Origin of the sequence: Paenibacillus sp. 102 (assembly GCF_039549175.1) — a bacterium.
Taxonomy (GTDB): Bacteria; Bacillota; Bacilli; order Bacillales; family Bacillaceae_G; genus Bacillus_A.
Genome location: NZ_JBCGHT010000001.1, coordinates 746612 through 861954, shown reverse-complemented (window position 1 = coordinate 861954; position 115343 = coordinate 746612). Strand labels below are relative to the sequence as shown.

Below are 115343 nucleotides of genomic sequence, written 5' to 3'. Positions count from 1 at the left end.
TTTGTGGTGGTTGTCACGTTGATAACACAGCATCTATCGGTATTTTCAAAATTGTTGCTGAGTCTGGTATCGGAGCAGGAACGCGCCGTATTGAGGCAGTAACTGGTAAATCTGCATATGAATTAATGAACGACCAAGTAGGTTTATTAAAAGAAGCTGCAGGTAAAATGAAAACAAATCCAAAAGATATTTTAACAAGAGTAGATGGTCTGTTTGCTGAAGTGAAACAACTTCAAAAAGAGAATGAATCTCTTGCTGCTAAACTAAGTAACATTGAAGCAGGAAACTTAACAGATTCAGTGCTTACAGTCGATGGAGTGAATGTATTAGCAACAAAAGTAAATGTTGCAGATATGAATAACTTACGTACAATGATGGATGACCTGAAAAATAAATTAGAGTCTGCAGTCGTTGTATTAGCAGCTGTAAATGATGATAAAGTGAATATTCTAGCAGGTGTAACGAAAGATTTAATCGAACAAGGTTACCATGCAGGTAAACTTGTGAAAGAAGTTGCTTCTCGCTGCGGTGGCGGCGGTGGCGGCCGTCCTGATATGGCTCAAGCAGGCGGTAAAAACCCAGCACAAGTCGATGAAGCTTTAGCATTTGTGGAAGAGTACGTTAAATCTGTTTCAAAATAAAGAGAGAGTAGTGTACAATAGTAGGGAGAGGAGAAATTCTTCTCCCTATACTTACTACTTATAAGTGAGGTGCTTAAAATGGACGGTTTTGATAAAACAATGAAGTTTAACTTTCAAGATGAAAAACAGAGTGTCCATGTAAATGATGTACTTTTAACTGTGTATGATGCACTTCAAGAAAAAGGCTATAATCCGATTAACCAAATTGTCGGTTATTTATTAAGTGGAGACCCAGCATACATACCTCGTCATAAAGATGCACGAAACATTATTCGCAAGCTAGAACGCGATGAATTAATTGAAGAGCTTGTGAAGTCTTACTTGAAACATCATCGTGAGGAGTAATTTATGCGGATATTAGGTTTAGATGTTGGTACAAAAACAGTCGGCGTTGCAATCAGTGATGAAATGGGCTGGACAGCACAGGGCTTAGAAACGATTAGAATTAACGAAGAACGAGGGAATTTCGGTTTTGATCGTATTTCTGAGTTAGTAAAACAGTACAATGTGGACAAAATAATAGTAGGATTGCCAAAGAACATGAATGGTACAATCGGACCACGTGGTGAGGCTTGTCAGCAATTTGCACAAAGTCTACGTGAAATGTTACAATTGGAAGTCATGATGTGGGACGAGCGCCTGTCAACGATGGCAGCTGAACGTCTTCTCATTTCGGCTGATGTAAGCCGAAAAAAACGAAAGCAAGTTATTGATAAGATGGCTGCAGTCGTGATTTTACAAGGATATTTAGATAGTAAATAAGAGGTGACCAAAATGGAAGAAAATCAAATTACAATTGTAGACGAAAAAGGAAACGAACATCTATGTGAAATTATTTTCACTTTTGATGCTGAAAAATTTGGAAAAAAATCTTATGTAGTCTTCTCTCCAATCGGTGAGGTTGACGAAGATGGCGACCAAATTTATGATGCGATGGCTTTCGAGCAAAATGAAGAAGAATCAGGTGGAACATTACTTCCAATCGAATCTGAAGAAGAGTGGGAAATGGTACAAGAAATGTTTAACACGCTTGCTGAAGAAGAAGAGGGCGAAGAGTAATTTAGGTGAAAAAGATGGGCTGTACATACAGTCCATCTTTTTTTGTATTCTCGTGCAAAATGACAGATTTTTTGTCGAAACTACATAATTATTTATAGTATAATGAGACGGATTATATAAAATAAAAAACTATCTGCAAATGAATGAGTTTTGCTTTGGGTTTGTAGGGCATTGTATAGAGGAAGTACATATGGTCTACAATGGAATAAGGAGGAAGAATTTTGATAGAGAATCAAGTAAAGAAGAAGCGTAGACGTGGTTTTCTAATTGCGATTATTGCGCTACTTGTAGTCTGCGGGTCAGTCTATGTGTATATTTCATCTGCGTTACAACCAGTTGATAGCGGGAATAAAAAAGAAATTGAAGTAGAGATTCCAAAAGGTTCCTCTACAAGTAAAATCGGAGGAATTTTAGAAGAAAAAGGCGCTATTAAAAACGGTACAGTATTTAGTTTTTATGCAAAAGCAAAATCTAAAAACCTACAGGCCGGTACATATTTATTAAATTCGTCTATGAATGTAGATGAAGTAATGGAACAAATGTCATCAGGTAACGTACACCGCCCAGTTGCTTATAAACTAACGATTAAAGAAGGTGCGCAAGTTGTTGAAATTGCCGATATTATTGCGAAAGAACTGAAATGGAATAAAGATGATGTCGTGCGTCAATTAAACGATAAGGCATTTATTCAAAAGATGCAGCAAAAGTATCCGGTATTATTAACGAACAAAATTTTTGATGGGAATATTAAATATCCATTAGAAGGTTATTTATACCCAGCAACATATTCTTTCTATAAAAAAGATACAAATTTAGAAGAAATTGTAACGCAGATGCTTGAAAAAACCAATAAATTAATTGTCGAAAATGAAGCGAAAATAAAAGCGAAGCAATGGGACGTTCACCAGCTCTTAACATTATCTTCTTTAATCGAGGAAGAGGCGACTGGGTTTACGGATCGTCAAAAAATCTCTAGCGTCTTTTACAATCGATTAGCAAAAGGAATGCCACTCCAAACAGATCCGACAGTATTATATGCGCTTGGAAAGCATAAACAGCGTGTGTTATATGAGGATTTGAAAGTGAATTCACCTTATAATACGTATTTTGTAAAAGGGCTTCCAATTGGACCGATTGCGAATTCGGGTAAACATTCCGTGCAGGCAGCATTAGAACCTGCACAAACAGATTATTACTATTTCTTAGCAGCACCAAGTGGTGAAGTGTATTATGCAAAAACGTTAGAAGAACACAATGCATTAAAACAAAAATATATTACACAAAAGAAATGAAAATAGGAGGGAGAGCGAAAAGGGTCGCATATCCCTCTTTTTTGTGATAAAATATACCGGGTTAAAAACTGGCAGAAGAATCGTTTTTAATATCAAAACGGGACGTACAAGCTAAGGTTGAAGCAGGCTTGTATTTTTATTGCATTCTATGTGTGAAAAGACAAAGACTGACACGTCATAGAGGCACTTCTCCATGTAAATAAGGAGGACCATTTATGGAGGATGCAGTTAACGAGTACCTATTATCATTTATTGATCCAAAAGATGAACTTATTCTTGAAATGGAACAGTATGCAAACGAAAATCATGTGCCGATTATGGATCGCCTTGGAATGGAATTTATGTTGCAATTTTTACGTTTAATTGGACCAATAAGCATATTAGAGCTTGGAACAGCAATTGGTTATTCTAGTATTCGTATGATGCAAGCTATTCCAAATTCACGAATTGTGACAGTAGAGCGCAATAGTGATCGATATGAAAAAGCACTTGAATATATAGATCGTTCTCCTGTAAAAGAACGTATTTCCGTTATTTATGGCGATGCATTAGAAACAGGCGAACAAGTGAAAGAACATGGAACATTTGATGTTATCTTTATTGATGCCGCAAAAGGACAATATCGTCGCTTTTTTGACTTATATGAACCGTTATTAAATCCGGGTGGTGTCATTATTTCAGATAATGTTATGTATCACGGACTTGTAACGACGAAAGAGAAAATCGAAAATAGACGTACGCGTGGTTTGATTCGTCGCATTAAGACATACAATGAATGGCTGATGAACCATGAAGGATATGATACAACCATTTTCCCAATTGGTGATGGAGTAGCCGTGAGTAAGAAGAGAGGGTGACAAAGGTATGAAAAAACCTGAATTGTTAGTAACGCCAAGAGCGGTGGCCGATATTGAACCTCTTGCAAAAGCAGGGGCAAGTGCAGTAATGATTGGTGAACAAAAGTTTGGTTTACGTTTAGCAGGGGAATTCTCACGTGATGATGTGAAACAAGCTGTGAGCATTGCGCATGAAAATGGTATGAAAGTATATGTAGCAATGAACGCTATGTTCCATAACGACAAAGTAGAAGAATTAAAAGACTACGTTGCATTCCTGCAAGAAGTACATGTAGATGCGGTTGTCTTTGGAGATCCAGCAGTATTAATGACTGTACGTGAAGTAGCGCCAAACATGCAAATGCACTGGAATACAGAAACAACAGCAACAAACTGGTTCACATGTAACTACTGGGGACGAAAAGGTGCAAAACGTGCCGTACTTGCACGTGAATTAAGTTTAGATGAAATTGTTGAATTAAAAGAAAACGCTGAAGTGGAAGTGGAAGTACAAATTCACGGTATGACATGTATGTTCCAATCAAAACGTTCATTAGTAGGAAACTACTTTGAGTATCAAGATCGTAATTTGGAAATTGAAAAGAAAAAGCATGAAGAGAATATGTTCTTACATGATCCAGAGCGTAATAACAAATATCCAATTTATGAAGATGAAAATGGTACTCATATTATGAGTCCAAATGATATTTGTTTCATTGATGAGTTAGATGAACTGATCGATGCTGAAATTGATAGCTTGAAAATTGACGGTGTGTTAAAAAACTCTGCGTACATTATCGAAGTAACAAAGAAATATCGTAAAGCTATTGATTTATGTGTAGAAGATCGCGATGCGTATTATGACGTGAAAGACGATTTATATAAAGAGATAGAAGAAATACAACCAGTAAATCGTCCGTTAGATACGGGATTCTTCTTTAAAGAAACGGTTTACTAAACGAGGAGGGTGTAGGATATGACTGTACAAGAAATTTCACGAGTAATCGATGGAAAACGCGTTATTGTGAAAAAACCTGAACTGTTAATCCCTGCAGGTAATTTAGAGAAATTAAAAGTAGCTATTCATTACGGTGCAGATGCTGTATATTTAGGTGGACAAGAATTCGGTCTTCGCTCAAATGCAGGGAACTTTACGCTAGAAGAAATGGCAGAAGGCGTAGAATTTGCAAAGAAATATGGTGCGAAAATATATGTAACAACAAATATCTTTGCGCATAATGAAAATATGGATGGATTAGAAGATTATTTAAGAGGGATTGAAAAAGCTGGTGTAACAGGTATCATTGTTGCAGACCCGCTTATTATTGAGACATGTAAACGTGTAGCACCTTCTGTTGAAGTACATTTAAGTACACAGCAGTCTCTATCTAACTGGAAAGCAGCGCAGTATTGGAAAGAAGAGGGCTTGCACCGTCTTGTATTAGCTCGTGAAGTGGGCTATGAAGAAATGAAGGAAATTAAAGAAAATGTTGATATTGAAATTGAAGCGTTCGTCCATGGGGCAATGTGTATTGCATACTCTGGAAGATGTACATTAAGTAACCATATGACGGCACGTGACTCGAACCGTGGTGGTTGTTGTCAGTCTTGTCGTTGGGATTATGACTTAGTTCAAACAGTATCACAACATAAAGAAGCAGAAGAACTTCCTTTATTCCAAGAAGGCGATGAACATTTTGCAATGAGTCCAAAAGACTTAAATCTCATTCTTTCGATTCCGAAAATGATCGAAATTGGAATTGACAGCTTGAAGATTGAAGGACGTATGAAATCTATCCATTACGTAGCGACAGTAGCAACTGTGTACCGCAAAGTAATTGATGCGTACTGCGCAGATCCTGATAATTTTGAATTTAAACAAGAATGGTTAGATGAGCTTGATAAATGTGCAAATCGTGATACAGCTCCTGCATTTTTTGAAGGAGTTCCAGGATATAAAGAGCAAATGTTTGGGAATCATAGTAAGAAAACAACGTATGATTTTGCTGGTTTAGTGTTAGATTATAATGAAGAAACGGGCATTGTAACGTTAGAGCAACGTAACTACTTCAAACCAGGACATGAAGTCGAGTTCTTTGGGCCAGAAATAGAAAACTTTACACAAACGGTGGAGAAAATTTGGGATGAGGATGGAAACGAATTAGATGCGGCGAGACATCCGTTGCAAATCGTGAAATTCAAAGTGGATCAACCAGTGTATGTGAATAACATGATGCGAAAAAGCATACATCAATAAGAAAGAGTGGTAGTTGAATGGGGACGAATAAGCCGGTTGTGATTGGAATTGCTGGTGGTTCAGGATCAGGTAAAACAAGTGTAACAAAAGCGATTTTTGATCAATTTCAAGGTCATTCCATTTTAATTTTGGAGCAAGATTATTATTACAAAGATCAAAGCCATTTGCCAATGGAAGAGCGTTTAAAAACAAATTACGATCATCCGTTAGCATTCGATAATGACTTATTAATTGAGCACTTACATCAGTTGCTTGCATATAAGCCGGTTGAGAAACCCGTATATGATTATACATTGCATACACGCTCGGAAGAGGTTATTCCAGTAGAACCGAAAGATGTAGTTATTTTAGAAGGGATTCTTATCTTAGAAGACCCACGTCTTTGCGAGTTAATGGATATTAAAGTGTTTGTTGATACAGATGCTGATCTTCGTATTTTACGTCGTATGCAACGCGATATTAAAGAACGTGGTCGTACAATGGACTCTGTTATCGAACAATATGTGAATGTTGTACGTCCAATGCATAACCAGTTTATTGAGCCTTCTAAGAAATTTGCGGATATTATTATCCCAGAAGGTGGACAAAACCATGTTGCAATTGATATTATGGTTACAAAAATTGCAACAATTCTTGAACAAAAAGTGAATTTGTAATAGCATAGTAAAAGATATACGATAAGAAGGGATTTTTTCCCTTCTTATCGAATACAATGAAACATGCAACCTCACCTAATGTTAGGTGGGGGCATATTTATATGAGATTTCCATACATATCTTCTTTATATAAAGAGGCATTGGAAAAAAACATGGGGTTGCGTGTGACAACTCCACTGGTGTGTGATTACGCTAGAAACCTCCGCTATTTAATACAGCGGAGGAGTTTTCATATTGAACTCCTCTTTTTTTTCGGGGGATTGGTATATAAAAGGAGTGGAAAACATGGCAACAGAAAAAACATACCCTATGACACTTGAGGGAAAACAAAAGCTAGAGAATGAAGTAGAGCAATTAAAGACAGTGCGACGTAAAGAAGTAGTAGAACGTATTAAAATTGCGCGTAGCTTCGGTGATCTTTCTGAGAACTCGGAGTACGATGCAGCGAAAGATGAGCAAGCGTTTGTAGAAGGTCGTATTACACAACTTGAAAATATGATTCGTAACGCGGTAATCATTGAAGACAATGGCGAAGAGTCTACAGTTGTAACATTAGGTAAAACAGTAACATTTAAAGAATTACCAGATGGAGATGAAGAAGCTTACACAATCGTTGGTAGCGCAGAAGCTGATCCATTTGAAGGAAGAATTTCTAACGATTCTCCAATTGCAAAAAGCTTACTAGGTAAGCAAATTGGTGAAAAAGTAGCAATCCAAACACCAGGCGGAGAAATGCAAGTAGAGATTATCTCTGTAAAATAATAAAGAAGGTTCACTCATATGGGTGAACCTTTTTATTTTTTCGCTCTTTTATTACCCCATTGCTCCCAGGATTCTAAGTGAGAAGTGCTATATAATCGTCCATGATATTTTGCTTTTCATCGTATTCGACATAATGTGACAATATGAAAGTCTTAATTTTGATATTATAATTGGGGAATTTTTATACTTTTATGTTTTGAAGTGTGAGGAGATTTTAAAAGGGATAAGGAAGAGGGAAAGTTCATGAAAAAGAAATTATTTACAGCACTCACTTGTGGCGTCATGATGACAGGATTAGCGGCATGTGGATCTAGTGAGAAAATAAGTACATCAAACGAATCGAAATCGAAGCAAGAAGAAAGAAAGGGTGACGTATCTTCGTCTTCCAAAAACGAAACGAATACAAAAGAAAAGCAAGAATTAGGTAAGGATAAAAAGAGAGAGAAATTTGAAGACTTTGATCCAGAGTATCAATTAGCTATTGTCATGAGACTTTTTAATGATGTAACTGTTAAATATGATTATGCAATTGGAAATCCTGAATATATGTTACAAGAATCGATGGATCAGAAAGCAATAGATGATATGAAGAAGTTATTGCAAGAACAGGCAAAAAATAATGATAAATTTTTAAAAGATGAAGTAAATCAAGCTGTTACTTTCCTAAAAGAATCTAAGTTAAAGAAGGATGAGACTCAAAAATTAATCAACGCAGAAAATAACTATTTAAAGATAACAGAAAAGCTGATAGCGTGTTTAGATTCTGTAACAGCCCAAAATACAAAGGAAAAAAGAAATGAAATGAATTCTTTAAAACAAGAATATCTGAAAAGTGCAGAGCAAGTAAGGACTACTGCAGTTGAAGTTGCTCAAAATTCAGGTTTAAATGTGGAAACTTATAAATCAGTTTTCGAAAAATATGCAAAGCAACCTGTCAGTCAATAAACAATAATTTCATCATATAGGACTGGATAATATTTTGCTTTGTATAAAAGGACTAACACCTCGTCTAAACTGAAAAAAGACGAGGTGTTTTTGTATGAAAATCAAGAAGAGAATTATCATCATTTTACTATGCTTTACATGTATGATGCTTTTATTATTTGGTAGGCTAGCACAAATACAACTTATAGCCACGGAATCATTTACAAAGAGGCATATCAATTTAATTGAAAAGAGTGTCACTCAGCGTACACAAGCGGTCACAGTGGATGATGGTAGAGGGCATTTTATTGATCGAAATGGAGAAAGTCTTGGTGAAGAAAAATATCCAGTTTTAGTTGTTTTTCCATTTTTACAAATAAAAAATGACATGTTAGAGAAAATAGCGCATATTATTGATGTGCCAGGGCAAGACATAGGAATTCAGATGAAAGGTAGAAGTAAGCCATTTATATTTCAAAGGGGGAATCGGCCGTTTCAATTAACAAAAGAACAGATGGAAAAGGTAAATCGCGCTGATATGTTAGGTATGGTGGCAACGGAAGTAAGAATGAAGCAACCATCTGAAGCAGAGCATCTTATTGGTGTAGTCGGGGAAAATGAGAAGGAATTTAAAAAACGATACGAGAAACTACAAAAGTTATCTAGCCAAACGTCTATTGGTATTTCTGGATTACAGCAATCATTTGATGAATTTTTAATGACCGACGGAGAAACAAAAATATTATATCAAGTAGATAGGCAGGGAGAACCGATTTTTGGAAAACGTGCGAAATATACATCTCCTGGAAATCCCTTTTATCCCGTTACGATTCAAACAACGATAGAAAAGTTGTTGCAACAAAAAGCAGAAGAGCTCGTGCAGAAACATGGGATCAAAAAGGGTGGATTAGTATTATTGGATGTAAAGACGAGTGAAATTTTAGCAATAGTGAGTAAACCATCTCTGCAAATGGACAATCAAAATACATATAAACAAAGAATGGAAAATCAAATGCTAACGCCGCATTTTCCTGGTTCTGTCTTTAAAACAGTTATTGCGGCCGCAACAATTGATAATGATATGATTCAATCTCATCGCATGTTTAACTGCGATACAGATCCGTATGGTGAAAATACCCCGCAGGTTATGATGGGGAAGTTAAGCTTTACAGAGAGTTTTGCTAGGAGTTGTAACAGGACATTTGCAGTGCTTGGTGATGAATTGATGCAAAAGGATAAACAAGTAATGGAAACGTATTTAGAGGCGCTAGGAGCGAATGAGGCGGTAGGGTGGAAAGGGAAAGTGTTTCATACGCAGGGGTTTAAACAATTGATAGAAGAGAAAAAAGCAACTGTTTGGAATGGCGAAGAAAATAAGGTAAGTCATAAAGCAATCGCCCAAACGGCAATTGGACAAAAGGATGTGAGAATATCCCCTTTAGCTGTGGCAAATATGATGGCGACGATTGCAAGGAATGGAGAGAAGAAAGAAGTAAAAGCTGTAAAAGAAATACGGTACAAAAATGGAACGAGATTTTTTCATTTTGAAGATCATAAACTGGAGGGAAGGCAACTCTCTTATAGTACGGTGAAACAAGTGCAATCTTTATTAAGGAAAGTAGTAACGATGGAGAAAGGAACAGGTGCTACTTTTCAATCATTACCACTATCTGTTGCTGGAAAATCTGGGACGGCACAAACAGGAAAAGGAGATCGTGTAAATCGTTGGTTTGCGGGTTATTTCCCGTATGAAAACCCGAGATATGCGCTAGTAGTTGTTGATTTAGAAACGGATAATAAAGAAAGTACTGTAACACCGATTTTTAAAGAATTTGTAGAAGAGATTGCTCAATTGGGAAGCAGAAGGTAATCTTGCAATTCATTATCAAATGTTTTCATTTCGTGAAAATATTATTGTAGTTGTTCAACCTTTTTAGATTTAATGTTACAATAGCAAGTAGGAAAAACTGCATGGAGGTTTGAAGAATGGCAGGAGGATCTAGATTTCAAAAGAAACAACAAAAACGTCGTCAAAACGGTGTTTTAAATATTGCAATTGCGATTGTATTTGTGTTAGTAGCTATTGTAGCATATCAATTGTTTGTGCCTGAAACACCAGAACAAGCGTCTTCTCAAGAAAAGAAAGTATCTCAGGAAACGAAGAAAGAAAGTAAAACTGAGAAAAAGAAAGATAAAGAAGATCAAGCAAAACTAGACGAACAGAAGAAGAAAGAGGAAGAAGAGAAGAAAAAGGCTGAAGAAGAGAAACAAAAAGCTGAGGAAGAAGCAAAAGCCAATGAAAAAGTCCCAGCTGAAAAAACACAGCCTAAAGCAACAGATGCTTATACGAAATCTTCTTGGAAGCCAATTGGTACAACGCAAGGTGCAACACCGGCAATGACATTTAAACAAGGTTCAGCAGATTGGAATGAAATGAAGCAAGCCATTTCCTCTGCAATTGAGATTCCGGTGGAGCAACTGACTATTCACCGTATTGGAAACAACGGTAAGCAAAAAGCATACGGTAATGTCCAAGATAAACAAAGCGGTAAAAGATATTATGTAAATATTGATTGGGTAGAAAATGAAGGCTGGAAACCAGTACTTGTTCAAACTTTAAACTAAAAAAAGAGAAAGGTTCTTAAGAACCTTTCTCTTTTTTTAGTTAGCGTAATTTTTTTAATTTGAAATGAACAACCGCACTGTAGTACGGTCTTTTACTGTCGGGATCCATAACCATTTGATGAGAAATATGATGAACTTCTAGCATAAGTGCTTTATTATTGTCAATTTGTTCGTTAATCTTCTTTTCTAAAGAAACTAAGTTTGATGCTTCGAAAAATTCTATTTTATCTTCCAGCATTTCAAAGGTAAATGACACAAAAAACGCTCCTCTCCATATAATCAAGTTAAGTGTAACAAAGAAAAGAAGGAAATACCATTTCTGTTTCAATTGACATTTTCATAAAGAAAGCATATCATACTGATAAAACCGATAAGAAAAAGGGGATTTTAATATGGGTACAGAATTTAACGGTTTATTTGATGAATGGGCTCATACGTATGATTCATTCGTACAAGGCGAAGATATACAATATAAAGAAGTTTTCGCTCGTTATGAGGAGATTTTAGAGGATGTAGTAAATAAATCATTTGGAAATGTATTGGAATTTGGTGTTGGTACTGGAAATTTAACAAATAAATTATTACTTGCTGGCCATACTGTTTACGGCATAGAACCGTCACGTGAAATGCGTACTATCGCAAAGCAGAAGTTACCAGAAGAATTTTCAATTACAGAAGGAGATTTTCTTTCTTTTGATGTTCCAAATTCTGTTGATACAATTGTAAGCACCTATGCGTTTCATCATCTAACAGATGAAGAAAAAGATGTAGCAATTGCGAAATATAGTCAATTGCTTAATAAAGGTGGTAAAATAGTGTTTGCTGATACGATATTTGCAGATCAAGAAGCGTATGATAAAACTGTTGAAACTGCAAAACAAAGAGGTTTTCATCAGTTAGCAAACGATTTGCAAACAGAATACTATACCCGTATTCCGATCATGCAATCTATTTTTGAAAAAAATGGCTTCCATGTAACATTCACGAGATTAAATTATTTCGTTTGGGTAATGGAGGCAACTAAGCAATAGAAAGAGGGATTAGATTGAGAATTGCTGTAATTGGAGCAATGGAAGAAGAAGTACGTATTTTACGTGACAAATTAGAACAGGCAGAAACAGAAAACGTTGCAGGCTGTGAATTTACGAAAGGGCTATTAGCAGGGCATGAAGTAATCTTGTTAAAGTCTGGTATTGGTAAAGTGAATGCAGCGATGTCAACGACAATTTTATTAGAGAGATATAAGCCTGAAAAAGTAATTAATACAGGTTCAGCTGGTGGATTCCACCAATCTTTAAATGTTGGTGATGTTGTTATTTCAACAGAAGTTCGTCATCATGACGTGGATGTAACTGCATTTGATTATGAATACGGTCAAGTGCCAGGTATGCCACCAGGATTTAAAGCTGATGAAGAACTAGTTGCATTAGCAGAGAAATGTATGAAGGCAGAAGAGAATATTCAAGTTGTTAAAGGAATGATTGCAACAGGAGATTCATTTATGAGTGATCCGAACCGAGTTGCAGCAATCCGTGATAAATTTGAAAATCTTTACGCAGTAGAAATGGAAGCAGCAGCGGTTGCGCAAGTATGTCACCAATATAAAGTTCCATTTGTAATTATTCGTGCACTTTCTGATATTGCTGGTAAAGAATCAAATGTTTCCTTTGATCAATTTTTAGATCAAGCAGCTCTTCATTCTACAAACTTCATTGTAAAAGTATTAGAAGAGTTAAAGTAATGTAACAAAAAGGCAACTGTTTCATATAAAGAAGATACATACAGTTGCCTTTTCTTTATTGGCAAATAAGGAGGAGAACACGATGAAGGTGTATCGTGGGGTTCATGAATTAATCGGTCATACACCGATTGTAGAAATTACTCGTTTTCCACTTCCACAGGGCGTTCGTTTATTTGCAAAGCTTGAGTTTTATAATCCGGGCGGAAGCGTGAAAGATCGCTTAGGAAGAGAATTGATTGAAGATGCACTAGCAAAAGGGCTTGTCGCGCAAGGTGGAACCATTATTGAACCGACAGCAGGGAATACTGGTATTGGACTGGCACTTGCTGCACTAGAGCATGATTTACGCGTTATTGTTTGTGTCCCAGAGAAGTTTAGCATTGAAAAACAAGAATTAATGAAAGCACTCGGTGCAACAGTTGTGCATACGCCAACTGAACAAGGGATGACTGGTGCAATTGCAAAGGCAAAAGAATTAGTAACAGAAATTCCAAACTCGTACTCTCCAAGTCAATTTGCAAATGATGCAAATCCACGTGCTTATTTTAAAACATTAGGACCTGAATTGTGGGAAGCGTTGGATGGAGATATTAACATATTCGTGGCAGGTGCAGGTACTGGCGGTACATTTATGGGAACTGCGTCGTATTTAAAAGAACAAGATCGTAATATTAAAACGGTAATTGTAGAACCAGAAGGATCAATTTTAAATGGTGGTGAAGCTGGTTCACATGAAACAGAAGGAATTGGTCTTGAATTTATTCCACCATTTTTAAAGCCATCATATTTTGATGCAATTCATACTATTTCTGATCAAAATGCATTTAGACGTGTGAAAGAGTTAGCACAGAAAGAAGGTCTTCTTGTAGGCAGTTCTTCGGGAGCTGCATTTCATGCGAGCTTATTAGAGGCTGAACAGGCAAAAACAGGTACAAACATTGTAACGATTTTTCCAGATAGCAGTGAGCGTTACTTAAGTAAAGATATATACAAAGGGTGGGAATAAAAAAATGAGAGCAAAAACAAAGTTAATTCATGGTATTCGCATAGGAGAACCTTCAACTGGATCTGTAAACGTACCGATTTATCAAACAAGTACGTATAGACAAGAAGCGGTTGGTAAACACCAAGGATACGAATATTCACGTACAGGGAATCCAACGCGTGCAGCATTAGAAGAAATGATTGCAGTGCTAGAAAACGGTCATGCAGGATTTGCGTTTGGATCAGGAATGGCTGCGATTACAGCAACGATTATGTTATTCTCAAAAGGAGATCATGTCATTTTAACAGATGACGTATACGGCGGAACATATCGTGTAATTACAAAAATATTGAATCGTTTCGGTATTGAACATACATTTGTAGATACAACAAATGTCGATGAAGTAGCAGAAGCAGTTCTTCCAAATACGAAAGCAATTTATGTAGAAACACCAACAAATCCACTATTGAAAATTACAGATATTAAGCAAATTTCTGCATTTGCAAAAGAAAAAGGTTTGTTAACAATTATTGATAACACATTCATGACGCCATATTGGCAGTCGCCGATTTCTTTAGGGGCAGATATTGTACTTCATAGTGCAACGAAATATTTAGGAGGACATAGTGACGTTGTTGCCGGACTAGTTGTTGTAAACAGCGCACAATTAGCAGAAGACCTTCATTTTGTTCAAAACTCAACAGGTGGTATTCTGGGTCCACAAGACAGTTTCTTATTACTTCGCGGTTTAAAAACATTAGGAATTCGCATGGAAGAACATGAAACAAATTCACGCGCGATTGCTGAGTTTTTAAACAATCATCCAAAAGTAAATAAAGTATACTATCCAGGTCTTGAAGCACATCCAAATCATGCATTAGCAAAAGAACAAGCTGGTGGATATGGTGCAATTATTTCATTTGATGTGGATAGTGAAGAAACGTTAAATAAAGTACTTGAGAAATTGCAATACTTTACACTAGCTGAAAGTTTAGGAGCAGTAGAAAGCTTAATTTCTATTCCATCTCAAATGACACACGCATCGATTCCAGCAGATCGCCGTAAAGAGTTAGGAATTACAGATACATTAATTCGTATTTCTGTCGGTATTGAAGATGGAGAAGATTTAATTGAAGATTTAGCACAAGCATTAGCATAATGGAAAGGCACTGCTAAAGAAGGCAGTGCCTTTCTCTTAGAATGATTTGTGAATATTTTCACAAATTAGACACACACAAATATATAGATTTCGTGTATAGTGAAATCAAGAAATGATGCTTCACATATAAACTTGTGAAAAACTTCACAAAGAATGAGATTCATGTAGGGAAAGTAATTCTATTTTTTTACGCTAGTCGGGACTTATTTAGACCCCGGTGGACATTTATAGACCGTATAGCAGAATAGGAGGAATTCAAATGGTAGTCAAAGAGAAAGTTGTAAATGAAATGCAAGAAGTAACAGAGATGATTGATACGTTGGTGAAGAACGGTCAGGAAGCCTTAGGAGCATTAGAGAATTTTACACAAGAGCAAATTGACAACATTGTACATGAAATGGCACTGGCGGGTGTAGACCAACATATGCCACTTGCAAAAATGGCTGTTGAGGAAACAGGGCGCGGTGTATATGAAGATAAATGTATCAAAAATATTTTTGCCACTGAATATATTTGGCACAGTATGAAAACAGATAAAATGGTAGGAATTATTTATGAGGATCCTCATGAAGAAATCATAGAAATTGCAGAACCGGTCGGTGTAGTTGCTGGGGTAACACCAGTCACGAATCCAACTTCAACAACGATGTTTAAAGCGTTAATCGCAATAAAAACAAGAAACCCAATTATTTTCGCGTTTCATCCTTCTGCACAAAATTGTTCGGTCGCAGCCGCTAAAACGTTATATGATGCAGCAGTGAAGGTCGGTGCACCAGAGGGATGTATTCAATGGATTGAGAAACCTTCTGTTGAGGCGACAAAGCAATTAATGAATCATGAAGGTGTTGCGCTCGTTTTGGCAACTGGAGGCGCAGGGATGGTGAAATCAGCGTATTCTACTGGTAAACCAGCCTTAGGGGTAGGACCAGGAAACGTACCTTGCTATATAGAAAAAACGGCACATGTGAAACGTGCTGTAAATGATTTGATTTTATCAAAAACATTTGATAACGGTATGATCTGTGCTTCTGAACAAGCAATCATTGTAGACAAAGAAATTTACAATGATGTGAAAGAAGAAATGATAGCAAATAATTGCTACTTTGTTACAGAAGAAGAACGCAAGAAATTAGAGAAACTTGTTATTAATGAAAATACATGTGCAGTAAATAGTGATATCGTTGGTAAATCAGCGTATTACATTGCAGGATTAGTTGGGATTACTGTGCCAGAAGATACAAAAATGCTCGTAGCTGAAATTAAAGGTGTAGGTGCTGATTACCCGCTATCCCGTGAAAAATTAAGTCCTGTACTTGCTTGTGTAAAAGCAAATTCACTTGAAGAAGGATTTACATATTGTGAAGGAATGTTGGAGTTAGGTGGTTTAGGGCACTCAGCGGTTATTCATTCTACAAATAAAGAAGTGCAAAAACAATTTGGTTTACGTATGAAAGCGTGCCGTCTCATCGTAAATGCGCCGTCATCACAGGGCGGAATTGGTGATATATATAATGCATTTATTCCATCACTTACACTTGGATGCGGCTCATATGGAAAGAACTCCGTTTCTCAAAACGTAACGGCAACACATCTATTGAATATAAAAAGACTTGCAAGTAGAAAAAAGAATATGCAATGGTTCAAATTACCACCCAAAATTTATTTTGAAAAGCATGCGACAGGATATTTAGAAAATATGCCGGATATTTCACGTGCATTTATTGTAACGGATCCTGGAATGGTTGAGCATGGATATGTCGATACAGTAACACACTATTTACGTAAACATACAAATGATGTAAAGGTGGAAGTATTCTTTGAAGTAGAGCCAGATCCATCAGATGAAACGGTATTTAAAGGTGCCGAAATGATGAGAAGCTTCAAGCCGGATGTAATTATCGCTCTTGGTGGTGGATCGGCAATGGATGCAGCAAAAGGAATGTGGCTCTTCTATGAGCATCCAGAAACAATATTCTTTGGAATTAAGCAGAAGTTTTTAGATATAAGAAAACGTACATGTAAATATCCGAAACTTGGAAACAAGGCGCAATTTGTTGCAATCCCAACAACATCAGGAACAGGATCAGAAGTGACACCGTTTGCGGTTATTACAGATAAAAAGAATAATATAAAATACCCGCTTGCTGATTATGAATTAACACCAGATGTAGCGATTGTTGATCCACAATATGTCATGACAGTACCCCCGCATATAACTGCAGATACTGGAATGGATGTATTAACACATGCCATTGAAGCGTACGTGTCTATTATGGCAAATGATTATACAGATGGTTTAGCATTAAAAGCAATTGATCTTGTATTTAAATATTTACCAAGAGCATACAAAGACGGGAATGATGAAGAGGCACGTGAGAAAATGCATAACGCTTCTGCAATTGCTGGAATGGCGTTTGCCAATGCATTTCTTGGTATTAATCATAGCTTGGCGCATAAAATTGGACCGGAATTTCATATTCCACACGGTCGTGCCAATGCAATCTTAATGCCGCACGTCATTCGTTATAATGCAATCAAACCGAGAAAACATGCATTGTTCCCAAAATATGAGCACTTTGTTGCTGACGAACGTTATGCACATATCGCGAGAATGCTTGGTCTTCCAGCAAGTACAATTGAAGAAGGTGTGGAATCATTAGTACAAGCAATTATTGCTCTTGGAAAAGAATTAAATATCAATATGAGCATTGCTGGACAAGGTGTGGAACAAGAAGCATTTGAAGAGGTTGTTGGCACGTTAGCGGAAAGAGCTTTCGAAGATCAGTGCACAACAGCAAATCCAAAATTACCGCTTATTTCAGAGCTGAAAGAAGTGTATCTGAGGGCTTATAAAGGTGTATAGAAAATTTAGAAGAGCCGCTATGAAGCGGCTCTTTTTAATTTGGAAAACTTCTCCCTCATTGGCTGTATTTGCTTGCCTCTGAAACTATTAGAATATGATACAGTGAGAAGGAGGAGTGGTAGAGTTATGAAAGAATTACAACAGAAAATAGCAGATTACATTCGCTTCGGTCAAGTGCTTCTTGCGCTAGCCACATTTTTAATGGTTGGTTTATTGATTCCGAATGGAGGAAGAGAAACTGTACAATCCTTTGCGATGATGGGTGTTATCGTATTATTTTTAGGGATGTCATTTTTCTTTTTCAAGCGTGTTAAAGCGCTGCGTGACAGGTTAGAGGAGAACGAGTATGAATCAAATTGAGAGATGAAACGCTACGAAAAGAGAGTATCTTTTTTGTAGCGTTTTTTAGTATAAGTAAAATTTTGTAGAAAATGTATGCGTTTCATGTCGACAATGATAATCTTTATCAATTAAAATGTAATAGAATTAAGTTCTAATGCAAGGCTCTTTGTGAACGGGAAGTTCTTGGCCATTGATAGAACAGGATAAATATCTAGTATATAAATGAAATTCTACACCCCCCTCAGAGCTGTAGCTTTCTTTATACTAGTTATGATATGGATGCAGTAGACAAGTTTTGTCTACTGCTTTTTTTTCGTTAAAACTTGTATATCACTGTAATCTTTGATGAGAAAATCTGCATACGGTGTTAACTCTTCTATTGCATGTTCATGATTAGCAATGCCTACAGCAATACTTCCGGCCTCTTTAGCCATTTTTACATCTACAACAGTATCTCCAACCATTACTAGCTCATTTGGTCTAATATCAAGCTGTTCACATGCTTTTGTAATCATTTCTGGATGAGGCTTTCCGTTTTCTACATCTTCTGGCGTAAAGAGAAAATGAAGTGGTGCTATGTTAAGTAAATCAATACACTTTTTTGTCCTCCCTTTATTATCTGAGGTAAGAACACCTGTGTATATTCCTTCTGTTTGCAAAGAAATAATGCATTCAGTTATCCCTTGAATAGGATGAAAAGCTTGTTCAATGGATAATTGCTCATTACTTTCTTCAAATATGGTAGTAGCGAGCTCTTTGCAACGGTGCCATGGATATTTTTTGATTTGATATAAAAGGCTGGCGACAACAATAATTTCTTCTTCTTCAGATGCGACCGCTAACAGGCCTTTAAAATCAACTTTGTTTGGAGGTATAAATCCAACGGCTTTTTCCCACAGGGGTTCATACTTTTTACCAACGATTTGTAAAAAATTATATTTTCGCAGTCTGTCAATTTCCTGCCAAAATGGAATCGCGTGAAATAATGTACCATCCTTATCAAAGGCAATTGCTTTCGTTTTAATAACCTCTCCAGAAATTTGAATTTTTCCCATATTTCAGGTCACCTCGTTTATAATAGTTACCATATACTGTACATTCTGAAATGCATTACAGGTCAAGGGGGGGAGTTAAGATTTCTACAATTGAAGATATCGCTAAATTAGCTGGAGTGTCTAAAGCAACCGTTTCCCGTGTGATCAACCATCATCCGTATGTACGTCCAGAATTAAGGGCGAGAGTACAAGCGATTATTGATGAAAAAAATTATGTGCCTGTGGCGACAGCGAAAGATCTACGTCGTCTACAAACAAATTTAATCGGTGTAGTCGTACCAAATTTACATCATCCCTTTTTTAGTCATTTAATTCAAGAGTTAAGTGATATTTTAAAAATAGATCGCTATGATGTCGTGATATTACAATCAAATTATGAAATTGAGAGAGAAAGAGAATTTTTACAATATATTAGGACGAAAAAGTTAGATGGGCTTATTTTTACTACACTTTCTTTGCCAATAGAGGAAATAGAGCATGCGATAACTTCAGGAGCTATTGTTATTTGTAATGAACATGTAGAAACAGAACTCGTACCTACGGTTCAATTTGATGAAGAGTTAGCCGGTTATATTGGAACGAGGCATCTTTTTGAAAATGGATATACACGTATAGGATTTTGTTACGATACATTAAAAAGTAAAGTGCAGAGACAGAGATATCAAGGATATAAACGAGCTTTAAAGGAGTACGGTATACAGTTGCAGCAAGAATGGGTATTTCCAAATTGCTATGGGCTGAAGGATGGGAAGAGGGTAATAGATAGCATTTACTCCATGCAAAATGCCCCGGATTCCATCTTTACAGGCAGTGATGAAATAGCTGCTGGAATTATTATGGAGGCTCAAAAGTTGAAAATTACGATCCCACAAGATTTTGGTGTTATAGGATTTGATAATCAAGAAATTTCGATGATGATGCATCCTAATATAACAACGATTAATATCTCCATTACAAGTATGGCAAAGAATTCTATCGTATTATTACATAAACAATTACGAGGAGAGCGTATACAACGTATACAATTACCGATTTCAATTATAGAAAGAGAATCTACAAGAAGGGAGTAGGAATATGTTCCATACAGATCGTTTACAATTTCAAAAATATACAATGGATAACTTAGATTTCTATGCTTCCTTATGGGGAAATGTGAAAGTAATGCGCTACATTGGGAACGGAACGCCAAAAACATATGTGCAGTGTAAGAAAAGTCTGGAAAGCTGGGTTCTTCCTAGTTATAAAAACGGTTTAGGATTATTTCTAATGATTGAAAAGGATACAGGTACTCCAATTGGTCATGCTGGGCTCGTTAGGCAACAAGTAGATGGTAAAGCGGAAATTGAAATAGGGTATTGGTTACTTCCTGAATATTGGGGGAAAGGGTATGCAAAGGAAGCCGCAACAGCGTTCAGAGACTATGGTTTCCAAGCGTTAGGATTAAAGAAGCTCATTTCTCTTATTAATCCAGATCATCCCGCATCTATTTTCGTAGCTAGAAAAACAGGATTAAGTTATGAAAAAACTGTATCATTTCATGGGATATATGCTCTTGTATATGCTATTAAAAGAGCGGGATAATTAATAGTTTGTATAGTAATCACAAGAAGTGCAAAAGAAAGTAATAGTAAAAATTTCTCCATTTTTTCTCCTTTTTAAAAAGGTGATATTTAACTCTTAAAGAATAGTATATAACAATAAAAGGGGGAATGGGATTGTATATTTATCATAACGGACTTATTATTCGTGAAGGAACGACAGGTGTACCAGCTTATGCAATTAAAAGTTTATTTGAAGATGCGGGCTGGAGTAACAATAACATTCCATCATGGCAAATTGAAAAATTTACGATAGCATTTGAAAATTCAACATGGGCTTTTACGATTTGGGATGAGGAAGAAATGGTTGCGATGGTTCGCGTTATTTCTGATCAAATCATGGCTGCAAATATTATGGATTTAGTTGTGAAATGTGAATATAGAGGGAAAGGTTTAGGAAAAAAACTTGTTTCTCTTTGTATGCAGAAATTACCCCATGGAGATTGGTTTGCTCATACTTCTGCTAATAATTTTGATTTTTATCGCAGTTGTGGGTTTGAGGTGCGAGATTTATCACAAAATGGGACATGTGCTTATTATGGTTATAACGAAGCAAAAAAAGCAGGACATCGATAATCCTATTAGATAATAGAAAGAATGTAGAAAAAGATTGCTAGGCGATAGCAATCTTTTTTCGTTTATACAGATACAATATTTTACTGTACAAAAAAGAAATAGTGGACTGCGAATGAGATAGTAAACAAGGGGAGTAGGAATATCATTTTCTTTTTCAAATCTTTAAAGAAGGAGTTATTATTGGGAGCAAGCCAAATTTCTAATGTGGAATAGAAGAGTAATGAAACTGCTAATAATATGCCACCAACTAATTCAAATGTCATTGTTAAGACCTCCAATTTCATCAAAGATACTTAAATAATAACATGGAAATGTTAATTATTAACATTTTATAATGGCGTTTTTAGTGATTAAAATGAAGAACTGTTCATTTTATGATATAATTATAAAGAAAATTCAGAATTTTTAAAGGGGGATAAAATTGAATATTAAAGTAGGCGATACGTTTCAGTATGAAAGAATATTTACGGAAGAAGAAGTTCTCGAGTTTGCAAATCTTACAGGTGATAAAGGGAGACACCATATGGAATATGATGAGCAAGGGCGTTTAATGGTTCATGGCTTGTTGACTGCAAGTATAGGAACGAAAATTGGTGGGGATTTGCATTACATAGCACGGGAATTGGTAAGTGAATTCATCAGGCCTGTTTTCACGGGGGATACAATTACTTGCGATGTGACTCTTACAAGTGTGGAACAAAAGGAAGGGTATAAAAAGGTGTCGATAGAATCGGTGTATCGTAATCAAAAAGGAAAAGAGGTATTAATAGGGTCAAGTTATGGAATTATACGAGAATAATACAAAAAGCCTGTTTTCAAAAATGAAAAACAGGCTTTTTACATTGTCTTTTAATATACACGCTTTCGATTTTCAGCATGGCTGGAGATAAGTAATAGTGCAGCCTCATCACCAATATTACGTACAATATGTGGTACGCATGCGCTCCAGGAAAAAGAATCTCCTTCTTCGACAATTGCGATATCTTCTCCATGCTGCACTTCTAATTTCCCGCGTAAAACAAGATGACATTCTTCACCTTCATGAGCGTTCGGTGTGTTTTCTTTTGGGAAACCGATAGGGATTTCTACTAAAGATAAGCGAAGACCACCTTGTTCAGCGACATGTTCAATCTTCTGTTCATCTTTTCCATACACACTGTATTTTCGTTCTTCTTTTTTAACAATTTTCATGCGATCTTTTTGCTCAAGTAATAAGTAAGGAAGAGGGACATTTAAAAAATTAGAAATTGTTTCTAAAGTTGAGATAGATGGAGAGGTTTTGTTATTCTCGACTTGACTCATAAAACCTTTAGAAAGCCCTGTTCCTTCGCAAATTTGAGCGATCGTTATGCCTCTGCGTTGGCGAATTTCACGTATTGCAGAACCGATATTCATACGAATCAAGCTCCTTTTTGTAGACAACTATTTGTATCATAGCAAATATTTTTCATTTTTTCTCAAGAAAAATGAATTGACGAATAAAAAAAATTATTGTATGTTTTGTAATGTGAATAAAAGTTCTATATAACAAAACTATAAAGGAGAGAATAAAATGAATCAACATATTGGAAATTTAATTATTCGTATCGTATTAGGAGTAACATTCTTTATGCATGGTTTGGCAAAGTTCCAATCAGGCATTGATAATATTGCAGGATGGTTTACAAGTATTGGTTTACCCGGAGCTCTTGCATACGGCGTAGCGACAGTAGAATTAGTTGGTGGTCTATTATTGATTATCGGTTTAGGTGTACGTTATATTGGGTTATTATTTGCACTTATTTTAGTTGGAGCAATTGTAAAAGTAAAATGGTCTGCTGGTTTACTAGGAGATGGAAAGAATCCAGGATACGAATTAGATCTTGCATTATTAGCAATGGGGCTTTACTTATTTGTTGCTAAAGCTGAAGGTTTTGTAGATAATTTCTTAAAAGCGACTGTGTTTAAAAAAGACTAATTTTAATGGGGGTATAACAATATGAGCTTTCAACTTCATCCCAACACAACACTCGGTGCGGTTCATTTAGATGTATCGAACTTACAACAGTCTATAGCATTTTATACGGATGTATTACGACTGAAAGTGGTAATAAAAGAAGAGAATATTGCTACACTTGGCAATGAAAATAATGAACCACTTCTTATAATAGCGGAGAAAGAAAATGTTCTTCCAAAACAAAGAAGTCGTACTGGTTTATATCACTTTGCAATCTTACTACCAAATAGACAAGATTTAGCAAATATTCTTCTTCATCTTGTGCAAAAAGTGTATCCGTTGCATGGTGGGGCAGACCACTATTTTAGCGAAGCGATTTATTTAGCTGACCCAGATGGAAATGGGATCGAAATTTATCATGACCGTCAAAAAGAAGCGTGGCGTGATGAAAAGGGAGAGCTTCCGTTTGTTAGCAATCCATTAGATGGTGAAGGATTATTAGAACAAGCAAATGAGTGGAATGGATTCCCAAGCGGAACAGTAATGGGACATATTCATCTCCATGTAGCTGATTTAGAAGAAGCAAAACGTTTTTATGTAGATGGACTTGGATTTGAAGTGACGATTCCAGCTCGAAATGGTGCGTTATTTGTTTCAGCTGGTGGTTATCATCATCATGTTGGGTTAAACACATGGCAAGGCGAAGGTGTGCCGCCACAAATGCCAAATTCTGTTGGTTTGAAATATTTCACTATTGTATTAGCAGATGAAAAAGAAAAAGAGCAAGTGTGTGAAAGCTTAAAATATATTGGCGCGGTTGCGACGTACAAAGATGGAATATTGCAAGTTGAGGATCCATTTGGTCACTGTATTCACTTCATTACAAAAGGAGAAGCCTAATCAAGGCTTCTCTTTTTTACTTTCTTATAATTGCTTTTTCATTTTGTAAAAAAAGCTCATTAAACTGTCTTGCAAGTTCAAAATCAAGTTTAGTTAGGCCTTTTGCATTCCATGATGACAAAGTGATAATGACTGCTTTATACTGGATAAGGATAAATGGATGGTGGTTGTGTTCTTCTGATAGTTTGGCGGCTTCAGAGACAAATTCGACACCTTTTAAGTAGTCGGAAAACATATATTTTCTTTCAATCCATTTTTCATCTTTCACTGTCCATTTATCCAGCTTCATTAATTCTTTTTGTACTTCCTCATCTGTTAGTCGTAGCATTCTTTTTCACATCCTTTATTGGAAGTAGGGCAACACCATTGTTAATTAAACGTTGTACAGATTCATTTTCTGTAAAAGTAGAAAGTTGTTGTAATAATGCAGCAGATGCTTTATGCCCTTTGTTATGCTCTAAAAGTAATTCTAAAATTTCAAGACGAAGTAACCATTCCTTTGTATAGAACTTATTTAGTACCTCTTGAATGGCTACTAATTGTTCTACGTGTGAATCTTGCAGCGCGCCTTCATTTCGAATATCACGAACAGTTTGATACATACGATCCAGCTCCGTTAATGTAAGCGGTGCTGGTGTTTCTTCTACTTCTTCATCTACCGGGAAAAATGCAGCTGCATCTGCTGCGCCTGGGAATACAGAAGCGATTTTTGCCCCAACTGCCATGTCAAACGCACCCCATGAAGCATCAAATAATAGACGATCTTTGTAAACAACTGTGCAATCTGTGAATGAAATAAGAGCGATCTGCTCATTGTTTTTCACAATATCCGTTACTGTTCCTTTTACATGAACACCGCTGACAAAGGATAGTTCCGCACGATTACCGATGATAATGCCTAGTGATTGTAACTCCTCATCAGTGCGATCTTCGAGTGAGATATTGCCTTCCAATAAACCAACTGGTGTACCAAAGCCATCTTGATGTACAGCTGTAGAATGATTCGGTAGTTGTTTATTGTTTAGTGCTAATGCAGTTGGTGTATTTGTTTTCATATAAATCACTTCACCAGCATCATTTTGAATTGTCTCTGTAAATGTACCTGTAATTTGTAACCCACTACTTAATTCAGCAGTTGCATTGTTTTCAGAACGAATTGCTTTTTCTAATCCTTCTGCACCACCTGTTTTAAAAGCCATTGTTTCAGAGAAGTTTTCAAGTGCCTCTGTTAGCTCTTCAAATGACCCGCATACAAATAGCTGAGGCTGCATTTTCGTAACGTCATAAGTCGTTTTTGTGCAAGCTTCAATTGAGAATGGAACTTTTTCTACAGCGTCTGTTAAGCAATGCTTACTTTCACCAACCGAAGAAAGAAGACCTGCTCCGTAAATTTTCGGGTTATTTATATCTCCAATTAAACCGTACTCGACTGTCCACCAGAAGAGACGCGAAATTTGCTCTGCCTCTGATAAGCCAGAAACAAGTTTTTGCTTTTCCATAACTTCTTTTTCAGCTGCTGAAACTTCTTCCGTTGTAGAAGTTGGACTTTCCTTCACAATGGTTAAAGTACGCACAGCTTCAAAAGCATCGTGTTCTTCTTTCGTTGAAAATGCTTTTGCTCCAATTTGTCCAAATCGTTTTACATATTTTGCATATGTAGGATCAAGTAAAATCGGTGCATGTCCAGCTGCTTCATGAACGATATCAGGGGCTGGCGTATATTCAATGTTTTCCACTTTACGAATATCTGTTGCAATCGGTAATAAGCCATGCCCTTGGAAGTCAAAGAACGCTACACCAGGAATAAGGCCGTCAATTGTTACGGCGCCCCAGCCACTTGGTGCTAAGCATTCATTCATTTCTTCAACCTTTGGAATCGCATCTATATTAATACCGGATGATTGGAGTCCGTTTACATAGGCTGGATGTGCGACATCTTTTAGAAAGCTATGATTTTGTCTCATAATGTAACGCCACACAGCGTGGTTCACCGGGGTGTACTGGTCGTAATGCTGAGTTGATACAAATGGTTTTAAATGTGATGGAATTTCTGTTTTCTTTGTCATGAAAGACATCCTCCTTTTTTTTCTGTAAAAATTGTTGCGGTTCCTTTTGTATGTATCACCACCTCTCAATAATTGTAAGCGCTTATAAAATTCTATCATAAGATTCGGAATTATTTAACATTTCTTTTTCGTGAGAAATAGAAAAAGCCCCTATCGAAAAAATCGATAGGGGCGAAAAAATCGCGGTACCACCCTATTTGTAAGCGACAATTTGCTTACATCTTAGTTGCTGATAACGGAAAAATCCGTCTTTTCCTTCATACCCGAACGGCACTACGAAAAAGAAGCTCCAGAATTGTAATTCGCACTTGTATATGTACTGATTCACACCAACCATCAGCTCTCTGAAACAGGGATATAAGTTACTACTGCGATTCTTTCAACGCGTAATATATGAAATTGTTTAAAAGAGGGGACGCAAAAAAGCCCCTATCGGAAAATCCGATAGGGACGATAGAAATCGCGGTACCACCCTACTTGTAAACAGAAAAAATTGTTTACCACTCACTTTAAGATAACGGAAAGATCCGTCTTTCTCTTCATACATAATTGTACTACGGGAAAGAAGCTCCAGAATTGTAATTCACGCTTGTATATGTACTGATTCGCACCAACCATCAGTTCTCTTAAACAGGGATATAAGTCGCTACTAAGATTCCTTCAAAGCCAATATATAATTCGTTCAACTAAACTATGTTTTGTATTATAAAACTATATTTGAAAAGTTGTCAACAATAATTTTTAAAAATACGGAAGAGGATGACATTTTATTTTACTTCTAAATCAACATTTAATTCCGATTTATTTCCAGCAGCATCTGTTGCTACAATGTGAATCGTATTCTTTCCTTGTTGTAATTGTTCACGTTCAAAATAAATGCCAAAGTTCTTTTCCCAAGCGTTCACGAATGCAGATTCCCATGCTCCATTTCCATTGATTTCATATTGCATTGTAACAGGAAGACCTGGAGCAATCCAGCCTGACTCTGTCATCCAATCTAGTAATATATCATCGACTTTTCCTTTAATAACAAGGTTTTCTTGATCTACTTCAGCTGATAACTTTGGCGCATTTCGATCAATAAATACTGCTGCTGTTTGTTTTGTTTCACCGCCAGAATTTGAGGCAACAGCTTCGATTTGATATAAGCCATCAGGTAACTGTGAACCATCAGCTTTTGTGCCACTCCATTTTAATGGTTTATATCCTGCTGTTTCATTTTTTCCTTCATAAATAATTCCTTGATACGTTACGCGATCTTTCGTAATTAAGTTCGCATGTAATGTTACATGATCAACTGGTGTAGCTAAATAGTAGTGAATGAGGTTGTCATCTAGTATCGTATCACCGTTTGGACTAAAGGTAGAATTGACAACTTCTAAACCGTCAATACGTTTATAATCTTTTGGATCAATGCTAAATGTAAATGGGATACGGATTTCTTCATTGCTTCCACGTTCTTTTACATATACATTTCCTGTATATACACCTTGTGGTAAGGAGCTATCTACAGTAATTGTAAAAGGTTTTTCTACATTGCTGCTTGCTTGTACGCTAATAGAAGAAGGGAAAGAGGTACGAACCCCAGACTTTGTTTCTATTAGTTCAACACGAGTCGAATACGTTTTCTTTTTATTAGAACGGTTTTGTAATGCAATATTTTGCGTTAACTTCACCTTTCCGCTATTTGGTTTAATAAGGCCGAAGCTCACATTATTTGGTGTTACTAATGTTTCTGTTTGCAATGCTTTTGGAATATTAATTAGGCCGGATCCTTGTGTCATAACAGGATACGTGTTTTCATTTACATCTTTTAATGTTTTAGCTGTATTTGCAAGTGATGCTTTTAATTGTTCTGCTGACCAGTCTGGATGCATTTGGCGAATGAGAGCTGCTGCTCCAGCTACTTGTGGTGCAGCCATACTTGTACCATTGTGCGATTCATAGCCACCTCTTGGTACCGTGCTAGTAATTTTCACACCTGGTGCTACAATATCAGGTTTCACAAGCCAGCTTCCTTGTGATGGTCCGCGTGAACTAAAATTACCAATGAGTTCGGTTTGGTTTGGTTGCCCAATTGTTATGTTTTTCTTGCGCTTTGTAATTAAATTTTTTAATTCTTCTCCATTCGCATTTGAAAGTTGCATAACTGGAACGGCAGTTTCTTCACGAGAAAAATATTCTGGCATCATAGCAATTTCTTTTTCGTTGGAAATGAATAGAACACCAAGAGCACCGGCTTGTTTTGCTTGTTCTGCTTTTACTAAAGTACTAGAGGTTCCTTGTAAAACAAGAGCGAACTTGCCTTTTACATCTTGTTTTGCATAATCACCCGCTGAACCGTAACCAACGTAGACAAGAGGAGCGCCTGTTCCTGTCGGAAAATTTGATTTTGATAATGGTAGCCCTTGATATGTTTTATTGGAACCGGCTACTTGGAATGTTGGAAACGGGATAGAAGTAGTGGAAGCCCCAACAGAAATGACGCTGCTTGCGTTTGCTGGCGCATCAACAGACCAAGGATGTGGCCCATCATTACCATTTGAAATAACGGCAGTGACCCCAAGTTTCGCTGCACGTTCTAATGCGAGTGTTACTGGTTGACCTGGTACGTTTAAACTTTGTCCTAGTGATAAATTGAGGACGTCTGCACCATCTTGAATGGCACGTTCGATCCCTTGAATAATATCTTCAGTTGACCCAAGGCCCATGTCATTCATAACACGATAAGCTAGGATAGAAGCGTTTGGTGCAATTCCTTTTATATTTCCATTAGCAGCAATAATACCAGCGACATGGGTTCCGTGCACATTACCATCCATTGGATCATTATCTTCGTCAACAGCATCATATCCACCGATATAATTTGCTTTTAAATCAGGGTGTGTATAGTCAACACCAGAATCGATAACAGCTACTTTCATGCCTTTTCCGTCTAAAGGTTTACCAGTCGGATCCTTCAAATTCCAAGCTTCAGGTGCACCGACTGTTGGTCCGCCGATATTTGGGTTTTCTGGACCACCTTGGCTTTTGGCTGGGGTAGGTAACTTATATGTTAAATTTGGATAAATCGCTTTTACTTCCGGTAAAGAAGCAAGGTTGGCAATTTGATCTCCTGGAACAGAAATAGAGAAGCCAGAAAATAATGTACTATAGGTTTCTTTTATTTTTACTTGAGGTACTTTTTCTTTTATTTTTTTTGTAGTATCCTCTTGTGCCTTCTTGAGCCCAGCATGATAAGATTTTGCATTGCTATTTTGTAAGTCTGGAGCATGTTGAATATTCCCTTGTGAAGCAAGTGGAGCATGTTGCAATTCGACGATTACTGATATTTCTTTTGATGTTTTCGTATCGACATTTGCTGCAATTTTATTTTCCCCCCACTGCTGAATGTTTGCTTTTAGCTCTGGGCTAAATTGCTTTTCCTTTTGCAGCGTTTCGGCATGTGCGCTTAATGCACCAAAACTTGAAAAAACGAGTGCCATACTTAGTAATGCAGATGTAGTTTTTTTCATTGAAACTCCCCCTAATAAAATGTGCCAACCCTCTCAAAATGTATCGATAATCCTCTCGTATGGATTTGTGTAAAACAACATGAATGTTGGCTACATCATAAATTTGACATAATACTGCAAAATCCTCTGAAAATTCAAAATATTTTATGGTTTTTGTTGTGGGAAATGTAAAAATATAGGTTATTTTGTTAGGTTTTTAGGGATTTTGTATATAGCAGACTAAATGTGAGGGATGCTATGAAAAAGGAAAAGAGGTGAGATTACATCGTGAAAAAAATGATGGCTAGTTGCTCTATAGCTGTAATTCTATTTTTTCTTATGATGTCAGTTAGTAGCGCAGAGAGTAGAGCGGTTCAAGTTGCTTTCATTCGTGACCATGATCTTTGGATAAAAATCGATGGAAAAGAAAAGCAAATAACAAAAGGAGAGTACATAACAAAACCTAAATGGTCATACGATGGAAAATGGATGGCATACGCAAAAGGGGAAGAACAAAATTGGCTTGAATTGTACCGCGTTGCGGATGGGGAAAAAGTTGTTCCGTCTCAGACAGAAGCAATAAATTATCAATGGTCGCCGGTAGAAAATATAATTGCTTTTGAATTTACAGGCACATTAAATACATTTGATGCAGAGAAGAAGAATGCAACGTTTGAAAATGTATCATCAGGTGTGGGGGACTACGCATGGTATCCGGATGGAAAGAGATTTCTTGTTTCGTCTGAGGCTCAGTTACTTCCAACAGGTTGGACAGGAGCGCAGCTATACGAAGTACAAAAGGATGCTGGAATGAATCCAAATAAAATGAAGCATCTGTATTCATTACCGAGTATGCAGGAGGATTTCTTAGCTTATGTTGCAAGTGATTTCAAGTGGTCTCCAAATCAAAAGTGGATTACTTTTTTAGCTGTACCAACAGCTTCATGGTCAGCTGATAGTAATACACTTTGTCTTTTGAAAGCGGATGGAAGTCATTTTGAAAAGGTAGATCAAATGTTATTAAACAGCGGGTGGATACAGTGGGCACCGTCGAAAAATATATTAGCTTATATTGAGGGGAGCGGGAGGTTTGCGTTAGAAAATAAGCATTTAAAAGTAAAAGAAGTGCCAGCTCTTCAGCAAGAAAAATTTACTCCGAAAGGATATGTTGATTGGGATTTTACATGGTATGACGACAAACTGATTACACTTTCAAGAGCAAGAGAGATGGAGTGGGAAAACGAAGAAGAAAAAAGATCATTACCTTCTTTATATCAAGTTAATATTGAAACGAATTTACAACGAAAGATTACAATACCTCCTAAAAAATATGGAGATTATCATCCTTTGTATATGAAACGTAACAATCAGCTGACTTGGATACGCTCAAATCGTAAAACAGCTGACATGTGGTTGGCGAATGGGGATGGAGCAAATGCGAAGAAGTGGATTGAAAATATAGATGTTCCCCAGCCATATTATGAAAAGTGGAATTGGGAGGATGTTATTTCTGTAAAAGAGGATTAACAAAGCCACCTAAAATGTGAATTTTAGGTGGCTTTGTTTAGCGTGTGCAATGATTATTTGTGTGTTTTATTTGGTTTCTTTTTTCCAGGGTTTCCATTACCTTGGCGCTTTCTATTTTGCTCGTCCTTTGCTTGCTTTTCGTGCAATGTGTCTAAGAAATCATTTGAGTTGTTCATTGATGAATCCTCCCGTAGGTTTCGTTTTATCTCTTTTACTATATCCATTTAGGAAAGAATCATAAGCTGAAAATTAAAAGGTTGAATGATTTTTGTTTTATTTAAAAATAATTGACTTGGTTGAGTTTGAGATAAATCGAGTAAGAAAGACTTCATTTTGTATCACGCTATTTTTTATTTATTCAAGCACTCATTTTTTTTCGATAATATAAATAATAAATTCCATACATTAGGAAGAGGATAAGTAAAATTTGTAATTCTACATTCTCCTTTAAAATGGTCGCGAAAGGATCTGGTAAGTAAGGTGATCTTTGTCCGCCTCCTAAACCTAATAATTTATTGAAGAGACTAATGATACAAAACAGAAACACGCCTGACCAACTCGCTACAATTGCTTTATGTTTAATCTCTTTTTCACGCTCATCATCTTTCATCCAAGGTGCAGAAGTTTTATCGCTTGTAAAGAAACCATTTATGTATCCCCATATTATCATACCGATAAAATAAATTAGCCAATTCATAATTTTTAAGTTCCCCCTTTAAAGATAAATCTGTAAAAAGTCTTTTACATAAATTATCATAATAACTTCCAATTGATATGTCAAAACTTTTTTACAGGAATGGTGGAAGGAACTGGAGAGAAGGTAGAGAAAAGTAATAACGAAAGATATACACATTCATTTTGTAGTGGGAGAGGGAAAACTATGAAGTTTATTTTCATAAGACATGGTGAAGGGAAACATACAAAAGATTTACCAATGAGTTTGCAATTAGAGAATCCACCTTTGACGAAAGAAGGCGAACAACAAGCAATGTTACTCCAAAGTAGTTTACCATTACAAGAAAGCGATGTATTACTTGCAAGTCCCACGCTTCGAACATTACAGACTGCTGCAATATGGAGCTCGCAAGTAATTTGCCGTAAAATAACTCATCCATATATTTCTCCTCGTATTTTTCCTTATCGTGAGGGGGCAAACACATTACCGTGTGATAGGTTGTTAAGTATAAAGGTAATTCAAGAGTTATTTCCTAGTTTTTCTTTAAGAGAAAGTACAAACGATATGTTATGGAATCAGGGGATAAATACGATTTCAGAGAAGGAATTTCAGAGTATAGCAGATGAATTCATCGATTGGTGTTATACAGTACACACAGAAAGAATCTGTATCGTTTCACATGATGGAACGATTACAGCATATAGACAGCATTTGCAAAAGCAGGTGCTAACAAGAGAGGATTTTTTAGAAGAGACAGGTGTATACGAAATCAACTTGTAAAGTAACGTGAAACAATTGTATTTCCAATTTATATTACTTTGAATTATATAAAGAATAAAACGTGTTTATCTGAATATAGGATAAGCGCGTTTCACATTTACCACACAAACTTTTCACACTTTTTTAATGAAAATGATTATCAATTATGTTATGATATCTTCAAGTTTTTACAAGGAAATAAAAGTAACTATATAAATATTAGCTTTTTACATTCCATGTAACTGTCACAAATCATTCATAATTAACATTTGAAAAATGAGTTACTAATGTTATGATATTTCCTGTAACTAACTTAATTACAACATTGGGAGGAATATATGTTTATTCAATTTTTAAGAGAAAATAAAGCAGTTTCTTTTGTACTTGCAGTTATCCGTATTTATCTTGGGTACACGTGGCTAATAGCTGGAATCGGTAAACTACAAGGAAAAGGATTTGACGCGACAGGATATTTGCAAGGGGCTATTGAAAAGTCAAAAGGAGCACAACCAGCGGTGCAGTCTTGGTGGGCATCATTTTTACAAGACTTTGCAATTCCGAATGTGGATCTATTCAACACACTTGTAACATGGGGAGAAATTCTAGTTGGAATTGGTTTAATTGTAGGTTGTTTAACAAAAACAGCTGTCTTTTTTGGCCTTGTAATGAACTTTTCCTATATGTTTAGTGGGTCTCTAGGTGTAAATCCACAAATGGTTATTTTATCTATGTTCGTTTTAGTTGCTGGCATGAATGCTGGAAAAATTGGACTTGATGGCTGGATTGTGCCTAAATTATTAGGATCAAAAACACAAAAGAGGCAGAAGCAAGCTGCTTAATATATGAAACGGGTATCTCAAAGGTGAGATACCCGTTTTTGTTACTTTGTTGTTTCGATTGGGTGCTTGTCAAAGAATTCTTTGACATAGCTCATAAATTCTTTCGGTTCTTGGCGGAAGGGTGCGTGATACCCTTTTTCTATAATATGGAAGGTGCTGTTTTTTAAAAATTGATGATAAGACTCGCCTTCTTTCCATGACACACTACTGTCATTTCTCCCCCAAATAATTAAAGTTGGAAGTTTAATTTCATTAGCATGAATACGAAGACGTCTAGGCCACATTTTCATTTGGTTATAATGCTCCGTATCATCGCGCTTAAATTTCACTTTGCTTTCATCATAATCTGTAATAGAAGAAACAGTATGTAAATCATTTGATAACTGGGGTTTAGGGGAAGCGTTTTTATTCGTTAATGATATAGCGCCTGTAGCATCAGTTAAAATAAGATGAGTAACTGCACTTGGATATAAGTATGTTAGATTGAGAGAGATTTCTCCTCCCATCGAGTGACCGAGTATTGCAAATGTATCATAGCCTAGTTTTTTCATTAACTTATAATAAAGATTGGCGTGATTTGGAAAAGAATAATGGTAATCCATCGGCTTGGATGAATGACCAAATCCTAAAATATCAACGGAGATGATTGTATGGTCTTTTGCTAAGTCTGAATAAATATCGCTAAAACCATTGGAAGATCCGCCAAACCCATGAAGCATCAGTAAAGGTGGTTTTTTATCCCCAATTTGTTTGAAATAAATAGTTTGTCCGTCTATTTCAACCATTTTTTCATCTGTACTTAGTTTTGTTGCAATTGTATTTTTTACTTGTTTCACTTTTTCTACTGGTTTTTCGGTAGCGTTGCAACTTACTAATAATGTGAGAGCAAGGCAACTAACCATACCATATTTTAGTCGTTTCAAATAGGTGTCCCCTTTCTAACATAACGCTGCATCCATCATAGCAAATAAATGGTCGCGATTTCCAGGTAGATGGCTTCCGTTTTTTATCATAAGCGGTGAAATAAGTGTTTCTTGAAATCCCTGCGATTCCATGTATGCTCGAAATGTAAATTGTGAGTGTGGAACATCAATACGGATTGTTCCATTCCAGCTCGTGCAAATAGACTGTAATAATTGAATTGCGTCTTCCATGTGCTTAGCGATAAGAGGAGTAATACAAAGTGTAGCTCCTTTTTTTATACATAATGCAAAGGATTCTATCTTATGGTTTCTTTCAATTTTAAATGCGAGTGTTGCCCTATCTATTAATATGGAATAGAGCCTTGGGCGACGTGCTCCCGTTACGTTTTGATCAAGATTAATGAGAGATTGAAGATCATGTTGTCCAATTTTCTTCAAATGAGTGGGGGACATAGATGGATTTGTAACAAATTTTTCAAAGCGATGGATCGTTGTAATTGTCGTGAATCCATATGTTTGGTACAAGGGTGCGCCAGCATCGGTTGCAATGAGCATAACGGGAAGAGAAGGTGGTGCTTGCTTTACACAAATATCGAGTAAGGTACGACCGATTCCTTGTTTTTGGAAATTGGGATGAACCATTAGCATACCGATAGAAGAAAATCCAGAATTGGAAGGGAATACCCCGCCAGTAGCAATTAGTTTTTCGTTATGTGTATAGCCAAATAAACTTCCGATTGATAGGTACATTTCAAATTGTTTTTGCATAAATGATTTAGGCTGTAACCATCCAATCGTTTCGCAAAGAAAAAGTAGCTGTGAAATACTAGATTCATTTAGTTGTTGCATATTGAATGACCACCCTTTTAATTTAGTAGAAATATTTTATCATGAAAAAATAAATATTCAGTTATAAGTAGAGAGAATGTAAAGTAATCATTTAAAGTTTTGAAAAATCCACATGTGTTTCTTTCTGTTTTGTAAAGGCGATCAAGCTTGATAATATAAGACAAAGATATACAAATTATAACGGAAATTTACATAACTTAACAAAATGTTTACATAGTACTAACTTTTCCTTAATAGTTTTCCTTTAAATTGGGTATTGGGAACTTAATAACCTATTAGGGGGACATAAAAAGTGAAAAAGTTTATGAAGAAAGCATGGCCATTTGCGGTTGTGACATCGTTAGCACTTACTTCAGTAGTAACGTGGGGCGTGACACGTTCGGATGTAATTAAAGCGGACGGGAAAGCAAGTGATCCAAAAATTAAGAATGTAATTGTTTTAATTGGAGATGGCATGGGACCTTCGTATATGACTGCTCATCGTTATATGAAAGATAATCCAAAATCATTTGAAATGGAGTCAACAGAATTTGATAAACATCTTGTAGGAGCACAAAAGACATATCCAGAGGATGAACATCAAAATATTACAGATTCTGCATCAGCGGCAACAGCGATGGCAGCAGGTGTGAAAACATACAATGCAGCAATTTCGGTGGATAATGATAAGACAGAAGTAAAAACAGTACTTGAACAAGCAAAAGAAAAAGGGAAGTCAACAGGCTTAGTTGCGACTTCTGAAATTACACATGCAACGCCAGCGGCTTTTGGTGCACATGATATTAGCCGTAAAAACATGGATGCAATTGCAAATGATTACTTTGACGAAAAAGTTAATGGAAAGCATAAAGTAGATGTTCTTCTCGGTGGTGGTGTGAAAAACTTTGTAAGAAAAGATCGCAATCTTACAGAAGAATTTAAGAAGTCTGGTTACAGCTATGTCACAGATCGTGAGCAATTATTAAATGATAAAAATGATCAAATTCTTGGTTTATTTGCACCAGGTGGTCTAGATAAAATGATTGATCGTAGTGAAAAAACACCTTCATTAGAAGAAATGACAAATGCAGCGATTAATCGTTTAAATAAAAACGATAAGGGTTTCTTCTTAATGGTAGAAGGTAGTCAAATTGACTGGGCTGGACATGATAATGACGTTGTTGGTGCTATGAGTGAAATGGAAGACTTCGAAAAAGCATTTAAAGCAGCGATTGAATTTGCGAAGAAAGATAAGCATACATTAGTTGTCGCAACAGCTGACCATTCTACTGGTGGATTCTCTCTAGGTGTAAACGGCGAATATAACTTTAATGCAAATGCAATTAAAGCAGCAAAACGTACACCAGACTTTATGGCAAATGAAATTGCACAAGGTGCGAATGTAGAAGAAACATTGAAAAAATATATTGATTTACAATTAACACCAGAAGAAATTAAATCTGTAAATGATATTGCACCATCAAAAGATGTAACGAAAATCGATAATGCGATCGAAGAAATCTTTAATAAACGTTCATTTACAGGCTGGACAACAGGTGGACATACTGGTGAAGATGTGAACGTATATGCATTCGGACCAGGTAAATATCTATTCTCTGGTGTTCAAGAAAATACAAACTTAGCAAAACGTGTCTTCGATATTGTTGGTGGCGGTGACCCTAATAAAGGCAGACAATAGTTATGGAGTAAAGCGAGGCATTTCGCCTTGCTTTTTCTTTTTTGGGGGAGGAATATTGAATGCAAAATTTGACTAAGAAAATTGGGGTTTTTATTACAATCGGATTATTATTAATAGGATGTCAATCGCAGGAAGAAACGGAGAAAAAAGAGGTAAAGAAGAAAGAAATCACGGTGAAACAGGAAGCAAAGATACATGTAACACCGGAAGATGAAAAAGAAGTTCGAAATGTGATTGAGGCGTTTGTTCAAACAACAAATGAAAAAAACTTTGATCAACATATGGCTTTGTTTTCGGACAAAATTGTTGGTGCTGAAGATTTACGTACACAAAAAGAAGCTGCGTTTCAAAAAGAAAGCAAGAAAATTGAGCTGAATCAGGTTCAAATCAAAGACTCAAAAAGTGATTTTGTTATTGTGGAAACAGAAGAAAAAGAGATAGATGGTGGAAGTAATCTTCAAAAAAAGGTGCAATATGCACTTGGAAAAGAAGAGGAGCATTGGAAAATTGAAGAAGTTCGGACGATAGAAAAGAAATAAAAAGGTTCTCGCACAAGGAGAACCTTTCTTTATAATGGTAGTAAAATTTGATTTGAACATGCTTCAATTTCATCGATATCTTGGCGGATAGTTGCCATTTTATTATCAAGCTCTTCAGCTTTCATGGCAGCATCATGGAGTTCGTCTTTTAAATAATCGGGGATATTCCCTTCATATTTATAGTAGAGTTTATGCTCTAAACTGGCCCAGAAATCCATCGCAAGTGTGCGCAATTGAATTTCCGCAAATACTTCTTTTGTACCAGAATTTAACGCTAGTGGATACTTAATGATCATATGCAAACTTTTATAACCGTTTTGTTTTGGGTTAGCGATGTAGTCTTTTGTCTCTACAATTTCCATATCTTCACGATTTTCAATGACTTGTTTTAAGTGATAAATATCTTCCACAAAGCAACACGTAATCCGGATACCGATAATATCTTGCAAATGTGTTTGCGCGTTTTCAATTGTTGGTGCTAAATTTTTGCGCTCAAGTTTTTTAACGATGCTATCAGGTTGTTTTAATCTTGTTTTTATATGTTCAAACGGGTTATAGTCCTCTAGAAATTGAGCTTCCCGGTTCATAATTTCGAATTTTGTCTTTAACTCTTCTAAAGCGAACGTATAAGGTAATACAAACGCCTTCCAATAGTTAACGGTTGATTGATTATATTTCATTTATATACACACCTTTTCATATTTGCAAATAAGGTTGCTTATTTATACTAAATACCAAATCATATAAGCACATGCTGCAAATGATGAGATCATAAAACGGTATTTGGCTTTCATTTTGCTAACTCCTTTCTAAAGGGTTTTCATATATCAATAAATTAGATTGTTAGTAAATTGATTATGTATAATTCTAATAGTAATAGATTGATGTGAAATTCGTATGAACTAATTGTTTCAGTTTTTTGTCTTTTTAGAATGATTTCAAAAAACATTTTGAAACAGTTTAAAATAGCGTGAAATGAAAGATAAGTAGGAGTATATTCTGCTTGTCTTTTCTTTTCTTTCATTAAAGTATGTATGTGATACGATGTAGGTAATCTTTTTATTATGTAGAAAGAAGGGAGATATGATGAATCAAAAGAACGAAGAAAGAAAAAAACAAGTCGCGCATATAATTGAAATTCCAGATAAATATCATCTTATTGTAGATGATCAAAAAACAGTAGATGAGCCTTGGCATGTATTGTTTTGGGAGCATCAAGATGATGAAGAGAAGAATATACGTATTACTTTAAATAGACATACAGGTGAACTGATAGAATTAGATATAGATGATGAAGATTATTTCCAAAGTAATGATGAAGAAATAAATGACGAAAAAACGAAAGAAATTGCCCATTTGTTTGTAAAGAAATATATCCCAAATAAATACGCGAATTATACATACGTGTATGTGCGAGATTGGTGCGGGATGCCAGCGGTACATTATTTACAAGAAGTAAATGGATATCCATTGCCGAATACAGGGTGTATTGTACGGGTTCATCCATCAGGAAATGTTATAGCATTTCAACATCATCATGGATTGAAAGAAAAACCAACATGGCCGGAATCGATTGTAGATGAAAAAAATGTTTTAGAAGAGTTAAAAGATAGGCAGAATATGAGACTTGTATTTGCGGAATTATTTCCTAGTTTATACGAATATGGCAGTGGCAAAGAAGTGAGTAAATATCGTCTTGTGTATGAGCCAGAGCCAAGGGTAGGGTTTATTGATGCATGTACAGGGAAGGATTTACATGAACCAGAGCAGTATCAATCAGCCCCTACAGTAACGGTAAGCGCACCGCAGGATAAGTATAAACAAGAAACAGATATATTTCGTTTGCTGGTCTTGGATGAGAAAGAATTTGTGAAAATTTCTGAAGCAGAGTGTGACAATGAAATAAGAATGAAGTTTGTTCCAAGAGAAGAATTGGAGAATGAGCAGGAAGAGAATCAAACTTACTTAATGGATGATTTTTATAAAAAACATTCCCCTATGCTGCGATATGAAAATCCTATGGTAATTGGAATTGATAAAGAGTCAGGTACATTACTTCATTATTTTAATCTCCTCTCTTGGAGAGATGAAAAAGTAATATTGTCACGAGAAGAATGCTTAGAGAAAGCACTCCGATTTTTAGAACAAGTCATTCCGAATGTGGCAGAGTATCTTCGTCTTTGGGATAACTATGAGGAAGAGGAAAGTCCGGGTAGATTCTGCTTTGATGTGCATGTAAATGGTATTCCAGTTGATTGTTGATTGGTTATGATTAACATAGATACAGCAACAGGGAATGTTATGATGTATAGCGGAATATCTCAGAGCGTAATAGAAGAGTTACGCACTTATGAAACAAATGCAAAGATAAGTAAAGAAGAAGCGTTAGAAACATATAGAAATGCACTCTGCGTTGAATTACAGTGGCATAAAAATCATGATACAGATCCATCAAAATATGAGCTTATTTATAAACAAACGACAACTGAGAGCAGTGAAACATATCATATTGATTTTTTCATGAGACGAGAAATTCGCTATATTGATGCGCATACGGGAGAAGTAATTTGGAGTAAATAGGACAAGTTTAAAGAAATTCTTGTGGTTATGCCACAAGAATTTTTTTATGCATCGCTATTCTCAAATGGGTACAGACACAAACAACCACCCGCCCACATACATATAGTAAAGACCACTATTTTGGCGGAGGTGAAGGGGTTGAGTCTATTCGCCGCAATTGGATACATGATTCGTGAAGTGTTTGTATTTGTTTCTTATGTTAAAAACAATGCATTTCCACAGCCATTGTCATCAGATGATGAAAAAAAGTACTTAGAGCTGATGGAGCAAGGTGATGCTCACGCGAGAAATCTTTTAATTGAACATAATTTACGACTTGTGGCTCATATTGTTAAGAAATTTGAAAACACAGGTGAAGATGCAGAAGATTTAATTTCTATCGGAACGATTGGGCTCATTAAAGCGATCGAGAGTTATTCAGCAGGGAAAGGGACGAAGCTAGCGACATATGCAGCTCGTTGTATTGAAAATGAAATTTTAATGCATTTGCGTGTACTGAAGAAAACGAAAAAAGATGTGTCACTTCATGACCCGATTGGACAGGACAAGGAAGGGAACGAAATATCATTGATAGATATCCTAAAATCTGAATCTGAAGATGTCATTGATATGATTCAGCTCAGCATGGAATTAGAAAAAATTAAGGAGTATATCGATATTTTAGATGAACGAGAGAAAGAAGTCATTGTAAAAAGGTTTGGACTTGGCCTTGATAAGGAAAAAACACAGCGAGAAATTGCGAAAGCACTAGGGATTTCAAGAAGTTACGTGTCACGGATTGAGAAGCGGGCACTGATGAAAATGTTTCATGAATTTGTTCGAGCAGAGAAGGAAAAGAAGGGGAAAGCATAAAGGTGCGTGAGACGGCTGCAGTTCGAGTGTAGCCGTTTTTTCGTTTGACGAAAAGGGAATAAAACAAGAAACTCTAAGAAGAAATATATCGTTCACTGTTGAAAATGACGAGTTCTATCTGTAATATTAGGAGGTGCTAACGAATTTAAGAATACAATAGTACCTATTCTTTCTTTATACATAATGGATTGGCTTTATAATAATTGAACATAAAAAACCATTTTCAAGAATTTTACTGTATGATATAGAAAGAAAAGAAGGGAAAGATAAACTTAATTGTTACATTAAGACTTATTAGGAGGTTTCGCGGTTTGCGACGTACATTATATCGACTCATGATCGAACTTACAAACGGGCGTTTTACTTCTTATATACTGCGTAAATTTGCACAGTCTCGCTTAAGTTCCATTATTCTTTCGTCTTACGCCAAAGTGTTTCAACTGAATCAGGATGAGATGGAAAAGGATTTAAAGGAGTACCGGACGCTGCATGAACTATTTACACGTAAGTTGAAAGAAGGAAAGCGAGAAATAGATGCAGTGGCATCAAGTATTGTTAGTCCAGTTGATGGGGTATTTGCAGAGCACGGCCCTATTGAAGAAACGAAAACATTTGATATTAAAGGCAAGCGTTATTCGATCGTGGATATGCTAGGTAATGAAGAGCGAGCAAAGCGCTATGCCGGCGGTACATATATGGTTATTTATTTAAGTCCAAGTCATTATCATCGTATTCATAGTCCGCTCTCAGGCACTGTGACAGAGCGGTTTGTACTTGGAAGAAAATCGTACCCAGTAAACGCAGCAGGGATGAAATATGGAAAAGAGCCGTTATCAAAGAATTATCGTTCTATCACAGAGGTTGATAGTGAGGGACAACATATGGCACTTGTAAAAGTAGGAGCTATGTTTGTAAATAGTATTGAGCTTCTCCATGAAAGAAATACTGTTCAAAAAGGTGAAGAAATGGCATACTTTACATTTGGTTCAACAGTCGTTTTACTGTTTGAAAAAGAAATGGTTGAAGTTGTTTCAACGTTAATGAGTGGTCAAGAACTTCGTCTTGGTGAAAAAATTGCAACTCGCTTATCTTAATGGCAGTGGACAATAAAAGTTTTATTACAAAATTGAGAGGGCACTAAGAAGTTAGATGAGCTTATGTGCTAGGTGAAAAGTTCCTATGGAGGAAAGTTTCATTTTACTAAAGAGCCATCTTGAAGATGGCTCTTTTTACAGGTGAAGCAGTAATCTATATACTCAAGACGATTTGACAAGCTTGTCCTCTAATGATCGTCGAATGATTTCTTGTTTTATAAGTAAAATGAAGTCAGGATTTAATTTTAGTTCTTTTGCTTTATAATAAGACTCAGTGAGTAACTCAGTAGATAACTGTTCCATATGTTTCGTTTTCAAGGTGAGTCACCTCCGGTAATAAGGATAGGTTCTTTGTTGCATCTACTGTATCAAAAAAATATGATAGTCACAAACGGCTGGTTATCCACATATAGCCGTGGATAAGATGTGTGTTAATTGTTGATAAATTAAGAATTAACTGATAATTAAATGTGGAAAATGTGTACAATGTTATCCACAAGTGAGCTATCGAAAAATGTTGTCGAAAAATTTTATGAAAACTCCTCAAAGAGGTGAAAGAAATTGAAATTGTTTTTACCAAATGAATACGTAAAAAACGTATATCATGTTCAACCAGAAGATTTAAAGAAGCGCGGGATTAAAGGAATTATTACTGACTTAGATAATACTTTAATTGAATGGGATCGTCCGAATGCAACGCCTAAATTAGAGCAATGGTTTTTGAAAATGAAAGAGCAAGGCATTCAAGTAACGGTCGTTTCGAATAATAATGAGCAACGTGTAAAGGATTTTGCAGATCCACTAGGCATTCCGTTTATCCATAGTGCACGTAAACCATTTGTTCGTGCTTTTAAGCATGCGATACAAAAAATGAATTTAGCAGCAGATGAAGTGGTTGTTATTGGAGACCAATTGTTAACCGATGTACTGGGCGGAAATCGCGTTGGCTTATATACAATTTTAGTCGTACCAGTGGCGCAAACAGATGGATTGGTAACACGTTTTAATCGAAAGATTGAACGGAAAATTATGAGAAATATGAAGAAAAAAGGTTTAATTAACTGGGAGGAATAAAGTTTGACTGAAACAATTAAATGTATTGGTTGCGGTGTAGAAATTCAAACAGAAAATAAAAATGAGGTTGGGTATGCACCAGTTTCATCTTTAGAGAAAGAACAAGTAATTTGTCAACGTTGTTTCCGTTTAAAGAATTATAATGAAATTCAAGATGTGTCTTTAACAGATGATGATTTCCTGCGTATTTTAAATGGGATTGGACAATCAGATGCACTTGTGGTCAAAATTGTAGATATTTTTGATTTCAATGGTAGCTGGTTGCCAGGTTTGCATCGTTTTGTAGGGAATAACAAAGTATTGCTTGTTGGAAATAAATCAGATTTAATTCCAAAGTCAGTAAAGCATGATAAAGTAAAACATTGGATGCGTTATAGCGCAAAGCAACTTGGATTAAAACCAGAAGACATCTTTTTAATTAGTGCAGCAAAAGGACAAGGAATCCGTGAACTTGCTGAGGCGATTGAACAGTATCGCGATGGTAAAGATGTATATGTTGTTGGATGTACGAATGTTGGAAAATCTACATTTATTAATCGCATGATTAAAGAATTTAGTGAAGAAACTGAGAATGTGATTACAACATCTCATTTCCCAGGAACAACACTTGATTTAATTGATATTCCATTAGATGAAACATCTTCTTTATATGATACACCAGGTATTATTAATCACCATCAAATGGCGCATTACGTTGGGAAGCAAAGTTTAAAGCTTATTACACCTACGAAAGAAATCAAGCCGATGGTATTCCAATTAAACGAAGAACAAACGTTGTTTTTCGGTGGATTAGCCCGTTTTGATTATGTGAGTGGTGGGCGTCGTGCGTTCACTTGTCATTTCTCAAACCGCTTAACACTTCATCGTACAAAGCTTGAAAAAGCAGATGAATTGTATGAAAAACATGCAGGGGAATTATTAAATCCACCAACCCCGGAAGAACTAGAAAATATGCCTGGATTTGTGAAATACGAATTTAATATTCGTGAGCCAAAAACAGATGTTGTATTCTCAGGTTTAGGATGGGTTACTGTAAATGAGTCTGGGGCAAAGATTGTGGCTCATGTACCAAAAGGAGTTAGTGTTTCATTACGTAAATCTTTAATTTAATATGGAGAGGGATTTATGAAACAATTATATGGTGTAATCGGAAATCCAATCGGACATTCATTGTCACCGCTTATGCATAACGATGCATTTCAGCATTGTAGTATAGACGCTCATTATCATGCGTTTTTTGTAGAAGAAAGGGCGCTTGGGGAAGCGGTGAAAGGGTTAAAGGCATTAGGAGTATCGGGATTTAATGTCACGACTCCGCACAAAGTTTCAATTATGAAATACTTGGATGAAACCGATCCGTTAGCAAAACAAATTGGTGCTGTGAATACGGTCGTTCATAGAGATGGAAAACTAATTGGTTATAATACAGACGGAATTGGTTACGTTCGTTCCTTACAATCGATTAGTAAAGAGCCACTTTATCAAAAGCGTATTTTATTACTTGGTGCAGGCGGAGCGAGCCGCGCTATCTATTTTTCGCTTGCAGACGCAGGAGTAAAAGAAATTGATATTGCCAATCGAACAGTGGAAAAGGCAACTCAGCTTATCACTGGATGTCAAGCGAAGGTTACATCACATGCTCTTTCATTAGAGCAAGCAACAGAAGAACAAAAAAATTATGATATTATCATTCATACGACAACGATAGGTATGCATCCACGTATCCAAAATACACCACTGCAAATTCAATCCTTGAAACAAGGAGCGATTGTTTCGGATATTATTTATAATCCATTTGAGACGAAGCTTCTGCAAGATGCAAAAGCGAAAGGAGCAATCGTGCAAAATGGAATAGATATGTTTGTTTATCAAGGAGCGCTTGCATTTGAAATGTGGACAGGGCGTATGCCGAATATCGATAGAATGAAACAATTAGTAATGAGAAAGCTTGGAGGCTAACTATATGTTAACAGGAAAACAAAAAAGATTTTTACGTGCAAAAGCACATCACTTAACACCGATTTTTCAAGTTGGAAAAGGCGGCGTAAATGAAAATATGGTAAAGCAAATTGCAGATGCATTAGAGGCTCGCGAGTTATTTAAAGTGAGCGTGCTCCAAAACTGTGAATTTGATCGTCGTGAGGTTGCAGAAGAATTGGCTAAAGGTGCAAGAGCAGAAATCGTCCAAGTAATTGGAAGCACAATTGTTTTATATAAAGAATCAAGAGAAAATAAACAAATCAAACTTCCACAATAGTAATTTACTGTGCTCAGGGTGGTATAGGTCGTTTCCATAGTTTATGCCCGCTATGTTCGGGACTCGTTCTTGCTAATAGGGTTTAGACCAATTGAACTTTTACGGGCAGTAATCTCTCCTCATGTTGTTTCGGAAAGATTACTGCTTGTGAACTAAAGGGGGCATTTCGCTTGAAAAAGATCGGAATCATTGGCGGTACATTTGATCCACCTCATTATGGACATTTGTTGATTGCAAATGAGGTGTATGATGCACTTGCGCTTGATGAAGTATGGTTTTTGCCGAATCAAATTCCACCTCATAAACAGGATCGCAATATTACAAGTGTGGACAATCGATTGAATATGTTAGAGTTAGCAATCGGGAAAGAGGATTATTTCTCGGTTTGTTTAGAAGAGCTAAAAAGAAAAGGTCCATCCTATACATATGACACTATGTTACAATTGACAAAGAAGTATCCGGACGCACAGTTTCATTTTATTATTGGCGGAGATATGGTGGAGTATTTACCGAAATGGTATAACATCGAGAAATTACTTCAGCTTGTAACTTTTGTTGGGGTTGCAAGACCGGGGTACACACTAAATACGCCTTATGAAATCGTCACAGTAGAGATTCCGGAATTTGCTGTTTCTTCTTCCTTACTACGAGAGAGATATAAGGAGAAGAAAACGTGCAAATATTTGCTTCCAGAGCAAGTACAGGTATATATCGAGAGGAATGGGTTGTATGAATCGTGAGAAAGCACTTGAGATTGTAAAACAACAAATGCATGAAAAGCGTTATATACATACAATTGGTGTGATGGAAACAGCAATTGAACTTGCTAAGCTATATGGCGTGGATGAGAAGAAAGCAGAAACGGCTGCTATATTTCATGATTATGCAAAATGTAGACCGATTCAAGAAATGGAAGATATTATTAAGCAGGAAGAACTGCCGAAAGATTTACTTCACTACAACAAAGAGTTATGGCATGCGCCAGTCGGGGCATACTTAGTAGAAAAAGAAGTCGGCCTTACGGATTCAGAAATCCTGCAAGCTATTACATATCATACAAGCGGTCATGAAGAGATGACAATGCTTGATAAAGTTATTTATGTGGCAGACTATATTGAACCTGGCCGCAAATTTCCAGGTGTGGAAGAAGCGCGGAAATTAGCACGGGAAGATATAAATAAAGCTTTATTATTCGCATTAAAACGTACCATTCAATTTTTAATGGAAAAGAATCAAACGATTTACCCATTAACATTTCAAACATACAATGCAGTCTTGAAGGAGGAAATTACTGAATGAAAGATAAAGAATTATTAGTATTAGCAGCAAAAGCAGCTGATGATAAGAGAGCAGAAGATATGGTTGTATTAAACATGCAAGGTATTTCACCAATTGCAGATTATTTTATTATTTGTCACGGGAATTCTGATAAACAAGTACAAGCAATTGCACGTGAAATTAAATCGAAGGCACATGAATTCCAAATTGATGTACAACGTATGGAAGGTTTCGATGAAGCGCGCTGGGTTCTAGTGGACCTTGGCGATGTAGTTGCACATGTATTCCATAAAGATGAGCGTGATCATTATAATTTAGAGCGTTTATGGGGCGATGTGCCACGTGAAGATATTACAGAAGAGTTAAGTCAATGAGATATGAGCAATTTGCATTTTTGTATGATGAACTCATGAATGATGTCCCATATGATAAATGGGTAGAATTCACAGAGGAAAGCTTACAGCAGGCAGATATGAAAGAGGCGAAGATTCTTGATGTAGCGTGCGGGACTGGGAATGTAACACTTCCGCTTGTGCAAAAAGGTTATGACATGATTGGTGTCGATCTTTCAGAAGAAATGTTAACAGTTGCCCAGCAAAAACTTGGAGGAGAAGGGTATTTTATTCCTTTTTATCAACAAGATATGAGAGAACTGGATGTTCCAGGTGAATTTGATTGTGTGACAATTTTTTGTGATTCATTAAATTATGTATTGCAAGAAGAGGGAATACAAGAGACATTCAGACGAGTATTTCATCATTTGCGTCAAGGTGGTCTGTTCTTATTTGATGTACACACTTTATATAAAATTCATCATGTATTTCAAAATGAAACATACACAGTTAATGGAGAAGAGATAGCTCTCATTTGGAACTGCTTCCCTGGTGAAGAATCAGATAGTGTAGAACATGACTTGTCATTCTTTGTACAGGATCCAGAGGAAGGTGTATATCATCGCTTTGATGAATGTCATATGCAACGTGCCTATTCAGTTGAATTGTTAACAAAATGGCTTGAAGAAGCTGGTTTTACAGTGCTTCGTGTAACGGGTGATTTTGAACGAATGGAAGTAACTGAACAAACGGAACGTATCTTTTTTATGGCGAAAAAGAATGGTTAAAAACAAAAGCAACCGATTAGGTTGCTTTTGTTTTGTTTAGAATACAGTATTTTATTTATAGAAAAGTAGAAAAGTAATACCTATAAAATATAAAAATAAGGGTTTGATAAAAAATAGGATGAAAAAAAGATAAGGAGTTTTAAGAGGATTTTGTATCATTATGACGTATTATTTACGTGTGCTTATTAAATTGTTGTTCAACGCCTTCTAAATCTTCATCATACTTCTCATGTGTCCGCTCGAATAATTTATGGAACATATCTCCAATGTGATCCTCTAAAATCCGAATGCCTTCTCCTGTAACACCGCCTTTTACACATACTTTTTCTTGTAGAGTTGGTAATGTGAAAATTTCTTTTTCTAGTAATTTCCCCATCCCAATAATCATTTCACTTGCTAAAGTAGTTGCTTCTTCATGAGTAATATTTGTTTTGTCTACAGCAGCATCGATGAAACATTGCAGTAAGTAGCTGAAGAATGCAGGTCCGCAGCTTGCAATGTCAGATGAAACTCGTGTAATATCGTCCCTGATCACAATAGGTGTAGAGATGTTTTTAAATAAACGAAGTAACTTTTGTTCCCATTCTTTCGAACAGTTTTTTCCGAATGTAAATAGTGAAGCACCAGAGAATGCCCGGTTTGTGATACTTGGAATAATACGTGCGACGTGACAAGATACAACCTTTTCTAATTGAGACGCTGATATGGGGCTCGTAATAGAAATTAAACATTTTTCATCAGTAAAGTGGTCAGCATGTTTTTTTAAAATCGGATAGATGTCTAACGGTTTAACACAAATAAAAATAAGCTGAGAGCGCCCAATTACCTCTTGCACTGTCCTTGCTATATGAACAGAAGGATACTTCTCTTTTATATGATATGCTTTGGCAGGCGTACGATTAATAATAGTAAGGCACGAAGGTTTGACAGCACGGGTTTCTAAAAATGCATTGATTAGTATATTCCCCATGTTTCCTGTCCCTATAATTCCTATGTTCAATGTTTCATCCCTCCTTCGTAACATCTTTCTCCTAAACAATATGAACTATGTTGTGAATTTATGAATTGGAGGTAGTAAAATCATGCAGAATTTTCAAAAGAAGTGGCTCGCTTTATTAGGGGCTGTTGGAGTTGTATTTATACTCTTTATATGGCAGACAAAGCAGCAAGCTGAGCAACCAACCGTGAAGGTGAACTCAAATGTGAAGAGTGAAGAGGGAAAAAGTAAATTGGAATTAAAAGAATTAAAAGAGCAGAAAAAAATAATTATGATTGATATAAAAGGTGCTGTGCATCGTGAAGGTGTATATGAGATGGGGGTGGGAGCTCGCGTAAAAGATGGGGTTGAAAAAGCGGGTGGCTTCTTGCCTGAAGCGGATAGCGCAAAAGTGAACTTAGCACAGCTCATGCAAGATCAAATGCTGCTCTATATCCCAAAAAAAGGAGAGCAAGTTCAGGGAGCCAATCTACCTTCAGGGCAGGAGGGGAAAATTCAAATTAATGTTGCATCAAAAGAGCAACTTGAAAAAATAACGGGAATTGGACCTCGAAAAGCAGAAAATATTATGAAATATCGAGAAGAGCATGGAGCATTTCAAAAAATAGAAGATTTATTGGAGGTAGATGGTATTGGGGAAAAGTCCCTTGAAAAAATAAAAGATAAAATAATTATTCCGTAAGGATTGACGAACTTTTTCTTCTTTCGCTACACTACAAGTAGATGAAAAAGTAGGTGAAGATATGGAAAGAATTTCTTGGGATCAATATTTTATGACACAAAGCCATCTATTGTCACTGCGTAGCACGTGTACAAGGCTTGCAGTAGGAGCGACGATTGTCCGTGATAAGCGAATTATCGCGGGTGGATATAACGGTTCAATCAAAGGTGGTGTTCACTGTATAGATGATGGATGTTACATCATTGATAATCATTGTGTTCGTACAATTCATGCTGAAATGAATGCATTGTTGCAATGTGCAAAATTTGGTGCGAAAACAGAGGATGCAGAGATTTATGTCACGCACTTTCCTTGTTTACAATGTTGTAAAGCCATTATTCAAAGTGGCATTACAGCTGTTTATTACGCACAAGATTATAAAAATCATCCGTACGCTGTAGAATTATTTGAGCAAGCAAATGTAACAGTGAAACATGTTCCGCTCGAATATGATATTACATCGTTAGAGCAGCAGGAGCGTAATTTACAATTAAAAGAACTATTTTCATCTTTAGAAAAAGATGATTTAACAATGAATGAATTACAACAAGTATTCGCTAAAGCAAAAGAGATGCTATAAGTGTGCGCTCAAAAAGAAGGGTAAAGAGAGCTGAGCAGTCTGATACTCATGTAGATGAAGAAATGTGATAGCTATCTTTACCGGGTTTTTTGAATATCCACTATAAGGGGTGAGTATGAGTTGCGTGGGCAATGGGGCTATGTTGCAATCTCGTTTGTTATGGGGATTGCAATTGCCTATTCCTCGTTTCGGTTGTTGTCTGTTAGTATATTTGGTTGTTATATTTTATTTTGTATATATCGTACTTCGCGTCAAGTCTTCGTTTTTTGTATAGTAACATGCGCTAGTAGCTACCTTTATACCTCATATGTTGAATGGAAAAATCAACCTTCAAAAGGATTAAACTTTGAAATGACAGAAGGTGTGATTCAAACTACTCCTCTTATAAATGGTGATCGACTCTCTTTTCAAATAGAAGTCAATGATGGGGATACGTTGCAATTAATGTACAAAATTCAATCAGCTGAGCAAAAAGAACAATTGCGGAAATTGCATGCTGGTATGAGTTGTGCATTTCAAGGAGAAATGAAAGTGCCGCCAGAAGCACGAAATTTTCATGTTTTTGACTATCGTAACTACTTACATAAGCAAAAGATTCATTTTTTATTTGAAGCGAAAGAGATTTTAAATTGTAGGCAAAATTCTTTAACGTTTACACAGTGGGTCTTTTTATTGCGCCAAAACGCGGTGTCGAAAGTCACAGAAATGTTTCGTGGGCAATCTGGAGCATTTATGAATGCATTGTTATTTGGCGATCGGCAACAGATGACATTTGAAGTAGAAGAACGCTATCAACAGTTTGGTCTTATCCACCTATTAGCGATTTCTGGATCTCATATTGTATTATTAATGGCAATTGGCTATTTTATGTTACTTCGAATCGGAATAACAAGGGAAATGACGACAATATGTCTTGTTGTTTGTATTCCAATTTATATGTTTTTAGCAGGAGCATCTCCATCTGTCATAAGAGCTTCGGTAACAGGTGTTATGTTATTGCTAGCACTTATGCATTCTGTTCGTATTTCAAGTTTAGATGCACTTAGTATGACAGCTATAATCATGCTTTTATATGATCCTTTTATGGTTTTTGATATTGGATTTCAATTTTCGTTTGTTGGTAGTTTGGCACTATTGCTGTCGGCAAATCGTCTATTACAGCGAAATAATAGTCTGATTCAAAATACAATCTATCTTTCTGTTATTTCGCAACTTGCTAGTATTCCTATTTTGTTATATCACTTCGGTTATTTTTCTCCATATAGCATTTTTCTCAATCTTATATATGTCCCATTTCTATCTTGTATTGTGCTCCCATGTAGTATCATTATTTTTCTTTGTATGTTATTTATTCCTTTTGTATCGACATGGTTGGCGCATGGATTATCAGTATGTTTAATGTTTTCTAATGAAATTCTTCAGTATTGCGAAAACCTTCCATTTCTTCGCCTTACTTTTGGGCAAACACCTTTATTCCTTGTGGTTTTATATAGTTTTAGTATTATTGGTATATTTGTGGTGTGGGAAAAAGCAATCAAAAAATGTATTTTGTCCATAGCTGCTGTTTTGTTCCTCTTTATATGTATTTGTCATTATGTTTCACCCTATTTCCGTGCTAGTGGAAGCGTGACTTTTATTGATGTTGGGCAAGGGGATGCGATTTTGATTCGCCTTCCGTATGACAAGGGAATCTATCTCATTGATACAGGGGGGACAATCCCTGTAAAAAAAGAAGCGTGGCAGAAGAAAAAACATGAGTTTTCTGTTGGGTATGATATTCTCCTTCCGTTTTTACAAAAAGAAGGGATTCGGAAAATTGATAAGTTGATTGTGACACATGGAGATACAGATCATATGGGGGCTGCAAAAGAAGTGTTATCGTCTATGACTGTAGAAGAAATTGTATTTGGAAGGAAGCAGGAAGATGCGGCATTGGAAAAAGAATTGAAGCAAATAGCAAAGGGAAAACATATACGAACAAATGTGGTTGGAGAAGGAGATGGATGGAAGATAGATGGAGCGGAATTCGTTGTGTTGTCCCCAGAAGGAAAAGAAAAGGCTGATAACGAGGCTTCTATTGTACTTTGGGCGAAATTTGGGGGACTTACGTGGCTGTTTACGGGAGATTTAGAAGAAGAAGGTGAACGGCGAATTATAGAACAGTACCCAGAGTTACGTGCGGATATTTTAAAGGCTGGACATCATGGTAGTAAGACATCATCCACTTCATCTTTTTTGAACCTCATTCAGCCTAAAAAGGCAATTATTTCAGCTGGAGAACATAATCGATATGGTCATCCGCACCAGCAAGTGTTAGAGCGTTTGTTGGAACTTGAAATTGAAATATGGCGAACTGACAAGCAAGGTGCTGTTTTCTATGTTTTTGAAGGCGAAAGGGGAACGTTTCGAAGTAAACTCACATATGATGAAGCACAGAAAAGGTAAAGTAAAAAAAGAAGGCCGCAAGCAGCAGCCTTTAAGAACCAATAAATTTAATAATTGTTGCAATAATGAAAAGTGTTGCGAAAAAACCAAATGAGACGATAAAACCTACCCCTGAATCAATAGCGTCATTGCGTTTACTTTGAACGTTTTGCTCAAATTCATTCATTTAGAATCCCTCCCCAACATTCCATTTTAGTATAAGATATTGTCAGAAAAAAATCTACAATTTCCATATGAAGATAAATAGAGGGTATATGTGTAGAATTTGGTGCTAAATCTTATGCGAGTAGAAGGTGGGAATTTGATTTCCAAGCATGTTAACAGTTAACAATTATACTTATCCAGCAGTTGTGAATAATAACGGTAAGATGGTTACCGCACACCAATAAGAATCCCGGGACTTATTGCGTGGCGTTTTATATAGATAAAGGGACGGGTTGCTCAAGCCTGTTCCTTTGTACTTGTAAAACAAAAGATAGCGCATTAGTATAGAGATATATTGCCAAGTTAGGGAGTAGGAAAAAGTATGAGTGATATACATAAGAAGATTAAAAAGAAACAGTTTGCACCACTTTATTTAATATATGGAACGGAAGCGTATTTTATAAATGAAACAATAAAGCTTATAACAACGGAAGCGTTAGTTGAGGAAGATCGTGAGTTTAACGTTGTAACGTATGATCTAGAAGAAGTGTATTTAGAAGATGTAATTGAAGATGCGCGTACGCTTCCTTTTTTTGGAGAACGTAAAATATTACTAATTAAATCTCCATTGTTTTTGACATCACAAAAAGAAAAATTAGAACAAAATATAAAGATTTTAGAAGGATATATTGCAGAGCCATCTCCATTTTCAATTGTTGTATTTATAGCTCCTTATGAAAAACTAGATGAGCGAAAAAAAATCACAAAATTATTAAAGAAAACAGCAGATGTGGTAGAAGCCAATGCGATGCAAGTACAGGACGTTCGTAAATGGGTTGTAGCTCGTGCGGATGAAGTGCATGTGCATATTGAGGAAACGGCTGTTAGTTTGTTATTAGAGCTTGTAGGAAGCAATGTAACGATGTTAGCAAAGGAAATGGATAAGTTAACGCTTTATGTTGGAATGGGGGGAGAAATTACAACAGAGCTTGTGGCGGAGCTTGTGCCAAAATCTGTTGAACAAAATGTGTTTGCGTTAACAGAAAAGGTAGTGAAAAAAGATATTGCTGGAGCTATGCAAATTTTAAATGGATTATTTACGCAGCAAGAGGAGCCAATTAAATTATTAGCGTTATTGGTGAGTCAATTTCGTCTACTGTATCAAGTAAAAGAATTGCAGCAACGTGGATATGGACAAAATCAAATTGCTTCGCATATTAGTGTTCATCCGTACCGGGTAAAGTTGGCGATGAATCAAACAAAGTTTTTCTCGTTTGAAGAGTTGAAAAAAGTTATTTTAGAGTTAGCTGAAGCTGACTATAGTATGAAAACAGGGAAAATGGATAAGAAACTCGTCTTAGAGTTTTTCTTAATGCGTTTAAATCATATTGGATAAAGTGAAACTTTAATCAGTGGAGGGATTCTTCATCCACCACTGATTATTAGCTCTCACCAATCCCTACCTAACCTCTTTGCTCTTGCTGAATTTTGAGATGGGGGTCGCCCGCGAATAGCGGGGTAAAATAAAAGCGGAGGCAGCTCTCGCTCAGAATCACAGGCCAATGGAGCACTCGGCCGAGAAGCGCTTTTTACTAGGGCAGAGAGTGTGAAATGTCCAGAGATTCTAGCTGCCATAGCTGGATAAAATAAAAAAGTTCATGCCATTTACTGCGTGAACTTTTTTGTATATAAAAAAACGATCCAAATGGATCGTTTTTTAAACGCCTTACGCGTTTACTTGTTTCGCTAAGCGAGACTTTTGACGAGCTGCAGCGTTTTGGTGGATAAGACCTTTACGAGCTGCTTTGTCAAGTTTTTTAGAAGCAGTTTTGAAAGCTTCTTTAGCATTTTCAAGATCGTTATTAGTAACTAAAGCTTCTACAGTTTTAACAGCTGAACGCATGTCAGATTTGATAGAAGCGTTATGTGCACGACGCTCTTCGCTAAGTTTAGCGCGTTTGATAGCAGATTTGATGTTTGCCATACTTTTCACCTCCCTGGTGCGATCGAGTGACTCGATACTTACATAGAACAAGTGATATTCTATCAAACAGAGAAGAGAATTGCAATAGCGAGATCAATGAAATTTCATGTAAAGGAAAGAATGACCCTATATAATTTTGGGGAATCTAACTATATTTACTATGAATTACGGAGGAGATAGGATGAAAGAGCCATTAGATTTAAGTAAATATAGTGTTAGAACAGACCTTGCAGTAGAAGCTCATCAAATGTTACAAGAACGTCAAAAAGAACAGACAGGAATCCAAGGTGTTGTTGTGAAAGAGCGTGAAGAAGAAGGGATTACGATTACGAAAGTGATAATCGATGAAATTGCTTCTGAATCAATGGGTAAAAAACCTGGAAATTATTTAACGCTTGAAGTACAAGGGATTCGTCAGCAAGATACAGAATTGCAACAAAAAGTAGAGCGTATTTTTGCAAAAGAATTTTCTTATTTATTAGAAGAAATTGGAATATCAAAAGAGGCGAGCTGTTTAATCGTCGGATTAGGTAATTGGAATGTAACACCAGATGCGCTTGGTCCAATCGTTGTAGAAAATGTGCTTGTGACGCGTCATCTTTTTAAATTACAGCCTGAAAGTATAGAAGATGGATATCGTCCTGTTAGTGCCATTCGTCCAGGAGTAATGGGGATTACAGGGATTGAAACGAGTGATGTTATTTACGGTATCATTGAAAAAACAAAACCGGATTTTGTTATTGCGATTGATGCACTAGCTGCTAGGTCTATTGAACGAGTAAATAGTACGATACAGATTTCAGATACGGGAATTCACCCTGGATCTGGTGTAGGAAATAAACGCAAAGAACTGAGTAAAGAGACGCTTGGAATCCCTGTGATTGCTATCGGTGTCCCGACGGTTGTAGATGCTGTTTCCATTACGAGTGATACCATTGACTTTATTTTAAAACATTTTGGGCGTGAAATGAGAGATGGAGATAAACCGTCTCGATCTTTATTGCCAGCTGGTTTTACTTTTGGAGAAAAGAAAAAATTAACAGAGGAAGATATGCCGGATGAAAAAAGCCGTAATATGTTTTTGGGAGCAGTGGGTACGTTGGAAGAAGAAGAAAAGCGAAAATTAATTTATGAGGTATTAGCACCTCTTGGACATAATTTAATGGTGACCCCAAAAGAAGTAGATGCGTTTATTGAAGATATGGCAAATGTCATAGCGAGTGGTTTAAATGCCGCACTTCATCATCAAATTGATCAAGATAATACAGGCGCATATACACATTGATGAGAAGGGGCAGCCTAAGTTGAGTCGATTTACGCTTCAGTGTATGAGTTGTGTTGTTCTGTTTCTTTTTTTGCTGCTAATCGGAATAGGAATCGCTAATCATGGCTTAAAAAGCATGAAAGGCTATCGGCAGCCAACGTATGAACAAATTGCTCAGATGACGGGAACTGGAAGTGAGAGTGTGGATCCGGAAATTTTAGGAGGTACATTTTCAGCGAGTGAAAAACAAAAACAGTTAGAAAGTCTCAGAAGTTTTAATGTTGTAGAGGGACTGGGAATGGGAATCGCGGAATTTACTCGAAGTATCACTAAATTTAGTACAGATATAGTAATTGGGAAAATAAAAGATATTTTCAACAAATTGGGAGAATAAAAAAGAGGTTGTCTTATCATTTTGTAAGACAGCCACTTTTTTGTTATAAAAAGGTTTGTCTCATTTGCTCTGCTGGCATAAGATAAAAAGAGGAAGATTTGTCTTATAAGCAGCACGAGTTTTCATTGAATCTTTGCTGCTCTATTGATATAATCAGTGCTAGTGTATATTGGCGAGACTATTAGGAGTTGAGAACATAGATGAATAAAGAAGAAAGAGCAAAAAGGCAGTCTAACATTCGTAACTTTTCCATCATTGCTCACATTGACCACGGAAAATCAACGTTAGCAGACCGTATTTTGGAGAAAACAAACGCGTTAACACAGCGCGAAATGAAAGCTCAATTACTTGACTCTATGGATTTAGAGCGTGAGCGTGGTATTACAATTAAATTAAATGCAGTACAATTAATGTATACAGCAAAAAACGGTGAAGAATATACGCTTCATTTAATCGATACACCAGGACATGTCGACTTTACGTACGAAGTATCTCGTAGTTTAGCGGCTTGTGAAGGTGCTATCCTTGTTGTTGATGCAGCGCAAGGCATTGAAGCGCAAACGTTAGCGAACGTGTATTTAGCGCTTGATAATAATTTAGAAATTTTACCGGTTATTAATAAAATCGATTTGCCAAGTGCTGACCCAGAGCGTGTCCGTCAAGAAGTAGAAGATGTAATTGGTTTAGATGCGTCAGAAGCTGTACTTGCTTCCGCAAAGGCTGGCATTGGGATTGAAGACATTTTAGAACAAATCGTTGAAAAAGTACCAGCTCCAGAAGGTGACCCAGAAGGGCCACTTCAATGTATGATTTTTGACTCTTTATATGACCCATACCGCGGTGTAATTGCGTATATCCGTGTTGTGAACGGTACAGTAAAAGTTGGCGATAAAGTACGTATGATGGCAACTGGTAAAGAATTTGAGGTAACAGAAGTAGGTGTATTCACACCGAAAACAACGCAGCGTGAAGAGTTAACAGTAGGTGATGTAGGATTCTTAGCGGCATCTATTAAAAACGTGGGAGACACACGCGTTGGTGATACAATCACACATGCGAAACGCCCAGCAGCAGAACCGTTACCAGGTTATCGTAAATTAAACCCAATGGTATTCTGTGGTTTATATCCAATCGATTCTGCACGTTATAATGATTTACGTGATGCGTTAGAAAAACTTGAATTGAATGATTCTGCTCTTGAATTTGAGCCAGAAACATCTCAAGCATTAGGATTCGGTTTCCGCTGTGGATTCTTAGGTTTACTTCACATGGAAATTATTCAAGAACGTATTGAGCGCGAATTCAAGATTGACTTAATTACAACGGCGCCAAGCGTTATTTACAAAGTGTATTTAACAAATGGGGAAGATTTGATTGTTGATAATCCATCTAACATGCCAGATCCTCAAACAATCGATCGTGTAGAGGAACCGTTTGTAAAAGCAACGATTATGGTTCCGAATGATTACGTTGGGGCTGTAATGGAAATTTGCCAAGGGAAACGTGGTACATTCCTTGATATGCAATACTTAGATGAAACACGCGTTACGTTAACATATGAGATCCCACTTTCTGAAATCGTATACGACTTCTTTGATCAATTGAAGTCTAATACGAAAGGGTATGCGTCATTTGATTACGAGTTAATTGGTTACAAACCGTCTAGACTTGTGAAGATGGATATTTTATTAAATAATGAACAAGTCGATGCTCTATCATTCATTGTACATCGCGATTCAGCTTATGATCGTGGTAAAGTAATTGTAGAAAAATTAAAAGAATTAATTCCAAGACAACAATTCGAAGTGCCAATTCAGGCGACAATTGGAAACAAAGTTGTAGCGCGTTCTACAATTAAAGCGATGCGTAAAAACGTACTTGCAAAATGTTACGGTGGTGACATTTCGCGTAAACGTAAACTTCTTGATAAACAAAAAGAAGGTAAAAAACGTATGAAGTCTGTTGGTTCTGTAGAAGTACCGCAAGAAGCATTCATGGCTGTATTAAAAATGGATGATAACTAATAAAAAAGAAGCCGTTTGTGCGGCTTCTTTTTGTACGTAGGATTACTTTTTTAGACATCTTTGCATCTCTCCTTTACAATGGTGAGGATGCTTTTTAATGTAAGAAACAACAGTAACCATAGATATAGAGTTAGGAGACTATTGATGTCTGAAAATATTAGAAAAGATATTCAAGAAAAAATACAAAATGGAGATTTTAATTGTGAAAAGGAACTGACACTTTCTATTCTTAGTGGAAAGTGGAAAGTTGTGATTCTATGGCATTTAGGGGTCGAAGGACCACACCGTTTTAGTGAATTACAACGATTGTTTCCTAATATTTCTCATAAAGTTTTATCGAATCAATTGAAAGAATTAGCTGAAGATGGAATCATTGGCCGGACAGTATATCCAGAAGTACCTCCTCGTGTAGAGTACTTTATGACGGAACTTGGCATGACGCTTTTACCAATCGTCGAAATGATGTATGATTGGGGAAAAATGCGAATGGAACAAATTCGTAACACGTTACAGAAGTAAAGGAGCCTCCGAAGTGCGGAGGTTTCTTTTTAGAAAGGTAGGAGTATAGTTTGGTACAAGCAGCATATATTCATATTCCGTTTTGTCAGCATATTTGTCACTATTGTGATTTTAATAAAGTATTTATTGAACGTCAGCCTGTCGATCAATATTTGGAGTATTTAGAAAAAGAAATAATAAATACGGTGCAAAAGGTACCGTTTGAAAATATGAAAACAATTTTTGTTGGGGGCGGGACACCGACGGCATTAAATATGGAGCAGACAGAAAAATTACTTGCCATTATTAATCGTCGTTTACGTCCATTTGCTCCGAACTGCGAATTAACGTTTGAAGCAAACCCAGGAGATTTACCGAAAGAGAAGTTAAACCTTTTGTTAAAAGGTGGGGTGAATCGAATTAGTTTTGGTGTGCAAACGTTTCGCGATGAATTGCTAGAGAAAATTGGACGTAAGCATACGAGAGAAGACGCGTTTGTAGCAATTCGTGAAGCGCAGGAAGTTGGTTTTACGAATATTAATGTCGATTTAATTTATGCATTACCAGGACAAACGATTGAAGATGTGAAAGAAACGTTAGATATCGCCTTCACACTCGGTGTTCAACATTTCTCTGCGTATTCTTTAATTGTTGAACCAAAAACTGTCTTTTACAATTTAATGAATAAAGGGAAATTAAGGCTTCCTGGTGAAGACCATGAGGCGAAGATGTATGAAATGGTAATGGATGAGATGGAGAAGTATAGTTACCATCAGTATGAAATTAGTAATTTTTCAAAAGAAGGCTATGAAAGTAAACATAATCTCACATACTGGAATAATGAACAGTATTATGGTTTTGGAGCTGGTGCTCACAGTTATGTAAATGGAGAGCGAATCCAAAATGTTGGTCCATTGAAACAATATTTTTCTAAAATTGATGAGACAGGGTTTCCTTATCTAGATGTTCATGAAGTGACGAGCAAGGAAAGAATGGAAGAAGAACTATTTTTAGGACTTCGGAAAACAAAGGGTGTTTCTAAACTAGGATTTCAGAAGAAATTTGGTGTAGAAATGGATGAAATCTTTGCGAAGCAGTTGTTACAGGGTAAAGAACATGGATTGCTTCAGAACAAAGATGACTATGTTTGTTTGACGAGACAAGGTAAGTTATTAGGGAATGAAGTGTTTCAATCATTTTTAATTGATTAATTTAATGTCCGGTAGGTATGAAAAAGTTTCTTTCTTTCGTGACGTTTCCGTTGACAATTCAATGTCAATTTTGGTAAGTTATTAATAGATTTAGCACTCGAAGATAAAGAGTGCTAACAGAGGTGATGATGAGATGCTTACGGAACGTCAGCTCTTAATTTTACAAACAATTATTGATGACTTTATTGGATCGGCGCAACCTGTTGGGTCAAGAACGTTGGCTAAAAAAGATGAAATTACGTTTAGTTCAGCTACCATTCGAAATGAAATGGCGGATTTAGAAGAACTAGGATTTATTGAAAAAACGCACAGTTCTTCTGGACGAGTTCCTTCAGAAAAAGGGTATCGATTTTATGTAGATCATCTTTTAGCACCACAGAATTTACCCAATGAGGAGATTGTACAGATTAAAGATTTATTTGCTGAAAGAATTTTTGAGGCAGAAAAGGTTGCACAGCAATCAGCTCAAATTTTATCAGAACTCACAAATTATACGGCGATAGTTCTTGGGCCGAAAGTGAGTGCAAATAAGCTTAAAAATGTACAAATTGTTCCGCTGGATCATCAAACAGCAGTCGCAATTATTGTAACGGATACAGGGCATGTACAAAGCAAAACGATTACCGTTCCGGAATCTGTTGATTTATCAGATTTAGAAAAGATGGTTAATATTTTAAATGAAAAGCTATCTGGTGTACCAATGGCAGAATTACACAATAAAATTTTAAAAGAGATTGTGACAGTTCTGCGCGGTTATGTCCACAATTATGATAGTGCAATAAAAATATTAGATGGTACATTTCAAGTGCCTTTACCGGAAAAAATATACTTTGGCGGGAAGGCAAATATGCTTTCGCAGCCAGAGTTTCACGATATTCAAAAGGTACGCTCTTTGCTGACAATGATCGATAATGAAGCCGCATTTTACGATATTTTACGTAATAAACAAGTAGGTATTCAAGTGAAAATCGGTCGAGAAAATTCTTCGACTGCTATGGAAGATTGTAGCTTAATTTCTGCAACGTATTCCATTGGGGAAGAACAGCTTGGAACAATTGCAATCTTGGGTCCGACGAGAATGCAATACTCTCGTGTAATTAGTCTGTTACAATTGTTTACAAGACAATTTACAGATGGATTAAACGGAGTGTATAAATCAAAATGATAAATTCGCTCGAGTGATGAACATAATCATTGCTGGTGTGTAACATAAAAACTATGCTTGGATGCTCATGCCCAGCGTGAGCTCTGGTGCCTTTTAAGGAGGTGAAAGTTGTGGAAGAGCGTAACGAACAAGTAGTTGAAGAAGCGAAAGAAGCGCAAGCTGATGAAACTATTGCAGTAGAAAACAATGAAGAAACTGTGGTAGAAGAAAAAAGTGAAGCGGCTCTTTTACAAAAAGAGGTAGATGAATTGCAAGCGAAATTGACGGAAACGGAAGGTCGCACACTACGTCTACAAGCTGATTTTGAAAACTATAAGCGCCGCGTTCAACTGGATAAGCAAGCGGCTGAAAAATATAGATCACAAAGTCTTGTGTCAGATATTTTGCCGGCTCTTGATAACTTTGAAAGAGCGATGCAAGTGGAAGCAAGCGACGAGCAGATGAAGTCCTTATTACAAGGGATGGAAATGGTATATCGTCAATTGCTAGAAGCGCTGACTAAAGAAGGTGTTGAAGCGATTGAAGCTGTTGGTAAACAGTTTGATCCGCATGAACATCAAGCTGTTATGCAAGTAGAAGACAGTGAATTTGAATCAAACGCGGTTGTGGAAGAATTCCAAAAAGGTTATAAGCTGAAAGACCGTGTGATTCGCCCATCAATGGTAAAAGTAAATCAATAATTTACATAAATATAGGAGGTTTCGCCATGAGTAAAATTATCGGTATTGACTTAGGTACAACAAACTCTTGTGTAGCTGTTATGGAAGGTGGAGAACCAAAGGTTATTCCAAATCCAGAAGGGAACCGTACAACACCTTCTGTTGTAGCTTTCAAAAATGAAGAGCGTCAAGTTGGGGAAGTAGCGAAGCGTCAAGCAATTACGAACCCAAATACAATCATGTCTGTTAAACGTCACATGGGTACAGATTACAAAGTAGAAGTTGAAGGTAAAGATTACACACCTCAAGAAATTTCTGCAATCATTTTACAAAACTTAAAAGCTTCTGCTGAAGCATACTTAGGTGAAACAGTAACGAAAGCTGTTATCACAGTACCAGCATACTTCAACGATGCAGAACGTCAAGCAACAAAAGATGCTGGTCGTATTGCTGGTTTAGAAGTAGAACGTATTATTAACGAACCAACAGCAGCAGCGCTTGCTTACGGTTTAGAAAAACAAGACGAAGAACAAAAAGTTCTAGTATATGACTTAGGTGGCGGTACATTTGACGTATCTATCCTTGAATTAGCAGATGGAACATTTGAAGTTATTTCAACTGCTGGTGACAATCGTCTTGGTGGTGACGACTTTGACCAAGTTATCATCGATCATTTAGTAGCTGAATTCAAAAAAGAAAATAACATTGATTTAAGCCAAGATAAAATGGCACTTCAACGTTTGAAAGATGCAGCTGAAAAAGCGAAAAAAGATCTTTCAGGTGTAACACAAACACAAATTTCATTACCATTCATTAGTGCTGGAGCTGCTGGTCCATTACACTTAGAGCTAAACTTAACAAGAGCAAAATTCGAAGAGCTTTCAGCAGGTCTTGTTGAAAGAACATTAGAGCCAACTCGTCGTGCATTAAAAGACGCTGGTTTTGCTCCAAGCGAATTAGATAAGGTTATCCTTGTTGGTGGTTCTACTCGTATCCCAGCTGTACAAGAAGCAATTAAACGTGAAACTGGTAAAGAGCCATATAAAGGTGTAAACCCTGATGAAGTTGTAGCGTTAGGTGCTGCAGTACAGGGCGGAGTACTTACTGGCGATGTAGAAGGCGTTCTATTATTAGACGTAACTCCACTTTCTTTAGGTATTGAAACTATGGGCGGTGTATTTACGAAACTAATTGAGCGTAACACTACAATTCCAACAAGTAAATCACAAGTATTCTCAACAGCTGCTGATAACCAGCCTGCAGTAGACATTCACGTATTACAAGGTGAGCGTCCAATGTCAGCTGATAACAAAACACTAGGTCGTTTCCAATTAACAGACCTTCCGCCAGCACCACGTGGTATTCCACAAATCGAAGTAACATTCGATATCGATGCGAACGGTATTGTTAACGTACGTGCGAAAGACTTAGGAACAAGCAAAGAGCAAGCTATTACAATCCAATCTTCTTCAGGTCTTTCTGATGAGGAAGTAAATCGTATGGTACAAGAAGCAGAAGCAAATGCTGACGCTGACCAAAAACGTAAGGAAGAAGTTGAACTTCGTAACGAAGCTGACCAACTTGTATTCCAAACAGAAAAAGTTGTAAAAGATTTAGAAGGTAAAGTAGATGCAGCTGAAGTAGCGAAAGCAACAGAAGCAAAAGAAGCATTGCAAGCGGCAATCGAGAAAAACGATCTTGATGAAATCCGTGCGAAAAAAGATGCTCTTCAAGAAATCGTACAACAATTAACTGTTAAACTGTATGAGCAAGCTCAAGCGGCTGCAGGGCAAGCGGAAGGTGCACAAGGAGCACAAGACGCTGGCGCGAAAAAAGATAATGTAGTTGACGCGGAGTTTGAAGAAGTAAAAGAAGACAAGTAATACAGTAAAATATAATAAGTAAGATGACAAAAAGTCAAAGTCAAGCGTGCCTTGGCTTTGGCTTTTTTCACGAATAAGAAAAGGGCTTAGTATAAACAAAGTCTTTCATCTGAGAGTCTTACGTTTTTCTTTTTGCATACTGTAAGTGAGGAAACTTTGTTGCAAAACACTTTCTTTCGGTGTTAAAATTACGTTTATGTGAAAGATTCGGGGGTTACAAATTTATGAATAAAAGAGATTATTATGAGGTTCTTGGCCTTAGCAAGGGCGCTTCAAAAGATGAAATTAAAAAAGCATACCGTCGTTTGGCGAAAAAATATCATCCAGACGTAAGTAAAGAAGAAAATGCAATTGAAAAGTTTAAAGAAGTACAAGAAGCGTATGAAGTGTTAAGTGATGATCAAAAACGTGCGCAATACGATCAGTTTGGTCATGCGGATCCAAATCAAGGTTTTGGCGGCTTCGGTGGTGGAGACTTTGGTGGTGGATTCGGATTTGAAGACATCTTTAGTTCATTCTTTGGCGGAGGTGGCGGTAGACGCCGTGATCCAAATGCACCACGCCAGGGTGCTGACTTACAATACCAAGTTACTTTAGAATTTGAAGAAGCAATTTTTGGTAAAGAATTAAATATTGAAATTCCGGTAGAAGACCCTTGTGATACATGTCATGGCAGTGGTGCGAAACCAGGGACTTCCAAAGAGACGTGTAAACATTGTTCAGGATCTGGTCAAGTAAGTGTAGAACAAAATACACCGTTTGGTCGCATTGTGAATCGTCAAGCGTGTAAACATTGTTCAGGAACAGGCCAAATGATTAAAGAGAAATGTACAACATGTCATGGCTCTGGAAAAGTACGTAAACGTAAAAAAATTAACGTTAAAATTCCAGCAGGTATTGATAATGGTCAACAAATCCGTGTGTCTGGTAAAGGTGAAGCGGGTGTGAACGGTGGCCCGGCTGGAGACTTATATGTTGTTGTTCATGTAAGAAATCACGAATTCTTTGAGCGTGATGGGGATCATATTATTTGTGAAATGCCATTAACATTTACGCAAGTAGCACTTGGTGCTGAAGTGGAAGTCCCAACGGTTCATGGAAAAGTGAAACTGAAAATTCCAGCAGGAACACAAACTGGCACGGAATTCCGCCTAAAAGGAAAAGGAGCTCCAAATGTACGTGGGTATGGCCAAGGTGATCAATACGTTGTCGTTCGTGTTGTTGTACCAACAAAATTAACATCACATCAAAAAGAATTATTGCGTGAATTTGCAGGGCAAGAAGATCAAGATGATAGCTTATTCGGAAAGCTTAAGCGAGCTTTCAAAGGGGAATAATGGAAATGAAAAATGGAGTTGGTAAATTGTGAAATGGTCAGAAATTAGTATTCATACAACGGAAGAAGCAGTAGAAGCTGTTTCTCATATTTTGCACGAAGCGGGTGCAAGTGGCGTAGCGATTGAAGATCCGGCAGAATTAACAAAAGAGCGTGAGCAACAGTATGGTGAAATTTATGCGCTCAATCCAGCTGAATATCCAGAGGATGGTGTGTTAATAAAAGCATATTTCCCCCAAACGGATTCTTTACATGAAACGGTTGCGAGTGTAAAATCATCTATTGACGTACTTCCATCTTTCGACATCGAAATTGGTACAGGGAACATTACAATTAATGAAGTCGATGAGGAAGATTGGGCGAATGCTTGGAAAAAATATTATCATCCAGTTCAAATTTCTGATACATTCACAATTGTGCCAACATGGGAAGAGTATACACCTTCTTCTCCAGATGAAAAAATCATTGAGTTAGATCCAGGTATGGCGTTTGGTACAGGAACACATCCAACAACAACGATGTGTATTCGTGCGTTAGAAAAAACAGTTCAGCCAGGTAATACAGTAATTGATGTTGGAACAGGTTCTGGTGTATTAAGTATTGCTGCGGCAAAATTAGGTGCGGCATCTGTTCAGGCGTATGACTTAGATCCAGTTGCAGTTGAAAGTGCAGAGATGAATGTTCGTTTAAATAAAACGGACGATGTCGTATCTGTAGGACAAAATAGTTTATTAGAAGGTATTGAAGGCCCGGTAGATTTAATTGTAGCGAATTTACTTGCGGAAATTATTCTTTTATTCCCTGAAGATGCAGCGCGAGTTGTAAAACAGGGAGGGCTATTTATTACATCTGGTATTATTGCAGCAAAAGAAAAAACGATTTCTGAAGCGCTAGAAAAAGCTGGATTTACAATTGAAGAAGTGCTAAGGATGGAAGATTGGGTAGCAATCATTGCACGAAATGCGTAATATATAATTTATGATTATAATGAATGGAGGAGTCTCTCGCTATAAAGGTGAGGGACTTGCCGTTTGTTATATTAAAATGATAACGTTTCGTTCTTTTCGTAAGTGAGGACTTACGAAAGGAACGAAACCTTGCTAAGGTGATGAGATGCAACGTTATTTTGTAGAAGAGAAGTATGTAAATGATGCAAGTATTCGTATTGTAGGTGATGATGTACACCATATCGCAAGAGTGATGCGCATGTCAGCTGGTGATCACATTTATTGTTGTGTTAACGGTAAAACAGCAATGTGTACAATTGCTGAAATTACCAGTGAATTTGTGGATAGTACTATTGTAGAATGGGTAGAGGCGTCAAGCGAACTGCCAGTGTTTGTGACGATCGCAAGTGGACTGCCAAAAGGAGACAAGCTAGAGTTGATTTTTCAAAAAGGAACTGAGCTTGGGGCAGCCGCATTTTTACCATTTCAAGCATCTCGTTCTATCGTAAAATGGGATGCGAAAAAAGCAGATAAAAAAGTTGAGCGTTTGAAAAAAATTGTGAAAGAAGCGGCGGAACAATCGCATAGAAGTGAAATTCCGGATGTGCATGCTCCGGCATCATTTAAACAATTGCTTGAGATGAGCGGTGATTATGATGTTTGTCTTGTGGCGTATGAAGAGGAAGCAAAGCAAGGTGAAAAAGCTAATTTTGCGAAGGCTTTAACGGCACTTGAACATGGTCAAAAACTGTTGATTGTATTTGGCCCAGAGGGTGGATTGTCTGAAGAGGAAATTTCCGCACTTCACGAATATAAATTTGTACCATGTAGTTTAGGACCAAGGATTTTACGAACAGAAACGGCTCCGCTTTACGCGTTAAGTGCCGCTTCTTATCATTTTGAATTGATGGGGTGATGATCAATGGCAACTGTTGCGTTCCATACGTTAGGTTGTAAAGTAAACCACTACGAAACAGAAGCGATTTGGCAATTGTTTAAACAAGGTGGTTATGATAGAACTGAATATGAAAAGAAAGCTGATGTGTATGTAATCAATACATGTACAGTAACAAATACTGGAGATAAAAAAAGCCGTCAAGTTATTCGACGTGCTGTACGTCAAAATCCAGACGCTGTTATTTGTGTAACGGGATGTTATGCGCAGACATCTCCAGCAGAAATTATGGCGATTCCAGGTGTGGACATCGTTGTGGGTACGCAAGATCGTGAAAAAATGCTAGGATATATCGAAGAATATCGTAAAGAGCGTCAGCCAATTAATGCGGTCCGCAATATTATGAAAACACGTGTATATGAAGAATTAGATGTACCTTATTTCACTGACCGTACACGTGCATCTTTAAAAATACAAGAAGGTTGCAATAACTTCTGCACGTTCTGTATTATTCCTTGGGCACGTGGTTTAATGCGTTCTCGTGATGGAAAAGAAGTTATTCATCAAGCGCAGCAATTAGTGGATGCAGGTTATAAAGAAATCGTATTAACTGGTATTCATACAGGTGGATACGGTGAAGATATGAAGGATTATAACTTAGCTGGATTACTTCGCGACATGGAAGCTGAAGTGAATGGCTTGAAACGTCTTCGTATTTCTTCAATTGAAGCGAGCCAAATTTCAGATGAAGTAATTGAAGTATTAGATAAATCTGAAGTAGTTGTGCGCCACTTGCACATTCCATTGCAATCAGGATCTAATACGGTACTAAAACGTATGCGCCGTAAATATACGATGGAATTTTTCCAAGAGCGCTTAGATCGTTTGAAAGAGGCACTACCAGGTCTTGCGATTACATCAGATGTAATTGTTGGTTTCCCTGGTGAGACGGAAGAGGAGTTTATGGAAACGTACAATTTCATTAAAGAAAACCGTTTCTCTGAACTGCACGTTTTCCCTTATTCAAAACGAACAGGTACACCTGCTGCACGTATGGATGACCAAATTCCTGAAGATGTGAAAAATGATCGTGTTCACCGTTTAATTGAATTATCGAATCAGTTAGCGAAAGAATATGCTTCTCAATTTGAAGGGGAAGTTCTTGAGATTATTCCAGAAGAGACTTTCAAAGATGGTGATCGCGAAGGATTATATGTAGGCTATACAGATAACTACTTAAAAGTCGTGTTTGAAGGATCTGAAGAATTAATTGGTAAGCTTGTAAAAGTGAAAATTACAAAAGCTGGTTATCCATATAACGAAGCGCAATTTGTTCGTGTTCTTGAAGAGGATGTAAAAAAAGAATCAGCAAGTGCGTAATATGAAAGCATGCAAACGAAAAGGTTTGCATGCTTTTTTATTTGGGGGATAAGTTAAGATATGAAGTTGTAATATTTCATGCTATAATGCTAACCGTTATGGTTGTCAGACAACCGCGTAGTGAAGAAAGGAGCATATAAAAAATGAACTATGCAAAATTAATTGACCACACATTATTAAAACCGGATACAAAAAAAGCAGCGATTGTTACATTATGTGAAGAAGCAAAGAAACATGACTTCGCATCTGTATGTGTAAACCCTACTTGGGTTGAAACAGCAGCTGAATTATTAAAGGGTACAGATGTAAAAGTTTGTACAGTGATCGGATTCCCACTTGGGGCAAATACACCAGAAACAAAAGCATTTGAAACAACAGATGCAATTGCGAAAGGTGCAACGGAAGTTGATATGGTAATTAACATTGGTGCGTTAAAAGATAAAAATGATGAATTAGTAGAGCGCGACGTTCGTGCGGTTGTAGAAGCTGCAAAAGGAAAAGCGCTTGTAAAAATTATTATTGAAACATGCCTATTAACAGAAGAAGAAAAAATTCGCGCTTGTGAATTGTCTGTAAAAGCAGGCGTAGACTTTGTGAAAACATCAACTGGCTTCTCAACGGGCGGGGCAACAGTAGAAGATGTAGCATTAATGAGAAAAACAGTCGGACCAGAAATCGGTGTAAAAGCTTCAGGTGGTGTTCGTAACGGACAAGACATGGATGCAATGATAGAAGCGGGAGCAACGCGTATCGGTACAAGTGCAGGCGTAGCCCTAGTAAGTGGAAAAACAGCAACAACTGATTATTGATTTAAAAGCGGAAGTGCCCTGTTTAGACCCGACTGGTAAAGGTTCTTTCGTACAGAAAGCGTTTTTTGCTTTCTTGTGCGGAGCCTCTCTCCCATCTAAAAGGAATGGTTTTATGTCGATCTTTCAATCTGTATTTATATAAAATATACAGCAGTTATAATACACAATTAGAACGAATTTATGTAGAACCCGAGCATCTACTCTTCTTTTATTCTGTCAAATAGTTGACCTGAAGTGATAAAATGTATTATAATCGTAAAAGACATGCTGAAGAAGTGTTTCTTTTTGCATGCTGAAGTTAGTATGTAAGTGTGATGTTTCGGAGGGAGGGAAAGAGAATGTCAAAAACAGTCGTTCGTAAAAACGAGTCTTTGGAGGATGCACTTCGCCGTTTTAAAAGATCGGTTTCTAAAACTGGTACACTTGCTGAAGCAAGAAAGCGCGAGTTTTATGAAAAACCAAGTGTAAAACGTAAGAAGAAATCTGAAGCGGCAAGAAAGCGTAAATTCTAAGAGAGGGTGTAAGTTATGAGTCTTCTCGGTCGTTTAAACGATGATATGAAACAAGCGATGAAGAATAAACAAAAAGAAAAATTAACCGTCATTCGTATGGTTAAGGCTGCTTTACAAAATGAAGGTATTAAACTGCAACATACTCTTACTGAAGAAGAGGAATTAACAGTTTTAGCTCGTGAAGTAAAACAGTATAAGGACTCCCTCCTTGAATTTAAAAAAGCTGGTCGTGAAGACCTTGTTGATAAACTGCAAAGTGAAATTCAGATTTTAAGCGCATATTTGCCGGAGCAATTAACAGAGGAAGAACTAGCGAATGTAATTAAGCAAGTTATTTCTGAAGTTGGAGCTGTTTCTAAAGCAGATATGGGTAAAGTGATGAGTGCTGTTATGCCGAAAGTAAAAGGTAAAACAGACGGATCACTAGTGAATAAGCTGGTTACACAGCTATTAGCATAAAAAAGCGTCTCATGAGAAATGAGACGTTTTTTTATGCTTTTTTCTGTTTGGACGTGATATTACAGGCTCTTTTTTCATACATATGGGATGAGAGGGGGTCTTGGAGATGAAGAAATTAGTGCAAATGAAAAATTGGCTAACGAAGCAAATAGACATACCAGTGGATGTACTAATGGATCTACCTCGTATTACCCTTGTCGGGCAAGTACATATTTATATAGAGAATCATCGAGGGTTATTAGTATTTACAGATAAAGAAGTGCGGTTGTTATTAAAACATGGTCAATTATTAATAAAAGGGCAATCATTTGTTATTAAAACAATTCTTCCAGAAGAGCTTTTGCTTGAAGGAATTATTGAACAAGTGACGTTTTTAGAAAATGAGAAGAAGGATAAATCATAATGAAACTTCCGTTCGTGAAGTTTTCCTTCTTATTTCGTTTCGTACGAGCTATTTGAATGATAAAAGGTGAGGAAAGCACTGGTTAGAATAATGACGTAACACTTGTGCTTTTTGAGAAAGGTAGTGAAGGCGAACGATGAAAAATCAATGGTTTATGCGGTGGGTTGGATATGTAAAAGTTCGAATTGAAGGTAGAGGAGTGGAACGTTTCATTAATGAGTGTGTGCGCAGAAATTTGCTTGTATGGGATGTAAAGAAGATTACAGAAGATACATTAGTATTTTGTATGTTGCTTCGTGATGTAAAGCGACTGAGACCGATCTATCGAAAAAATGAATGTAAGCTATACTTTATTGGGCGTTTCGGTTTTCCGTTTTGGAATAAGCGTTTGCTCAAGAATAGTGGATTTCTAATTGGATTTCTTATCTTTTTTTTCGGTATGATTGCTTTATCCAATATGGTCTGGAAAATCGAGATTACAGGGGCGAAACCGGAAACAGAATATATTCTTATGAAAGAATTGGACAAAATGGGCATTAAAAAAGGAAGGCTGCAATTTCAAATGCCGAGTGTAGAGGATGTTCAGCGCCATTTAACGGATAATATTAATGCAATTACATGGGCTGGCTTAGAGATAAAAGGGACAACATATCATTTTAAAATCGTTGAAAAAAATGAACCGGAAAAGGAAAAAGAGCGAAAACCACAAAATTTAATTGCCAAAAAAGAGGCGATAATTACAAAAACATTTGTGGAAACTGGAAAACCAGTTGTAATGAAAAATGATTATGTGCAAAAGGGACAACTTCTTGTGTCGGGGATGTTTGGAAAGGAGGATAATCCAACAATTGTTTCTGCTAAAGGGATTGTATATGGAGAAACGTGGTATGAATCAGAGGTAACAGTTCCTTTAAAAACAACCTTTCAAGTGTATACAGGAAATTCATATAATGGGCATTATCTTCGTCTTGGAAGTGTTAAAATAAAAATATGGGGATTTCAGCATGATAAGTATAAGCGATCTCGTACTGAAAATGTCAAACATGATGTGAAACTGTTTGGTTTTACATTGCCTATTTCTTATGAAAAGGAAATTGTGCGTGAAGAGGAAGAAGCGAATCGTGAATATACAGATAAACAAGCAATACAAGTAGCGAAAGAAATGGCTGAAAAAGAACTGAAGAAAAAACTGGATGAACATGCTATGATTGTAAGTGATAAGATTTTGCATAAAGAGGTTGAGGCGAATCATCTAAGAATAACATTACATTATACAGTGATTGAAAATATTGCAGAGCCACAACCGATATCTGAATCCGATATTCAAGGAGACTGAGTAATGGCAGAACAATTAGTAGAAATGAATCAACAAGTGGAAAATCATAATGAAGCAATTGCTCTATTTGGAGTGAATGATGCACATTTAAAAGTAATTGAACGAGAACTTGCTGTATCTATTATAACGCGAGGGGAAGCTGTTCGTGTATCTGGAACAGATGAAGCGGTGGCGCTTGTTGAAAAAACCTTACAGCAATTACTTGCTGTTATTCGTAAAGGTGTATCAATCTCTGAACGAGATGTTGCATATGCAATTCAGCTTGGTCGTCAAGGGAAAATAGCTCATTTTGAAGAGTTATACGAAGAGGAAATTTTTAAAACAGCAAAAGGTAAATCCATCCGTGTAAAGACGATGGGCCAAAGGCAGTATATTCATGCGCTGAAGAAGAATGATATTGTATTCGGAATCGGGCCTGCTGGTACAGGGAAGACGTATTTAGCTGTGGTAATGGCTGTACGAGCTTTAAAACAAGGGTATGTAAAAAAGATTATTTTAACAAGACCAGCTGTAGAGGCAGGGGAAAGCTTAGGTTTTTTACCAGGTGATTTAAAAGAAAAAGTAGATCCGTATTTACGTCCTTTATATGATGCTCTCCATGATATTCTTGGGCAAGAATATACGCAACGTATGATGGAAAGAGGAACGATTGAAATTGCACCTCTTGCATATATGAGAGGGCGAACGCTGGATGATTCTTTCGTTATTTTAGATGAAGCTCAAAATACAACTGGTGCCCAAATTAAAATGTTTTTAACTCGCCTAGGTTTTAGTTCAAAAATGGTTGTTACTGGTGATCCATCTCAGGTTGACTTACCAAAGGGTGTGAAATCAGGGCTTTCAGTTGCTGCGCATGTTTTATCAGGTGTATCGGGGCTTTCGTTTGTTAAATTAGACCAGTCTGACGTTGTAAGGCATCCACTTGTGCAGCGGATTATCGAGGCATATGATAAAATGGAATGATCCTATCTGTAAGGATCATTTCTTTTTGTATGATAGAGGTAGATGAAAGGGTTGGCGAATAGCCTATTTTTTACTATCATTAAAGGGTGGACAAGTATATTTATTTACGTATGAATGTGCAGTGCAATTTAGAAGCCTGTTCATAAAAGGCCCGATTGGTGAGGGTTAATAATTAGTAGGAATGAAGAAAAAAACCCACTGATTAAAGTTTCACTTTATGTCTGGAGAGGAGAAGGTATTGAAATCATGTCAAGATCTCAAGAAATTTCTAGGTGGTTTCGTAACATACAACATTCGAAAAAACTAAGCTGGATTTCTTATATTTTATTAGGAGCGGTACTGTTTTTTGCACTTATGAACAATGTGAAACCAGAGCAACTAGATGTTAAAATGCTATCTATTTCTAAACAAACAATCCACTCTCCTATCAAAATCGAAGATAAAGTAACGACGGATAAAAAGAAGAGAGAAGCTGCTCAAAAGGTTGAAGACCAATATACATATCGAAGTGAATACAAGCAAAATAAAGTAGATATTGTAAACTCTGTCTTTGGTGCGATAGAAGAAGTGGAAGCTGAGACGAAGGTTGCCGGTCCTGATGAACAGAAAAAGATTTCTGCTGCGGAACGATTAGAAAAGATAAAAAAGAAATTACCTACGGATTTAACAAAAAGTTTATCTGATTCTGTACTGTTACAATTGGTAAATGCTGGACCGGATCAATTGACGTTGGCAAGAGATGCTGTTGTGACAGCAATCAATAATATTATGAGTACGCATATTAAGATGAATGAGGAAAATGAAGCAAAAGAGCGCTTTGTTAATGAAATACGTAATGTTAATGTGAATAGTGATTTAAAAGAAGCGCTTAACACGCTTGGGAAATATGCAATTGAAGCGAACTATTTTTATGATTCAGTTGCTACAAAAGAACAAAAACAAAAGGCGATGGATGGAGTAGCGTCAGTGCATATTTTGCAAGGGCAAATTCTTGTTAAAGAAGGCGACACAATTACAAGAGAAGTATATGATCAGTTGAAATTAGTTGGACTTCTTGAACATGGAAATACATTCCAACCATTTGTAGGATTAGCAATTTTTATTGGTGTGCTCTTATTCTTCATGCATAAACAATTTGAATCGTTTTTAAAATTGAAAAGAGAAGAAAAACCGTATATTTTAGCTTATACAACGATTGTAGCGATTACAGTTGTTTTGATGAAAATCATTAGTTTATTCCAAAAACTAGAATACGCTGGTATTGCATATATTGTTCCGGTTGCAATGGGAACAATACTTGTAAAGTTAATGATTGGCGATCGCTTCGTTTTTATTACAAGTATGATTTTCTCTGTATGCAGTAGTATTCTGTTTAACGAAGGTGTAACGAGTACACTGAACTATAGTGTAGGTATTTATGTTTTACTAAGTTCTTTATCTGTTAGCATCTTTTTGAAAGAAAAAAACCGACGTACGATGATTTTACAGGCGGGTATCCTTGTTTCTGTTTTAAATGTAGTTGTATTAGCTGCGTTATTACTCTTACGAAATGGTAATTTTTCACCACTTGAAATTGGCTCGCAGCTATTAATGGCGGCAGCTTCTGGTATTATTTCGTCCATTTTAGCTATGGGAATTTTACCATATTTAGAAAGTGGTCTTGGAATTGTATCGAGTATGAAACTTATGGAGCTTTCAAGCCCAAATCATCCGCTCCTTCGAAAAATTTTATTAGAAGCGCCGGGGACATATCATCATAGTGTTATGGTTGCTAACCTTTCTGAGGCAGCTTGTGAGGCGGTTGGAGCAAATGGAGTATTAGCGCGTGTTGGTGCGTATTATCACGATATCGGGAAAACGTTGCAGCCTCATTTCTTTATAGAAAACCAAATGGGAATTGAAAACCCGCATGATAAATTAGATCCTGAAATGAGTAGAGATATTATTATTGCTCATGTGACAAATGGAGTAAAGATGTTAGAAGAACATCATATTCCGCAAGAAATTATTGATATTGCAGGACAGCATCATGGAACGACATTACTTAAATATTTTTACTATAAAGCAATTAAAGAAGATAAAGAGAAATATACAGAGGAAATGTTCCGTTATCCAGGATCAAAAGCGACTTCAAAAGAGTCTGCGATTGTTGGGATTGCGGATAGCGTTGAAGCGGCAGTGCGTTCTATGAACCATCCAACACCAGAACAAATTAATAATTTAGTACAAAGTATTATAAAAGATCGTCTGCAGGATGGACAGTTTAGTGAATGTAATTTGACATTTAAAGAATTACAAATTGTTGGGAAAACTTTATGTGAAACGTTAAATGGTATTTTTCATTCTCGTATTAAATATCCGGAACCACCGGAAGAAAAGGTGACAGAATGAGTTTATTAATAGATTTTTTTGATGAAACAGAAGAAGTGAAAGAAGAATACTTGAATATGATTCGCGATTTGCTAGAGCAAGCTGCACGAATCGAGAACGTAGAAGATGGAACAGAGCTTTCTGTTACATTTGTTGATAATGAACGTATTCAAGAAATTAATCGTGATTATCGCGATAAAGATCAACCGACAGACGTTATTTCTTTTGCAATGGAGGATATGGGAGAAGGCGAGATAGAAATCGTTGGCGTGGAAATGCCGCGTATGCTAGGGGATCTTATTATTTCCATTCCAAGAGCGAAAGAACAGGCTGAAGAATATGGACATTCCTTTGATCGAGAGCTAGGGTTTTTAGCGTTACATGGATTCTTACATTTACTTGGTTATGATCATATGACAGATGAAGATGAAAAAGAGATGTTTGGAAAGCAAAAGGAAATTTTAGAGGCATTTGGATTAGGTAGATGAAAAAAGGAAAACTTATAAATAGTTTTGGATATGCTATAGCTGGTATATACTTTTGTCTTCGTCACGAACGAAATATGAAAATTCATTTTTTAGCCGCAGTTATTGTTATATGCTGCGGCTTTTATTTCCATGTAACGATAACTGAATGGCTCATATTACTCATTATAATTGGGGTTGTAATGAGTTTGGAAATGGTTAATACAGCAGTTGAAAAAACAGTTGATTTAGCGACAGCAGATTTTAAACTATTTGCGAAAATTGCAAAGGATGTAGCAGCTGGTGCAGTGTTATTATTTACTGTTATAGCTGTTATAATTGGTGCTATTATCTTTTTACCTTATATGGTATAGTTGCATTCCGAAGCTTTTGTTATGCTTTGGTAGCGTTAAGAACGCCGTTAATAAAAGTTTCATTTTATCTTTTCGCAATTGTGAATGGGAAGGATGCGAGAGCATGAACAGCAAAGAGTTAATTCAAGAAGCAATCGAAGCGCGCAAGCAGGCATATGTACCATATTCTAAGTTTCAAGTAGGTGCAGCGTTATTAACGGAAGATGGAAAAGTATACCGTGGATGTAATGTTGAAAATGCATCATATGGATTATGTAATTGTGCAGAAAGAACAGCTTTATTCAAAGCAATTTCTGAAGGAGATAAAGCATTTGTAGCCATTGCGGTAGTGGCGGATACGAATCGTCCAGTACCTCCTTGTGGAGCGTGTCGTCAAGTTATGATAGAATTATGTAAACAGGATACGAAAGTATACTTATCAAATTTACATGGTGACATTCAGGAAACAACAGTGGGTGAATTGTTACCAGGAGCATTTTTAGCGGAGGATTTACATGAATAGAAAAGGTTATAAATCAGGTTTTGTCTCTATAATTGGAAGACCGAATGTTGGAAAGTCTACATTTTTAAATCGTATTATTGGTCAAAAAATTGCAATTATGAGTGACAAGCCACAAACAACTCGTAATAAAATTCAAGGTGTATACACAGAAAATGATTCACAAGTCATCTTTATTGATACGCCAGGAATACATAAGCCAAAGCATAAACTAGGCGATTTTATGGTGAAAATGGCACAAACGACATTAAAAGAAGTTGACATTGTATTATTTATGGTCAATGCAGTTGAAGGGTTTGGTCGTGGTGAAGAGTTTATCATTGAAAAACTAAAAGAAACAAAACAACCGGTATTCTTAGTAATCAATAAGATTGACCAAGTTCACCCAGAACAATTGCTAGAATTAATCGATCAATATCGCAAGCTACATGAATTTGCAGAAATTGTACCGATTTCTGCATTGGATGGTAATAATGTTGAGGCGTTAATCGGAGCGATTAAAAAATATTTACCAGAAGGACCGCAATACTATCCAGACAACCAAGTAACAGATCATCCGGAGAGATTTATTATTGCAGAACTGATTCGTGAAAAGGTGCTTCATTTAACACGTGAGGAAGTACCACATTCAGTGGCGGTTGTAATTGATGCAATTCAAAAGCGTGAAGGCGGAGCGGTCTATGTAAATGCAACAATTATTGTAGAACGCCCATCACAAAAAGGAATTATTATCGGGAAACAAGGGAAGATGTTAAAAGAAGTTGGGAAGCGAGCTCGTTTTGATATTGAAGCACTTCTCGGTTCGAAAGTATTCTTAGAAGTGTGGGTAAAAGTCCAAAAAGATTGGCGTAATAAAATGTCACAGCTTCGCGATCTTGGTTTCCGTGAAGATGAGTATTAATAGAAATTAGGAAAAATTTTTCTCACATGAAAATGGACAAAATGGGTCATTTTAATAACAACAAAAGAAATTGGTTTATATGCTACGCTTACTGAGAAAGGTGGATTCTTATGCTAGATTTTACCTGGAAGTTTTTCTCCAAGACAGGAAGCATTGAGACGTATTTGCTTTTGAAGGAAATGGAAAAAGACGTAAACGATGAGATGGATCAACATGACGAGGAGCTAGCGCATCTAGATTCTCCAATTTCGTGACCCGTTTTGTTCAAACCTTGGATGGTGACGAACATGTTTCAAAAAGTTGAGGGAATTGTCATCCGGACAACAGATTACGGAGAAACGAATAAAATTGTTACGATATTCTCCCGTGAACTTGGAAAAGTAAGTGCAATGGCAAGAGGAGCGAAAAAACCGAAAAGTAGGTTAGCATCTATTTCGCAACTTATGACACATGGCCACTTTCTGATTCAAATGGGGTCTGGACTTGGGACTTTGCAACAAGGTGAAATAATTTCATCTATGAAAGAAATTCGTGAAGATATATTTTTAACTGCTTATGCATCATTTATCGTTGAATTGACCGATAAAGCAACTGAAGATAAGAAACATAATCCGTATTTATTTGAAATGCTATATCAAACGTTGCACTACATGTGCGAGGGTGTTGATCCTGAAGTATTGTCTTTAATTTATCAAACGAAAATGCTTCCAGTACTCGGGATGCATCCATACTTTGATACATGTGCAATTTGTCACCATGAAACAGATTTTGTCGCCTTCTCTGTCCGGGAAGGCGGTTTTCTGTGCTCGCGCCATGCAGAGCAAGATCCATACCGTATTCCGGTAGGAGAGGCTGTTCATAAATTGCTACGTCTCTTTTATCATTTTGATTTAACTCGCCTTGGCAATGTATCTGTCAAGGATGGAACGAAGCGGCAAATGCGTACAGTATTAAATACATATTATGATGAATACTGTGGAATCTATTTGAAATCGAGGCGTTTTCTTGAACAACTTGATAAATTTCAAATATAACGAGGACCATATACAGGTCCTTTTTACATACTTTCTTTTTCGAAAAGCATATTTAGTATATAATATTTAAGAGATAGTATAACTTTTTTCGTTGTGCATTGAAGGTGGTGATTATCATAGAACTGAATAAACGGCAAGAACATATCATTCAGATTGTAAAAGATCACGGTCCTATTACAGGGGAATCAATTGCGGCACAATTAAATTTAACGCGTGCAACGTTAAGACCTGACTTAGCGATTTTAACGATGGCAGGTTATTTAGAAGCACGTCCACGTGTCGGTTATTTTTATACAGGGAAAACTGGGGGACAGTTATTATCAGAAGCTGTTAAGAAAGTTAAGGTACAAGATTATCAATCTAGACCGGTCGTAATTGATAAAAATATTTCCGTATACGATGCGATTTGTACTATGTTTTTAGAAGATGTTGGTACTTTATTTGTTGTAGAGCAAGCGACGCTTTTAGTGGGGGTAGTTTCTCGTAAAGATTTGTTACGTGCAAGCTTAGGAAAGCAGGATTTAACATCGCTTCCGGTTAATATTATCATGACAAGGATGCCAAATATCGCAATGTGCCGTAGGGAGGATTCTCTATATGATGTTGCGATGGAATTAATAGAAAGACAGATTGATGCTGTACCAGTTGTAAAAGACACGAAACAAGGATTAGAAGTTGTTGGTCGAATTACAAAAACAAATATTACGCGTGCATTTGTGAATTTAGTAAATAATGAATAAGTGTAATTTGTTTAAAGTGAGGTAATGTAATGGATAATAAAATCGTATATGTCGTATCTGACTCTGTTGGAGAGACGGCTGATTTAGTTGTTCGAGCTGCAATGGGACAGTTTCCGTTCGCTCCGGATATTAGACGTGTACCCTATGTGGAAGATGCAGGGACATTAAAAGAAGTAATTTCAATTGCAAAGAGTAATCAAGCGCTTATTTGTTTTACGTTAGTGAAACCAGAAATGCGTCAATATATGCTAACGGAAGCAGCAAAAGAGGGAGTAGAGGCCTATGATATTATTGGTCCTCTTATCGATCAAATTGAGGAGATTACAGGACAAGTTCCAAGGTATGAACCTGGCGTTGTGCGTAGATTAGACGAAGAATACTTTAAAAAGATTGAAGCAATCGAGTTTGCTGTTAAATATGATGATGGTAGAGATGCGCGCGGAATTTTAAAAGCGGATATCGTTTTGATAGGAGTATCACGTACTTCAAAAACACCGCTTTCCCAATATTTAGCTCATAACAAGCGATTGAAGGTTGCGAATGTGCCGCTTGTACCAGAAGTGGATCCGCCTGAAGAATTATATCAAGTTGCAAAAGAAAAATGTTTCGGTTTGAAAATTACACCGGATAAGTTAAATCACATTCGAAAAGAACGACTGAAATCACTTGGGTTAAGTGATGGAGCAACATATGCGAACATCAATCGTATTAAAGAAGAAATTGATCACTTTGAGAAAGTAGTAAGTAGAATAAACTGTCAAGTTATCGATGTATCAAATAAGGCGATTGAGGAAACAGCAAATATTATTGTGAATGCAGTGCAAAACCAAAAAATGTTTTAGCACATTTACCAAAGGTGAATGTGCTTTTTTCGCTCGAGATAAAGTGAAACTTTAATCATTGTGTTTTTCATTTCCAATAATTATTAGTTCTAGCTAATCGGGCTTGTACGGGTGGTTTATCTCTCTTCTGAAATTTTATTTCTACTTGGATCTTGAGGTGGAGTAATACTAGCTATAAATAGCTAGATGAAATTTTAAAGGATATGTAGCGAAGTTAGAGAAAATATATTATAATAAAAAATTGTGATAAAAAGGTACATTTTACGTTTAGACTTTAATTTTTCAGAATAAACTAGGGATAGGATTTACGGAAAAGGTATACATTTACGTAAAATCGACAAAAATCCGGACAAGAAAACGCACATTATGGAAGGATTCACAGAAGGGATGTAGAATACAGAAATATGCAAAACATCAGTAAGATTCTAGTTGATGCAGATGCATGTCCTGTGAAGGATGAAATTGTGCGAGTTGGAACAAAATTTCATGTCGAAATTTTGTTTGTCACATCCTACGCCCATCGTTCGAGAAAACAGCAGGGAAATTGGATATATGTAGATTCTGAGCAAGATGAGGTGGATTTTTATATTTATAAACACGCCAAAGACTCAGATCTCGTGATCACACAGGATATGGGACTTGCTGGTCTTCTTGTAAAAAAAGGAGTATATGTATTATCTCCACGAGGTACATTTGTGACTGATGAGCAAATGGATACAATTTTATATAGTAGATATGTATCTGCGAAGTTACGCAGACAGGGGACCTATACAAAAGGTCCAAAATCATTTTCAATGCATGACCGACAATGCTTTTTAACAAATTTAGAAAAAATATTGTCGAATTATAAAGGAATCCTTTAATTTGTATCGAATACAAAATACGACACGGAGATGGAGTTATGGGGAACAGAATTCCCGAAGAAGTTGTTGAACAGATTCGGACATCATCTGATATTGTAGAAGTGATTGGTGAGTATGTTCAGCTCAGAAAGCAAGGGCGCAATTATTTTGGGCTGTGTCCATTCCATGGTGAGAATTCACCTTCATTTTCTGTCTCATCAGATAAGCAAATTTTTCATTGCTTCGGATGTGGAGAGGGAGGAAATGTTTTTTCGTTTCTGATGAAGATGGAAGGACTCTCTTTCATAGAAGCTGTGCAAAAGCTTGGAGAAAGAAATAATATTTCAGTTGTAGATTATACATCAGGGCAAGAACAACAAGAGAACATATCTGATGACAGTGTCATTATGTTACAGGCTCACGAACTTTTGAAAAAATACTATCACCATCTTTTAGTAAATACGGAAGAGGGGAATGAGGCTCTTTCTTATTTGCTAAATCGAGGTATTACAAAAGAGATGATTGCAAAGTTTGAAATTGGTTATGCATCGCCAGCTTGGGATGCAGCAGCAAAAATATTGCAAAAAAGAGGTTTTTCGCTATCAACCATGGAACAAGCTGGTTTACTTGTACGGAGTGAAAGAGATGGCAGTCAACATGACCGCTTTCGCGGAAGGGTCATGTTTCCAATTCACACACTGCAAGGAAAAGTAGCGGCGTTTAGTGGAAGGGCATTAGGAGATGATACTCCGAAATACTTAAACAGCCCAGAAACACCTATTTTTCACAAAAGTAAGTTGCTGTATAATTTCCATCAAGCAAGGTCGTTTATCAGAAAACGAGGGCAAGTTGTTCTATTTGAAGGATATGCTGACGTAGTAGCTGCTGTAAAAAGCGGAATTGAAGAATCAGTTGCGACGATGGGAACAGCTCTAACAGAAGAACAGGCGAAACTTCTGCGGCGTAATGTTGAAACTGTTGTTCTTTGCTATGATGGTGATAAAGCAGGACGAGAAGCGACAATGAAAGCAGGGCAATTGTTATTGAAAGTTGGTTGTCACGTCAAGGTTACTTCATTGCCAGATAAGCTTGATCCTGATGAATATGTGCAACAATATGGAACAGCGGCGTTTGAAAATCTTGTAAAGGCTAGTATAAGTTTTGTTGGATTCAAAATAAATTACTTGCGTTTAGGGAAAAATTTGCAAGATGAGTCTGGTAAAGAAGAATATGTGAAAAGTGTTTTAAAGGAGCTAGCTTTATTGCAAGATGCAATGCAAGCAGAGTCATATTTAAAATCATTATCGCAAGAATTTGCTTACTCAATGGAAACACTTTTAGGCCAATTACACCAATATCGCAAAGAACAAAAGATACAGCAAAAACAAACGAAGCAAATTTCTAAGCCGCCTCAAATCGTTCAGGCAAAACCTAAATTTTCAGGTTTTGAAAGAGCGGAAAGAGAGCTCATTTACCATATGCTACAAAGTGCAGAAGTTGCTTTCCGTATCGAACCTCATATAGAAGATTTTCATACGGAAGAACATAAAGGGATTTTATATGAACTGTACGCATATTATGAAAAGGGAAATGAACCTTCAGTCGGGAATTTCTTGAGTTGGCTCTCTGATGAGAAATTGAAAAATATTATCACCAATATTTCAACGGATGAATTCATTAATCCAGAATACACAGATGAGGTATTGCAAGGACACTTTGAGGCGCTAAGCCGACATAAGCAAAAGCTTAAAAAAATGGAAACCATTTTTGCATTAAAGCAAATGGAAAAAACAGATCCAGTAGAAGCTGCAAAATTTTATGCAGCATATTTACAAAATCAGAAAGCAAGAAGATAGCTTTTTGTATAAAATTTTATTATAATGAATGTTTGTATCTCGCGTAAGGAGGGGAACAAATGGCTGATAAACCAGCTCGTTCTAAACAAATTGAAACTGATATGACCCTTGAGCAAGTGAAGGAACAACTCACTGAGCTCGGAAAAAAACGTGGCGTTCTTACATATGAAGAGATTGCAGAACGCATGAATGGATTTGAAATTGAATCCGATCAAATGGATGAATATTATGAATATTTAGGTGAACAAGGAATTGATTTAGTTGGCGACAACGATGAAGGTCCGAATAATCACCAAATTACAAAGACAGAAGAAGAATTCGATTTAAATGATTTAAGTGTGCCACCAGGTGTAAAAATCAATGACCCTGTTCGCATGTATTTAAAAGAAATCGGCCGTGTCGACCTACTATCTGCTGAAGAAGAAATCCGCTTAGCAACACGCATTGAAGAAGGTGATGAAGAAGCGAAGCGCCGTCTTGCGGAAGCGAATTTACGTCTTGTTGTAAGTATTGCAAAACGATATGTAGGTCGTGGTATGCTCTTCTTAGACTTAATTCAAGAAGGAAACATGGGTCTAATTAAAGCTGTTGAAAAGTTCGATTATCGCAAAGGTTTTAAATTCAGTACGTATGCAACTTGGTGGATTCGCCAAGCGATTACACGTGCTATTGCAGACCAAGCGAGAACAATTCGTATTCCAGTTCATATGGTTGAAACAATTAATAAATTAATCCGTGTACAGCGTCAATTGTTACAAGATTTAGGACGTGAACCATCTCCAGAAGAAATTGGAGAAGAAATGGATCTTGCTCCAGAAAAAGTACGCGAAATCTTAAAGATTGCACAGGAGCCAGTTTCTCTTGAAACACCAATCGGTGAAGAGGATGACTCACATTTAGGCGATTTTATCGAAGATCAAGAAGCAACATCACCTGCTGATCATGCAGCATATGAGTTGCTAAAAGAACAATTAGAAGATGTGTTAGACACACTAACAGATCGTGAAGAAAATGTTCTACGTCTTCGTTTCGGTTTAGATGATGGACGAACTCGTACGCTTGAAGAAGTTGGGAAAGTATTCGGCGTAACGAGAGAGCGTATTCGTCAAATTGAAGCAAAAGCGCTTCGTAAATTAAGACATCCAAGCCGTAGCAAACGTCTAAAAGATTTCTTAGAATAGAGTTCTTTTTAAGTTTACTTCACATTTGTGAAGTAAACTTTTTTATTTTGTTAATTTTTGTTAAAATATAGCTGTGAGTAACGATTACAATTCTTGTAATTTATTTTACAGAATTGTCTTTTGATTTGCAAATGCTCATTTTTCGATTTTTCGATTAATTTCGTTTATTCTATACAAAAATATATGCAGAAAAACAAAAAATATGATGAGAAGCGTTGATATTTATCAAAATAATATGTGATAAAAGGGAGATAATCAATAAACTGAATTTATGGAATATTTGTAACAACTGATAGTTTTGTCTTTTCTGATAGAGCGTTTTCAAGTACAATGGAAATAACTGAATCATCTAACTATTAGGGGCGTAGAGGGGGGAGAAGAAATATGAAACGTAATCCGTTGATTCCGTTCGCACTCATTGCTGTAATAGGGATTGTTATTATGTTTGTATTTTCGTTTGAGGGGTTATATAAATCTAAAGAGATAGCCGATGCGAAAAATGGGGGGAAACCAGCGCAAACGGCATCGAAACCAGAAGATATTGTGAAACAGAGTTGTGCGAGCTGTCATGGTGATCAGTTGCAAGGAGCAGTAGGTCCTAACTTACAAAAAGTTGGTGGAAAACTTTCCAAAGATGCAATTAAAGAAGTAATCGTAAAAGGAAAGGGGAATATGCCACCAAATTTAATTCCAGCTGACCAAGCCTCTAAAGTAGCTGATTGGCTATCGAAGAAAAAATAAGGTGAACCTTTAATTCGTTAATTCGTGGGAATTTTATTGCCTGTAAATAGTGGAATAAGATCTGTGAAACAAGTTCTTTGCTTATGGCGAGGAGCTTGTTTTTTCTTTTCATTCTAAAATACGATGAAATAAATGAATTGTTTTGTTTCTTTACTTGCAACAAGGGCTGTAAATTCATTATCATGGAGACAGACTGAAAAGAGAAGGAGCAATGGGAATAAATGAATGAAGTGAAGCTTTCAAAAAGATTAGAAGAAGTAGTGAGGGAAATTCCTGTAGGATCTACAGTTGCAGATATTGGGTCTGATCATGCGTATTTACCGTGCTATACAATTATAAATCATATTGCTACAAAGGCGGTAGCTGGGGAGGTAGTAGATGGACCGTTCCGTTCTGCACAGGCTACAGTGGCGGAGAGTGGCTTACAAGAAAAGGTAGATGTTCGAAAAGGGAATGGCTTAGCTGTCATTACGCCAGGAGAGGTTGATGTGATTACAATTGCTGGTATGGGTGGCGCGTTAATTCGTGATATTTTAGAGGCCGGAAAAGAAAAACTAGAGGGTGTAACGCGTTTGATTTTACAACCGAATATTGCTGCACATCATATTCGTGAATGGTTTATTGAAAATGGGTGGGAGCTTATCCATGAGAAAATTATTAAAGAAGACGGTAAGATTTATGAGATTTTAGTTGGGGAAAAAGGTAATCCGTTATCGCCTTACAACGAAAATAAACAAGCTGAGTTATTTATTGGACCATTTTTGATGAAAGAAAAAAGTGATGCTTTTGTAGAAAAGTGGGAAGGCGAAATGAAAAATTTTCAGAATATCTTGAAGCAACTTGAGCGTGCGACAGAATCGGGAGATACGAAGGCAAAGCGGAATGAAGTGAATGAGAAAATGAAAATGATAGAGGAGGTTTTATCATGAGTAAAATTCCAAATGGGCATGAGGTAATTTCTTTATTTGAAAGTATGTATCCAAAGCACCTAGCAATGGAAGGTGACAAGATTGGCTTACAGATTGGGGCGTTAAATAAGCCGGTTCAGCATGTATTGATTGCATTAGATGTTACAGAAGCAGTTGTAGAAGAGGCGATTCAAATAGGAGTGAATGTGATTATTGCTCATCATCCTCTTATTTTTAATCCACTAAAAGCAATTCATACAGATAAGGCGTATGGACGAATTATTGAAACTTGTATCAAAAACGATATCGCTGTTTATGCAGCACATACAAATGTCGATGTAGCAAAAGGTGGAGTGAATGACTTACTTGCCGAGGCACTGGGATTGCAAAATACAGAAGTGCTTGTTCCGACATACTCGGAAGAAATGAAAAAGATTGTTGTATTTGTGCCTGTAACGCATGCTGAAGAAGTTCGTAAAGCACTTGGGGATGCTGGGGCAGGAGATATCGGTAACTATAGCCATTGTACGTTTAATAGCGAAGGGATAGGTACATTTCTGCCTGGGAAGGGGACAAAGCCTCATATAGGCGAAACTGGGCAGTTAGAGCGTGTAGAAGAGGTGAGAATTGAAACGATTATTCCAGTCTCACTGGAGCGGAAGGTCGTAAAAGCAATATTAACAGCACATCCATATGAGGAAGTTGCTTATGATGTGTATCCACTTGATAATAAGGGAGAAACATTAGGGCTTGGTAAGATTGGATATTTGCAAGAAGAAATGACATTGGGTCAGTTCGCTGATCATGTGAAATCGGCATTAGATGTAAAAGGGGCACGAGTTGTTGGAAATGTAGATGATAAAGTGCGAAAAGTAGCAGTGCTTGGCGGTGATGGGAATAAATATATTACGCAAGCGAAATTTAAAGGAGCAGATGTATATGTGACGGGTGATATGTATTATCATGTTGCACACGATGCGATGATGCTCGGATTAAATATTGTTGACCCAGGACATAATGTTGAAAAAGTAATGAAACAAGGTGTGCAAAAGCAATTACAACAAAAAGTAGATGAGAAAAAATTTGCTGTGCAAATTCATGCTTCAGGGTTACATACAGATCCGTTTACTTTTGTATAAGCTATAGAAATTATAAAGCTTTTTTAGATGGAAGAGGGCATCCGGCTATGCCTAGAAGCAGTCAGTTCCTTTTCCTGCCCCGCGCCGAGTGAAGACAAAGAAAACAGACGAATGTAGGTAACTTTTTGTTCTTCGTGGCAGCGACTTATATGTGGAGAATCAAAATAGATGTATATAGAATAAAAAAAAATCCGTTGCTAATGAATTAGCAACGGATTTTTTTATTGTTTTTTTACTTTTACACGCGGCAAGATTTTTTGAAGTGGTACGTTTCGTTTACGTTCCCAAGTTGCTGGGTTCATTGGATCGTACTGTTCTAAAAAGGCGATTACTTCTTTTGTAATTGGTGTAGGTGTAGATGCCCCTGCAGTAACAGCGACGTTTTCGATACCTTGCAGCCACTCTAATTGAATTTCGCTTACATCTGCAACGCGGTATGCCTTTGTACCAGCAATCTCCTGTGATACTTGAGCTAAACGGTTTGAGTTATTACTTTTTGGATCGCCAACAACAATCGTTAAATCAGCCACATCAGCTTGTTTAGCAACCGCTTCTTGACGAACCTGTGTTGCTAAACAAATTTCTTTGTGAAATTCAGCTGTTGGGAATTTTTTCTGAATGTCTTCCATCAGGTGTTGAACGTCCCATTGGCTCATCGTTGTTTGATTTGTAACCAAAATTTTATCTGTTGGGATTTCTAGATTTTCCAAGTCGGTTGCTCTTTCAATAAGATGAACGATATCAGGTGCAATACCAACGGCGCCTTCTGGTTCTGGATGTCCTTTTTTACCGATGTAAATCACATGGTATCCTTCCGCTTTTTTTGCTTCAATGAGGTCATGTGTTTTCGTAACATCTGGACATGTTGCATCGATTGTTGTTAACCCTTTTTCTTTCGCACGTTGTTTAACTTCTGGAGAAACACCATGTGCTGTGAAAATAACAGTACCAGAATCGATTTTGTCTAAAATCTCTAATCGACTTGGACCATCTAATGTAATGATGCCATCTTCTTCAAAAGCATCTGTTACATGTTTGTTGTGAACAATCATACCTAGAATATAAATGGGCCTTGGTAATGATTTATCTAATGCGGCGTTGCGTGCGATGACCATTGCATCAACAACACCGTAACAATAACCACGTGGGGAAATTTTAACAATCTTCATGTGAGTAATCCTCTCCTTCTAAACAAGGGATCCTTTTGTACATAGTCTTTTTCATTATAAAGGAGGAGTGGACAGAAAACAAAGGATTGTTAAACATATAGTTTTGGTTTTGGTGCCATACGCGGTATATCCTCTTTCGGAAGGGCTTTTTCAATAACTGGTTCTAAAATGATTTTCTTCTTTTTTTTCTTTTTTGAAGGTGGTGGAGGTGTAGTGATTATTTCCACCTCTTCTGCTGATTCTTCAGCAGTACCTTTTCCGGAGGTGAGAATTTTTACGATACTTGGTATGCTGCGCACAATAGGTCCGTACTGCTGGACGACAGGTCCGACAGATTGTGCGACTTGAGCAACCTTTTCAATGTTATTTAACATGCCAGTAGGGTTGGAAATTAAATTGGAAAAGAAGCTACCAATACCACCGCTAGCGCTAGAGGTCACTGGTGCTGAGCCGCGCATTTCATTCTGATCGTTCATTTGAGGTGGCATCATTTGTTGTGGTGGCTGTATATAGGATTGCTGATGTTGATACATCATCGGTTGCCCCTCCATTTGTTGATAGGGAGAAACCATCTGCATAAAGGGATGAGTCGGATCGTGCTTTTGGAATAGTTTAGCGAGAAATCCTTTCTTTTTTTGCATCATAGGCGGTAAATTAGGTATGGGATATGGGGTGTACGGCTGCTGCTGCCTTACATACATTTGCCCCATAGGGGGTTTCGGATACATAAGGGAAACCCTCCTTTCTTCAGTTAGGTATATACACATACAATATGCAAGGGAAAGAAAGAAGGTTAGTTTTTGAAGTGAAAACCTAAACTAAAGATGGATTTTACCATTAGATTTCGATATAATGTAGACTTGACTGATTTGTGCGCGCAGTAGAAATTTTAGAAAGAAGGTGTAACTTATGACACTACAAACATTTGAACAGTATAATTTTCAATCATTTTTAATAGATGCAGTTCGTGAACTACGCTTTTCAGAGCCGACAGAAATACAAAAGAAAATTTTTCCGGTTGTGAAAAAAGGTGTGAGTGTAATTGGACAATCCCAAACAGGTTCTGGAAAAACACATGCATACTTACTCCCGACTTTAAACAGAATTAATGCAAATCGTGAAGAAGTACAACTTGTTATTACAGCGCCTACTCGTGAGTTAGCACAACAAATTTATCAAGAGATTGTGAAGTTAACAAAATTCTGTACGGAAGAGCAAATGATTACAGCACGTTGCTTAATCGGAGGAACAGACAAACAACGATCAATTGAAAAGCTGAAAAAGCAACCTCATGTTGTTGTTGGAACACCAGGGCGTATTAAAGATTTAGTGGAAGAACAAGCGCTATTTGTTCATAAAGCAGCTACTATTATCGTCGATGAAGCGGATTTAATGCTTGATATGGGATTCATTCAAGATGTAGATAAAATTGCAGCACGCATGCCTAAAAACTTGCAAATGCTTGTTTTCTCTGCAACGATTCCTCAAAAATTAAAACCGTTTATGAAGAAGTACATGGAGAATCCAGAGCATATTCATATTAATCCGAAACAAGTTGCGGCAGGAAATATTGAGCATTATTTAGTACCTTCTAGACATCGCAATAAGATTGAATTAGTGAAAAATATGTTACTTCAATTTAAGCCATATTTAGCAATCGTCTTTACAAATACGAAAAAAATGGCAGATGACGTTGCGAATGGATTAACAGAGCGTGGATTAAAAGTTGGACGAATCCACGGTGATTTATCTCCGCGTGATCGTAAAAAAATGATGAAGCAAATTCGTGATTTAGAATTCCAATACATTGTAGCGACTGACTTAGCAGCACGTGGTATTGATATTGAAGGAATAAGCCATGTAATTAACTATGAACTTCCTTCAGATTTAGATTTCTTTGTTCACCGCGTTGGAAGAACAGCACGCGCTGGTTATTCAGGTATTGCAGTGACTATTTATGATCCGGCAAACGAGGAAGCGCTAGATAGCTTAGAAAAACAACGTAACATTACGTTTAAACATGTAGATTTACGTGGTGATGAATGGGCGGATTTAGGTGAGCGTCGTCGTCGTAAAAGTCGTAAAAAGCCAAATGATGAGTTGGATGTTATGGCAACGAAAGTGGTTAAAAAACCGAAAAAAGTAAAGCCTAATTATAAGAGAAAACTTGCAACAGAACGTGAAAAAGTGAAGAAAAAATATAGCAATAAAAAAAGATAAGGGCTCCCTTATCTTTTTTTTCGCCATTTGTGTCCCTTGGAAGATTCACTTTATTTTTATAGCGGATTTTTTTGTGAACAAACAATTTACTACATATTTCTACAAATTATGCTATCATTATAGCTATTGTATATTGAAGAGGTGATTATATGTTAAAGATCGGATCTCATGTTTCTATGAGTGGTAAGAAAATGTTATTAGCAGCGAGTGAAGAGGCTGCTTCATATGGTGCAACAACGTTTATGATTTATACAGGTGCACCACAAAATACGAGAAGAAAACCAATTGAAGAGTTGAATATAGAAGCAGGACGTAAACATATGGAACTGAATGGCATTGAAGAAATTATTGTACATGCGCCATATATTATTAATGTTGGGAATACGACAAAACCTGAAACGTTCCAATTAGGTGTAGATTTCCTTCGTATGGAAATTGAAAGAACGTCAGCCCTAGGTGTAGCGAAACAAATTGTACTTCATCCAGGTGCTCACGTTGGTGCAGGAGCTGATGCTGGTATTGCTCAGATTATTAAAGGATTAAATGAAGTGTTAACACCAGATCAAACAGTAAATATTGCATTAGAAACAATGGCTGGAAAAGGTACAGAATGTGGACGTAGTTTTGAAGAAATTGCAAAAATTATCGACGGTGTTACACATAATGAAAAATTATCTGTATGCTTTGACACGTGTCATACACATGATGCAGGCTATGACATTGTGAATGATTTTGACGGCGTATTAAACGAATTTGATAAAATTGTTGGGATTGACCGCTTGCAAGTATTGCATATTAATGATAGTAAGAATGTGCGCGGAGCTGGAAAAGACCGTCACGAAAATATTGGTTTTGGTCATATTGGGTATAAAGCTTTGCATCATATTGTGCACCATCCTCAATTACAGCATGTACCAAAAATTCTTGAAACGCCGTATGTAGGTGAAGATAAGAAAGATAAAAAACCACCATATAAGTTTGAAATTGAAATGTTAAAGAGCGGTTCATTTGATGATGCGATTCTCGAAAAGATTAAAGAACAATAAGGAGGGGAATTTCCTCTCCTTATTTTAATAGTTTCTGAAATAGCGTATTTATTTGTTGAGCTGTAGAGGGGGAAGTTACTTTCGCGATTTTTTTTAAGAGGTCTAGTCTTTCTCCTGTATCATAAATATTGATATTTTTCCCTTTTAGTAAAGGGACAATTTGTTCAGCCTGCTCAGTTGTGATGGAGACTGCATATTCTTTACTATATTTCAATAATTCTTTTGCTGTCATATGATTTAATTTTTTATTTACAATATGTTTGATGAGGTTCATGATACTGTCCTCCTTCAGTCGTTCTTATATCGAAATATATGTGTACGGTGCTTGTATATATTCGTATGCCAGTTGTTTTTTTCTATGGTGAAAAGAGGAGTATGTTATAATAAAAGAACAAAATTATATAGAGAATATAAGGAGGGCTTATGGAGAAGAAACAACATCGAAAAGAAAGTGTTATTCATCTATTGTATCGTTTGGTGATGATTGTCTTTGGGGCGGCATGTGCGGCGGTAGCAATTGAACTATTTTTAATGCCAAATAAAATTATTGATGGTGGAATTATTGGTGTTTCCCTCATATTAGATTATCTTACTCCTAACATTTGGTGGTTGAGTTTTTCTACTTTGGTTGTTATCCTCAATATTCCTTTTATGTATTCTGGTTATAAACAAATCGGGAAAACATTCATGTTATCTTCTGCTTTTGGAATTGTGGCTTTAGCGTTTATTGAGTCAACATTACATACCTTTAAACCATTTACGACAGAGCCCATTTTAGCAACTGTTTTTGGTGGTCTTATTTTAGGTCTTGGTGTAGGGCTTGTTATTCGTCATGGTGGTTCATTAGATGGTACAGAAATTATGGGGATTTTATTAACAAAGAAATTACCGTTTTCTGTCGGTGAATTCGTTATGTTTGTAAATCTGTTTATTTTTGCTTGGGCAGCATTTGTATTTGGTGTTGAGCAGGCGATGTATTCTGTTATGACATACTATATTGCTTTTAAAACAATCGATACGGTTATTCAAGGGTTGGACGAAACAAAAGCAGTTCTAATTGTATCAGATCAATATGAAGAAGTATCAAATGCTATCTTACACCGCCTTGGTCGTGGGACAACGAAACTTGTTGCTAAGGGTGGGTATACAGATAAAGAAAAAGAAGTAATTTATGCAGTTGTTACACGTCTTGAGGTAACGAAATTAAAATCAATTGTTCATGAAATTGATGAAAATGCCTTTATTACAATTATGAGTACGCAAGAGACAAATGGTGGTAAATTTAAATCAGCTATTCATTAAAAGTATATGTTTAAAAAGCAGAGAGATTTTCTCTGCTTTTTGTTATAATAAAAAGGTTGTCTTAAATAAGGAATATATTTTAGGCAGATTGGTTTACAACTATAATAAGCTATACTATAATTCAAATAGAGATAAATCGGAATCATTCTGAATTAAAATAGGTGAGATGCTATGAAGAATATGTTAGAAATAGAAGGGCTGGCATTTCGATATGAAGATCGAAATGTGTTAGAAGATATTAATTTGCAAGTTCCTAAAGGGGCTTTTTTAGGTTTGGTTGGGCCTAATGGATCTGGTAAATCGACCTTATTAAAGTGTATCTTAGGTGTTTTGAAGCCGAAGAAAGGGAGTATTCGCTTATTTGGTATTGATAGTAAGAAATTTAAAGAGTGGAATAAAATTGGTTATGTTTCACAGAAGGCTAACAGCTTTAATTCTGGCTTTCCAGCGACTGTCTTTGAAGTTGTTTCAATGGGACTTGTTTCAAAAAAAGGTCTATTTCGTTTCTTGAAGAAAGAAGATAAAGAAAAGGTCATAAAGGCAATCGCAGATGTAGGAATGAGTGAATTTCAAAATCGTAATATCGGAGAACTTTCTGGTGGACAACAGCAACGTATATTTATCGCGCGTGCGCTTGTAAGTAATCCAGAATTATTGATTTTGGACGAACCTACTGTGGGAATTGATGTAAAGAGTGTAGAGAGCTTTTATGAGATACTGGAAGATTTAAATAAAAAACTAGGTATCACACTGATTCTGGTTACACACGATATGGGGGCTGTAACAGAGAAAGTGACACATGTTGCATGTTTAAATCAGCATTTACATTTCCATGGAAATGTTGAGAAATTCCGAGAGTTAGAAGATGCAGAAATGTCGATTTTATATGGACATCATGTTCATCGTTTAGAGCATGATCATGAGCATCACGGGAGGATATAATGATACAGGATTTTTTACAATATGACTTTTTGCGTAATTCTTTATACGCTGGTATTTTAATAGGGCTTGTTGCCCCGTTAATTGGTGTGTTTGTTGTCATTCGCCGCTTATCACTGATTGCAGATGCTTTAAGCCATGTGACATTATCAGGAATTGCCGCAAGTTTGTTGCTGGAAAAAACTATTTTTACAGGTGGATTTTTAAATCCGTTATATATGGGGATGATTTTTTCAATGGGCGGGGCGCTATTAATTGAAAAATTACGTACTGTATATAAACATTACCAAGAATTAGCGATTCCGATTATTCTTTCAGCAGGGATGGGAATTGGAGTGATCTTCATTTCGCTTGCTAATGGATTTAATACGGATTTATTTAGTTACTTATTTGGTAGCGTGAGTGCTGTAACGAGCTCAGATTTGATTCTTATTGGTATTGTAGCAATCGTCGTTATTGCAACGATTATTTTATTATATAAAGAGTTGTTTTTATTATCATTTGACGAAGAATATGCTGTATCAACAGGGCTTCGTGCAAAATGGATTCACTTTATTTTCATTATTTTAGTAGCGCTTGTTATTGCGGTATCTATGCGTGTTGTTGGGGTTCTTCTCGTATCATCTTTAATGACGTTACCAGTTGCAGCAAGTATCCGCATCGCAAAAGGGTTTAAACAAACAATTTTCTTTTCCATTTTATTTGGTGAAATTTCCGTGATAGGTGGGCTGTTCGCTTCTTATCAGCTTGATTTAGCTCCAGGTGGTACAATTGTTATGCTAGCGGTTCTTATTTTAATCGGTGCAATCTTATGGAAGAAGAAAAAAACTGCATAAAGTAGGGATAGTTATGAATCTAACAGAAGCTTTACGCCTTATGAAAGAAAAAGGCTATAAACATACTGGAAAAAGAGAAGAAATGTTACGTTTATTTGCAGCTCATAATCGTTATTTAACTGCCAAAGATGTTTTAGAGCATATGAAAGATGATTATCCAGGGTTAAGTTTTGATACCATCTATCGTAATTTAACAGTATTTGCTGAAATTGGTGTTTTGGAGCAAACAGAATTAAATGGAGAAAAGCATTTTCGTTTTACATGTTCTATTATGGAACATCATCATCACTTTATTTGTTTGGATTGTGGTGGTACAAAAGAAATTACTTCCTGTCCAATGGATTTTATGAATAAAGATTTTAAGGGATATGAAGTAACAGGGCATAAGTTTGAAATATATGGACGTTGCCCGAAGTGTGCACAGTAAGAGCTCGCCAGTTATGAAACTGACGAGCTTTTTTCTATAAGGAAAAGGCTGCTCGTAAAATCAAAGCAGCCTGTTTTATTATTCTTGTTCTTGTTTTTCTTGATTCGCAGCCATTTCAGCAGCAATTACATCAATTTCTTTTTTTAGTTCTTCTACCATTGTTTCTTCTGGTACTTTACGAACGACTTTTCCTTTACGGAATAATAAACCTTCTCCGCGTGCACCAGCAATACCGATATCGGCTTCACGAGCTTCACCAGGACCATTTACAGCGCAGCCAAGTACAGCTACTTTAATTGGTACTTTCAGCGTAGAGATGTATTCCTCGACTTCATTTGCAATACTGATAAGGTCGATTTCGATACGACCGCATGTTGGACAAGAAATAAGTGTCGCAGCATTCGATGCAAGACCGAATGATTTTAACAATTCGCGAGCAACTTTTATTTCCTCAACTGGATCAGCACTTAATGAAATACGAAGTGTATTCCCGAGACCCTTACTTAAAATCGCCCCAAGACCAGCAGCGCTTTTTACAGTTCCGGCAAATAGTGTTCCGGATTCTGTAATACCTAGGTGTAACGGATAATCAAAAGCACGAGCTGCTTTTTCGTAAGCTTCAATTGCTAAGTTAACATCAGAGGCTTTCATTGATACGATAATATCATGGAAATCTAGGTCCTCTAAAATTTTAATATGATGAAGTGCACTTTCAACCATACCATCTGCAGTAGGGTATCCATACTTTTCTAAAATATGACGTTCTAATGAACCAGCATTTACACCAATACGAATTGGAATGCCACGTTCTTTCGCAGCATTTACAACTGCTTCTACTTTATGGCGACGCCCGATATTACCTGGGTTGATACGTACTTTATCGATGCCGCCTTCAATTGCTTTTAATGCAAGGCGATAATCAAAGTGAATATCAGCAACAAGTGGGATGTTAATTTGTTTTTTAATATCAGCAATTGCGTTTGCTGCACGTTCGTCTGGAACAGCAACGCGGACGATTTGACAACCCGCTTCTTCTAAACGTTTGATTTCGGCAACAGTTGCTTCTACATCATGTGTTTTTGTTGTTGTCATACTTTGTATAATTAATTCATTATTACCGCCAATTGTTAAATTACCGACTTTAACAGGACGTGTTTTTGTACGATGAGTCATTTCATTCACGAATAGATCGCTCTCCTTATAAAAGAAGTTTCTTATTTTGTCTTTCATATCAAACATAGTATATGTGATATGAAGCAATAGAAACCTATATGCTCGGTTTCACTTTTACTATTGTATCAGCGCCTTTATATAATTGACAAGGATTAAGTGATTGCTCATTGATATAACGGGAATTTGTAAGATTTTCCGATCTGTATTTTTGTTGTAGACGTATTTTTATTTAACTGTTTAAAATCATCGATGACTTTTTCAATAGAGGGAATTTTTTTCTTGTTAATCGCTTCTGTAATAGATAAAACAGTCTCTCCTGTTTTGACTTCAATCGCTTTATATTGCACATCTGTTTCTTCTTTTGCTTTTGTATCAACATTTTCTTTTTTTACAGTTTGAGCAGCTGTTGTTTTTTTGTATGAACTTAACATTGGTAAGGTACCAATTTTTATATCGTAATAAAACACGTAACCGAGAACAAGCACAAGTAAGAGTGCACCAAGTCTCTTCATATTCCTCACTCCTTTGTTAGGAAATATATGCTTGTCCAAAAAAAAAATGCCAAAATGGCATTTTTTATAGTTCGTGTTTTTCCTTAGGGTTTGGTATTTCTTTAATTGTTAAGTACAGCACGATTAAAATGATGGCAGTGTACAGAAGGAATGTTCCTGGCACATTTATGTTTAATACATTCATAATCATAAAGAAAATAGTTGGAATTGTATAACTGTAAGCTGTTAATGTCCAAACTTGTTTATAAGATACTTTTCGCTGACCTACCATTGCTGAACCGATAAAGGCTAAAATAGTTGTACCTAAGAACGAAATGAATAATTGGTACAAGTAAATAGCTATTCCAACACCAAACATGAGAAATGGGTAGATATTATCAACGGCTGATACAATGCCTTGGATATCCTTTTTCTCAAATGTCCCATTGCCGAAGTCACTGTAAGACTGACTTTGTGTTTGATTGTTATTAATAGATACAACTTTATCTTTTAAAACAAATACACCTTGTTTATTTGTATATGCATTCGTATCTGTTGCATTAGGGTCAAATACGAAAACAAAATCTCCATCTTCTTTTATAATAGGTTCTTTGACGTCAGCGTGCAGCTCACCATTCTCAATTTTAAAATCAGGTAAATCTTTTTCAATTGATTGATGTACAGAAGATACGACATCTTGTACGAAGTTTCCAAATATAAAAGTTTTCGGAATCGTTGCGATTAAACATAATAACATGACGTACAGAATTGTTTTTCCCATTTTTTGAAAACGAAAAAGTGCCATGTCCTTTGGCGAATATAAACTTTTTACTAGCTGCGTAAATATGGACATATATTCACTTCCTTTACTATATGTATGATAGATTGATGCATAAAATCATTGTAACGTAGGAATCTAGAGAATCACAAGTTATATCGTATGAAATAAGGTTAATGCTTCAGTAATTATTGGACTGTATAGAGGATTTACTACCTATAAAAATCTTTCTTTTGAGGGGGGAGAGAGCATCTGTCCATGTATAGAAGCGGTTAGCCTCTTTTCCTGCCCGATGTGAAATTAAAGCAAAGAGAGAAAATGAGTACAGGCTATTTTTTGTTCTGCGTAGCAGGAAGGTAAAAATATAATTGACACTTTTCTTTTTCATATGGTAAATTTATCTTACATTTCTTAATTAATATATCTTGCAGTTTTCAGCTTTTATGAATGTTCTGTGGAGACTTGGTGGTGAATTTGAATTTTAATCACCGCTATATACATAATTCTGGACCCTTAGCTCAGCTGGTTAGAGCAGACGGCTCATAACCGTCCGGTCGTAGGTTCGAGTCCTACAGGGTCCATATCCATTTCATATGTTTATCATGTAGCCGAAAAGCTTCCTTGTAGAAGGGAGCTTTTTTTACGAAATATATGAGCATTTTGTTTGAAAAGAAATGGAAACTTTGCTACGTTAATGATAGCAAGACAATGTGATTTAATTTGTTTTCACCCTATGGCAATTAGGGTAAAATGAAGTTGTATGTCAAGTTATCTTGGCAATACATAAACTGGGAGGAATGTAACAATGGCAAAACATGAATTACCAAATTTACCTTATGCGTATGATGCTTTAGAACCTCACTTTGATAAAGAAACAATGAACATCCATCATACAAAACACCACAACACTTACGTAACAAACTTAAATGCTGCGTTAGAAGGTCATGCAGAACTAGCTGACAAAAGTGTTGAAGAATTAGTTACAAACTTAAATGAAGTACCAGAAGCAATCCGTACTGCAGTACGTAACAACGGTGGCGGACATGTGAACCACACTTTCTTCTGGACAATTCTATCTCCAAACGGTGGTGGACAACCTGTAGGTGAACTTGCAGCTGCAATTGAAGCGAAATTCGGTAGCTTTGATGCATTTAAAGCAGAATTCGCAAAAGCTGGTGCAACTCGCTTCGGTTCTGGCTGGGCTTGGTTAGTAGTAAACAATGGTGAACTAGAAGTAACAAGCACTCCAAACCAAGATTCACCTTTAACAGAAGGTAAAACTCCAGTTATCGGTTTAGACGTTTGGGAACATGCTTACTACTTACATTACCAAAATCGTCGTCCTGACTACATCGGTGCATTCTGGAACGTTGTAGACTGGAACGCAGCTGAAAAACGTTACCAAGAAGCTAAATAATATCGCTTATTCCGTTTTATGTAAGACGATATTGAAGAAGCTAGGGGAATATTCCCCTAGCTTTTTTGTATGCTTTCTTTTACATAATTGCGCTTGTCTTTGGAAGACTAGAACATGAAGTAAAGGAGAGTTATGTATGAAGTGGAAACATGTAATTGGCGATGTCGAGGTGAATCGTGATTTAGTATTGTTACTTGTTATGGGGGGATTATACACGCTCGCGATTTCTTTATCCAACACGTTTGTTAACATTTATTTATGGAAGCAAACACAAAATTATGTGAACCTTGGGTTGTATAATTTAGCAAGCGTTGTATTGCAGCCATTAACATTTCTTTTTGCAGGGAAATTGGCAAAGCGGATAGATCGTGCCATTTTACTGCGAATTGGTGTAGGAACATTAGCAGCTTTTTTTATTGTTGTTTTACTTGCAGGAACGCATGCTTCACATTATATTTTATTACTTGGTGGCCTTCTTGGAATTGGATATGGTTTTTATTGGCTGGCATTTAATCTGTTAACATTTGAGATTACGGAACCAGAAACACGTGATTTTTTTAACGGTTTTCTCGGCCTGTTAACATCCTTCTCTGGAATGGTTGGACCAATAGCAGCCGGGTATACGATTTCGCGTATGGAGAAGTGGACAGGTTATACGGTTATCTTTTTTCTTTCCCTAACTTTATTTGCAATTGCTGTTGTCATAAGCTTCTTTTTGTCGAAAAGAGAATGTGAAGGGCGTTATGAAATTGTTCAAGTTTTGAAAGAGCGTAAGATTGATAAAAACTGGGGAAGGATTACCCACGCCCATTTTTTTCAAGGCTTAAGGGAAGGAACGTTTATTTTTGTTATTTCCGTATATGTCTATTTAGCATCAGGAAGTGAATTTGGGCTAGGAAAATATAGCTTAGTCAATTCAGCTGTATCCTTTATATGCTACTACTTTGTCGCACGTATGTTAAAAAAGGAATGGAGAAAAAAATCGATTTTACTTGGTGGAATTATTTTGTATGTCGTTGTATTTTTAGTTATTTTTCATGTTACATATGTAAAACTACTCATTTATGCAGCGTGTATTGCTATTGCTTATCCAATTTTACTCGTTCCATACGGTTCTATGACATATGATGTAATCGGAAGAGCAAAGCAGGCAAGAGAGTGGCGTGTTGAGTATATTGTTGTACGAGAGCTATGGCTGAACAGCGGAAGAATATGTTCCATTTTAAGTTTCTTATGTGCAGTATCATTTTTTTCACCAGAAAAAAGCTTGCCTATTCTATTATGTATTCTCGGAGCTGGACATTTACTTATTTATTTTGCTATTAGAAATGTCAAATATGGGGAAGGAAATCCAAATAAAACAAGGATTCCAGCACCTGAAACAACACAAAATCATACCGAACGAGAAGGTTAACTTCTTCCGTGTTTTATGCTAGAATAAAAAGACATGTAAAACAGCAGTGAGGACACCTGTAATAAGGTGTCCCTTTCCTATTACATAGCTGTTGGTAGAGGGGGTTCGTATGAGTAAAAAGAAGAAAAAAAAGAAGACCCACGTTCCGTTTCGGCTTAACGTGTTGTTTTTTTGTGTGTTTTTAATGTTTTCAGCGATTATTGTAAAGCTTGGAATGGTACAAATTGTACATGGTGAGGATTATAAAAATGAAGTTGAAAAAAAGGAAAACTCAACAGTAAGTAATCCGGTTCCACGCGGGAAAATTTTTGATAGATATGGTCGTGCGGTAGTGGATAACAACCCAGTTCGTACGATTACGTTTACAAGAATGAAGGGATCAACTTCAGAAGAGCGTTTAGAAACAGCGAAAAAACTTGCGAAGCTAATTGAAGTATCCCCAGATAAATTAACAGAACGTGATAAAAAAGATTATTGGCTTTCTTTACATGAAGAAGAGGGAAAAGAAAAAATTACAAAGAAAGACCAAGCAGAATTTAAAGCAAAGAAAATTGATGATAAAGAAATTGCAGAGCGTCAGCGGAATCGCGTGACAGAGGCAGAAATCAATCAACTAACAGCGGAAGATCTAGAAATACTTGCAATTAAGAGTAAAATGGACGGCGGATATGCAATGACGCCACAAATTGTAAAAAAAGATGTAACACCAGAAGAATATGCAATCATTAGTGAAAACTTAGCGTTGTTACCAGGTATAGATACGACAGTTGATTGGGATCGTAAATATACTTATGATGATATGTTCCGCAGTGTACTTGGTGGTGTAACAAGCTCAGATGAAGGGTTGCCAAGAGAGCGACTAGATTATTTCCTTGTTCGAGATTATAACCGTAACGACCGCGTTGGTAAAAGTTATATTGAACAGCAATATGAAGATACACTTCACGGTACAAAAGCAGAAGTGAGAAATATTACAGATAAGGACGGAAACATTTTAGAAACGATAAATGTATCTAAAGGGCAACGAGGGAACGATTTAAACTTAACAATTGATATGGAACTGCAAAAGCGTGTAGAAGAAATTCTTACAAAGAGTTTGAAACAATATGCAGGATCAGAGCCACTTTTAGACCGAGCGTTTGTTGTAATGATGAATCCAAAAAATGGTGAAGTTTTATCTATGGCTGGGAAACAAATCGTAGAGGAAAATGGGACGAAAGAGATAAAAGACTATGCATTAGGGACAATGACGAGTGCGTATCCGATGGGTTCGACCGTGAAAGGTGCTACGATACTAACTGGATATCAAACAGGCGCAATTACGCCTGGAGCAACATTATTGGATGAACCGATTAAATTGAAAGGTACACCAGTAAAAGCTTCTTGGAAAACGATGGGCTATATAAATGACCTTACTGCTTTAAAAATGTCTTCTAACGTATATATGTTTAAAACAGCTATGAATATTGCTGGAGTACCATATGTTCGAGGTGGTACATTGGATATTAAGAAAAAAGCATTCGATGATATGCGTTATTATTTTGGACAGTTTGGGCTTGGTGTGAAAACAGGAATTGATTTACCAAACGAAATATCTGGTCAGAGGGGCTCAGGATCCCAACCAGGTTTCTTATTAGACTTATCGATTGGACAATATGATACGTATACACCGCTTCAACTTGCACAATATGTTTCAACAATTGCAAATGGTGGCTATCGTATGCAACCACAAATTGTTAAAGAAATTCGTCAACCAACATCTAAACCAGATGAAGTTGGAAAAGTGATTCAATCGATGGAACCGAAAGTGTTAAATCGTATTGATATGCCTGAAGAGCAAGTGAAGCGTGTGCAAGAAGGATTTAGACAAGTATTTAATGATTCAGGTGGTACTGGTGCAAAATACTTTAGTAATGCACCATATAAAGCTGCCGGGAAAACAGGAACAGCACAAACATTTTATGGCGGTAATAAAGACATCGGAAGAAATGCAAAAGGCGAGCCTGTACCAACTTATAACTTAACATTAGTAGGTTATGCGCCGCTTGATAATCCTGAAGTTGCATTCTCCGTTGTTGTTCCATGGGTACACAACGATAAATCTGGAGTTAACGGAGATATCGGCCGTGCCATTACGGACGCTTACTTTGAACTGAAGAAACAAGAAATCACAGGTGAAGCTCCGAAGGATGAAAAAGGTAAAGAAGAATAAAAATATGTAAATTTGGCACACTATCTCAAAAGATAGTGTGCTTTTTTTGTATTTTATGCATAGAGTATAGTAATTGTGGACAAGCGTATCATATACGCAAAATGATGTGCTGAAAAAATGAACTCTCTCATAGTATGACCGGTTATATATTTACTTTTGAGAAAAGAAGTGAAAATGAGAAAGGAGCATCGTATTCCTTCATATTAAGTTGAACTTTACAAAACTTTTACAAATTATTAAAACCGAATTAATAGTTCGGCATTATTCTTATATTTGTAATCCTGTTACTTCGGGATACTTCTAGGAGGAGCTACACGTGAAGTGGACAAGAAAATGTATCAAGATTTTTGTAATATCGACATGCTTTATGTTTTCGTATGTGTCTACTACATCCGCTGCTAATGATGTGAGGGAAGTGAGAGTTGATGGATCCTCAACGGTCTTTCCCATTATGGAAGCGATAGCGGAAGAATACACAAAAAAAGACCCGCGTGTAAAAATTTCTATTAGTATATCTGGGACAGGAGGAGGATTTCATCGTTTTGGAAAAGGTGAAGTAGATATTAATAATGCTTCACGAAAGGTGAAACAAGTAGAAGAAGATTTTATGAGAAAAAACTCCATCCAGTTTACACCATTTGAAATTGCTTATGATGGCCTCACAATCATTGTGAATTGTGAAAATACATGGGCAGATAATATGACAATAGAGGAATTGCGTCTATTATGGAGTGAAAATGGAAAAACGAAACGATGGTCACATATTCATCCAGGGTGGCCGCATGAAAAGGTGCAATTTTATGCGCCAGGTGTCGATTCTGGTACGTATGATTATTTTCAAAGTGTTGTCTTGCAAAACAATCGTCTTGCAAAAACAGTCTCTTTATCTGAAGACGATCAAGTCATTGTGCAAGGAGTAATGAATGATAAAAATGCAATTGCATTTGTGGGGTATGCGTACTATACGGCGAATCAAGATAAGGTAAAAGCTATAAAAGTAAATGGTGTACGACCAACGAAAGAAACCATTCAAACTGGTAGTTATAAGCCATTGTCAAGATCGCTATTTGCATATGTAAATCATGACTCTATTCGAAATAAAAGCAGCGTGGCAGAGTATGTGACATTTATGATGCAACATGCGGGCAGGCTTGCTGAAGAAGTCGGATATGTTAAGTTACCACAAAAAAAATATAGTGAACAGCTGCGAATGTTAACAGAAATAAAAAGATAATGTCAGGATGGAAAGGGGTTTTCATCTTTGGCTCGAAATGACAAAAGTCAAATTACATTTTCTGTGCAACATTTGATTGAAAGAAATACAATCAAAAGAAAAAAAACGCAGCGAATCAATCGAATGGTTCCGTTACTACTAAAGGCGATTGCTAGCGTATCTATCATAACAACGATAGGCATTATCGTTACGCTAGCGAATGAAACGATTATGTTTTTTCATGAAATACCAATACATTCTTTTTTTACTGAAAAAGAATGGTTACCATTTTTTGAAGAGCCGAAGTTTGGAATACTTCCTCTCATATGTGGGACCGTATTTGTAACAACAATTGCTATGATGGTAGCTATTCCAATTGGACTAGGATGTGCCATATTTTTAAATGAATATGCTTCACATTTTGCTAGAAAAGTGTTAAAGCCCATTTTAGAACTATTAGCAGGCATTCCTACGATTGTATATGGTTTTTTTGCTTTAACGATCGTCACACCAGCCCTGCAGCGTATCATTCCAGATTTACAGTTTTTTAATGCGATTAGTCCAGGGGTTGTTATAGGGATTATGATGGTTCCAACCATTGCTTCTCTTTCTGAAGATGCGATGAGAGCCGTATCTAAAGGAATAAAAGAAGCCTCACTTGGGTTAGGTGCAACGCGTTTTGAAACTGTGCGAAAAGTTGTATTTCCAGCTGCGTTTACCGGTATTATGGCTGCAATTCTATTAGCGGCTTCACGTGCAATTGGTGAAACGATGATTGTGGTCATCGCTGGAGGTTCAACACCCAATGTATCGATAAACCCGACGCACTCCATTCAAACGTTAACGGCTTATATTGTACAAGTGAGTTTGGGTGATGCTCCGCACGGAACGATAACGTACTATAGCATGTACGCTGTAGGTGCGACATTACTTATGTTTACATTCATGATGAATATGATTTCGCAGCAGATTATGCGCCGTTTTAGAAAGGTGATATAAGATGCGGATGCTGAATCATAAGAAAATAAAAGAAAATATGGCATCGCGTTTTTGGAAGGATCGAATATATAAATCGATTTCTTATATGACAATGCTATTTTCTATTTGCATACTAATTTTATTGCTTTATCAAATTTTTGAAAAAGGTGTAAGTTATCTTTCAATAGATTTTTTTATGAACTTTGCCTCGCGTAATCCAAAGCAAGCTGGTATTGCCGCTGCATTGTCAGGAACAATTTTATTCATGAGTATAGTAGTGCCAGTTTCCTTTGTATTTGGGGTAGGTACAGCTCTTTATTTAGAACACTATGCAAAGCACTCTGTATTCACAAGGGTCATAGAATTAAATATTCAAACATTAGCGGGTGTGCCATCTGTTGTGTTTGGATTGCTTGGTTTAACGATCTTTGTATATGGTCTTCATTTAGGGGAGAGTATCGTAACAGCAGCCTTCACAATGAGCCTTCTTGTATTACCAACAGTTGTTGTGTCGAGTCAAGAAGCAATTCGTATGGTACCGAGTTCTCTGCTAGAAGCCTCGTATGGCGTCGGTGCTACAAAATGGCAAACGATGTATCAGGTTGTATTGCCAACTGCCTTGCCAGGAATTTTAACGGGATGTGTTTTGGCGTTATCGAGGGCAATTGGAGAGGCAGCACCACTATTAGTCATTGGAGCGCTCGCATTTGCTAATTATATCCCATTTAACATGTTTGATAGATTTACAGTTTTACCGATTCAAATTTTTAATTGGATGAGTAGACCGCAAGAGGAGTTTCAGCATGTAGCAGCAGCCGGTATGATTGTTTTATTAGGATTGTTGCTCATTATGAATGCGGTTGTCTTATGGTTACGAAATCGTAAGTAGTGGATGAAAGGGGAATTCAAGATGGTAGCAACAGTAGTAAATGTACAGGTGAAAAATGAAATGAAAATTGAGTCAGCAGCGAAGAAGGTTGTATTTGATACAAAAAATTTAAACTTATGGTATGGAGAAGATCATGCATTAAAAGACGTGAATTTAAGCATTCATGAGAATGAAGTAACGGCAATTATTGGACCGAGTGGTTGCGGGAAATCAACATATTTAAAAACGTTAAACCGTATGGTAGAGCTAGTACCTATTGTTCGTACAACGGGAGTAATTGAATATCGGGATCGAAATATTTTTGAAAAGTCATATCCTGTTGAAGAATTACGTACGCATGTTGGAATGGTATTCCAAAAACCGAACCCATTTCCGAAATCTATCTATGAAAATGTTGCTTATGGTCCAAAGATTCATGGTATTCGTGATAAGAAGACACTTGATACAATCGTTGAAAAAAGTTTACGTGGTGCGGCGATTTGGGATGAATTAAAAGATCGATTACATGATAATGCATACGGTTTATCGGGTGGCCAACAACAGCGTTTATGTATCGCGCGTTGTTTAGCGATTGAGCCGGATGTAATCTTAATGGATGAACCGACATCGGCATTGGATCCAATTTCTACATTAAAAGTTGAAGAATTAATTCAAGAGTTAAAGAAAGACTTTAGTATTGTCATTGTAACTCATAATATGCAACAAGCTGCACGTATCTCTGATAAGACAGCTTTCTTCCTAAGCGGTGAGGTTGTTGAATATACAGATACAAATAAATTATTTACGACTCCTACAGATAAACGAACAGAAGATTATATTACAGGACGATTTGGTTAATATTTTTGGGAGTAAAGCCCCTCTTAAAAGGGGCTTTTATTACTTTATATACACGTAACAGCTAAAGGGGGAACCAACGTGGTAAGGGAGCAATTTCATTATGACTTACAAACATTACAGCAAAAGGTGATTGAACTTGGAGAATTGGCAAGAGAAGCTCTTTTTCGTTCTATGGAAGGACTTCGAAAGAGAGATGTAGAGACAGCGCTGGAAGTTATTGATGGTGATTACCGCATGGATAATTTAGAAGAAGAAATTAATGACCTTGCACTTATGTTAATTACAAAGCAGCAACCTGTTGCGAGTGATTTACGAAGAATTTTTGTTTCGATTAAAACGGCAACAGATTTAGAGCGTATTGCAGATCATGCTGTAAATATTGCGAAATCAACTATTCGACTTGGAGAAAAAGATATATCTGTAAACTTACAGAACTTAGAGCAAATGTTTACGATTGCTACGGATATGTTAAAGTTATCGCTAGAAGCATATCAAGAAGAAAATTTAACCTCTGCAAAACAAATTGCAGAGATGGATGATTCTGTTGATGAAATATACGGGAGAGCGATTCGTGAGTTTATTTCCTCTGTCCCTGAACACCCTGAAACGATTACGCAAATTACACAATTATCTTTTATTGCACGTTACATTGAACGTGTAGCAGATCACATTACGAATATTGCCGAGAATGTTTTTTATTTAGTGAAAGGGAAACATTATTTATTAAATGAATAAGAAGAAAATGCTAGCAAGTGACGAACTATCACTTGCTTTTTTTAGTCAAAACATGACAAAAAAAGCTCGTTGTTTTGTTCTGTCTATGATGATAAGATGTATCATAATATGGAAAAATAAAACAATATAAGGTCATTTGTTTTTGGGAATACCGATTGTTGGAGGATGAGGAAAACAGCAACTTGTTGAATTTTAGTAGTATGTTTTTCTATTATTAAATTTTTAAAAGGTAAGCGCTTACTTGCAAGGTGTAGTGAAGTGAAAAGGTTAATTTCTACATAAGTGACATACATATGATATACAAGGTCGTTCAACATTATAAAAGTGGAGGATGAATGTATATGAAGGGGGTTATTTTAGCTGGAGGAAAGGGAAGGCGTCTTAGACCGTTAACATGTAATATTCCAAAGCCAATGTTACCATTACTTGAAAAACCAGTGATGGAATACAATATTGAGTTACTAAAGCGTCATGGTATTCATGAGATTGCAATTACAGTTCAATATATGAGTACAGCTATCAAGCGATATTTTGGTGATGGAAGTAAATGGGGAGTAAAGTTACACTATTTCGAAGATTCACCACCACTTGGTACGGCTGGAAGCATTAAACAAGCAGAAGTGTTTTTAGATGAACCATTTGTTGTAATTAGCGGGGATGCATTGACGGATTTTAATTTATCGAAAGGAATTGAATTTCATAAGTGTAAGAATAGGTTGGTTACGATGTTTGTGAAGGAAGTGGAAAACCCACTGTCATTTGGCTCGGTTGTTATGAATAGAGAGCATGAAATTATACGTTATATGGAAAAACCGAGTTGGAATGAAGTGATTTCAAATACTGTAAATACAGGCATTTATATTATGGATCCCGAAATTTTTTCTTATATTTCATCAGCGCGTTTTTTTGATTTTAGTCAGCATGTATTTCCTTTGTTAGAAAATAAAAAGGCGCTCTTTGGATATGAAGCGGAAGGGTACTGGTTAGATATTGGTACGTTAGATCAATATAGGCAGGCTCAGTTTGACTTACTTACAAAGAAAGTACAGGTACCAATTTCTTATACGGAAGTATTACCGATGGTTTGGATGGGAGAAGGAGTAACGATTGAAAAGGGAACAAAAATGCATGGGCCATCTTTCATTGGAGAAGGAGCAATCATTGGAGCAGGGGTGATCATTGAGCCGTATTCAATTATTGGTAAGCGTAGCACGATATCAGATTATACGTACCTTCAAAAAAGTATAGTTCTTGCCCACACGTATGTAGGGAAACGCTGTGAGTTAGTAGAAGCGACGGTTGGAGAAAATGCGATGATTAAAGATGATGTTACTTTATTTGAGAAAAGTGTGGTCGCAGATTATTGCCAGATTGGAAAAAATACAGTGATACAACAAAATGGAAAGCTATGGCCGGGTAAAGTGATCGATAGCCATTCTATTATTGCCTCGTCAGGAATTACTGAAAATGAAAAAACCGCAGGTTGGTTACAAAAAAGCAGGGTAGTAGGTAGAGGTAATATAGAAATGACACCTCAAATTGTTGTGAAAGTTGCAATGGCATATGGTTCTCTTTTTGAAAAAGGGGAGCGTATATTGGTTGGGGGATATGAGGATGTAGAGGTTGGTATTTTTAAAAAATTATTTCTACATGCCATTCATAGTGTTGGTTTGTATACGATGGAATGTCAAGAAATGAACGATTCAGCTTTTCAATATGCCATTCACGAGCTTGGGTGTGCAGGGGGCGTTTTTATTCGCTTTGAACAAGCAGAAGGAATTATCATGCAACTATATGGTCAGGGTGGCATACGGCTATCGTATAAACAGCAAAAAGAACTGGAACACTTATATACGTCAGAAGCATTTCATTACGTATATGATAAAGACATGGGACGAAATGAAACGGTATATGTTTGTTTAGACAAATATGTTGAAGCTCTCTTAGCGCATTTAGATATCGAAACGATACGAAAGCAAACATTTCACCTTCTTATTAATAAAAGGGATGAAATGATTCAGCCATTACTTATATCCTTCTTGAAAAAGCTTGGTTGTACAATTACATGGATTTATGCTAACGAGCAAAAAGAACATGTTAAATTGTTAATGAAATCAAGTCGTGCTCATATGGCTCTTATGTTTTATGAACAAGGGAATAAATTTGAGTTATATGACAATCATGGTGTAATTTACCAAAGTGCAAATTGTGAAGAAATTGAGGTGCCTAATTTATTACTTGAGAAAACAGGAAGTGTGTATCCATTATCGTTAAAATTAGGAGAGTGCTATCTTCTTTTTTATATGTATGGTGAACAAAGTGAGTTTCAAATGAGGTGGCAACAAGATATTTTATATCGAATTGGAAAATTATTCGAACTAATTGCCCAGCAAGGGAACACTTTGTCGATGATGTTAGAACAATCACCACCTCTTTACTTGTTATGTGATGAAGTTGTTTGTTCATGGAAAGAGAAAGGGAAAGTAATGGGAATGTTATTGCAAGATATGGAAAAAAGGGAGGTCGAAGTATTAGAGGGAATCCAGTTTAAATATACAGAAAAAGAGTGGTCTTATATTGTTTCTGATGCAAAACATCCAAAATTTCTTGTCTATTCACATGCGAGAAACCCAGTAATAGCAAAGGAAAATATGAAAACTCTTATAGAAAAAATTAGACAATATCAAAAGGTGTAGAATTTTTATTTTAAAAGTGGTATTATAGTATAGTCTGATTTAAGTTATTAGTGACTGGAGGGAAATAAGAATGCGTGTGAATATTACTCTAGCATGTACAGAATGCGGAGATCGTAACTATATCTCAAAGAAAAATAAACGTAACAACACGGAGCGCCTTGAGCTTAAAAAGTATTGCAAGCGTGACAAGAAGTCTACGTTACACCGTGAAACAAAGTAAGCAGTAGGAATATTTCCTACTGTTTCTTTTTTTATATGGCTATCTCCCTAATTGAAAAGTGATGATGCTCGAAAAAAATGATAAACTATTTACAAGAATAAAATTTATTTTTGCAATAGGGATCACTTTATAGGGGGAAAAGAGTGTGAAAGAGGAGAAGGTACGTTTACGTAAAAAAATAGTAGGACAAATGAATTCTTTACCGAAAGAACAGCATAAAACTTTATCAGAACAAATTGTATTTTCCTTATATGAACAAAAAGAGTGGAAAGACGCGCAACTAATAGGGATTACTCTTTCAATGGAAAATGAAGTTAATACATACGTTATTATTGAACAAGCATGGCGAGAAGGTAAAAAGGTGGTTGTACCAAAGTGTAATAGAGAAACAAGAACAATGACTTTTCGTCAAATTACAAATTTTGATCAATTAGAAACAGTATATATGAGCTTGCGTGAACCAATACCGGCGTTAACAGTAGAAGTAGAGGCAAATGAAATTGAGCTTCTTTTTGTCCCTGGAGTTGCGTATACAAGACGAGGAGAACGTATCGGATACGGCGGTGGTTATTATGATCGTTATCTTGCAGAGTATGAAGGGAAAACATTATCATTAGCGTTTGACTTTCAAATTGTAAGTTACATTCCGACAGAGCCGTTTGATCAAAATGTACAAAAAATTATTACAGAAAAAGAAACAATAGTTCAAAATGAACTTGTATAGATAAATAAAAATTGACGGGGCTTTTTCTTGTTGATTATAATAAAATATGTGAACGTTTTCTTATTATATTTCCATAATAAGTGGGCATAAAGGGTGATGAAATGATATCAATTTATGATATTCAGCAATTGCTAAAAAAATTTGGCACAATCATTTACACAGGTGACAGAATTGCTGATTTACAATTAATGCAAGATGAATTGCGTGAATTAAATCAATCACAGTTGATTGAGCCAAAAGACTATCAAACAGCTTTATTTCTACTAAAGCAAGAGATTCAAAAAGAGATGAGCAAGAATTAGATAAAGGTAGGTTAGCAAAAATGGAAGAAAAATGGTTAGTTGGTGTTGACCTTGGTGGGACAACGATTAAATTAGCGTTTATTAATGTGTACGGTGAAATTTTACATAAGTGGGAAATCCCAACGAATACAAGTGAGCAAGGAAAACATATTACATTAGATGTAGCAAAAGCAATTGATAAAAAGTTAGAGGAACTAGGGGAGCTAAAGAGCAAGTTAATTGGTATTGGTATGGGCGCTCCTGGTCCTGTACATGTTGCTTCGGGTATGATTTATGAAGCGGTTAACTTAGGGTGGAAAAACTATCCATTGAAAGATTTATTAGAAGTAGAAACAGGTTTACCTGTTGTCGTTGATAATGATGCAAACTTAGCAGCACTTGGTGAAATGTGGAAAGGTGCTGGAGAAGGTGCAAAAGATTTAATTTGTATGACACTTGGAACAGGTGTTGGCGGCGGTGTAATTACAAATGGTGAGATTGTGCACGGTGTAAGTGGTGCTGCTGGTGAAATTGGACATATTACAGTTGTAACAGAAAATGCATTTCCTTGTAATTGCGGAAAATCTGGATGTTTGGAAACAGTAGCATCTGCAACAGGTATCGTACGTGTTGCTATGCAAAAATTACAAAATACAGATGAATCAAGTGTACTTCGCTCTATGTTAGAAGAAGAGGGACGTATTACATCTAAAGATGTGTTTGAAGCACTTGGACAAGGTGATGTTTTAGCGGGACAAGTTGTAGAAAAAGTAGCTTCTTATTTAGGGCTAGCTGTAGCGAATCTTTCTAGTACGTTAAATCCAGAAAAGATTGTCATTGGCGGTGGTGTATCTAAAGCAGGTGATGCATTATTACAGCCAATTCAGCGCTATTTTGAACAGTATGCATTTTCACGCGCTGTTAAGAGCACGAAGTTAGCGATTGCAACACTTGGTAATGATGCTGGTGTAATCGGTGGAGCTTGGCTTGTGAAGAAGCATAAATATGAAGTTATGAAGTAAAAAAGTCATCAGTGAGGCCGAATCGAAACTAAGATAAGGCGACTGATATTTGCATGATAATGAGAAGAGGAAGGGAAATCCCTTCCTCTTTTTATGCAAAATCTTGATGAAGAATAGAACGGTAAGTAAACTAAGTAGCAGGTGGGTACCCGCTATTAAGGACAGTCATAATTGTAAACCATCCGAAAACAAGTACGGTTGCAATAGCAAAGCCGCCCGCAAGTAGATTTTTTTCACGTAACGTTCTCAGAGTTGCGAATACAGCTAACAGAGTGACTAGTGCAAAAATGATAACAAGACCCATATATGATCCCCCTCTGCTCTCTCATTCTTTCGTTTGAGTTTTTGCAATATTTATTCTTTTTTATTGTACATGTTTTAGAAATGATTGTCGAGATAGCATCGTTTCTTTTCCTAAGGGAAAGAAATGTTGTATCATAAAAGTAAGTTTAACTACTGGAGGAGATTTTAAAATGAAATGGATACAAATGCCATTAGGGCCATTACAAACAAATGCATATATTTTAAGCAATGATCAAAAAGAATGTATTATTTTTGATCCAGGTAGTGAAGGAGAGAAGCTCGTAACGTATTTACAAGAAGAACAATTAAAACCATTAGCGGTTTTATTAACGCATGCTCATTTCGATCATATTGGTGCCGTTGATACTGTGAGAGATGCTTTTCATATTCCGGTGTATGTACATAGGGAGGAAGCAGATTGGTTAGGTGATGCGGATGTCAATGGTTCACAAATCTTTATGATGAATCGAAGTATTACAGCGAAACCGGCTGATCAAATGATTGAAGGTGAAGGAACGTTAACGATTGGAGCCTTTACATTTGAAATGTTTGAGACGCCAGGGCATTCTCCAGGTAGCATTTCGTATTATTGTAAAGAGGCAAGTGCTGTATTTTCAGGTGATGTATTATTCCAAATGAGTATTGGTCGAACAGACTTACCAGGAGGAAGTTTTGCAGAATTAATTGGAAGCATTGAAGAAAAACTATTTGTACTGCCAGATGAAACGGCAGTATTATGCGGACATGGACCAGAAACAAATATTGGTTTCGAAAAAGAAAATAATCCATTTTTACAATAAGGAGCTATATGGTGATGGAGTTCATTTTAAGAAAATGGATGGAGAAAGAAAAGGATTATTCGATTTCATATAGCACATACATGAACCTTGCACTATATGATGAGGAGTGCGGATACTATATGAAAGAACGTGAGAAAATCGGAAGGAATGGTGACTTTTTTACAAGTAGTAATATTTCTTCTGTATTTGCAAAGACATTCGCACGTTTTTTTATTCGTCTTGTCCAAAATGGAGAAATCCCTCCAAATATTTGTGAAATTGGCGGAGGAACAGGGAGATTTGCTTATGCTGTTTTACAAGAATGGAAGCAGTTCTCTCCGGAGACTTTTACAAATTTACAGTATTCTATTATTGAAGTGAGTCCTTTCCATAGAAAATTACAAAAACGTCAGCTTGATTCATTTCAAAATGTTTCGCAGTACAAATCCTATGAGGAGTTAGGTGAGTCTTTTACAGGAGTTGTTTTTTCAAATGAATTGTTTGATGCATTTCCTGTTAAAGTGGTTGAGAAGCGAAATGGCAATTTGTATGAAGTACGGATTACGTATACGGATGAAGGAAAGCTTGGGGAAGTAGTAAGGCCGATAGAAGAAAGCATAAGGAGTTACCTCCAAAGACATCATATTGAACTTTCTGAAGGACAACGATTTGAAGTGCCACTAGCAATGGAAACCTATGTGCAAGAAGTTGCAAGATGGCTCAAGAAAGGCTTATTCATCACGGTTGATTATGGATATATAATGGCGGAGTGGATGCATCCTGCGCATCGTGAAGGGAGTTTAAGAGGGTATTATAACCATAGGCTCATTCGGAATCCGCTCGAGTATCCAGGTGAAATGGATATAACAACACATATTCATTGGGATGAATTGAAGAAAATAGGAGAAGAGAGTGCTCTATATACAGTGTGGCATACAAAACAAAGGGAGTTTTTACTTGCGGCAGGTATATTAGAACAACTTGCTAGTCATCAAGATTCCGATCCTTTTTCTGCGAAACAGAAACAAAACAGGGCGATTCGTTCTATGATTTTACATGGAGGGATGAGCGATGCTTTTGATGTTGTTATGCAAAAAAAAGGAATGTCACATTTTGATTTAAAGCAGTATTTACATATATAGAAAAAAACAAGACGTAGAATGATTCTGCGTCTTGTTTTTTTGATACGACTTTAGGATATGTAGTATTGTATATTTTCTCTCATGATATATATTTATATTAAAGATATGAGATAGAAAATATAGAATACGCCCTTTTCTGTTTGGTTACCCCTAACCTAGTAATACACGAACAAGTTGGATGATTGTTTCATTTTCTACTTTGTAGTAAATTTCTAATCCTTTTCTTTCACTAGAAACAATTTTAGCGCTTTTTAATTTCGCTAAATGCTGTGAAATCGTAGATTGTGGCATATTTAAGCCTGTGTACATTGTCGAAACATTGCTTGGACCACGTTCGATTAACCCTTTTACAATACATAAACGAACAGGATGAGCAAGAACTTTCAATAATTCTGCATTATTTTCGTACAGTTCTAATTCCTTTTGAAAGGTTTCTAACATGTTTTTTCCACCTCCATGCGAGCTGTTATACCCATACTATACATACCAAAAATCTAAAGAAAAGAAAATAGTTGTTGCAGAAAAAATGTTCTAAAGTAAAGAAATTGTAAGAAAAGAGAACGTGATGTAAATAACTTTGCAAAATTTGTACTTTTTGTAACAAGATGTTTTTTGGTGAAAATTACAATATGTTTGAAGATACAGATACATTTATAACACGATTTTATCATGAATTTTTTGTTCTTTCAAACAAATATACAAAATTTTTAAAATAATAAGAAAAAGGTGTTTTATACCCTTATATAGAATAGAGATTTTGGATGGAAAGAGGGGATAACATGAAAATTGAATTTTTAGGAACAGGTGGAGCGATTCCAATTCCAAGACCGGGAAGCAATAGTAAAGTGTGTAAAGAAGCTCGTGAAAAAGGTGTCCCGTATAGCCGGATGGGACCGAGTGTGTTTATTCATGATATTAATTTATTGATTGACACGCCAGAGGAAATACGTTTGCAATTAGAACGCGCTCATATTCATAGAGTGGAAGTAGGAATTTATTCACATTGGCATCCGGATCATACGATGGGAAGAAGGATTTGGGAAACAATGGATTTTCAAACAAAGAAAGATTGGGAAACAATCGTTTATTTACCAGAACAAGTAGCTGAGGATATGAAACAATTTTTAGGTTCATGGGATCATTTACAATTTATGCATCAACAAGAATGGATAGATCTTCAAGTTTTACAAGACGGGCATTCTTTTATTAAGAACAATATTAAAGTTACCCCGTTCCGTTTACATGAAGAATATGTATATGCGTTCTTATTAGAAAAAAATGAAACGAAAGTACTAATTGCACCTGATGAACTATATAAATGGAAACCGCCAGCGCATTTAATAGGAAATTTAGATTTAGCAATATTACCAATGGGGATGGTTGAATTT

General features: G+C 36.5%; 123 protein-coding genes, 1 tRNA gene, 1 pseudogene and 2 other annotated features (2 of these 127 running past the window's edge). Of the genes and pseudogenes, 101 read left to right on the top strand and 24 right to left on the bottom strand.

Features of this window, described 5'->3' with window-relative positions; translation table 11 throughout:
• From alaS to AAIE21_RS04545, 13 genes are all read left to right on the top strand, one after another.
• Positions 1-641, top strand: the final stretch of a protein-coding gene (alaS, locus tag AAIE21_RS04605) for an alanine--tRNA ligase (RefSeq protein WP_343265657.1). 2002 nt of this gene lie to the left of the window's left edge; 641 of the gene's 2643 nt are visible here — the last part of the coding sequence; its start codon lies beyond the left edge, outside the window; its stop codon occupies positions 639-641.
• 78 nt (positions 642-719) lie between these two features.
• Positions 720-986, top strand: coding sequence for an IreB family regulatory phosphoprotein (locus AAIE21_RS04600; protein WP_033672681.1), 267 nt, complete (start codon positions 720-722; stop codon positions 984-986).
• Between the two features lie 3 nt (positions 987-989).
• On the top strand, positions 990-1403 hold the full coding sequence (ruvX, locus tag AAIE21_RS04595; protein WP_343265656.1) for a Holliday junction resolvase RuvX: 414 nt from the start codon (positions 990-992) through the stop codon (positions 1401-1403).
• Positions 1404-1415: 12 nt separating this feature from the next.
• Positions 1416-1700: a DUF1292 domain-containing protein gene (locus tag AAIE21_RS04590; RefSeq protein ID WP_174098906.1), complete on the top strand. Its 285-nt coding sequence runs from the start codon at positions 1416-1418 to the stop codon at positions 1698-1700.
• 221 nt (positions 1701-1921) lie between these two features.
• Positions 1922-2992 carry an endolytic transglycosylase MltG gene (mltG, locus tag AAIE21_RS04585; protein ID WP_343265655.1) on the top strand — a complete coding sequence of 357 codons (1071 nt, stop codon included), beginning with the start codon at positions 1922-1924 and terminating at the stop codon, positions 2990-2992.
• Positions 2993-3207: 215 nt separating this feature from the next.
• On the top strand, positions 3208-3849 hold the full coding sequence (locus AAIE21_RS04580) for an O-methyltransferase (protein ID WP_343265654.1): 642 nt from the start codon (positions 3208-3210) through the stop codon (positions 3847-3849).
• A 7-nt stretch (positions 3850-3856) separates the two neighbouring features.
• Positions 3857-4786: a peptidase U32 family protein gene (locus AAIE21_RS04575; RefSeq protein ID WP_343265653.1), complete on the top strand. Its 930-nt coding sequence runs from the start codon at positions 3857-3859 to the stop codon at positions 4784-4786.
• 18 nt (positions 4787-4804) lie between these two features.
• Positions 4805-6085: a peptidase U32 family protein gene (locus AAIE21_RS04570; RefSeq protein ID WP_174098910.1), complete on the top strand. Its 1281-nt coding sequence runs from the start codon at positions 4805-4807 to the stop codon at positions 6083-6085.
• Positions 6086-6102: 17 nt separating this feature from the next.
• A complete protein-coding gene (gene udk / locus AAIE21_RS04565) occupies positions 6103-6741 on the top strand; it encodes a uridine kinase (RefSeq protein ID WP_343265652.1) in 639 nt (212 codons plus the stop codon).
• Between the two features lie 285 nt (positions 6742-7026).
• Positions 7027-7503 (top strand): transcription elongation factor GreA, encoded by a 477-nt coding sequence (gene greA / locus AAIE21_RS04560; RefSeq protein WP_174098911.1) that lies wholly within the window; start codon positions 7027-7029, stop codon positions 7501-7503.
• A gap of 243 nt (positions 7504-7746) precedes the next feature.
• Positions 7747-8448 carry a hypothetical protein gene (locus AAIE21_RS04555; protein WP_343265651.1) on the top strand — a complete coding sequence of 234 codons (702 nt, stop codon included), beginning with the start codon at positions 7747-7749 and terminating at the stop codon, positions 8446-8448.
• 94 nt (positions 8449-8542) lie between these two features.
• Positions 8543-10297: a peptidoglycan D,D-transpeptidase FtsI family protein gene (locus AAIE21_RS04550; RefSeq protein WP_343265650.1), complete on the top strand. Its 1755-nt coding sequence runs from the start codon at positions 8543-8545 to the stop codon at positions 10295-10297.
• A 116-nt stretch (positions 10298-10413) separates the two neighbouring features.
• A complete protein-coding gene (locus AAIE21_RS04545) occupies positions 10414-11052 on the top strand; it encodes a YrrS family protein (RefSeq protein ID WP_343265649.1) in 639 nt (212 codons plus the stop codon).
• 40 nt (positions 11053-11092) lie between these two features.
• Here AAIE21_RS04545 and AAIE21_RS04540 read toward each other — a convergent pair whose 3' ends face one another.
• Positions 11093-11308, bottom strand: coding sequence for a YrzA family protein (locus AAIE21_RS04540; RefSeq protein ID WP_343265648.1), 216 nt, complete (start codon positions 11306-11308; stop codon positions 11093-11095).
• Positions 11309-11444: 136 nt separating this feature from the next.
• On the opposite strand from AAIE21_RS04540, the gene AAIE21_RS04535 reads away from it, so the two are divergent.
• The 6 genes from AAIE21_RS04535 to AAIE21_RS04510 all read left to right on the top strand — a co-directional run bounded on the left by AAIE21_RS04535 (position 11445) and on the right by AAIE21_RS04510 (position 18160).
• Entirely contained in the window at positions 11445-12083 is a 639-nt protein-coding gene (locus tag AAIE21_RS04535; protein ID WP_343265647.1) for a class I SAM-dependent methyltransferase, read from the top strand.
• 14 nt (positions 12084-12097) lie between these two features.
• Positions 12098-12793, top strand: a complete 696-nt coding sequence (mtnN, locus tag AAIE21_RS04530; protein WP_343265646.1) for a 5'-methylthioadenosine/S-adenosylhomocysteine nucleosidase — start codon at positions 12098-12100, stop codon at positions 12791-12793.
• 82 nt (positions 12794-12875) lie between these two features.
• Positions 12876-13799, top strand: coding sequence for an O-acetylserine dependent cystathionine beta-synthase (locus tag AAIE21_RS04525; RefSeq protein WP_343265645.1), 924 nt, complete (start codon positions 12876-12878; stop codon positions 13797-13799).
• A gap of 4 nt (positions 13800-13803) precedes the next feature.
• Positions 13804-14937 carry a bifunctional cystathionine gamma-lyase/homocysteine desulfhydrase gene (locus tag AAIE21_RS04520; protein ID WP_343265644.1) on the top strand — a complete coding sequence of 378 codons (1134 nt, stop codon included), beginning with the start codon at positions 13804-13806 and terminating at the stop codon, positions 14935-14937.
• 259 nt (positions 14938-15196) lie between these two features.
• A complete protein-coding gene (gene adhE / locus AAIE21_RS04515) occupies positions 15197-17800 on the top strand; it encodes a bifunctional acetaldehyde-CoA/alcohol dehydrogenase (protein WP_343265643.1) in 2604 nt (867 codons plus the stop codon).
• A 126-nt stretch (positions 17801-17926) separates the two neighbouring features.
• A complete protein-coding gene (locus AAIE21_RS04510; RefSeq protein ID WP_343265642.1) occupies positions 17927-18160 on the top strand; it encodes a YrhC family protein in 234 nt (77 codons plus the stop codon).
• Positions 18161-18441: 281 nt separating this feature from the next.
• Here AAIE21_RS04510 and AAIE21_RS04505 read toward each other — a convergent pair whose 3' ends face one another.
• A complete protein-coding gene (locus AAIE21_RS04505; protein WP_343265641.1) occupies positions 18442-19197 on the bottom strand; it encodes an HAD family hydrolase in 756 nt (251 codons plus the stop codon).
• A 116-nt stretch (positions 19198-19313) separates the two neighbouring features.
• Here AAIE21_RS04505 and AAIE21_RS04500 point away from each other — a divergent pair, with 116 nt between their 5' ends.
• From AAIE21_RS04500 to AAIE21_RS04490, 3 genes are all read left to right on the top strand, one after another.
• Positions 19314-20267, top strand: coding sequence for a LacI family DNA-binding transcriptional regulator (locus AAIE21_RS04500; protein ID WP_343265916.1), 954 nt, complete (start codon positions 19314-19316; stop codon positions 20265-20267).
• Between the two features lie 4 nt (positions 20268-20271).
• Complete coding sequence (locus tag AAIE21_RS04495) at positions 20272-20778, top strand: GNAT family N-acetyltransferase (RefSeq protein ID WP_343265640.1); 507 nt, start codon at positions 20272-20274, stop codon at positions 20776-20778.
• 134 nt (positions 20779-20912) lie between these two features.
• Entirely contained in the window at positions 20913-21371 is a 459-nt protein-coding gene (locus AAIE21_RS04490; RefSeq protein ID WP_343265639.1) for a GNAT family N-acetyltransferase, read from the top strand.
• A gap of 80 nt (positions 21372-21451) precedes the next feature.
• On the opposite strand, the gene AAIE21_RS04485 is transcribed toward AAIE21_RS04490, so the two are convergent.
• Positions 21452-21634: a hypothetical protein gene (locus AAIE21_RS04485; protein WP_343265638.1), complete on the bottom strand. Its 183-nt coding sequence runs from the start codon at positions 21632-21634 to the stop codon at positions 21452-21454.
• A gap of 158 nt (positions 21635-21792) precedes the next feature.
• Between AAIE21_RS04485 and AAIE21_RS04480 the strand changes: the two genes are divergently transcribed.
• Positions 21793-22170 carry an FAS1-like dehydratase domain-containing protein gene (locus AAIE21_RS04480; RefSeq protein ID WP_343265637.1) on the top strand — a complete coding sequence of 126 codons (378 nt, stop codon included), beginning with the start codon at positions 21793-21795 and terminating at the stop codon, positions 22168-22170.
• 50 nt (positions 22171-22220) lie between these two features.
• Here AAIE21_RS04480 and AAIE21_RS04475 read toward each other — a convergent pair whose 3' ends face one another.
• On the bottom strand, positions 22221-22766 hold the full coding sequence (locus tag AAIE21_RS04475) for a helix-turn-helix domain-containing protein (protein ID WP_174098927.1): 546 nt from the start codon (positions 22764-22766) through the stop codon (positions 22221-22223).
• 157 nt (positions 22767-22923) lie between these two features.
• On the opposite strand from AAIE21_RS04475, the gene AAIE21_RS04470 reads away from it, so the two are divergent.
• Positions 22924-23328, top strand: a complete 405-nt coding sequence (locus AAIE21_RS04470; RefSeq protein ID WP_174098928.1) for a DoxX family protein — start codon at positions 22924-22926, stop codon at positions 23326-23328.
• 21 nt (positions 23329-23349) lie between these two features.
• Entirely contained in the window at positions 23350-24207 is an 858-nt protein-coding gene (locus AAIE21_RS04465) for a VOC family protein (RefSeq protein WP_343265636.1), read from the top strand.
• Positions 24208-24223: 16 nt separating this feature from the next.
• On the opposite strand, the gene AAIE21_RS04460 is transcribed toward AAIE21_RS04465, so the two are convergent.
• The 3 genes from AAIE21_RS04460 to AAIE21_RS04450 all read right to left on the bottom strand — a co-directional run bounded on the left by AAIE21_RS04460 (position 24224) and on the right by AAIE21_RS04450 (position 29788).
• Entirely contained in the window at positions 24224-24535 is a 312-nt protein-coding gene (locus AAIE21_RS04460; RefSeq protein ID WP_343265635.1) for a 4a-hydroxytetrahydrobiopterin dehydratase, read from the bottom strand.
• On the bottom strand, positions 24516-26273 hold the full coding sequence (locus AAIE21_RS04455) for an aromatic amino acid hydroxylase (protein ID WP_343265634.1): 1758 nt from the start codon (positions 26271-26273) through the stop codon (positions 24516-24518). The genes AAIE21_RS04460 and AAIE21_RS04455 overlap by 20 nt, the downstream gene beginning before the upstream one ends.
• A gap of 164 nt (positions 26274-26437) precedes the next feature.
• Positions 26438-26665 (bottom strand) — a binding site (T-box leader).
• Between the two features lie 51 nt (positions 26666-26716).
• Positions 26717-26946, bottom strand: a binding site (T-box leader).
• Positions 26947-27040: 94 nt separating this feature from the next.
• Positions 27041-29788 (bottom strand): S8 family serine peptidase, encoded by a 2748-nt coding sequence (locus tag AAIE21_RS04450; RefSeq protein WP_343265633.1) that lies wholly within the window; start codon positions 29786-29788, stop codon positions 27041-27043.
• A 318-nt stretch (positions 29789-30106) separates the two neighbouring features.
• Here AAIE21_RS04450 and AAIE21_RS04445 point away from each other — a divergent pair, with 318 nt between their 5' ends.
• Positions 30107-31294 (top strand): TolB family protein, encoded by a 1188-nt coding sequence (locus tag AAIE21_RS04445; protein WP_481858660.1) that lies wholly within the window; start codon positions 30107-30109, stop codon positions 31292-31294.
• A gap of 53 nt (positions 31295-31347) precedes the next feature.
• Here the strand turns inward: AAIE21_RS04445 and AAIE21_RS04440 are convergent, their stop codons facing one another.
• Both AAIE21_RS04440 and AAIE21_RS04435 read right to left on the bottom strand, forming a co-directional pair.
• Positions 31348-31470, bottom strand: a complete 123-nt coding sequence (locus AAIE21_RS04440; RefSeq protein ID WP_343265631.1) for a DUF4023 domain-containing protein — start codon at positions 31468-31470, stop codon at positions 31348-31350.
• A 182-nt stretch (positions 31471-31652) separates the two neighbouring features.
• Positions 31653-31991 (bottom strand): phosphoglycerate mutase, encoded by a 339-nt coding sequence (locus AAIE21_RS04435; protein WP_343265630.1) that lies wholly within the window; start codon positions 31989-31991, stop codon positions 31653-31655.
• Between the two features lie 183 nt (positions 31992-32174).
• Here AAIE21_RS04435 and AAIE21_RS04430 point away from each other — a divergent pair, with 183 nt between their 5' ends.
• Both AAIE21_RS04430 and AAIE21_RS04425 read left to right on the top strand, forming a co-directional pair.
• Positions 32175-32750, top strand: a complete 576-nt coding sequence (locus AAIE21_RS04430; RefSeq protein WP_343265629.1) for a histidine phosphatase family protein — start codon at positions 32175-32177, stop codon at positions 32748-32750.
• 317 nt (positions 32751-33067) lie between these two features.
• On the top strand, positions 33068-33568 hold the full coding sequence (locus AAIE21_RS04425; protein ID WP_343265628.1) for a DoxX family protein: 501 nt from the start codon (positions 33068-33070) through the stop codon (positions 33566-33568).
• Between the two features lie 41 nt (positions 33569-33609).
• Here AAIE21_RS04425 and AAIE21_RS04420 read toward each other — a convergent pair whose 3' ends face one another.
• Both AAIE21_RS04420 and AAIE21_RS04415 read right to left on the bottom strand, forming a co-directional pair.
• Positions 33610-34491: an alpha/beta fold hydrolase gene (locus AAIE21_RS04420; protein ID WP_343265627.1), complete on the bottom strand. Its 882-nt coding sequence runs from the start codon at positions 34489-34491 to the stop codon at positions 33610-33612.
• Positions 34492-34506: 15 nt separating this feature from the next.
• On the bottom strand, positions 34507-35340 hold the full coding sequence (locus AAIE21_RS04415) for a GNAT family N-acetyltransferase (protein ID WP_343265626.1): 834 nt from the start codon (positions 35338-35340) through the stop codon (positions 34507-34509).
• 292 nt (positions 35341-35632) lie between these two features.
• On the opposite strand from AAIE21_RS04415, the gene AAIE21_RS04410 reads away from it, so the two are divergent.
• Complete coding sequence (locus tag AAIE21_RS04410; protein ID WP_343265625.1) at positions 35633-37018, top strand: alkaline phosphatase; 1386 nt, start codon at positions 35633-35635, stop codon at positions 37016-37018.
• 59 nt (positions 37019-37077) lie between these two features.
• Positions 37078-37557: a Cif family virulence factor gene (locus AAIE21_RS04405; RefSeq protein ID WP_343265624.1), complete on the top strand. Its 480-nt coding sequence runs from the start codon at positions 37078-37080 to the stop codon at positions 37555-37557.
• A 29-nt stretch (positions 37558-37586) separates the two neighbouring features.
• On the opposite strand, the gene AAIE21_RS04400 is transcribed toward AAIE21_RS04405, so the two are convergent.
• Positions 37587-38237: a GTP pyrophosphokinase gene (locus AAIE21_RS04400; RefSeq protein ID WP_343265623.1), complete on the bottom strand. Its 651-nt coding sequence runs from the start codon at positions 38235-38237 to the stop codon at positions 37587-37589.
• Between the two features lie 403 nt (positions 38238-38640).
• Between AAIE21_RS04400 and AAIE21_RS04395 the strand changes: the two are divergent.
• From AAIE21_RS04395 to AAIE21_RS04385, 3 genes and pseudogenes are all read left to right on the top strand, one after another.
• A pseudogene (locus AAIE21_RS04395) lies at positions 38641-40137 on the top strand (YcdB/YcdC domain-containing protein).
• A gap of 138 nt (positions 40138-40275) precedes the next feature.
• Entirely contained in the window at positions 40276-40989 is a 714-nt protein-coding gene (gene sigK, locus AAIE21_RS04390) for an RNA polymerase sporulation sigma factor SigK (protein WP_017150745.1), read from the top strand.
• A 311-nt stretch (positions 40990-41300) separates the two neighbouring features.
• Positions 41301-42083: a phosphatidylserine decarboxylase gene (locus AAIE21_RS04385; protein ID WP_343265622.1), complete on the top strand. Its 783-nt coding sequence runs from the start codon at positions 41301-41303 to the stop codon at positions 42081-42083.
• Between the two features lie 162 nt (positions 42084-42245).
• On the opposite strand, the gene sda is transcribed toward AAIE21_RS04385, so the two are convergent.
• Positions 42246-42401: a sporulation histidine kinase inhibitor Sda gene (gene sda / locus AAIE21_RS04380; protein ID WP_000850094.1), complete on the bottom strand. Its 156-nt coding sequence runs from the start codon at positions 42399-42401 to the stop codon at positions 42246-42248.
• A gap of 243 nt (positions 42402-42644) precedes the next feature.
• Here sda and AAIE21_RS04375 point away from each other — a divergent pair, with 243 nt between their 5' ends.
• The 8 genes from AAIE21_RS04375 to AAIE21_RS04340 all read left to right on the top strand — a co-directional run bounded on the left by AAIE21_RS04375 (position 42645) and on the right by AAIE21_RS04340 (position 47812).
• Positions 42645-43157, top strand: coding sequence for a YqeG family HAD IIIA-type phosphatase (locus AAIE21_RS04375; protein WP_343265621.1), 513 nt, complete (start codon positions 42645-42647; stop codon positions 43155-43157).
• A 3-nt stretch (positions 43158-43160) separates the two neighbouring features.
• Positions 43161-44267, top strand: a complete 1107-nt coding sequence (gene yqeH / locus AAIE21_RS04370; protein ID WP_343265620.1) for a ribosome biogenesis GTPase YqeH — start codon at positions 43161-43163, stop codon at positions 44265-44267.
• A 15-nt stretch (positions 44268-44282) separates the two neighbouring features.
• A complete protein-coding gene (aroE, locus tag AAIE21_RS04365; protein ID WP_343265619.1) occupies positions 44283-45116 on the top strand; it encodes a shikimate dehydrogenase in 834 nt (277 codons plus the stop codon).
• A gap of 4 nt (positions 45117-45120) precedes the next feature.
• Positions 45121-45414, top strand: a complete 294-nt coding sequence (gene yhbY, locus AAIE21_RS04360; protein ID WP_000955222.1) for a ribosome assembly RNA-binding protein YhbY — start codon at positions 45121-45123, stop codon at positions 45412-45414.
• Between the two features lie 170 nt (positions 45415-45584).
• The gene (locus AAIE21_RS04355) at positions 45585-46154 is read left to right on the top strand and encodes a nicotinate-nucleotide adenylyltransferase (RefSeq protein WP_343265618.1); all 570 of its coding nucleotides are present in this window, start codon (positions 45585-45587) and stop codon (positions 46152-46154) included.
• Positions 46144-46713 (top strand): bis(5'-nucleosyl)-tetraphosphatase (symmetrical) YqeK, encoded by a 570-nt coding sequence (gene yqeK / locus AAIE21_RS04350; RefSeq protein ID WP_343265617.1) that lies wholly within the window; start codon positions 46144-46146, stop codon positions 46711-46713. The genes AAIE21_RS04355 and yqeK overlap by 11 nt, the downstream gene beginning before the upstream one ends.
• A complete protein-coding gene (gene rsfS, locus AAIE21_RS04345; RefSeq protein ID WP_343265616.1) occupies positions 46710-47066 on the top strand; it encodes a ribosome silencing factor in 357 nt (118 codons plus the stop codon). The genes yqeK and rsfS overlap by 4 nt, the downstream gene beginning before the upstream one ends.
• The gene (locus AAIE21_RS04340; RefSeq protein WP_343265615.1) at positions 47063-47812 is read left to right on the top strand and encodes a class I SAM-dependent DNA methyltransferase; all 750 of its coding nucleotides are present in this window, start codon (positions 47063-47065) and stop codon (positions 47810-47812) included. The genes rsfS and AAIE21_RS04340 overlap by 4 nt, the downstream gene beginning before the upstream one ends.
• A 172-nt stretch (positions 47813-47984) precedes the next feature.
• Here AAIE21_RS04340 and comER read toward each other — a convergent pair whose 3' ends face one another.
• Positions 47985-48812 (bottom strand): late competence protein ComER, encoded by an 828-nt coding sequence (gene comER / locus AAIE21_RS04335; RefSeq protein ID WP_343265614.1) that lies wholly within the window; start codon positions 48810-48812, stop codon positions 47985-47987.
• A 79-nt stretch (positions 48813-48891) separates the two neighbouring features.
• Here comER and AAIE21_RS04330 point away from each other — a divergent pair, with 79 nt between their 5' ends.
• From AAIE21_RS04330 to AAIE21_RS04320, 3 genes are all read left to right on the top strand, one after another.
• Positions 48892-49491: a helix-hairpin-helix domain-containing protein gene (locus tag AAIE21_RS04330; RefSeq protein WP_481858659.1), complete on the top strand. Its 600-nt coding sequence runs from the start codon at positions 48892-48894 to the stop codon at positions 49489-49491.
• A 61-nt stretch (positions 49492-49552) separates the two neighbouring features.
• Entirely contained in the window at positions 49553-50110 is a 558-nt protein-coding gene (locus AAIE21_RS04325; protein ID WP_343265612.1) for a ComE operon protein 2, read from the top strand.
• A 120-nt stretch (positions 50111-50230) separates the two neighbouring features.
• Positions 50231-52555 carry a DNA internalization-related competence protein ComEC/Rec2 gene (locus AAIE21_RS04320; protein WP_343265611.1) on the top strand — a complete coding sequence of 775 codons (2325 nt, stop codon included), beginning with the start codon at positions 50231-50233 and terminating at the stop codon, positions 52553-52555.
• Between the two features lie 31 nt (positions 52556-52586).
• Here the strand turns inward: AAIE21_RS04320 and AAIE21_RS04315 are convergent, their stop codons facing one another.
• The gene (locus AAIE21_RS04315; RefSeq protein ID WP_001001652.1) at positions 52587-52721 is read right to left on the bottom strand and encodes a YqzM family protein; all 135 of its coding nucleotides are present in this window, start codon (positions 52719-52721) and stop codon (positions 52587-52589) included.
• A 360-nt stretch (positions 52722-53081) separates the two neighbouring features.
• Here AAIE21_RS04315 and holA point away from each other — a divergent pair, with 360 nt between their 5' ends.
• Positions 53082-54095: a DNA polymerase III subunit delta gene (gene holA / locus AAIE21_RS04310; RefSeq protein WP_343265610.1), complete on the top strand. Its 1014-nt coding sequence runs from the start codon at positions 53082-53084 to the stop codon at positions 54093-54095.
• A 330-nt stretch (positions 54096-54425) separates the two neighbouring features.
• Here the strand turns inward: holA and rpsT are convergent, their stop codons facing one another.
• Complete coding sequence (gene rpsT / locus AAIE21_RS04305; RefSeq protein ID WP_001274011.1) at positions 54426-54683, bottom strand: 30S ribosomal protein S20; 258 nt, start codon at positions 54681-54683, stop codon at positions 54426-54428.
• A gap of 181 nt (positions 54684-54864) precedes the next feature.
• On the opposite strand from rpsT, the gene gpr reads away from it, so the two are divergent.
• The 33 genes from gpr (at position 54865) to AAIE21_RS04140 (ending at position 86712) form a co-directional block, all read left to right on the top strand.
• Positions 54865-55968, top strand: coding sequence for a GPR endopeptidase (gene gpr / locus AAIE21_RS04300; RefSeq protein WP_343265609.1), 1104 nt, complete (start codon positions 54865-54867; stop codon positions 55966-55968).
• A 19-nt stretch (positions 55969-55987) separates the two neighbouring features.
• The gene (locus tag AAIE21_RS04295) at positions 55988-56341 is read left to right on the top strand and encodes a DUF3679 domain-containing protein (protein ID WP_481858652.1); all 354 of its coding nucleotides are present in this window, start codon (positions 55988-55990) and stop codon (positions 56339-56341) included.
• Between the two features lie 200 nt (positions 56342-56541).
• Entirely contained in the window at positions 56542-58365 is a 1824-nt protein-coding gene (gene lepA, locus AAIE21_RS04290) for an elongation factor 4 (RefSeq protein ID WP_343265608.1), read from the top strand.
• A 144-nt stretch (positions 58366-58509) separates the two neighbouring features.
• Positions 58510-58884, top strand: a complete 375-nt coding sequence (locus AAIE21_RS04285) for a winged helix-turn-helix transcriptional regulator (RefSeq protein WP_343265607.1) — start codon at positions 58510-58512, stop codon at positions 58882-58884.
• A gap of 50 nt (positions 58885-58934) precedes the next feature.
• Positions 58935-60074: a radical SAM family heme chaperone HemW gene (gene hemW / locus AAIE21_RS04280; protein WP_343265606.1), complete on the top strand. Its 1140-nt coding sequence runs from the start codon at positions 58935-58937 to the stop codon at positions 60072-60074.
• Positions 60075-60207: 133 nt separating this feature from the next.
• Positions 60208-61239, top strand: coding sequence for a heat-inducible transcriptional repressor HrcA (gene hrcA, locus AAIE21_RS04275; protein ID WP_343265605.1), 1032 nt, complete (start codon positions 60208-60210; stop codon positions 61237-61239).
• A 110-nt stretch (positions 61240-61349) separates the two neighbouring features.
• A complete protein-coding gene (grpE, locus tag AAIE21_RS04270; RefSeq protein ID WP_343265604.1) occupies positions 61350-61919 on the top strand; it encodes a nucleotide exchange factor GrpE in 570 nt (189 codons plus the stop codon).
• Between the two features lie 26 nt (positions 61920-61945).
• Positions 61946-63781, top strand: a complete 1836-nt coding sequence (gene dnaK / locus AAIE21_RS04265; RefSeq protein ID WP_343265603.1) for a chaperone protein DnaK — start codon at positions 61946-61948, stop codon at positions 63779-63781.
• A 224-nt stretch (positions 63782-64005) separates the two neighbouring features.
• The gene (gene dnaJ / locus AAIE21_RS04260; RefSeq protein WP_343265602.1) at positions 64006-65118 is read left to right on the top strand and encodes a chaperone protein DnaJ; all 1113 of its coding nucleotides are present in this window, start codon (positions 64006-64008) and stop codon (positions 65116-65118) included.
• A 28-nt stretch (positions 65119-65146) separates the two neighbouring features.
• Entirely contained in the window at positions 65147-66085 is a 939-nt protein-coding gene (gene prmA / locus AAIE21_RS04255; protein WP_343265601.1) for a 50S ribosomal protein L11 methyltransferase, read from the top strand.
• Positions 66086-66230: 145 nt separating this feature from the next.
• Positions 66231-66980 carry a 16S rRNA (uracil(1498)-N(3))-methyltransferase gene (locus tag AAIE21_RS04250; RefSeq protein ID WP_343265600.1) on the top strand — a complete coding sequence of 250 codons (750 nt, stop codon included), beginning with the start codon at positions 66231-66233 and terminating at the stop codon, positions 66978-66980.
• A 6-nt stretch (positions 66981-66986) separates the two neighbouring features.
• Entirely contained in the window at positions 66987-68339 is a 1353-nt protein-coding gene (gene mtaB, locus AAIE21_RS04245; RefSeq protein WP_343265599.1) for a tRNA (N(6)-L-threonylcarbamoyladenosine(37)-C(2))-methylthiotransferase MtaB, read from the top strand.
• 143 nt (positions 68340-68482) lie between these two features.
• On the top strand, positions 68483-69148 hold the full coding sequence (gene deoC, locus AAIE21_RS04240) for a deoxyribose-phosphate aldolase (protein WP_343265598.1): 666 nt from the start codon (positions 68483-68485) through the stop codon (positions 69146-69148).
• Between the two features lie 338 nt (positions 69149-69486).
• Positions 69487-69660: a 30S ribosomal protein S21 gene (gene rpsU, locus AAIE21_RS04235; RefSeq protein ID WP_000048061.1), complete on the top strand. Its 174-nt coding sequence runs from the start codon at positions 69487-69489 to the stop codon at positions 69658-69660.
• A 15-nt stretch (positions 69661-69675) separates the two neighbouring features.
• Entirely contained in the window at positions 69676-70119 is a 444-nt protein-coding gene (locus AAIE21_RS04230) for a GatB/YqeY domain-containing protein (protein ID WP_343265597.1), read from the top strand.
• 106 nt (positions 70120-70225) lie between these two features.
• Positions 70226-70522 (top strand): sporulation protein YqfC, encoded by a 297-nt coding sequence (yqfC, locus tag AAIE21_RS04225; RefSeq protein WP_017150774.1) that lies wholly within the window; start codon positions 70226-70228, stop codon positions 70520-70522.
• Positions 70523-70658: 136 nt separating this feature from the next.
• Positions 70659-71858 (top strand): sporulation protein YqfD, encoded by a 1200-nt coding sequence (gene yqfD, locus AAIE21_RS04220; RefSeq protein ID WP_343265596.1) that lies wholly within the window; start codon positions 70659-70661, stop codon positions 71856-71858.
• A gap of 3 nt (positions 71859-71861) precedes the next feature.
• The gene (locus tag AAIE21_RS04215) at positions 71862-72821 is read left to right on the top strand and encodes a PhoH family protein (protein ID WP_343265595.1); all 960 of its coding nucleotides are present in this window, start codon (positions 71862-71864) and stop codon (positions 72819-72821) included.
• Between the two features lie 246 nt (positions 72822-73067).
• Positions 73068-75212, top strand: a complete 2145-nt coding sequence (locus AAIE21_RS04210; RefSeq protein ID WP_343265594.1) for an HD family phosphohydrolase — start codon at positions 73068-73070, stop codon at positions 75210-75212.
• Positions 75209-75679 (top strand): rRNA maturation RNase YbeY, encoded by a 471-nt coding sequence (gene ybeY, locus AAIE21_RS04205; protein WP_343265593.1) that lies wholly within the window; start codon positions 75209-75211, stop codon positions 75677-75679. Before AAIE21_RS04210 ends, ybeY begins: the two co-directional genes overlap by 4 nt.
• The gene (locus AAIE21_RS04200) at positions 75676-76029 is read left to right on the top strand and encodes a diacylglycerol kinase family protein (protein WP_343265592.1); all 354 of its coding nucleotides are present in this window, start codon (positions 75676-75678) and stop codon (positions 76027-76029) included. Before ybeY ends, AAIE21_RS04200 begins: the two co-directional genes overlap by 4 nt.
• A gap of 103 nt (positions 76030-76132) precedes the next feature.
• Positions 76133-76531: a cytidine deaminase gene (locus tag AAIE21_RS04195; protein ID WP_001085019.1), complete on the top strand. Its 399-nt coding sequence runs from the start codon at positions 76133-76135 to the stop codon at positions 76529-76531.
• Positions 76524-77429, top strand: coding sequence for a GTPase Era (gene era, locus AAIE21_RS04190; RefSeq protein ID WP_343265591.1), 906 nt, complete (start codon positions 76524-76526; stop codon positions 77427-77429). The genes AAIE21_RS04195 and era overlap by 8 nt, the downstream gene beginning before the upstream one ends.
• 110 nt (positions 77430-77539) lie before the next feature.
• The gene (locus AAIE21_RS04185; protein WP_000883923.1) at positions 77540-77683 is read left to right on the top strand and encodes a YqzL family protein; all 144 of its coding nucleotides are present in this window, start codon (positions 77540-77542) and stop codon (positions 77681-77683) included.
• Between the two features lie 33 nt (positions 77684-77716).
• Positions 77717-78463: a DNA repair protein RecO gene (recO, locus tag AAIE21_RS04180; RefSeq protein ID WP_343265590.1), complete on the top strand. Its 747-nt coding sequence runs from the start codon at positions 77717-77719 to the stop codon at positions 78461-78463.
• Positions 78464-78570: 107 nt separating this feature from the next.
• A complete protein-coding gene (gene ccpN / locus AAIE21_RS04175) occupies positions 78571-79203 on the top strand; it encodes a transcriptional regulator CcpN (RefSeq protein ID WP_026049141.1) in 633 nt (210 codons plus the stop codon).
• Between the two features lie 29 nt (positions 79204-79232).
• On the top strand, positions 79233-80045 hold the full coding sequence (locus tag AAIE21_RS04170) for a pyruvate, water dikinase regulatory protein (protein ID WP_241814800.1): 813 nt from the start codon (positions 79233-79235) through the stop codon (positions 80043-80045).
• 404 nt (positions 80046-80449) lie between these two features.
• On the top strand, positions 80450-80908 hold the full coding sequence (locus AAIE21_RS04165) for a YaiI/YqxD family protein (protein WP_343265589.1): 459 nt from the start codon (positions 80450-80452) through the stop codon (positions 80906-80908).
• Positions 80909-80946: 38 nt separating this feature from the next.
• A complete protein-coding gene (gene dnaG, locus AAIE21_RS04160; RefSeq protein WP_343265588.1) occupies positions 80947-82743 on the top strand; it encodes a DNA primase in 1797 nt (598 codons plus the stop codon).
• A 59-nt stretch (positions 82744-82802) separates the two neighbouring features.
• Positions 82803-83924, top strand: a complete 1122-nt coding sequence (rpoD, locus tag AAIE21_RS04155) for an RNA polymerase sigma factor RpoD (protein WP_003200669.1) — start codon at positions 82803-82805, stop codon at positions 83922-83924.
• Positions 83925-84308: 384 nt separating this feature from the next.
• Positions 84309-84665, top strand: a complete 357-nt coding sequence (gene cccA / locus AAIE21_RS04150) for a cytochrome c550 (protein WP_343265587.1) — start codon at positions 84309-84311, stop codon at positions 84663-84665.
• 221 nt (positions 84666-84886) lie between these two features.
• Complete coding sequence (locus AAIE21_RS04145; RefSeq protein ID WP_343265586.1) at positions 84887-85594, top strand: tRNA (adenine(22)-N(1))-methyltransferase; 708 nt, start codon at positions 84887-84889, stop codon at positions 85592-85594.
• On the top strand, positions 85591-86712 hold the full coding sequence (locus AAIE21_RS04140) for a Nif3-like dinuclear metal center hexameric protein (RefSeq protein WP_343265585.1): 1122 nt from the start codon (positions 85591-85593) through the stop codon (positions 86710-86712). The genes AAIE21_RS04145 and AAIE21_RS04140 overlap by 4 nt, the downstream gene beginning before the upstream one ends.
• A 221-nt stretch (positions 86713-86933) precedes the next feature.
• Here AAIE21_RS04140 and AAIE21_RS04135 read toward each other — a convergent pair whose 3' ends face one another.
• Together AAIE21_RS04135 and vrrA are read right to left on the bottom strand one after the other, a co-directional pair.
• Positions 86934-87881 carry a 4-hydroxy-3-methylbut-2-enyl diphosphate reductase gene (locus tag AAIE21_RS04135; RefSeq protein WP_343265584.1) on the bottom strand — a complete coding sequence of 316 codons (948 nt, stop codon included), beginning with the start codon at positions 87879-87881 and terminating at the stop codon, positions 86934-86936.
• Between the two features lie 89 nt (positions 87882-87970).
• Entirely contained in the window at positions 87971-88609 is a 639-nt protein-coding gene (gene vrrA, locus AAIE21_RS04130) for a VrrA/YqfQ family protein (RefSeq protein WP_343265583.1), read from the bottom strand.
• A 181-nt stretch (positions 88610-88790) separates the two neighbouring features.
• Here vrrA and AAIE21_RS04125 point away from each other — a divergent pair, with 181 nt between their 5' ends.
• Entirely contained in the window at positions 88791-90101 is a 1311-nt protein-coding gene (locus tag AAIE21_RS04125; protein WP_343265582.1) for a DEAD/DEAH box helicase, read from the top strand.
• Positions 90102-90250: 149 nt separating this feature from the next.
• Positions 90251-91147, top strand: coding sequence for a deoxyribonuclease IV (locus AAIE21_RS04120; protein WP_343265581.1), 897 nt, complete (start codon positions 90251-90253; stop codon positions 91145-91147).
• Positions 91148-91166: 19 nt separating this feature from the next.
• Here AAIE21_RS04120 and AAIE21_RS04115 read toward each other — a convergent pair whose 3' ends face one another.
• Complete coding sequence (locus AAIE21_RS04115; RefSeq protein WP_343265580.1) at positions 91167-91421, bottom strand: DUF2624 domain-containing protein; 255 nt, start codon at positions 91419-91421, stop codon at positions 91167-91169.
• Positions 91422-91570: 149 nt separating this feature from the next.
• On the opposite strand from AAIE21_RS04115, the gene AAIE21_RS04110 reads away from it, so the two are divergent.
• From AAIE21_RS04110 to AAIE21_RS04095, 4 genes are all read left to right on the top strand, one after another.
• Complete coding sequence (locus tag AAIE21_RS04110) at positions 91571-92449, top strand: YitT family protein (protein WP_343265579.1); 879 nt, start codon at positions 91571-91573, stop codon at positions 92447-92449.
• A gap of 171 nt (positions 92450-92620) precedes the next feature.
• Complete coding sequence (locus tag AAIE21_RS04105) at positions 92621-93391, top strand: metal ABC transporter ATP-binding protein (RefSeq protein WP_343265578.1); 771 nt, start codon at positions 92621-92623, stop codon at positions 93389-93391.
• Complete coding sequence (locus AAIE21_RS04100; protein WP_343265577.1) at positions 93391-94224, top strand: metal ABC transporter permease; 834 nt, start codon at positions 93391-93393, stop codon at positions 94222-94224. The genes AAIE21_RS04105 and AAIE21_RS04100 overlap by 1 nt, the downstream gene beginning before the upstream one ends.
• Before the next feature lie 13 nt (positions 94225-94237).
• Positions 94238-94651, top strand: a complete 414-nt coding sequence (locus AAIE21_RS04095) for a Fur family transcriptional regulator (protein ID WP_343265576.1) — start codon at positions 94238-94240, stop codon at positions 94649-94651.
• Positions 94652-94729: 78 nt separating this feature from the next.
• Here the strand turns inward: AAIE21_RS04095 and ispG are convergent, their stop codons facing one another.
• The 3 genes from ispG to AAIE21_RS04080 all read right to left on the bottom strand — a co-directional run bounded on the left by ispG (position 94730) and on the right by AAIE21_RS04080 (position 97168).
• Complete coding sequence (ispG, locus tag AAIE21_RS04090) at positions 94730-95824, bottom strand: flavodoxin-dependent (E)-4-hydroxy-3-methylbut-2-enyl-diphosphate synthase (protein WP_343265914.1); 1095 nt, start codon at positions 95822-95824, stop codon at positions 94730-94732.
• A 164-nt stretch (positions 95825-95988) separates the two neighbouring features.
• A complete protein-coding gene (locus tag AAIE21_RS04085) occupies positions 95989-96336 on the bottom strand; it encodes a hypothetical protein (RefSeq protein WP_343265575.1) in 348 nt (115 codons plus the stop codon).
• Between the two features lie 64 nt (positions 96337-96400).
• Positions 96401-97168: a DUF1189 domain-containing protein gene (locus tag AAIE21_RS04080; RefSeq protein ID WP_343265574.1), complete on the bottom strand. Its 768-nt coding sequence runs from the start codon at positions 97166-97168 to the stop codon at positions 96401-96403.
• A gap of 432 nt (positions 97169-97600) precedes the next feature.
• Here AAIE21_RS04080 and AAIE21_RS04075 point away from each other — a divergent pair.
• The 14 genes from AAIE21_RS04075 (at position 97601) to glcK (ending at position 111731) form a co-directional block, all read left to right on the top strand.
• Positions 97601-97674: transfer RNA gene (locus AAIE21_RS04075), tRNA-Ile, on the top strand.
• A gap of 224 nt (positions 97675-97898) precedes the next feature.
• On the top strand, positions 97899-98510 hold the full coding sequence (gene sodA / locus AAIE21_RS04070; protein ID WP_343265573.1) for a superoxide dismutase [Mn]: 612 nt from the start codon (positions 97899-97901) through the stop codon (positions 98508-98510).
• 136 nt (positions 98511-98646) lie between these two features.
• Positions 98647-99924: an MFS transporter gene (locus AAIE21_RS04065; RefSeq protein WP_343265572.1), complete on the top strand. Its 1278-nt coding sequence runs from the start codon at positions 98647-98649 to the stop codon at positions 99922-99924.
• Between the two features lie 109 nt (positions 99925-100033).
• Positions 100034-102136 (top strand): peptidoglycan D,D-transpeptidase FtsI family protein, encoded by a 2103-nt coding sequence (locus tag AAIE21_RS04060; RefSeq protein ID WP_343265571.1) that lies wholly within the window; start codon positions 100034-100036, stop codon positions 102134-102136.
• Between the two features lie 316 nt (positions 102137-102452).
• Positions 102453-103370: a PstS family phosphate ABC transporter substrate-binding protein gene (locus AAIE21_RS04055; protein WP_343265570.1), complete on the top strand. Its 918-nt coding sequence runs from the start codon at positions 102453-102455 to the stop codon at positions 103368-103370.
• 27 nt (positions 103371-103397) lie between these two features.
• Positions 103398-104348, top strand: a complete 951-nt coding sequence (pstC, locus tag AAIE21_RS04050) for a phosphate ABC transporter permease subunit PstC (RefSeq protein ID WP_343265569.1) — start codon at positions 103398-103400, stop codon at positions 104346-104348.
• Between the two features lies 1 nt (position 104349).
• Complete coding sequence (gene pstA, locus AAIE21_RS04045; protein WP_343265568.1) at positions 104350-105216, top strand: phosphate ABC transporter permease PstA; 867 nt, start codon at positions 104350-104352, stop codon at positions 105214-105216.
• 21 nt (positions 105217-105237) lie between these two features.
• Positions 105238-106053, top strand: a complete 816-nt coding sequence (gene pstB / locus AAIE21_RS04040) for a phosphate ABC transporter ATP-binding protein (protein WP_343265567.1) — start codon at positions 105238-105240, stop codon at positions 106051-106053.
• A 78-nt stretch (positions 106054-106131) separates the two neighbouring features.
• Complete coding sequence (phoU, locus tag AAIE21_RS04035; RefSeq protein WP_343265566.1) at positions 106132-106788, top strand: phosphate signaling complex protein PhoU; 657 nt, start codon at positions 106132-106134, stop codon at positions 106786-106788.
• Between the two features lie 341 nt (positions 106789-107129).
• On the top strand, positions 107130-109484 hold the full coding sequence (locus AAIE21_RS04030; protein ID WP_343265565.1) for a sugar phosphate nucleotidyltransferase: 2355 nt from the start codon (positions 107130-107132) through the stop codon (positions 109482-109484).
• Positions 109485-109554: 70 nt separating this feature from the next.
• Positions 109555-109704: a 50S ribosomal protein L33 gene (rpmG, locus tag AAIE21_RS04025; RefSeq protein ID WP_001265618.1), complete on the top strand. Its 150-nt coding sequence runs from the start codon at positions 109555-109557 to the stop codon at positions 109702-109704.
• Positions 109705-109849: 145 nt separating this feature from the next.
• The gene (locus AAIE21_RS04020; RefSeq protein WP_343265564.1) at positions 109850-110428 is read left to right on the top strand and encodes a 5-formyltetrahydrofolate cyclo-ligase; all 579 of its coding nucleotides are present in this window, start codon (positions 109850-109852) and stop codon (positions 110426-110428) included.
• 101 nt (positions 110429-110529) lie between these two features.
• Complete coding sequence (locus AAIE21_RS04015) at positions 110530-110730, top strand: YqgQ family protein (RefSeq protein ID WP_016116335.1); 201 nt, start codon at positions 110530-110532, stop codon at positions 110728-110730.
• A gap of 20 nt (positions 110731-110750) precedes the next feature.
• Positions 110751-111731 carry a glucokinase gene (gene glcK / locus AAIE21_RS04010; RefSeq protein WP_343265563.1) on the top strand — a complete coding sequence of 327 codons (981 nt, stop codon included), beginning with the start codon at positions 110751-110753 and terminating at the stop codon, positions 111729-111731.
• Positions 111732-111861: 130 nt separating this feature from the next.
• Here the strand turns inward: glcK and AAIE21_RS04005 are convergent, their stop codons facing one another.
• On the bottom strand, positions 111862-112035 hold the full coding sequence (locus AAIE21_RS04005) for a DUF2759 domain-containing protein (RefSeq protein ID WP_000524848.1): 174 nt from the start codon (positions 112033-112035) through the stop codon (positions 111862-111864).
• 169 nt (positions 112036-112204) lie between these two features.
• Between AAIE21_RS04005 and AAIE21_RS04000 the strand changes: the two genes are divergently transcribed.
• Together AAIE21_RS04000 and AAIE21_RS03995 are read left to right on the top strand one after the other, a co-directional pair.
• Positions 112205-112834 (top strand): MBL fold metallo-hydrolase, encoded by a 630-nt coding sequence (locus AAIE21_RS04000; RefSeq protein WP_343265562.1) that lies wholly within the window; start codon positions 112205-112207, stop codon positions 112832-112834.
• Between the two features lie 8 nt (positions 112835-112842).
• Positions 112843-113955, top strand: coding sequence for a class I SAM-dependent methyltransferase (locus AAIE21_RS03995; protein WP_343265561.1), 1113 nt, complete (start codon positions 112843-112845; stop codon positions 113953-113955).
• A 150-nt stretch (positions 113956-114105) separates the two neighbouring features.
• On the opposite strand, the gene AAIE21_RS03990 is transcribed toward AAIE21_RS03995, so the two are convergent.
• Positions 114106-114396 (bottom strand): ArsR/SmtB family transcription factor, encoded by a 291-nt coding sequence (locus AAIE21_RS03990; protein WP_000894376.1) that lies wholly within the window; start codon positions 114394-114396, stop codon positions 114106-114108.
• A gap of 338 nt (positions 114397-114734) precedes the next feature.
• Here AAIE21_RS03990 and AAIE21_RS03985 point away from each other — a divergent pair, with 338 nt between their 5' ends.
• Positions 114735-115343, top strand: the 5' portion of a protein-coding gene (locus AAIE21_RS03985) for an MBL fold metallo-hydrolase (protein ID WP_343265560.1). It continues 237 nt past the right edge of the window; 609 of the gene's 846 nt are visible here — the first part of the coding sequence; it begins with the start codon at positions 114735-114737; its stop codon lies off the right edge, out of view.

Excerpts from the sequence above, each read along its gene's own strand:
- AAIE21_RS04315 (WP_001001652.1), bottom strand. The coding sequence starts at position 52,721 with ATGAATGAATTTGAGCAAAACGTTCAAAGTAAACGCAATGACGCTATT.
- AAIE21_RS04505 (WP_343265641.1), bottom strand. The coding sequence starts at position 19,197 with ATGGGAAAAATTCAAATTTCTGGAGAGGTTATTAAAACGAAAGCAATT.
- AAIE21_RS04525 (WP_343265645.1), top strand. The coding sequence starts at position 12,876 with ATGAAGGTGTATCGTGGGGTTCATGAATTAATCGGTCATACACCGATT.
- rpoD (WP_003200669.1), top strand. The coding sequence starts at position 82,803 with ATGGCTGATAAACCAGCTCGTTCTAAACAAATTGAAACTGATATGACC.
- vrrA (WP_343265583.1), bottom strand. The coding sequence starts at position 88,609 with ATGTATCCGAAACCCCCTATGGGGCAAATGTATGTAAGGCAGCAGCAG.
- AAIE21_RS04495 (WP_343265640.1), top strand. The coding sequence starts at position 20,272 with ATGTTCCATACAGATCGTTTACAATTTCAAAAATATACAATGGATAAC.
- lepA (WP_343265608.1), top strand. The coding sequence starts at position 56,542 with ATGAATAAAGAAGAAAGAGCAAAAAGGCAGTCTAACATTCGTAACTTT.
- AAIE21_RS04535 (WP_343265647.1), top strand. The coding sequence starts at position 11,445 with ATGGGTACAGAATTTAACGGTTTATTTGATGAATGGGCTCATACGTAT.
- sodA (WP_343265573.1), top strand. The coding sequence starts at position 97,899 with ATGGCAAAACATGAATTACCAAATTTACCTTATGCGTATGATGCTTTA.
- AAIE21_RS04460 (WP_343265635.1), bottom strand. The coding sequence starts at position 24,535 with ATGCTACGACTAACAGATGAGGAAGTACAAAAAGAATTAATGAAGCTG.
- ybeY (WP_343265593.1), top strand. The coding sequence starts at position 75,209 with ATGAGTTTATTAATAGATTTTTTTGATGAAACAGAAGAAGTGAAAGAA.
- AAIE21_RS04400 (WP_343265623.1), bottom strand. The coding sequence starts at position 38,237 with ATGAAATATAATCAATCAACCGTTAACTATTGGAAGGCGTTTGTATTA.
- dnaG (WP_343265588.1), top strand. The coding sequence starts at position 80,947 with ATGGGGAACAGAATTCCCGAAGAAGTTGTTGAACAGATTCGGACATCA.
- AAIE21_RS04250 (WP_343265600.1), top strand. The coding sequence starts at position 66,231 with ATGCAACGTTATTTTGTAGAAGAGAAGTATGTAAATGATGCAAGTATT.
- AAIE21_RS04555 (WP_343265651.1), top strand. The coding sequence starts at position 7,747 with ATGAAAAAGAAATTATTTACAGCACTCACTTGTGGCGTCATGATGACA.
- AAIE21_RS04520 (WP_343265644.1), top strand. The coding sequence starts at position 13,804 with ATGAGAGCAAAAACAAAGTTAATTCATGGTATTCGCATAGGAGAACCT.
- AAIE21_RS04230 (WP_343265597.1), top strand. The coding sequence starts at position 69,676 with ATGAGTCTTCTCGGTCGTTTAAACGATGATATGAAACAAGCGATGAAG.
- pstB (WP_343265567.1), top strand. The coding sequence starts at position 105,238 with ATGGTAGCAACAGTAGTAAATGTACAGGTGAAAAATGAAATGAAAATT.
- AAIE21_RS04580 (WP_343265654.1), top strand. The coding sequence starts at position 3,208 with ATGGAGGATGCAGTTAACGAGTACCTATTATCATTTATTGATCCAAAA.
- AAIE21_RS04120 (WP_343265581.1), top strand. The coding sequence starts at position 90,251 with ATGTTAAAGATCGGATCTCATGTTTCTATGAGTGGTAAGAAAATGTTA.
- yqfD (WP_343265596.1), top strand. The coding sequence starts at position 70,659 with ATGAAAAATCAATGGTTTATGCGGTGGGTTGGATATGTAAAAGTTCGA.
- AAIE21_RS04065 (WP_343265572.1), top strand. The coding sequence starts at position 98,647 with ATGAAGTGGAAACATGTAATTGGCGATGTCGAGGTGAATCGTGATTTA.
- rsfS (WP_343265616.1), top strand. The coding sequence starts at position 46,710 with ATGAAAGATAAAGAATTATTAGTATTAGCAGCAAAAGCAGCTGATGAT.
- AAIE21_RS04115 (WP_343265580.1), bottom strand. The coding sequence starts at position 91,421 with ATGAACCTCATCAAACATATTGTAAATAAAAAATTAAATCATATGACA.
- dnaK (WP_343265603.1), top strand. The coding sequence starts at position 61,946 with ATGAGTAAAATTATCGGTATTGACTTAGGTACAACAAACTCTTGTGTA.
- AAIE21_RS04455 (WP_343265634.1), bottom strand. The coding sequence starts at position 26,273 with ATGACAAAGAAAACAGAAATTCCATCACATTTAAAACCATTTGTATCA.
- ispG (WP_343265914.1), bottom strand. The coding sequence starts at position 95,824 with ATGACTCATCGTACAAAAACACGTCCTGTTAAAGTCGGTAATTTAACA.
- holA (WP_343265610.1), top strand. The coding sequence starts at position 53,082 with ATGAGTGATATACATAAGAAGATTAAAAAGAAACAGTTTGCACCACTT.
- recO (WP_343265590.1), top strand. The coding sequence starts at position 77,717 with ATGTTTCAAAAAGTTGAGGGAATTGTCATCCGGACAACAGATTACGGA.
- AAIE21_RS04590 (WP_174098906.1), top strand. The coding sequence starts at position 1,416 with ATGGAAGAAAATCAAATTACAATTGTAGACGAAAAAGGAAACGAACAT.
- AAIE21_RS04030 (WP_343265565.1), top strand. The coding sequence starts at position 107,130 with ATGAAGGGGGTTATTTTAGCTGGAGGAAAGGGAAGGCGTCTTAGACCG.
- AAIE21_RS03990 (WP_000894376.1), bottom strand. The coding sequence starts at position 114,396 with ATGTTAGAAACCTTTCAAAAGGAATTAGAACTGTACGAAAATAATGCA.
- AAIE21_RS04170 (WP_241814800.1), top strand. The coding sequence starts at position 79,233 with ATGGATAATAAAATCGTATATGTCGTATCTGACTCTGTTGGAGAGACG.
- AAIE21_RS04110 (WP_343265579.1), top strand. The coding sequence starts at position 91,571 with ATGGAGAAGAAACAACATCGAAAAGAAAGTGTTATTCATCTATTGTAT.
- AAIE21_RS04430 (WP_343265629.1), top strand. The coding sequence starts at position 32,175 with ATGAAGTTTATTTTCATAAGACATGGTGAAGGGAAACATACAAAAGAT.
- AAIE21_RS04210 (WP_343265594.1), top strand. The coding sequence starts at position 73,068 with ATGTCAAGATCTCAAGAAATTTCTAGGTGGTTTCGTAACATACAACAT.
- AAIE21_RS04060 (WP_343265571.1), top strand. The coding sequence starts at position 100,034 with ATGAGTAAAAAGAAGAAAAAAAAGAAGACCCACGTTCCGTTTCGGCTT.
- cccA (WP_343265587.1), top strand. The coding sequence starts at position 84,309 with ATGAAACGTAATCCGTTGATTCCGTTCGCACTCATTGCTGTAATAGGG.
- rpmG (WP_001265618.1), top strand. The coding sequence starts at position 109,555 with ATGCGTGTGAATATTACTCTAGCATGTACAGAATGCGGAGATCGTAAC.
- AAIE21_RS04005 (WP_000524848.1), bottom strand. The coding sequence starts at position 112,035 with ATGGGTCTTGTTATCATTTTTGCACTAGTCACTCTGTTAGCTGTATTC.
- AAIE21_RS04465 (WP_343265636.1), top strand. The coding sequence starts at position 23,350 with ATGAGCTTTCAACTTCATCCCAACACAACACTCGGTGCGGTTCATTTA.
- AAIE21_RS04165 (WP_343265589.1), top strand. The coding sequence starts at position 80,450 with ATGCAAAACATCAGTAAGATTCTAGTTGATGCAGATGCATGTCCTGTG.
- AAIE21_RS04340 (WP_343265615.1), top strand. The coding sequence starts at position 47,063 with ATGAGATATGAGCAATTTGCATTTTTGTATGATGAACTCATGAATGAT.
- mtaB (WP_343265599.1), top strand. The coding sequence starts at position 66,987 with ATGGCAACTGTTGCGTTCCATACGTTAGGTTGTAAAGTAAACCACTAC.
- AAIE21_RS04200 (WP_343265592.1), top strand. The coding sequence starts at position 75,676 with ATGAAAAAAGGAAAACTTATAAATAGTTTTGGATATGCTATAGCTGGT.
- yqeK (WP_343265617.1), top strand. The coding sequence starts at position 46,144 with ATGAATCGTGAGAAAGCACTTGAGATTGTAAAACAACAAATGCATGAA.
- AAIE21_RS04450 (WP_343265633.1), bottom strand. The coding sequence starts at position 29,788 with ATGAAAAAAACTACATCTGCATTACTAAGTATGGCACTCGTTTTTTCA.
- AAIE21_RS04185 (WP_000883923.1), top strand. The coding sequence starts at position 77,540 with ATGCTAGATTTTACCTGGAAGTTTTTCTCCAAGACAGGAAGCATTGAG.
- AAIE21_RS04215 (WP_343265595.1), top strand. The coding sequence starts at position 71,862 with ATGGCAGAACAATTAGTAGAAATGAATCAACAAGTGGAAAATCATAAT.
- yhbY (WP_000955222.1), top strand. The coding sequence starts at position 45,121 with ATGTTAACAGGAAAACAAAAAAGATTTTTACGTGCAAAAGCACATCAC.
- AAIE21_RS04440 (WP_343265631.1), bottom strand. The coding sequence starts at position 31,470 with ATGAACAACTCAAATGATTTCTTAGACACATTGCACGAAAAGCAAGCA.
- AAIE21_RS04195 (WP_001085019.1), top strand. The coding sequence starts at position 76,133 with ATGAACAGCAAAGAGTTAATTCAAGAAGCAATCGAAGCGCGCAAGCAG.
- era (WP_343265591.1), top strand. The coding sequence starts at position 76,524 with ATGAATAGAAAAGGTTATAAATCAGGTTTTGTCTCTATAATTGGAAGA.
- AAIE21_RS04015 (WP_016116335.1), top strand. The coding sequence starts at position 110,530 with ATGATATCAATTTATGATATTCAGCAATTGCTAAAAAAATTTGGCACA.
- deoC (WP_343265598.1), top strand. The coding sequence starts at position 68,483 with ATGAACTATGCAAAATTAATTGACCACACATTATTAAAACCGGATACA.
- AAIE21_RS04415 (WP_343265626.1), bottom strand. The coding sequence starts at position 35,340 with ATGCAACAACTAAATGAATCTAGTATTTCACAGCTACTTTTTCTTTGC.
- AAIE21_RS04435 (WP_343265630.1), bottom strand. The coding sequence starts at position 31,991 with ATGAATTGGCTAATTTATTTTATCGGTATGATAATATGGGGATACATA.
- AAIE21_RS04105 (WP_343265578.1), top strand. The coding sequence starts at position 92,621 with ATGAAGAATATGTTAGAAATAGAAGGGCTGGCATTTCGATATGAAGAT.
- gpr (WP_343265609.1), top strand. The coding sequence starts at position 54,865 with ATGAAAGAGCCATTAGATTTAAGTAAATATAGTGTTAGAACAGACCTT.
- dnaJ (WP_343265602.1), top strand. The coding sequence starts at position 64,006 with ATGAATAAAAGAGATTATTATGAGGTTCTTGGCCTTAGCAAGGGCGCT.
- aroE (WP_343265619.1), top strand. The coding sequence starts at position 44,283 with ATGAAACAATTATATGGTGTAATCGGAAATCCAATCGGACATTCATTG.
- yqfC (WP_017150774.1), top strand. The coding sequence starts at position 70,226 with ATGAAGAAATTAGTGCAAATGAAAAATTGGCTAACGAAGCAAATAGAC.
- AAIE21_RS04510 (WP_343265642.1), top strand. The coding sequence starts at position 17,927 with ATGAAAGAATTACAACAGAAAATAGCAGATTACATTCGCTTCGGTCAA.
- AAIE21_RS04145 (WP_343265586.1), top strand. The coding sequence starts at position 84,887 with ATGAATGAAGTGAAGCTTTCAAAAAGATTAGAAGAAGTAGTGAGGGAA.
- AAIE21_RS04600 (WP_033672681.1), top strand. The coding sequence starts at position 720 with ATGGACGGTTTTGATAAAACAATGAAGTTTAACTTTCAAGATGAAAAA.
- AAIE21_RS04100 (WP_343265577.1), top strand. The coding sequence starts at position 93,391 with ATGATACAGGATTTTTTACAATATGACTTTTTGCGTAATTCTTTATAC.
- glcK (WP_343265563.1), top strand. The coding sequence starts at position 110,751 with ATGGAAGAAAAATGGTTAGTTGGTGTTGACCTTGGTGGGACAACGATT.
- pstA (WP_343265568.1), top strand. The coding sequence starts at position 104,350 with ATGCGGATGCTGAATCATAAGAAAATAAAAGAAAATATGGCATCGCGT.
- AAIE21_RS03995 (WP_343265561.1), top strand. The coding sequence starts at position 112,843 with ATGGTGATGGAGTTCATTTTAAGAAAATGGATGGAGAAAGAAAAGGAT.
- AAIE21_RS04085 (WP_343265575.1), bottom strand. The coding sequence starts at position 96,336 with ATGAAGAGACTTGGTGCACTCTTACTTGTGCTTGTTCTCGGTTACGTG.
- AAIE21_RS04080 (WP_343265574.1), bottom strand. The coding sequence starts at position 97,168 with ATGTCCATATTTACGCAGCTAGTAAAAAGTTTATATTCGCCAAAGGAC.
- AAIE21_RS04135 (WP_343265584.1), bottom strand. The coding sequence starts at position 87,881 with ATGAAGATTGTTAAAATTTCCCCACGTGGTTATTGTTACGGTGTTGTT.
- adhE (WP_343265643.1), top strand. The coding sequence starts at position 15,197 with ATGGTAGTCAAAGAGAAAGTTGTAAATGAAATGCAAGAAGTAACAGAG.
- AAIE21_RS04485 (WP_343265638.1), bottom strand. The coding sequence starts at position 21,634 with ATGACATTTGAATTAGTTGGTGGCATATTATTAGCAGTTTCATTACTC.
- AAIE21_RS04445 (WP_481858660.1), top strand. The coding sequence starts at position 30,107 with ATGATGTCAGTTAGTAGCGCAGAGAGTAGAGCGGTTCAAGTTGCTTTC.
- AAIE21_RS04425 (WP_343265628.1), top strand. The coding sequence starts at position 33,068 with ATGTTTATTCAATTTTTAAGAGAAAATAAAGCAGTTTCTTTTGTACTT.
- ruvX (WP_343265656.1), top strand. The coding sequence starts at position 990 with ATGCGGATATTAGGTTTAGATGTTGGTACAAAAACAGTCGGCGTTGCA.
- AAIE21_RS04475 (WP_174098927.1), bottom strand. The coding sequence starts at position 22,766 with ATGAATATCGGTTCTGCAATACGTGAAATTCGCCAACGCAGAGGCATA.
- AAIE21_RS04545 (WP_343265649.1), top strand. The coding sequence starts at position 10,414 with ATGGCAGGAGGATCTAGATTTCAAAAGAAACAACAAAAACGTCGTCAA.
- AAIE21_RS04140 (WP_343265585.1), top strand. The coding sequence starts at position 85,591 with ATGAGTAAAATTCCAAATGGGCATGAGGTAATTTCTTTATTTGAAAGT.
- AAIE21_RS04550 (WP_343265650.1), top strand. The coding sequence starts at position 8,543 with ATGAAAATCAAGAAGAGAATTATCATCATTTTACTATGCTTTACATGT.
- udk (WP_343265652.1), top strand. The coding sequence starts at position 6,103 with ATGGGGACGAATAAGCCGGTTGTGATTGGAATTGCTGGTGGTTCAGGA.
- AAIE21_RS04405 (WP_343265624.1), top strand. The coding sequence starts at position 37,078 with ATGCAAAATTTGACTAAGAAAATTGGGGTTTTTATTACAATCGGATTA.
- rpsT (WP_001274011.1), bottom strand. The coding sequence starts at position 54,683 with ATGGCAAACATCAAATCTGCTATCAAACGCGCTAAACTTAGCGAAGAG.
- AAIE21_RS04575 (WP_343265653.1), top strand. The coding sequence starts at position 3,857 with ATGAAAAAACCTGAATTGTTAGTAACGCCAAGAGCGGTGGCCGATATT.
- hrcA (WP_343265605.1), top strand. The coding sequence starts at position 60,208 with ATGCTTACGGAACGTCAGCTCTTAATTTTACAAACAATTATTGATGAC.
- AAIE21_RS04570 (WP_174098910.1), top strand. The coding sequence starts at position 4,805 with ATGACTGTACAAGAAATTTCACGAGTAATCGATGGAAAACGCGTTATT.
- greA (WP_174098911.1), top strand. The coding sequence starts at position 7,027 with ATGGCAACAGAAAAAACATACCCTATGACACTTGAGGGAAAACAAAAG.
- AAIE21_RS04470 (WP_174098928.1), top strand. The coding sequence starts at position 22,924 with ATGAATCAACATATTGGAAATTTAATTATTCGTATCGTATTAGGAGTA.
- AAIE21_RS04095 (WP_343265576.1), top strand. The coding sequence starts at position 94,238 with ATGAATCTAACAGAAGCTTTACGCCTTATGAAAGAAAAAGGCTATAAA.
- AAIE21_RS04285 (WP_343265607.1), top strand. The coding sequence starts at position 58,510 with ATGTCTGAAAATATTAGAAAAGATATTCAAGAAAAAATACAAAATGGA.
- AAIE21_RS04125 (WP_343265582.1), top strand. The coding sequence starts at position 88,791 with ATGACACTACAAACATTTGAACAGTATAATTTTCAATCATTTTTAATA.
- rpsU (WP_000048061.1), top strand. The coding sequence starts at position 69,487 with ATGTCAAAAACAGTCGTTCGTAAAAACGAGTCTTTGGAGGATGCACTT.
- AAIE21_RS04000 (WP_343265562.1), top strand. The coding sequence starts at position 112,205 with ATGAAATGGATACAAATGCCATTAGGGCCATTACAAACAAATGCATAT.
- AAIE21_RS04325 (WP_343265612.1), top strand. The coding sequence starts at position 49,553 with ATGGAAAGAATTTCTTGGGATCAATATTTTATGACACAAAGCCATCTA.